The organism is Mesorhizobium sp. M0037 (assembly GCF_040323635.1).
GTDB lineage: Bacteria > Pseudomonadota > Alphaproteobacteria > Rhizobiales > Rhizobiaceae > Mesorhizobium.
In genome coordinates, this window is sequence record NZ_JAMYVB010000015.1 from 56,441 (window position 1) to 165,683 (window position 109,243).

General features: G+C 63.6%; 118 protein-coding genes, 1 tRNA gene and 1 pseudogene (2 of these 120 cut by a window edge). 75 read left to right on the top strand and 45 right to left on the bottom strand.

Annotated features, from left to right (window positions below; translation table 11 throughout):
• Window positions 1-152 carry the 3' end of a nuclear transport factor 2 family protein gene (locus tag NKJ78_RS21680; RefSeq protein WP_023684393.1) on the top strand. Its footprint begins 202 nt before the window's first position, so only the last 152 of its 354 coding nucleotides appear in the window; its start codon lies beyond the left edge, outside the window; it ends in the stop codon at window positions 150-152.
• An 89-nt stretch (window positions 153-241) separates the two neighbouring features.
• Here NKJ78_RS21680 and NKJ78_RS21685 read toward each other — a convergent pair whose 3' ends face one another.
• On the bottom strand, window positions 242-721 hold the full coding sequence (locus tag NKJ78_RS21685) for an SRPBCC family protein (RefSeq protein WP_352460059.1): 480 nt from the start codon (window positions 719-721) through the stop codon (window positions 242-244).
• The gene (locus tag NKJ78_RS21690) at window positions 718-1,074 is read right to left on the bottom strand and encodes an ArsR/SmtB family transcription factor (RefSeq protein ID WP_023687094.1); all 357 of its coding nucleotides are present in this window, start codon (window positions 1,072-1,074) and stop codon (window positions 718-720) included. The genes NKJ78_RS21685 and NKJ78_RS21690 overlap by 4 nt, the downstream gene beginning before the upstream one ends.
• Window positions 1,075-1,239: 165 nt before the next feature.
• On the opposite strand from NKJ78_RS21690, the gene NKJ78_RS21695 reads away from it, so the two are divergent.
• Window positions 1,240-1,587, top strand: coding sequence for an ArsC family reductase (locus NKJ78_RS21695; RefSeq protein WP_023687095.1), 348 nt, complete (start codon window positions 1,240-1,242; stop codon window positions 1,585-1,587).
• Between the two features lie 138 nt (window positions 1,588-1,725).
• Here the strand turns inward: NKJ78_RS21695 and NKJ78_RS21700 are convergent, their stop codons facing one another.
• From NKJ78_RS21700 to NKJ78_RS21710, 3 genes are all read right to left on the bottom strand, one after another.
• Window positions 1,726-2,082, bottom strand: a complete 357-nt coding sequence (locus NKJ78_RS21700) for a DUF488 domain-containing protein (RefSeq protein ID WP_023745515.1) — start codon at window positions 2,080-2,082, stop codon at window positions 1,726-1,728.
• Window positions 2,083-2,097: 15 nt separating this feature from the next.
• Window positions 2,098-3,354 carry an aminopeptidase gene (locus tag NKJ78_RS21705; protein ID WP_023684389.1) on the bottom strand — a complete coding sequence of 419 codons (1,257 nt, stop codon included), beginning with the start codon at window positions 3,352-3,354 and terminating at the stop codon, window positions 2,098-2,100.
• An 85-nt stretch (window positions 3,355-3,439) separates the two neighbouring features.
• On the bottom strand, window positions 3,440-4,354 hold the full coding sequence (locus tag NKJ78_RS21710) for a LysR substrate-binding domain-containing protein (RefSeq protein WP_023687096.1): 915 nt from the start codon (window positions 4,352-4,354) through the stop codon (window positions 3,440-3,442).
• 94 nt (window positions 4,355-4,448) lie between these two features.
• Between NKJ78_RS21710 and NKJ78_RS21715 the strand changes: the two genes are divergently transcribed.
• From NKJ78_RS21715 to sbmA, 3 genes are all read left to right on the top strand, one after another.
• Window positions 4,449-4,664, top strand: coding sequence for a hypothetical protein (locus NKJ78_RS21715; protein WP_023668495.1), 216 nt, complete (start codon window positions 4,449-4,451; stop codon window positions 4,662-4,664).
• A gap of 81 nt (window positions 4,665-4,745) precedes the next feature.
• Entirely contained in the window at window positions 4,746-5,903 is a 1,158-nt protein-coding gene (locus tag NKJ78_RS21720; protein WP_031247171.1) for a YbfB/YjiJ family MFS transporter, read from the top strand.
• Between the two features lie 115 nt (window positions 5,904-6,018).
• Entirely contained in the window at window positions 6,019-7,287 is a 1,269-nt protein-coding gene (gene sbmA / locus NKJ78_RS21725) for a peptide antibiotic transporter SbmA (RefSeq protein ID WP_023704870.1), read from the top strand.
• 26 nt (window positions 7,288-7,313) lie between these two features.
• Here the strand turns inward: sbmA and NKJ78_RS21730 are convergent, their stop codons facing one another.
• Window positions 7,314-8,318, bottom strand: coding sequence for a polysaccharide deacetylase family protein (locus NKJ78_RS21730; protein ID WP_031247170.1), 1,005 nt, complete (start codon window positions 8,316-8,318; stop codon window positions 7,314-7,316).
• 193 nt (window positions 8,319-8,511) lie between these two features.
• Between NKJ78_RS21730 and NKJ78_RS21735 the strand changes: the two genes are divergently transcribed.
• Both NKJ78_RS21735 and der read left to right on the top strand, forming a co-directional pair.
• The gene (locus NKJ78_RS21735; RefSeq protein ID WP_023729304.1) at window positions 8,512-9,174 is read left to right on the top strand and encodes a tetratricopeptide repeat protein; all 663 of its coding nucleotides are present in this window, start codon (window positions 8,512-8,514) and stop codon (window positions 9,172-9,174) included.
• A 76-nt stretch (window positions 9,175-9,250) separates the two neighbouring features.
• Window positions 9,251-10,681, top strand: coding sequence for a ribosome biogenesis GTPase Der (gene der / locus NKJ78_RS21740; RefSeq protein WP_023668490.1), 1,431 nt, complete (start codon window positions 9,251-9,253; stop codon window positions 10,679-10,681).
• A 233-nt stretch (window positions 10,682-10,914) separates the two neighbouring features.
• On the opposite strand, the gene NKJ78_RS21745 is transcribed toward der, so the two are convergent.
• Window positions 10,915-11,823, bottom strand: a complete 909-nt coding sequence (locus NKJ78_RS21745; protein WP_023668489.1) for a LysR substrate-binding domain-containing protein — start codon at window positions 11,821-11,823, stop codon at window positions 10,915-10,917.
• A 117-nt stretch (window positions 11,824-11,940) separates the two neighbouring features.
• Here NKJ78_RS21745 and NKJ78_RS21750 point away from each other — a divergent pair, with 117 nt between their 5' ends.
• The 7 genes from NKJ78_RS21750 (at window position 11,941) to NKJ78_RS21780 (ending at window position 17,526) form a co-directional block, all read left to right on the top strand.
• Window positions 11,941-13,236 carry an MFS transporter gene (locus NKJ78_RS21750; RefSeq protein WP_352460057.1) on the top strand — a complete coding sequence of 432 codons (1,296 nt, stop codon included), beginning with the start codon at window positions 11,941-11,943 and terminating at the stop codon, window positions 13,234-13,236.
• A 136-nt stretch (window positions 13,237-13,372) separates the two neighbouring features.
• Window positions 13,373-14,557 carry a cell wall hydrolase gene (locus NKJ78_RS21755; RefSeq protein ID WP_352444409.1) on the top strand — a complete coding sequence of 395 codons (1,185 nt, stop codon included), beginning with the start codon at window positions 13,373-13,375 and terminating at the stop codon, window positions 14,555-14,557.
• A gap of 265 nt (window positions 14,558-14,822) precedes the next feature.
• On the top strand, window positions 14,823-15,215 hold the full coding sequence (locus tag NKJ78_RS21760; protein WP_023668486.1) for an AtpZ/AtpI family protein: 393 nt from the start codon (window positions 14,823-14,825) through the stop codon (window positions 15,213-15,215).
• 65 nt (window positions 15,216-15,280) lie between these two features.
• The gene (locus tag NKJ78_RS21765; RefSeq protein ID WP_023668485.1) at window positions 15,281-16,039 is read left to right on the top strand and encodes a F0F1 ATP synthase subunit A; all 759 of its coding nucleotides are present in this window, start codon (window positions 15,281-15,283) and stop codon (window positions 16,037-16,039) included.
• Window positions 16,040-16,107: 68 nt separating this feature from the next.
• Window positions 16,108-16,332 carry a F0F1 ATP synthase subunit C gene (locus tag NKJ78_RS21770; RefSeq protein ID WP_006206606.1) on the top strand — a complete coding sequence of 75 codons (225 nt, stop codon included), beginning with the start codon at window positions 16,108-16,110 and terminating at the stop codon, window positions 16,330-16,332.
• Window positions 16,333-16,424: 92 nt separating this feature from the next.
• Entirely contained in the window at window positions 16,425-17,024 is a 600-nt protein-coding gene (locus tag NKJ78_RS21775) for a F0F1 ATP synthase subunit B (RefSeq protein ID WP_023684380.1), read from the top strand.
• A gap of 10 nt (window positions 17,025-17,034) precedes the next feature.
• Window positions 17,035-17,526 (top strand): F0F1 ATP synthase subunit B, encoded by a 492-nt coding sequence (locus NKJ78_RS21780; protein ID WP_023732127.1) that lies wholly within the window; start codon window positions 17,035-17,037, stop codon window positions 17,524-17,526.
• 246 nt (window positions 17,527-17,772) lie between these two features.
• Here the strand turns inward: NKJ78_RS21780 and rnhB are convergent, their stop codons facing one another.
• Entirely contained in the window at window positions 17,773-18,471 is a 699-nt protein-coding gene (gene rnhB / locus NKJ78_RS21785) for a ribonuclease HII (protein WP_023726390.1), read from the bottom strand.
• Between the two features lie 154 nt (window positions 18,472-18,625).
• Window positions 18,626-19,780, bottom strand: coding sequence for a PA0069 family radical SAM protein (locus NKJ78_RS21790; RefSeq protein WP_352460056.1), 1,155 nt, complete (start codon window positions 19,778-19,780; stop codon window positions 18,626-18,628).
• A gap of 150 nt (window positions 19,781-19,930) precedes the next feature.
• Between NKJ78_RS21790 and NKJ78_RS21795 the strand changes: the two genes are divergently transcribed.
• The gene (locus NKJ78_RS21795; protein ID WP_023687105.1) at window positions 19,931-20,434 is read left to right on the top strand and encodes a glycosyltransferase; all 504 of its coding nucleotides are present in this window, start codon (window positions 19,931-19,933) and stop codon (window positions 20,432-20,434) included.
• A 252-nt stretch (window positions 20,435-20,686) separates the two neighbouring features.
• On the top strand, window positions 20,687-21,661 hold the full coding sequence (locus tag NKJ78_RS21800) for a hypothetical protein (RefSeq protein ID WP_352562631.1): 975 nt from the start codon (window positions 20,687-20,689) through the stop codon (window positions 21,659-21,661).
• Here NKJ78_RS21800 and NKJ78_RS21805 read toward each other — a convergent pair.
• The 7 genes from NKJ78_RS21805 to NKJ78_RS21835 form a co-directional block, all read right to left on the bottom strand.
• Window positions 21,651-22,082 carry a GFA family protein gene (locus tag NKJ78_RS21805; protein ID WP_023709898.1) on the bottom strand — a complete coding sequence of 144 codons (432 nt, stop codon included), beginning with the start codon at window positions 22,080-22,082 and terminating at the stop codon, window positions 21,651-21,653. The two genes, NKJ78_RS21800 and NKJ78_RS21805, sit on opposite strands and share 11 nt — an antisense overlap.
• 124 nt (window positions 22,083-22,206) lie before the next feature.
• Window positions 22,207-22,761: a molybdenum cofactor biosynthesis protein B gene (gene moaB / locus NKJ78_RS21810; protein ID WP_352460053.1), complete on the bottom strand. Its 555-nt coding sequence runs from the start codon at window positions 22,759-22,761 to the stop codon at window positions 22,207-22,209.
• The gene (locus NKJ78_RS21815; protein ID WP_023738465.1) at window positions 22,748-23,641 is read right to left on the bottom strand and encodes a 4-(cytidine 5'-diphospho)-2-C-methyl-D-erythritol kinase; all 894 of its coding nucleotides are present in this window, start codon (window positions 23,639-23,641) and stop codon (window positions 22,748-22,750) included. The genes moaB and NKJ78_RS21815 overlap by 14 nt, the downstream gene beginning before the upstream one ends.
• A 26-nt stretch (window positions 23,642-23,667) precedes the next feature.
• On the bottom strand, window positions 23,668-23,853 hold the full coding sequence (locus NKJ78_RS21820; RefSeq protein WP_023668475.1) for a membrane protein: 186 nt from the start codon (window positions 23,851-23,853) through the stop codon (window positions 23,668-23,670).
• Window positions 23,854-23,925: 72 nt separating this feature from the next.
• Window positions 23,926-24,783, bottom strand: coding sequence for a S49 family peptidase (locus NKJ78_RS21825; protein WP_023668474.1), 858 nt, complete (start codon window positions 24,781-24,783; stop codon window positions 23,926-23,928).
• 120 nt (window positions 24,784-24,903) lie between these two features.
• Complete coding sequence (locus tag NKJ78_RS21830) at window positions 24,904-25,698, bottom strand: tRNA1(Val) (adenine(37)-N6)-methyltransferase (protein WP_023702056.1); 795 nt, start codon at window positions 25,696-25,698, stop codon at window positions 24,904-24,906.
• Window positions 25,698-25,922, bottom strand: coding sequence for a putative signal transducing protein (locus NKJ78_RS21835; RefSeq protein ID WP_023692106.1), 225 nt, complete (start codon window positions 25,920-25,922; stop codon window positions 25,698-25,700). Before NKJ78_RS21835 ends, NKJ78_RS21830 begins: the two co-directional genes overlap by 1 nt.
• A gap of 221 nt (window positions 25,923-26,143) precedes the next feature.
• Here NKJ78_RS21835 and NKJ78_RS21840 point away from each other — a divergent pair, with 221 nt between their 5' ends.
• The 5 genes from NKJ78_RS21840 to NKJ78_RS21860 all read left to right on the top strand — a co-directional run bounded on the left by NKJ78_RS21840 (window position 26,144) and on the right by NKJ78_RS21860 (window position 31,359).
• Window positions 26,144-27,160 carry a polyprenyl synthetase family protein gene (locus tag NKJ78_RS21840; RefSeq protein ID WP_023668471.1) on the top strand — a complete coding sequence of 339 codons (1,017 nt, stop codon included), beginning with the start codon at window positions 26,144-26,146 and terminating at the stop codon, window positions 27,158-27,160.
• 89 nt (window positions 27,161-27,249) lie between these two features.
• Window positions 27,250-27,918, top strand: a complete 669-nt coding sequence (locus NKJ78_RS21845; RefSeq protein WP_023687112.1) for a GntR family transcriptional regulator — start codon at window positions 27,250-27,252, stop codon at window positions 27,916-27,918.
• 353 nt (window positions 27,919-28,271) lie between these two features.
• Window positions 28,272-28,865 (top strand): biotin transporter BioY, encoded by a 594-nt coding sequence (locus NKJ78_RS21850; protein ID WP_352460052.1) that lies wholly within the window; start codon window positions 28,272-28,274, stop codon window positions 28,863-28,865.
• 110 nt (window positions 28,866-28,975) lie between these two features.
• Complete coding sequence (locus tag NKJ78_RS21855) at window positions 28,976-29,392, top strand: DUF1284 domain-containing protein (protein ID WP_352460051.1); 417 nt, start codon at window positions 28,976-28,978, stop codon at window positions 29,390-29,392.
• 191 nt (window positions 29,393-29,583) lie between these two features.
• A complete protein-coding gene (locus tag NKJ78_RS21860) occupies window positions 29,584-31,359 on the top strand; it encodes a tetratricopeptide repeat protein (protein WP_023709651.1) in 1,776 nt (591 codons plus the stop codon).
• A 205-nt stretch (window positions 31,360-31,564) separates the two neighbouring features.
• Here NKJ78_RS21860 and NKJ78_RS21865 read toward each other — a convergent pair whose 3' ends face one another.
• Entirely contained in the window at window positions 31,565-32,026 is a 462-nt protein-coding gene (locus NKJ78_RS21865; protein WP_023687114.1) for a GNAT family N-acetyltransferase, read from the bottom strand.
• A 175-nt stretch (window positions 32,027-32,201) separates the two neighbouring features.
• Here NKJ78_RS21865 and NKJ78_RS21870 point away from each other — a divergent pair, with 175 nt between their 5' ends.
• On the top strand, window positions 32,202-33,146 hold the full coding sequence (locus tag NKJ78_RS21870; RefSeq protein WP_352460050.1) for a glycine--tRNA ligase subunit alpha: 945 nt from the start codon (window positions 32,202-32,204) through the stop codon (window positions 33,144-33,146).
• Window positions 33,147-33,149: 3 nt separating this feature from the next.
• Here NKJ78_RS21870 and NKJ78_RS21875 read toward each other — a convergent pair whose 3' ends face one another.
• The gene (locus tag NKJ78_RS21875; RefSeq protein ID WP_352460049.1) at window positions 33,150-33,320 is read right to left on the bottom strand and encodes a hypothetical protein; all 171 of its coding nucleotides are present in this window, start codon (window positions 33,318-33,320) and stop codon (window positions 33,150-33,152) included.
• Window positions 33,321-33,542: 222 nt separating this feature from the next.
• Here NKJ78_RS21875 and NKJ78_RS21880 point away from each other — a divergent pair, with 222 nt between their 5' ends.
• Entirely contained in the window at window positions 33,543-33,944 is a 402-nt protein-coding gene (locus tag NKJ78_RS21880; RefSeq protein ID WP_352460048.1) for an endonuclease domain-containing protein, read from the top strand.
• Window positions 33,945-34,250: 306 nt separating this feature from the next.
• On the top strand, window positions 34,251-36,719 hold the full coding sequence (gene glyS, locus NKJ78_RS21885; protein ID WP_352460047.1) for a glycine--tRNA ligase subunit beta: 2,469 nt from the start codon (window positions 34,251-34,253) through the stop codon (window positions 36,717-36,719).
• A 75-nt stretch (window positions 36,720-36,794) separates the two neighbouring features.
• Here glyS and NKJ78_RS21890 read toward each other — a convergent pair whose 3' ends face one another.
• On the bottom strand, window positions 36,795-37,178 hold the full coding sequence (locus NKJ78_RS21890; RefSeq protein ID WP_081731237.1) for a hypothetical protein: 384 nt from the start codon (window positions 37,176-37,178) through the stop codon (window positions 36,795-36,797).
• Window positions 37,179-37,343: 165 nt separating this feature from the next.
• A complete protein-coding gene (locus tag NKJ78_RS21895; protein ID WP_023706636.1) occupies window positions 37,344-37,802 on the bottom strand; it encodes a hypothetical protein in 459 nt (152 codons plus the stop codon).
• A gap of 369 nt (window positions 37,803-38,171) precedes the next feature.
• Here NKJ78_RS21895 and NKJ78_RS21900 point away from each other — a divergent pair, with 369 nt between their 5' ends.
• The 3 genes from NKJ78_RS21900 to NKJ78_RS21910 all read left to right on the top strand — a co-directional run bounded on the left by NKJ78_RS21900 (window position 38,172) and on the right by NKJ78_RS21910 (window position 41,337).
• On the top strand, window positions 38,172-39,137 hold the full coding sequence (locus NKJ78_RS21900; protein WP_352460046.1) for an L-threonylcarbamoyladenylate synthase: 966 nt from the start codon (window positions 38,172-38,174) through the stop codon (window positions 39,135-39,137).
• Window positions 39,138-39,155: 18 nt separating this feature from the next.
• Complete coding sequence (locus NKJ78_RS21905; protein WP_023738476.1) at window positions 39,156-40,586, top strand: FAD-binding oxidoreductase; 1,431 nt, start codon at window positions 39,156-39,158, stop codon at window positions 40,584-40,586.
• A gap of 184 nt (window positions 40,587-40,770) precedes the next feature.
• The gene (locus NKJ78_RS21910; RefSeq protein WP_023668457.1) at window positions 40,771-41,337 is read left to right on the top strand and encodes a DUF6101 family protein; all 567 of its coding nucleotides are present in this window, start codon (window positions 40,771-40,773) and stop codon (window positions 41,335-41,337) included.
• A 262-nt stretch (window positions 41,338-41,599) separates the two neighbouring features.
• On the opposite strand, the gene ubiA is transcribed toward NKJ78_RS21910, so the two are convergent.
• Together ubiA and NKJ78_RS21920 are read right to left on the bottom strand one after the other, a co-directional pair.
• On the bottom strand, window positions 41,600-42,583 hold the full coding sequence (gene ubiA / locus NKJ78_RS21915; RefSeq protein ID WP_023738477.1) for a 4-hydroxybenzoate octaprenyltransferase: 984 nt from the start codon (window positions 42,581-42,583) through the stop codon (window positions 41,600-41,602).
• A 51-nt stretch (window positions 42,584-42,634) separates the two neighbouring features.
• Window positions 42,635-43,547: pseudogene (locus tag NKJ78_RS21920) on the bottom strand (LysR family transcriptional regulator).
• A gap of 89 nt (window positions 43,548-43,636) precedes the next feature.
• Here NKJ78_RS21920 and NKJ78_RS21925 point away from each other — a divergent pair.
• Entirely contained in the window at window positions 43,637-44,431 is a 795-nt protein-coding gene (locus NKJ78_RS21925) for a phytanoyl-CoA dioxygenase family protein (protein WP_352460045.1), read from the top strand.
• A gap of 145 nt (window positions 44,432-44,576) precedes the next feature.
• The gene (gene purD / locus NKJ78_RS21930) at window positions 44,577-45,863 is read left to right on the top strand and encodes a phosphoribosylamine--glycine ligase (protein ID WP_023738478.1); all 1,287 of its coding nucleotides are present in this window, start codon (window positions 44,577-44,579) and stop codon (window positions 45,861-45,863) included.
• 3 nt (window positions 45,864-45,866) lie between these two features.
• Here the strand turns inward: purD and NKJ78_RS21935 are convergent, their stop codons facing one another.
• Complete coding sequence (locus NKJ78_RS21935; protein WP_023723281.1) at window positions 45,867-46,979, bottom strand: glycoside hydrolase family 25 protein; 1,113 nt, start codon at window positions 46,977-46,979, stop codon at window positions 45,867-45,869.
• 448 nt (window positions 46,980-47,427) lie between these two features.
• Between NKJ78_RS21935 and NKJ78_RS21940 the strand changes: the two genes are divergently transcribed.
• Together NKJ78_RS21940 and NKJ78_RS21945 are read left to right on the top strand one after the other, a co-directional pair.
• Window positions 47,428-49,197: an acyl-CoA dehydrogenase family protein gene (locus tag NKJ78_RS21940; RefSeq protein ID WP_023738479.1), complete on the top strand. Its 1,770-nt coding sequence runs from the start codon at window positions 47,428-47,430 to the stop codon at window positions 49,195-49,197.
• Between the two features lie 31 nt (window positions 49,198-49,228).
• On the top strand, window positions 49,229-49,981 hold the full coding sequence (locus tag NKJ78_RS21945) for a crotonase/enoyl-CoA hydratase family protein (protein WP_023738480.1): 753 nt from the start codon (window positions 49,229-49,231) through the stop codon (window positions 49,979-49,981).
• An 8-nt stretch (window positions 49,982-49,989) separates the two neighbouring features.
• Here NKJ78_RS21945 and pdxH read toward each other — a convergent pair whose 3' ends face one another.
• The gene (gene pdxH / locus NKJ78_RS21950; RefSeq protein WP_023668448.1) at window positions 49,990-50,607 is read right to left on the bottom strand and encodes a pyridoxamine 5'-phosphate oxidase; all 618 of its coding nucleotides are present in this window, start codon (window positions 50,605-50,607) and stop codon (window positions 49,990-49,992) included.
• Between the two features lie 40 nt (window positions 50,608-50,647).
• On the opposite strand from pdxH, the gene NKJ78_RS21955 reads away from it, so the two are divergent.
• Complete coding sequence (locus NKJ78_RS21955; protein WP_023731327.1) at window positions 50,648-51,109, top strand: RT0821/Lpp0805 family surface protein; 462 nt, start codon at window positions 50,648-50,650, stop codon at window positions 51,107-51,109.
• A gap of 125 nt (window positions 51,110-51,234) precedes the next feature.
• Window positions 51,235-52,164, top strand: a complete 930-nt coding sequence (locus NKJ78_RS21960; protein WP_023692090.1) for a DnaJ C-terminal domain-containing protein — start codon at window positions 51,235-51,237, stop codon at window positions 52,162-52,164.
• 19 nt (window positions 52,165-52,183) lie between these two features.
• Here NKJ78_RS21960 and NKJ78_RS21965 read toward each other — a convergent pair whose 3' ends face one another.
• Complete coding sequence (locus NKJ78_RS21965; RefSeq protein ID WP_352562632.1) at window positions 52,184-52,819, bottom strand: TetR/AcrR family transcriptional regulator; 636 nt, start codon at window positions 52,817-52,819, stop codon at window positions 52,184-52,186.
• 186 nt (window positions 52,820-53,005) lie between these two features.
• On the opposite strand from NKJ78_RS21965, the gene mddA reads away from it, so the two are divergent.
• From mddA to NKJ78_RS21980, 3 genes are all read left to right on the top strand, one after another.
• Complete coding sequence (gene mddA, locus NKJ78_RS21970; protein ID WP_023723279.1) at window positions 53,006-53,740, top strand: methanethiol S-methyltransferase; 735 nt, start codon at window positions 53,006-53,008, stop codon at window positions 53,738-53,740.
• 224 nt (window positions 53,741-53,964) lie between these two features.
• Entirely contained in the window at window positions 53,965-54,786 is an 822-nt protein-coding gene (gene fabI, locus NKJ78_RS21975; protein WP_023727494.1) for an enoyl-ACP reductase FabI, read from the top strand.
• A 46-nt stretch (window positions 54,787-54,832) separates the two neighbouring features.
• Window positions 54,833-55,420 (top strand): histidine phosphatase family protein, encoded by a 588-nt coding sequence (locus tag NKJ78_RS21980; protein ID WP_023692086.1) that lies wholly within the window; start codon window positions 54,833-54,835, stop codon window positions 55,418-55,420.
• Between the two features lie 82 nt (window positions 55,421-55,502).
• Here NKJ78_RS21980 and NKJ78_RS21985 read toward each other — a convergent pair whose 3' ends face one another.
• Window positions 55,503-55,757, bottom strand: a complete 255-nt coding sequence (locus tag NKJ78_RS21985; RefSeq protein ID WP_023687135.1) for a DUF1344 domain-containing protein — start codon at window positions 55,755-55,757, stop codon at window positions 55,503-55,505.
• A gap of 183 nt (window positions 55,758-55,940) precedes the next feature.
• Here NKJ78_RS21985 and aroC point away from each other — a divergent pair, with 183 nt between their 5' ends.
• Together aroC and ribB are read left to right on the top strand one after the other, a co-directional pair.
• Window positions 55,941-57,056: a chorismate synthase gene (gene aroC / locus NKJ78_RS21990; protein ID WP_023687136.1), complete on the top strand. Its 1,116-nt coding sequence runs from the start codon at window positions 55,941-55,943 to the stop codon at window positions 57,054-57,056.
• 73 nt (window positions 57,057-57,129) lie between these two features.
• Window positions 57,130-58,230 carry a 3,4-dihydroxy-2-butanone-4-phosphate synthase gene (gene ribB, locus NKJ78_RS21995; protein WP_023668438.1) on the top strand — a complete coding sequence of 367 codons (1,101 nt, stop codon included), beginning with the start codon at window positions 57,130-57,132 and terminating at the stop codon, window positions 58,228-58,230.
• A 329-nt stretch (window positions 58,231-58,559) separates the two neighbouring features.
• Here the strand turns inward: ribB and NKJ78_RS22000 are convergent, their stop codons facing one another.
• The gene (locus tag NKJ78_RS22000; protein WP_023687137.1) at window positions 58,560-59,783 is read right to left on the bottom strand and encodes an MFS transporter; all 1,224 of its coding nucleotides are present in this window, start codon (window positions 59,781-59,783) and stop codon (window positions 58,560-58,562) included.
• A 118-nt stretch (window positions 59,784-59,901) separates the two neighbouring features.
• Here NKJ78_RS22000 and NKJ78_RS22005 point away from each other — a divergent pair, with 118 nt between their 5' ends.
• The 8 genes from NKJ78_RS22005 (at window position 59,902) to NKJ78_RS22040 (ending at window position 66,517) form a co-directional block, all read left to right on the top strand.
• Window positions 59,902-60,510 carry a TetR/AcrR family transcriptional regulator gene (locus NKJ78_RS22005; protein WP_023708733.1) on the top strand — a complete coding sequence of 203 codons (609 nt, stop codon included), beginning with the start codon at window positions 59,902-59,904 and terminating at the stop codon, window positions 60,508-60,510.
• Between the two features lie 94 nt (window positions 60,511-60,604).
• Window positions 60,605-61,588 carry a hypothetical protein gene (locus NKJ78_RS22010; RefSeq protein ID WP_352460044.1) on the top strand — a complete coding sequence of 328 codons (984 nt, stop codon included), beginning with the start codon at window positions 60,605-60,607 and terminating at the stop codon, window positions 61,586-61,588.
• A 71-nt stretch (window positions 61,589-61,659) separates the two neighbouring features.
• Window positions 61,660-62,586, top strand: coding sequence for a histone deacetylase family protein (locus NKJ78_RS22015; protein ID WP_023685412.1), 927 nt, complete (start codon window positions 61,660-61,662; stop codon window positions 62,584-62,586).
• Between the two features lie 3 nt (window positions 62,587-62,589).
• Window positions 62,590-62,841 carry an exodeoxyribonuclease VII small subunit gene (locus NKJ78_RS22020; protein WP_023668433.1) on the top strand — a complete coding sequence of 84 codons (252 nt, stop codon included), beginning with the start codon at window positions 62,590-62,592 and terminating at the stop codon, window positions 62,839-62,841.
• Between the two features lie 38 nt (window positions 62,842-62,879).
• The gene (locus NKJ78_RS22025; protein ID WP_023668432.1) at window positions 62,880-63,146 is read left to right on the top strand and encodes a DUF2277 domain-containing protein; all 267 of its coding nucleotides are present in this window, start codon (window positions 62,880-62,882) and stop codon (window positions 63,144-63,146) included.
• 10 nt (window positions 63,147-63,156) lie between these two features.
• A complete protein-coding gene (locus NKJ78_RS22030) occupies window positions 63,157-64,077 on the top strand; it encodes a pirin family protein (RefSeq protein WP_023685413.1) in 921 nt (306 codons plus the stop codon).
• A gap of 101 nt (window positions 64,078-64,178) precedes the next feature.
• A complete protein-coding gene (gene dxs / locus NKJ78_RS22035; RefSeq protein ID WP_352460043.1) occupies window positions 64,179-66,092 on the top strand; it encodes a 1-deoxy-D-xylulose-5-phosphate synthase in 1,914 nt (637 codons plus the stop codon).
• Between the two features lie 140 nt (window positions 66,093-66,232).
• The gene (locus NKJ78_RS22040) at window positions 66,233-66,517 is read left to right on the top strand and encodes a hypothetical protein (RefSeq protein WP_352460042.1); all 285 of its coding nucleotides are present in this window, start codon (window positions 66,233-66,235) and stop codon (window positions 66,515-66,517) included.
• On the opposite strand, the gene NKJ78_RS22045 is transcribed toward NKJ78_RS22040, so the two are convergent.
• The gene (locus tag NKJ78_RS22045) at window positions 66,514-66,915 is read right to left on the bottom strand and encodes a GFA family protein (RefSeq protein ID WP_023716106.1); all 402 of its coding nucleotides are present in this window, start codon (window positions 66,913-66,915) and stop codon (window positions 66,514-66,516) included. The two genes, NKJ78_RS22040 and NKJ78_RS22045, sit on opposite strands and share 4 nt — an antisense overlap.
• A gap of 146 nt (window positions 66,916-67,061) precedes the next feature.
• On the opposite strand from NKJ78_RS22045, the gene NKJ78_RS22050 reads away from it, so the two are divergent.
• Entirely contained in the window at window positions 67,062-67,841 is a 780-nt protein-coding gene (locus tag NKJ78_RS22050) for a TlyA family RNA methyltransferase (protein WP_352460041.1), read from the top strand.
• A complete protein-coding gene (locus tag NKJ78_RS22055) occupies window positions 67,838-69,073 on the top strand; it encodes a class I SAM-dependent RNA methyltransferase (RefSeq protein ID WP_352460040.1) in 1,236 nt (411 codons plus the stop codon). The genes NKJ78_RS22050 and NKJ78_RS22055 overlap by 4 nt, the downstream gene beginning before the upstream one ends.
• A gap of 66 nt (window positions 69,074-69,139) precedes the next feature.
• On the opposite strand, the gene NKJ78_RS22060 is transcribed toward NKJ78_RS22055, so the two are convergent.
• The 5 genes from NKJ78_RS22060 to NKJ78_RS22080 all read right to left on the bottom strand — a co-directional run bounded on the left by NKJ78_RS22060 (window position 69,140) and on the right by NKJ78_RS22080 (window position 72,422).
• On the bottom strand, window positions 69,140-69,529 hold the full coding sequence (locus NKJ78_RS22060; RefSeq protein WP_023834470.1) for a type II toxin-antitoxin system VapC family toxin: 390 nt from the start codon (window positions 69,527-69,529) through the stop codon (window positions 69,140-69,142).
• Window positions 69,516-69,791: an AbrB/MazE/SpoVT family DNA-binding domain-containing protein gene (locus NKJ78_RS22065; RefSeq protein WP_081725433.1), complete on the bottom strand. Its 276-nt coding sequence runs from the start codon at window positions 69,789-69,791 to the stop codon at window positions 69,516-69,518. Before NKJ78_RS22065 ends, NKJ78_RS22060 begins: the two co-directional genes overlap by 14 nt.
• A gap of 79 nt (window positions 69,792-69,870) precedes the next feature.
• A complete protein-coding gene (gene tldD / locus NKJ78_RS22070; protein ID WP_352460039.1) occupies window positions 69,871-71,574 on the bottom strand; it encodes a metalloprotease TldD in 1,704 nt (567 codons plus the stop codon).
• Complete coding sequence (locus NKJ78_RS22075) at window positions 71,571-71,768, bottom strand: hypothetical protein (RefSeq protein WP_155923284.1); 198 nt, start codon at window positions 71,766-71,768, stop codon at window positions 71,571-71,573. Before NKJ78_RS22075 ends, tldD begins: the two co-directional genes overlap by 4 nt.
• A gap of 69 nt (window positions 71,769-71,837) precedes the next feature.
• On the bottom strand, window positions 71,838-72,422 hold the full coding sequence (locus NKJ78_RS22080) for an invasion associated locus B family protein (protein WP_023668422.1): 585 nt from the start codon (window positions 72,420-72,422) through the stop codon (window positions 71,838-71,840).
• A 363-nt stretch (window positions 72,423-72,785) separates the two neighbouring features.
• Here NKJ78_RS22080 and coxB point away from each other — a divergent pair, with 363 nt between their 5' ends.
• The 13 genes from coxB (at window position 72,786) to NKJ78_RS22145 (ending at window position 82,720) form a co-directional block, all read left to right on the top strand.
• Window positions 72,786-73,682, top strand: coding sequence for a cytochrome c oxidase subunit II (gene coxB / locus NKJ78_RS22085; protein ID WP_050485823.1), 897 nt, complete (start codon window positions 72,786-72,788; stop codon window positions 73,680-73,682).
• 38 nt (window positions 73,683-73,720) lie between these two features.
• On the top strand, window positions 73,721-75,373 hold the full coding sequence (gene ctaD / locus NKJ78_RS22090) for a cytochrome c oxidase subunit I (RefSeq protein WP_023668420.1): 1,653 nt from the start codon (window positions 73,721-73,723) through the stop codon (window positions 75,371-75,373).
• 71 nt (window positions 75,374-75,444) lie between these two features.
• Complete coding sequence (locus tag NKJ78_RS22095; RefSeq protein WP_023668419.1) at window positions 75,445-76,389, top strand: heme o synthase; 945 nt, start codon at window positions 75,445-75,447, stop codon at window positions 76,387-76,389.
• The gene (locus NKJ78_RS22100; RefSeq protein ID WP_023668418.1) at window positions 76,386-76,541 is read left to right on the top strand and encodes a cytochrome c oxidase system small membrane protein; all 156 of its coding nucleotides are present in this window, start codon (window positions 76,386-76,388) and stop codon (window positions 76,539-76,541) included. Before NKJ78_RS22095 ends, NKJ78_RS22100 begins: the two co-directional genes overlap by 4 nt.
• Window positions 76,542-76,549: 8 nt before the next feature.
• Window positions 76,550-77,176, top strand: coding sequence for a cytochrome c oxidase assembly protein (locus tag NKJ78_RS22105; protein ID WP_023727487.1), 627 nt, complete (start codon window positions 76,550-76,552; stop codon window positions 77,174-77,176).
• A gap of 1 nt (window position 77,177) precedes the next feature.
• A complete protein-coding gene (locus NKJ78_RS22110) occupies window positions 77,178-78,059 on the top strand; it encodes a cytochrome c oxidase subunit 3 (protein ID WP_023668416.1) in 882 nt (293 codons plus the stop codon).
• A gap of 77 nt (window positions 78,060-78,136) precedes the next feature.
• Window positions 78,137-78,277, top strand: coding sequence for a L,D-transpeptidase family protein (locus NKJ78_RS22115; RefSeq protein WP_023668415.1), 141 nt, complete (start codon window positions 78,137-78,139; stop codon window positions 78,275-78,277).
• A 13-nt stretch (window positions 78,278-78,290) separates the two neighbouring features.
• The gene (locus NKJ78_RS22120; protein ID WP_023685423.1) at window positions 78,291-78,677 is read left to right on the top strand and encodes a DUF983 domain-containing protein; all 387 of its coding nucleotides are present in this window, start codon (window positions 78,291-78,293) and stop codon (window positions 78,675-78,677) included.
• The gene (locus NKJ78_RS22125; RefSeq protein ID WP_023685424.1) at window positions 78,674-79,429 is read left to right on the top strand and encodes an SURF1 family protein; all 756 of its coding nucleotides are present in this window, start codon (window positions 78,674-78,676) and stop codon (window positions 79,427-79,429) included. The genes NKJ78_RS22120 and NKJ78_RS22125 overlap by 4 nt, the downstream gene beginning before the upstream one ends.
• A 162-nt stretch (window positions 79,430-79,591) precedes the next feature.
• Window positions 79,592-80,602, top strand: coding sequence for a 4-hydroxy-3-methylbut-2-enyl diphosphate reductase (ispH, locus tag NKJ78_RS22130; RefSeq protein WP_023692071.1), 1,011 nt, complete (start codon window positions 79,592-79,594; stop codon window positions 80,600-80,602).
• 7 nt (window positions 80,603-80,609) lie between these two features.
• Complete coding sequence (locus tag NKJ78_RS22135; protein ID WP_023824241.1) at window positions 80,610-81,572, top strand: homoserine kinase; 963 nt, start codon at window positions 80,610-80,612, stop codon at window positions 81,570-81,572.
• Complete coding sequence (rnhA, locus tag NKJ78_RS22140) at window positions 81,569-82,105, top strand: ribonuclease HI (RefSeq protein WP_023818961.1); 537 nt, start codon at window positions 81,569-81,571, stop codon at window positions 82,103-82,105. Before NKJ78_RS22135 ends, rnhA begins: the two co-directional genes overlap by 4 nt.
• A gap of 30 nt (window positions 82,106-82,135) precedes the next feature.
• The gene (locus tag NKJ78_RS22145) at window positions 82,136-82,720 is read left to right on the top strand and encodes a histidine phosphatase family protein (RefSeq protein ID WP_023824240.1); all 585 of its coding nucleotides are present in this window, start codon (window positions 82,136-82,138) and stop codon (window positions 82,718-82,720) included.
• A gap of 72 nt (window positions 82,721-82,792) precedes the next feature.
• Here the strand turns inward: NKJ78_RS22145 and NKJ78_RS22150 are convergent, their stop codons facing one another.
• The 3 genes from NKJ78_RS22150 to NKJ78_RS22160 all read right to left on the bottom strand — a co-directional run bounded on the left by NKJ78_RS22150 (window position 82,793) and on the right by NKJ78_RS22160 (window position 84,760).
• Window positions 82,793-83,272, bottom strand: coding sequence for a DUF2938 domain-containing protein (locus NKJ78_RS22150; protein WP_023706669.1), 480 nt, complete (start codon window positions 83,270-83,272; stop codon window positions 82,793-82,795).
• A gap of 87 nt (window positions 83,273-83,359) precedes the next feature.
• On the bottom strand, window positions 83,360-83,842 hold the full coding sequence (locus NKJ78_RS22155; RefSeq protein WP_023668407.1) for a peroxiredoxin: 483 nt from the start codon (window positions 83,840-83,842) through the stop codon (window positions 83,360-83,362).
• Window positions 83,843-83,953: 111 nt separating this feature from the next.
• On the bottom strand, window positions 83,954-84,760 hold the full coding sequence (locus NKJ78_RS22160) for a protein-disulfide reductase DsbD domain-containing protein (protein ID WP_023706670.1): 807 nt from the start codon (window positions 84,758-84,760) through the stop codon (window positions 83,954-83,956).
• A 215-nt stretch (window positions 84,761-84,975) separates the two neighbouring features.
• Between NKJ78_RS22160 and NKJ78_RS22165 the strand changes: the two genes are divergently transcribed.
• Window positions 84,976-85,584, top strand: a complete 609-nt coding sequence (locus tag NKJ78_RS22165) for a YqgE/AlgH family protein (protein WP_023668405.1) — start codon at window positions 84,976-84,978, stop codon at window positions 85,582-85,584.
• Between the two features lie 196 nt (window positions 85,585-85,780).
• On the opposite strand, the gene NKJ78_RS22170 is transcribed toward NKJ78_RS22165, so the two are convergent.
• Genes NKJ78_RS22170 through thrC form a run of 4 tightly spaced genes read right to left on the bottom strand, consistent with a single transcriptional unit; the run spans window position 85,781 to window position 91,988 of the window.
• Window positions 85,781-88,669: an EAL domain-containing protein gene (locus tag NKJ78_RS22170; RefSeq protein WP_023727477.1), complete on the bottom strand. Its 2,889-nt coding sequence runs from the start codon at window positions 88,667-88,669 to the stop codon at window positions 85,781-85,783.
• Window positions 88,670-88,672: 3 nt separating this feature from the next.
• Window positions 88,673-89,269: a GNAT family N-acetyltransferase gene (locus NKJ78_RS22175; RefSeq protein WP_023698526.1), complete on the bottom strand. Its 597-nt coding sequence runs from the start codon at window positions 89,267-89,269 to the stop codon at window positions 88,673-88,675.
• 14 nt (window positions 89,270-89,283) lie between these two features.
• Window positions 89,284-90,576 (bottom strand): M16 family metallopeptidase, encoded by a 1,293-nt coding sequence (locus NKJ78_RS22180; RefSeq protein ID WP_352460038.1) that lies wholly within the window; start codon window positions 90,574-90,576, stop codon window positions 89,284-89,286.
• A gap of 14 nt (window positions 90,577-90,590) precedes the next feature.
• Complete coding sequence (thrC, locus tag NKJ78_RS22185) at window positions 90,591-91,988, bottom strand: threonine synthase (RefSeq protein WP_352460037.1); 1,398 nt, start codon at window positions 91,986-91,988, stop codon at window positions 90,591-90,593.
• 128 nt (window positions 91,989-92,116) lie between these two features.
• On the opposite strand from thrC, the gene NKJ78_RS22190 reads away from it, so the two are divergent.
• The 7 genes from NKJ78_RS22190 to NKJ78_RS22220 all read left to right on the top strand — a co-directional run bounded on the left by NKJ78_RS22190 (window position 92,117) and on the right by NKJ78_RS22220 (window position 95,395).
• Window positions 92,117-92,848: a hypothetical protein gene (locus NKJ78_RS22190; RefSeq protein WP_023692064.1), complete on the top strand. Its 732-nt coding sequence runs from the start codon at window positions 92,117-92,119 to the stop codon at window positions 92,846-92,848.
• A 198-nt stretch (window positions 92,849-93,046) separates the two neighbouring features.
• Complete coding sequence (locus NKJ78_RS22195; protein WP_352460036.1) at window positions 93,047-93,370, top strand: ArsR/SmtB family transcription factor; 324 nt, start codon at window positions 93,047-93,049, stop codon at window positions 93,368-93,370.
• Window positions 93,367-93,792, top strand: a complete 426-nt coding sequence (locus tag NKJ78_RS22200; protein WP_352460035.1) for an SRPBCC family protein — start codon at window positions 93,367-93,369, stop codon at window positions 93,790-93,792. The genes NKJ78_RS22195 and NKJ78_RS22200 overlap by 4 nt, the downstream gene beginning before the upstream one ends.
• 57 nt (window positions 93,793-93,849) lie before the next feature.
• On the top strand, window positions 93,850-94,242 hold the full coding sequence (locus NKJ78_RS22205; protein WP_352460034.1) for a VOC family protein: 393 nt from the start codon (window positions 93,850-93,852) through the stop codon (window positions 94,240-94,242).
• A 25-nt stretch (window positions 94,243-94,267) separates the two neighbouring features.
• Window positions 94,268-94,489 carry a hypothetical protein gene (locus tag NKJ78_RS22210; protein WP_023668396.1) on the top strand — a complete coding sequence of 74 codons (222 nt, stop codon included), beginning with the start codon at window positions 94,268-94,270 and terminating at the stop codon, window positions 94,487-94,489.
• Window positions 94,490-94,491: 2 nt separating this feature from the next.
• Window positions 94,492-94,950, top strand: a complete 459-nt coding sequence (locus NKJ78_RS22215; protein WP_023738494.1) for a DUF1801 domain-containing protein — start codon at window positions 94,492-94,494, stop codon at window positions 94,948-94,950.
• Window positions 94,951-94,963: 13 nt separating this feature from the next.
• Window positions 94,964-95,395, top strand: a complete 432-nt coding sequence (locus NKJ78_RS22220) for a DUF1801 domain-containing protein (protein WP_198018623.1) — start codon at window positions 94,964-94,966, stop codon at window positions 95,393-95,395.
• Window positions 95,396-95,400: 5 nt separating this feature from the next.
• Here NKJ78_RS22220 and NKJ78_RS22225 read toward each other — a convergent pair whose 3' ends face one another.
• Window positions 95,401-96,087, bottom strand: a complete 687-nt coding sequence (locus NKJ78_RS22225; RefSeq protein WP_023738495.1) for an HAD family hydrolase — start codon at window positions 96,085-96,087, stop codon at window positions 95,401-95,403.
• Between the two features lie 188 nt (window positions 96,088-96,275).
• On the opposite strand from NKJ78_RS22225, the gene NKJ78_RS22230 reads away from it, so the two are divergent.
• Window positions 96,276-97,409: a site-specific DNA-methyltransferase gene (locus NKJ78_RS22230; RefSeq protein ID WP_023738496.1), complete on the top strand. Its 1,134-nt coding sequence runs from the start codon at window positions 96,276-96,278 to the stop codon at window positions 97,407-97,409.
• A gap of 220 nt (window positions 97,410-97,629) precedes the next feature.
• Here NKJ78_RS22230 and NKJ78_RS22235 read toward each other — a convergent pair whose 3' ends face one another.
• Window positions 97,630-98,241: an HAD family hydrolase gene (locus NKJ78_RS22235; protein WP_023738497.1), complete on the bottom strand. Its 612-nt coding sequence runs from the start codon at window positions 98,239-98,241 to the stop codon at window positions 97,630-97,632.
• A gap of 22 nt (window positions 98,242-98,263) precedes the next feature.
• Entirely contained in the window at window positions 98,264-99,385 is a 1,122-nt protein-coding gene (gene mutY, locus NKJ78_RS22240) for an A/G-specific adenine glycosylase (protein WP_023738498.1), read from the bottom strand.
• Window positions 99,386-99,435: 50 nt separating this feature from the next.
• Here mutY and NKJ78_RS22245 point away from each other — a divergent pair, with 50 nt between their 5' ends.
• From NKJ78_RS22245 to NKJ78_RS22260, 4 genes are all read left to right on the top strand, one after another.
• Window positions 99,436-99,942, top strand: a complete 507-nt coding sequence (locus NKJ78_RS22245; protein ID WP_023687168.1) for a DUF721 domain-containing protein — start codon at window positions 99,436-99,438, stop codon at window positions 99,940-99,942.
• 167 nt (window positions 99,943-100,109) lie between these two features.
• Window positions 100,110-100,838, top strand: coding sequence for a DsbA family protein (locus NKJ78_RS22250; RefSeq protein ID WP_023738499.1), 729 nt, complete (start codon window positions 100,110-100,112; stop codon window positions 100,836-100,838).
• Between the two features lie 69 nt (window positions 100,839-100,907).
• Window positions 100,908-104,366, top strand: coding sequence for a chromosome segregation protein SMC (gene smc, locus NKJ78_RS22255; protein WP_352460033.1), 3,459 nt, complete (start codon window positions 100,908-100,910; stop codon window positions 104,364-104,366).
• A 1,230-nt stretch (window positions 104,367-105,596) separates the two neighbouring features.
• Window positions 105,597-105,905, top strand: a complete 309-nt coding sequence (locus tag NKJ78_RS22260; RefSeq protein ID WP_023670691.1) for a hypothetical protein — start codon at window positions 105,597-105,599, stop codon at window positions 105,903-105,905.
• Window positions 105,906-106,022: 117 nt separating this feature from the next.
• Here NKJ78_RS22260 and NKJ78_RS22265 read toward each other — a convergent pair.
• Both NKJ78_RS22265 and NKJ78_RS22270 read right to left on the bottom strand, forming a co-directional pair.
• Window positions 106,023-106,097 (bottom strand) — tRNA-Gln (locus NKJ78_RS22265).
• A gap of 110 nt (window positions 106,098-106,207) precedes the next feature.
• Window positions 106,208-106,552 (bottom strand): VOC family protein, encoded by a 345-nt coding sequence (locus NKJ78_RS22270; protein ID WP_023670692.1) that lies wholly within the window; start codon window positions 106,550-106,552, stop codon window positions 106,208-106,210.
• A gap of 215 nt (window positions 106,553-106,767) precedes the next feature.
• Between NKJ78_RS22270 and ppdK the strand changes: the two genes are divergently transcribed.
• Window positions 106,768-109,243, top strand: the 5' portion of a protein-coding gene (ppdK, locus tag NKJ78_RS22275; protein WP_023670693.1) for a pyruvate, phosphate dikinase. 230 nt of this gene lie beyond the right edge of the window; 2,476 of the gene's 2,706 nt are visible here — the first part of the coding sequence; the start codon lies at window positions 106,768-106,770; its stop codon lies beyond the right edge, outside the window.

Below are 109,243 nucleotides of genomic sequence, written 5' to 3' on the forward strand. Positions count from 1 at the left end.
TCGAAGGCCCCTATGTCAACGGCGACCAGTTCGCGGTGCGCTTCAAGTTCGACATAACGCCCAAGGCCACCGGCGAACGGGTCACCATGGACGAGGTTGGCCTGTACACGGTCAAGAACGGCAAGATCACCGAAGAGCGCTTCTACTACTGAGCCCGGGTGCCGTAGGGTTCCGGCGCACTTCGCTGCACGACCCAAAAACCAGGCGGCCGGGACAAAGTCCTGGCCGCAGTGGGAAAAGCTCAAATGGTCTTCACATACTGCGCCAACTGATCGGCCACCGTGCCCCAGCCGTCGAAGAACCCCATCTCTTCATGATTGTTGCGGGTAGCCTCGTCGCGATGGATGGCCGTTGCCGTGTAGCGCGTGCCCTTGTCATCCGACTGAAGCGAAATGACTGCGGTGATGAAGGGCTCGCCGGAGGGCCGATAGCCCGGCAGCAGCGCATCGGTCCACACCAGCCGCTCGTTCGGCACGATCTCGAGATAGCAGCAATGGCGGTCGTTGACCTCCTTGCCGTCGGGCGATTGCATGCGCGTCCGGAACAGTCCGCCCGGACGAAGGTCGATCTCGCAATCGGTGATCAGCCAGGGCTTGGGCGTGAACCATTGCTTGACATGCTCCGGCACCGTCATCGCGCTCCACAAGAGTTCGCGCGGCGCGTCGAGCTTGCGCTCCAGAGTCAGGTCCAGTCTGGGGTCGGGCTTGAAGGGATAGCTCACTTTTCTTGCTCCTTGAGGCTCATCACATAGGCGTCGAATTGATCGAGTCGGCGCTCCCACAGCGTGCGCTGTTCGGCCAGCCAGTTTTCGGCGAGCTGCAGCGGTTCGGGCGCCAGCTGATAGGTCCTGGTGCGGCCGATTTTTTCCGATCGCACCAGTCCGCAGCCTTCCAGCACTTTCAGATGCTCGATGAAGGAAGGCAGCGCCATCTCGAAAGGCTGCGCCAACTCGCTGACCGAGGCCGGACTGCGGTTCAACCGCTCGACCACGCGCCGCCGCGTCGGGTCAGCCAGCGCGCGGAAGATGCCGTCGATCGGCGGGAGACTTGTAGTTGGGGCGTGGAGGCTTGGCATGGGCGATCCTGAGGTCCGTCGACGGGTATGGAAAGATACTTAGGAAAATTCCTTAGTATTGGCAAGCCCTAAAAATGGGCTGATGTGACCGGGGTGCTGGCAAAGCGGGAAGGACGGTTTTAGGCTGTCCGGCGGATTCGACCACCAGCCCAAGGGAAGTGCGTTTTGACGATCACCATGTACGGCATCACCACCTGCGACACGATCAGGAAGGCGCGCACCTGGCTGGAGGGCCACGATGTGCCTTACCGTTTTCACGACTACCGGGCCGAGGGGATAGAGGTGGGCAGACTGGATGGATGGATCGGCAAGGTTGGCTGGGAAAAGCTGCTCAACAAGGGCAGCACGACCTTCCGCGAACTGCCCGACAAGCACAAGCAAGGGCTCGACGAGAAGAAGGCCAGGAAGCTGATGCTGGCCAACCCGACGATGATCAAGCGCCCGGTGCTCGAGGTCGGGGATGAGATTTTGGTGGGGTTCAAGCCGGAGGCTTATGAAGGGGTGGTGAAGTAACGTAGCCTTGCCTCGTCAGCCTATGGCGTAGCAAGGAGCGAAGCGACGCAGCGCAGACCCAAGGATGACGAACGCGTGGAGGGCGATCGCTAATTGTGCAGGCTTTCGCTTGCGGCGTATGCAGCGGTTCGCTGTCTCTCAACCCGTCCAGCGCAAATACCCCGCCAACGCCACCGCATTGTTATGCGCCTCGTCATGTGCGCTATAAAGCAGCGTCACCTTGGCCTTGCCGAGCAAGCCACGCAGTTTCGCCACCGCTTCTCTATTCCCATCCAGCTCGACCGAATACCGCACCTGAAACTCCGCCCATCGCGCCGGCTCATGTCCGAACCACCTCCGCAATTCATCGCTCGGCGCGATCTCCTTCAGCCACAGCGTCAGCGCGGCATCCTCCTTGCTGATGCCGCGCGGCCAGATGCGATCAACCAGCACCCGCTGCCCGTCATCGGGCGCGGGTGCTTCGTAAATTCGCTTGACCGTCAGGTCGAAACCCATCCGCCCTCCGCGAGCTTACGCCCACTCACCCTTGCGCATCACCGGCACCTTGCGGCCATCCTTGTGCACGCCGTCTATGTCGATCTTGTCGGAGCCGATCATCCAGTCGATGTGGATAAAACTCTTGTTGCCGCCGCGCTGGGCGATTTCGTCCTGGGTGAGCGAGGCGCCGTCGACGAAGCATTTTGAATAGCACTGCCCGAGCGCGATGTGGCAGGCGGCGTTCTCGTCGAACAGCGTGTTGAAGAACAGCAGGCCGCTGGCCGAGATCGGCGAGGAATGCGGCACCAGCGCCACCTCGCCGAGCCGGCGCGAACCCTCGTCGGTGTCGAGCACTTTCTTCAGCACGTCCTCGCCCTTCGAAGCCTTGGCCTCGACGATCCTGCCCTCTTCGAAACGCACCGAGATATCGTCGATCAGCGTGCCCTGGTAGGACAGCGGCTTGGTCGAGGATACACGGCCGGAGACGCGCCGTGCATGCGGCGTGGTGAAGACCTCCTCGGTCGGGATGTTCGGATTGCAGGTGACGCCGTTCTTGGCAGTCGAGGCGCCGCCCATCCATTCATGGCCATCGGCCAGCCCGACGGTGAGGTCGGTGCCCGGGCCGCTGAAATGCAGATCATGGAAATTGTGCTCGTTCAGCCACTTTGTGCGGCCGCGCAGCGCTGCATTGTGCGCCGTCCAGTTTGCGATCGGGTCTTCCACATCGACCCGTGATGCCGAAAAGATCGCATCGGCGAGCTTCACCACGGCGACATCGTCGGCATCGCCGGGGAAGACCTGTTTTGCCCAGGCGAGATCCGGGTAGGCGACGATGTTCCAGTTGATGTCGAAGCCGGTGATCTTTTCCAGCGCCGGCTGGTAGGCCATCGAGTTCGCCTTGTTGGCGCGCGCCACTTTCGCCGGGTCCTGCGCCGACAACAGCGACGGGTCCTCGCCGCGCACGGCAAGCCGCGCCGCATTGTTGGAAAAGGCCTTCGCCATGCCTTCATACATCCAGCCGGCGGCGCGGTCGAAGCCGGCATCCGCGCCGTAGCGGAAGCGCGCCAGCGTGATCTCGTCATCGTTGAAGATCGGCGTTACCAGCCCGGCGCCCGCCTTGTAAGCGTGCTCGACGATGCGCCTGGTCAGCGGCAGTGCGGCGATCGACGAGGTCAGCACCAGATCCTGCCCCGGCTGCAATTGCAGCCCGACCTTGATGGCGACTTCCGCCAGCCTGTCGAGCTTCACCGGGTCGATCGTTGCGGAAACGCCGCGCGAATGTGTGGTCATGATCCTGCCTGCCTTGGTCCGGGAGTGAGAGTTCCAACATAGGCCGGCGCGGCTGTCCTTTCCAGCACCGTCGCGACGGACAGCCCTAGGCAGCGCTTTCCAGCGCGCTAAACTGCGCCACGGTCGCCGCGATTTCCTCGCGGATCCAGATCTTGAAATCGCGCACCTTGCGGCTTTCGGTCTTGGTCGCCGAGGTCACCAGCCAGTAGCCGAGGCCGCTCTGCGCCCGCACGCCGAAAGGCGCGACGAGGCGGCCGTCGGCCAGCGCATCGGCGGCCAGCAATTGCCAGCCGAGCATGACGCCATGGCCGGCGATCGCCGATTCCAGGCACAGCATCGGGTCGGTGAAGCGCGCGCCCTTGCGGAAGCTGACCGGCTCGGCCCCGGCAGCCTTGAACCAGCTCTCCCAGTTGATCATCGCCCGTTCGTCGGTGATGGCGCAGGTCTGCGCCAGGTCTTCGATCGACTTCAGTTTCTTGGCGATCACCGGCGCGCAGACCGGAAAGACTTCCTGCGCCAACAAAAGTTCCGCCCGGCCGCCCGGCCATTTGCCGTCGCCAAGCCGGATGGCGATGTCGATGTCGGAGCGCTCGAGATCGGCCAGCCGCACCGAGGCGTCGATGCGCAGCAGCACGTTGGGATGGCGGTCGAAATGCCGCGACAATCGCGGCAGCAGCCATTTCGAAGCGAAGGCCGGCGCCACCGAAACCACCAGCGTGCACTGGCTTGCCTCGTCGGCCAGCGCCACCGCTTGCGCCAGCTCGCGAAAACCGGCGCCAAGCCGGGCGGAAAAAACCGTGCCGAACTCGGTCAGCACCAGCCCGCTCGCCGTTCGTTCGAACAGCGCCTGTCCAAGCTGCTTTTCGGTGCGGTTGATCTGCTGGCTGACGGCGCTGACGGAGACGTTGAGCTCGCCGGCAGCGGCCGCCAGCGAGCCGAGGCGGGCGACGGTTTCGACGGCGCGCAGGCCGTTGAGATGGACGCGGTTCAGCATAGCCATTTCAGTTTTTCTAAACCGGCGCGGCTGAAATCTCAATTGAAAGACAGCCCGACAAGGCAGATTTTAGTGGGACAGTCAGACCGAGGAGGCGAGGATGACGATCGTATCATTGTTCAAGATCTTAGCCGCTGCCGGCCTCCGGCCGGACCGCTATGATGGGATGCACGGCGGCGATGTCATCGACTGGGTTACCGACCCATTGTCGCATCCGGTGCTGGACACCATGTCGGAACGCGAACTCGGAGATATCCCGTTCCGGCTGACGGCGCGCCGCACCGCCTACGAGACCGGGGCGGTCGGCTGCGGCTGAGATGCGGGGGCGTTAGTCGCGCCCGCTGGCCCAACACAAAGCGGATTGTTTCATCGGTCGCCAATTCTATGGTGCGCTGCAATGAACGCCGCTCCATCACCCTTGCGCCTTGCTCTCGCTGGCATGATCGCCATGGCCGTCGCCATGGGCATTGGCCGTTTCGTCTACACGCCGATCCTGCCCGGCATGATGGAGGAGCTGCATCTGTCGCCGGCTGATGCCGGCTGGATCGCGTCGGCCAACTACCTCGGCTACCTCGTCGGCGCGCTTGCGGCGGCCGGCGGCTGGGCGCATGGGCGCGAGCGCCTGCTGATGTTTGGCGGCCTTGCCGCCAGTGCTGCGCTCGCCGCCCTGATGGGGCTGAGCGAGACGATGACCGCCTTTGTCGTCCTCCGCTTCCTTGCCGGTCTCGCCAGCGCCTTCGTCATGGTGTTCATGGCCTCGATCGTCTTCGGTCACCTGGCAGCCGCCAACAGAAGCGACCTGCAGGCGCTGCATTTCGGCGGCGTCGGCCTCGGCATCGCGGCATCCTCAGCGCTGATGGCGGTTCTGGTCACCGAACATGCCGGCTGGGCTTCGGGCTGGCTGTGGTCGGCAGCGATTTCCGCCGGCGGCCTTGCGATGGTCGCCTTGCTCGCCGGCGGCACCGCACCTGGCCGCGGCGTGGCCGACCGCGAACCGGCACTGCCGAGGGACCGGTCGTTGGCAAAAGTCATCGTTGCCTACGGCCTGTTCGGCTTCGGCTATGTGGTGACGGCGACCTTCCTGGTCGCCATCGTGCGCCAGGGCGGCGGCGGCCGCGTCTTCGAGGCAAGCGTCTGGATGGTCACCGGCCTTGCCGGCTTTCCCTCGGTCTGGCTGTGGCAGAAGGTAGCGGCACGGATCGGGCTTTATACCGCCTATGCCTTGGGCTGCCTGGTCGAGGTGGTCGGCGTCACCGCCAGCGTCGCCATCGGCGGCACCGCCGGGCCGCTGCTGGCGGGCGTCCTGCTCGGCGGCACCTTCATCGCCATCACCGCGCTCGGCCTGCAGACGGCAAGGCAGCTCGTGCCGGAGGCGCCGCGCCGGATTTTTGCGCTGATGACCGCTTCCTTCGGCATCGGCCAGATCGTCGGCCCGATCGTCGCCGGACTGCTGGCGCAAGCCTCGGGCAACTTCTTCCTGGCCTCGATCGTCGCTGCTGGCGTATTGCTGGTATCTGCTGGGATCACCTGGTCGGCCGCGCCAAAATCGCCATGATTGTGGTCTTGCTCGATGCCGGGCATCGGGTACGGGCATTTGCTTTCCACCTAATGTGTGACTTTATGCCCGCCGAACCCCGCTGATTTGCGCACCGACCGAGGATTTCACCACAGTGTTCGTATCCTTCTTCCCGCAGCCGAAGCTGTTTTTCATCTCGGCCGTCGTCTGGACTGCGGTTCTCGTGGCAGCCTGGTTCCTCGGTGCTGACCAGCTTGGCGCGTTTCTCGGCTTGCCTCCGGCTCTTGCCGACGCGCCGCCCATCATAGGCGTCTCGGTGTTCTGGTCGCCTCCGTTCCTCTGGTTCTACATCTACTATGCGCTTGGCGTTTTGATATTCTATGGCTTCTGGCACTGGTATTCTCCGCACCCGTGGGACCAATGGTCTATCCTCGGCAGTTCGCTGCTCCTGTTCACGACCTACTTTCAGGTGCAGGTAAGCGTGGCGATCAACGCATGGTATGGACCATTCTGGGACCTCATTCAGGGCATCGTTAGCAAAACGGTCAAGGCAACCGAGGCTGATCTTTACGCTCAAATAATCACTTTCCTCGGTATCGCTCTTGTCGCGGTTACCGTGTTCGTTTTGACAAACTTCTTCGTCAGCCACTGGGTGTTTCGCTGGCGCACTGCGATGAACAATTACTACATGTCCTATTGGCCGAAGCTGCGCCATATTGAGGGCGCTGCACAGCGTGTGCAGGAAGACACGATGCGGTTTTCCAAGATAATGGAAGACCTTGGCACTAGCTTCGTCGATTCCATCATGACGCTTATCGCTTTCATGCCGATCCTGCTCAGTTATTCTAAGCATGTCACAGAGTTGCCATTGATCGGTCATGTTCCTCAGCCGCTGGTTTTGGCTGCGATCTTCTGGGCAGTCTTCGGTACAGTCATCATTGCGACCGCAGGCATCAAGCTTCCTGGCTTGCAGTTTCGTAACCAGCGCGTCGAGGCAGCATATCGCAAGGAACTCGTCTACGGTGAGGACGATCCGGCCCGGGCGCAGCCGCCGACCGTCGCGGAGCTGTTTGCGAGTGTGCGGCAAAACTACTTTCGCCTGTATTTCCACTATGTGTATTTCAACGTGGTCCGCTATCTTTATCTTCAGACCAACAACGTCTTCTCCTACTTCCTGATGGTGCCTTCCATGATCGCTGGAACGCTGACGCTGGGTCTCATCAACCAGGTCAGTTCAGCCTTCAGTCAGGTAACCAACTCATTCCAGTATCTCGTCAATTCTTGGTCGACGATTGTCGAGCTTCTGTCAGTTCACAAGCGCCTTCGCGCCTTCGAGGCGACGATTCGCGGCGAGCCGCTGCCCGACATTGACCGCCACTTCATGGAGCGTCAGGAACAGGCAAAGGAACCCGACCCGGCTTGATCCTATTTGCACAGACGGTTGGCGGCTCAGCCGCCCACCGCCGCCTGCCTCTCGCTACCACGTTGCCGCTGCACATAATCGCGAAAACTGATGCATTCGACGTCGGCTTTCACGCACGTCTCGTCGGCAAAGCGCTCCAGCGCGTTCCAGTAGGCGCCGTCATTCATCAGCGTGAAATGGAAGCTCAGCACCAGCGGGATGCGCTTGCCCTGATATTGCTTGTCGAAGGCGGCGCGGAACGCCTGGTAGGTCCGATCGCTGAACTCGGCTGCCTGGCTCGGCCGCTCGAAACCGCCGGAGTGGCGGACATAAAGATTGTAGTCCATGGCGATCACCGGCCTGCCGCTCCGGCCTTCCGGGATCTGCGGCAGCGAAAAGCGAGTGAGGCCGCCGCTGGTCGGCGGCTCGACCGGGCCGTTCGAAACGCCGCTGGCGTCATAGTCGTAGCCTGCTTCAGCCAGGGCCTTGTAGAGCCCTTTGCCGGTCGAGAGGTAGGGTGCGCGAAAGCCGACCACGGCATGGGCAATAGCGCGCCAGCCTGCGGGCTCGGGCGCAATGCCGTTGATTGCATAGGCGTTCTCCAGAATGCGCTCGAACGATGCGAATTCCTTCAGCCAGTCGGCCTTGCTCCAGTCCTTGCCGTCGAAATGGCCGCAGCCATGGCTGGCGATGTCATGGCCTTCCGAAGCGGCGAGCCCGATCTGATCGAGCCGATCGGCGACGTCCTGCTTCGAAGCGGCAAAGCCGATGTTGGATTTGCCCGCGGACTTGGCCGGAGTTGTGTAGTCGGCCCGCGTCTGCGGCGACAGCAGGAAGACGCAGGACAAAAAGTAGGTGAAATGCGCGCCGGTGCGCTTGGCCAGCGCCCGGCTGCGGTGCCATTGCGAGATCTCCCGGGCGCTATCGAACGAGATGATGACGATTTGCTTCGGCTTTGCCGGGGCAGGCGGCGCCGGCGGGTCGGCGAAAGCCGCACCAGCCATGGCAAGCACGGCTGAGGAAAACGCAACAACGCGGGACAAACGTGGCATCGGCAATCTGGGCTTGATCTGGAGGCAGTCCAAGCCGGCTATCGGCAAAATGTGGCGTGGGTGCGATCAACGTCGGCAGCTATGCGCCCGGCGATTAGCCGATTTTCCTGCCGAGCCCCTTCCATGCCCGCGAAATTTCGCTAAAACGCGGGCTCAAGAAGCGCCCCTGTTAGGGCAGCAATGGTTTTGATTGATGTCCGACGACAGTTTTATCCGCGAAGTCAACGACGAGATCCGTCGCGAGCAGGCGCAGGCGCTATGGGACCGCTTTGGTCCGGCGATCCTTGGCCTCGCCATCCTGGTGGTGCTTGGCACCGCCGCCTTCGTCGGCTACCGCTATTGGGACGAGACCCGCGCCAACCGCTCCGGCGATGCCTTCTCGCAGGCGCTGAAGCTTGCCAATGACGGCAAGAGCGACGAGGCGCTGACCGCCCTCGAACAGCTGGAAAAGGACGGCTACGGCGCCTATCCGCTGCTCGCCCGCATGCGCGCGGCAACCGTCAAGGCCGACAAGGGCGACTTTGCCGCCGCCGTCGCCGATTTCGATGGCGTCGCCGCCGACAACGCCATTCCCCAGGGCATTCGCGACATGGCGCGCCTGCGGGCCGCCCTGCTGCTCGTCGATCACGGCTCCTTCGCCGACGTCTCCAGCCGCGTCGAGGCGCTGACCGCCGACAACAACACGCTGCGCCACACAGCGCGCGAAGCGCTCGGCCTTGCCGCCTGGAAGGAAGGCAAGACCCAGGATGCGCTGAAACTGTTCGACCAGATCGCTGCCGATGACGGCGCCCCGCGCAACGCGCGCCAGCGGGCGACGCTGATGTCGGAATTGATCCGCGGCTCGGGCGCGTCATGATACGCATCGCCCAAAGCCTGCCCTCGGGCCTGACCCAAGGGCGCGCTGCGGTTTGGGCGATGATATGGATAGCCGGATGAGCTTCAAAGTCGCCATTATCGGCCGGCCCAATGTCGGCAAATCGACGCTTTTCAACCGATTGGTGGGACGGAAGCTGGCGCTTGTCGACGACACGCCGGGCGTCACCCGCGACCGTCGCGTCCACGCGGCCAAACTCTACGATCTGCATTTCGATGTCATCGACACCGCCGGCTTCGAGGACGCCGCCGCCTCGACGCTGCCCGGCCGCATGCGCGCGCAGACCGAGATCGCGATCCGCGAAGCCGACCTGATCTTCTTCACCATCGACGCCAAGTCCGGGCTTTTGCCCGACGACCGCACCTTTGCCGAGATCGTGCGCAAGTCCGGCAAGCCGGTCGTGCTGGTCGCCAACAAGGCCGAGGCCAAGGGCGCCCAGGGCGGCATGCTGGAAGCCTGGGAACTGGGCTTGGGCGAGCCGATCCCGGTCTCGGCCGAGCACGGCCAGGGCATGCCCGATCTGCGCGACGCGGTGATCGAGGCGCTGGGCAAAGACCGCGCCTTCGGCGAGGAAGAAGACGAGGCCGAGGACGTCGCCGCCAGCGAGGTGCTGATCGGCGAGGACATCACCGATCCCGACGCCGAACCCGCCTATGACGACACCAAGCCGATGCGCATCGCCGTCGTCGGCCGGCCCAATGCCGGCAAGTCGACGCTGATCAACGCGCTGATCGGCGAGGAGCGGCTGTTGACCGGCCCGGAAGCCGGCATCACCCGCGATTCCATCTCCGTCGACTGGGACTGGCATGGCCGCCGGCTAAAACTGTTCGACACTGCCGGCATGCGCCGCAAGGCCAGGATCCACGAGAAGCTGGAAGTGATGTCGGTGCAGGACGGCTTGCGCGCCATCCGCTTTGCCGAGATCGTCATCATCGTGCTCGACGCCACCATCCCGTTCGAGAAGCAGGATCTGCAGATCGCCGACCTGATCATCCGCGAAGGCAGGGCGCCGGTCATCGCCTTCAACAAATGGGACCTGATCGACAATCCGCAGGAACTGCTGACGGAACTGCGCGAAAAGACCACACGGCTTTTGCCGCAGGTGCGCGGCATCCAGGCGGTGACGGTTTCGGCCGAGACCGGCCGCAGCCTCGACAAGCTGATGGATGCCGTCATCAAGACGCACAAGGTGTGGAACAGCCGCGTTTCCACCGGCAAGCTCAACCGTTGGCTGGAAAGCATTCTGGCGCATCACCCGCCACCCGCCGTCGCCGGCCGCCGGCTCAAGGTCAAATATGTCACCCAGGCCAAGACCCGGCCGCCGGGTTTCGTCGTCCAGTGCTCGCGGCCCGACGCGATGCCGCAATCCTACGTGCGCTACCTCTCCAACAGCCTGCGCGAAGCCTTCGACATGCCCGGCGTGCCGATCCGGATAGCGCTGCGGACTTCGGACAACCCGTTCGCGGGGAGAGCGAACAAGCGCAAGTGAGCGATGACGGTTGCGGAATTCTCCGCAAGATTGGCGGGACAGCACCCCCCTCTGCCCTGCCGGGCATCTCCCCCGCAAGGGGGGAGATCAGTCGTTTCGTCTTTGGAGCCTCTCTTGCAACGTTGAAAATTGGCGAAAGCATTCGCGAGATCCAATCTCCCCCCTTGCGGGGGAGATGTCCGGCAGGACAGAGGGGGGTGTGACGGAACGCTACGCTGGACAGCCGCTTCCGTCTAAGCGACCTCTCTCAACCGCTCGTCCTGCGGCAGCGCCGCCACCGCCGCGTGCCACAATATATCCGCCAGCCGCGCCGCCACCGGGTCCAGTTCGGCGTCTTTCTGGTGCAGCACCAGCGCCATGGTCGGCAGCGCGGGTAAGCCCAGCGTTTGCGGCGCCATCGCCCTGACATTGGCCGGCAGGCCGATATCGGTGCGGATCGTCAGGCCGAGGCCGGCGGCGACCGCCGCCCAGATGCCGCCAAGGCTGGGGCTGGAGAAGGCCATCCGCCATGGCAGGCCGGCGCGGTCGAGCGTTTCCGTCGTCACTGTGCGCAGCAGGCATGGCGCTTCCAGCGCCACCAGCGGCAGTGCCTCGCCCTCGCGCAGCCTGGTCTCGATCAGCTTTGCCGGCCCGATCCAGCGCAATTGCGCGTCGCCGACATGCCGGCTGTAAGGCAGCGCCTGGCCGCTGTCCCAGGCCAGCGCAATGTCGAGATTGCCTGATGTGATCCGCTCGGCGAGTTCATAGCTGCGCCCGATCCGCGCCTCGATCTTGACCTTGGGGTGCGCGCGGGCGAAGCGTCCGAGCACCTCCGGCAGCACCGCCTCGCCGAAATCCTCCTGCAGGCCGAGCCTGACCCAGCCTTCCAGTTCCACGTCGTGGATGGCCGAGGCCGCCTCGTCGTTCAACTCGAGCAGCCGCCTGGCATAGCCGAGCATGGTTTCGCCGGCTTCGGTCAACGCCAGTCCGCGGCCCGACTTGCGGAAGATCGGCGTCGCCGCCTGGTCCTCCAGCTTCTTCAGTTGCGCGCTCACCGCCGAGGTCGAGCGTCCAAGCCGGTCGGCGGCCTTGGCGAAGCTGCCGAGTTCCATGCCGGTGACGAAGCTTCGGAGGACATCGAGGTCGAAGGTTACGCGGCGCATCTCAACGATCCTGTTTTTCGGGAACGATTGTCAAAAAATTCCCGATATTCGGGATGAAGTTATGGCGGTAAAGACGAGGCGTCAAGGTCCCGAGAGGGCATCAACAGGAGTCCCGCCATGTCGATTGCCGACGCAAATTGTGAGCCAGGCCGGGTTGGCCGAGCCGCCGCCGTCACGTCGAAGGCTGAACGATTTCGCGCCAATCATCGCTGGAAGGTGCTTGGCATCGGCGTTGCCGCCAATGCCAGTTTCTCCGCCACCTTCGCCGGCATACCGGCGGCGGCGGTGTTTCTGCGGTCGGGCTATCACTTGAGCAATGGCAATCTCGGTCTGGTCCTCGGCCTTCTCGGACTGGGCGTCGCCTTGAGCGAACTGCCCTGGGGTCTGCTCACCGACCGCTGGGGAGATCGCGGCGTGCTGTTGACCGGCCTTGGTGCGACCGCGGCGTGGCTCGCCCTGATGGCGTTGTTCATCGTGCCCTCAGTGACCTATGTGCCTGGCGTCGCAATGCTGGCCGCATGCCTTCTGGTCGCCGGCCTGCTCGGCGGCAGCGTCAACGGTTCCAGCGGCCGCGCCATCATGGCCTGGTTCCACGAAGGCGAACGTGGCTTTGCCATGAGCATCAGGCAGACCGCGGTGCCGCTCGGCGGCGGGCTCGGCGCGCTGGTCCTGCCGTCGCTGGCATCGGTGCACGGTTTCGCGGCGGTCTTCGGGCTGCTGGCCGCCATGAACGCCGTCTCTGCGCTGTTTGCCTGGCGATGGCTGCACCAGCCGCCGGAACTGGACAATGCCGGCAGCATGGCCATGGCAAAGTCGGGCGGTCCGGCGCCGCTGCGCAATGTCGAGGTCTGGCGCATCGCCACCGCCATCGGCCTGCTCTGCTTTCCGCAAGTGGCGGTGCTCACCTTCGCCTCCGTCTTCCTGCACGATTTCGCCGGCATGGCCACGCTCACGATCAGCGCCAGCCTTGCCGCGGTGCAGACCGGCGCGATGGTGATGCGCGTCTGGAGCGGCCGCTACACCGACCGCCACGGCAACCGCCGCTCATTCCTGCGGCTCTGCAGCGTGACGAGCGCGTTTGGCTTCGCGGCCGTCGGCCTGCTGGTCCTGGCGGCAGGAGCCACGCCAGACGCCCATGCCGCGTTGATCCCGGCGATTGCCGTGCTGCTGGTCGTCGCCGGCATTTCGGTCTCCGCCTGGCATGGCGTGGCCTACACCGAACTCGCCACGCTTGCCGGTGCCAGCCGCGCCGGAACCGCGCTCGGTCTTGCCAACAGCTTCGTCTTCATCGCCTTCTTCGTGGTGCCGACCGCCATTCCGGCTTTGCTGCTCATCTGGTCGTGGCCTGGCGTCTGGCTGGTGGGCGCGCTCTGCGCCATGATTGCATGGCCAATTTTCCTGCGGCCGAACTGACGGGCTGCCGGCCGGCAAACGGCGTCCCATTTCGGGCCGCTTCGGAACAACACGATCGACCGCGTTAACCCCGCATCAAGGTTAATGCTTCACTTTGGCTCTCCAGTGGCTCAGTTGCGTTTCTGGAGAGTTCCCCGTGCATCGACGTGTCCTGAAGCGGCTGGCCGCCGCCGCCGGTGAGAAAAAACGTTCCTTCGTATCGCCATTGGTCATCGGGCTCGGCATCTGGATCGGCTTTCCAACCGTCGTCGCCTACCAGGACATGGGCAGCCTGATTTCCGGCCTCGAAGCTTCGGGCACCCGCTGGAACTCTTATGTCGAGCGATCCGTCGCCGGCTCGGTTCATGCCGCCGAAATGCCTTTCATCGATTCCGTCACCACCGGTTCGCTCTCGGGCTCGGGCGTACGCCTGCCCGGCGTCGGCAAGGTCTCGTTTCGCGGCAAGGGCAATGTCGCCGGCGTCACGCCCGACGAAGACCGCGTGATGCGCGCCGACAAGAAGGGCCGCATCATCCAGGTCTCGCCGGTGGCGCCGCCGAAGAACTTCAATGCCGGCTCGATCTTTCAGCGCACGTCCTCGCTGCTGCGGCCGAGCATGGACAGCGGCCTGAAGCTCGCCTTCGCCAAGCCCGGCATCAAGGGCAAGGAAATCCAGATCGCCCAGGCCTTCCATACCAACCTGGACAAGAAGCCCGATCCCGGCGTGCCGGCCATGCTTGCCGCGTTGGTCAACAATGACAGACCGGACGTGCTGGCCACCGCCTATGCCCAGGCCGAACCCGATTACGCCAAGGCCTCACCCTTCGAGGCGCTGCTGCAGGACGAGGAGCCGAGCAGCGGGCGCTTCATTCCGCCGATGGCCAAGGGTGACCACTCGTGGATTCAGAACCCGCTGCCGGCCAGTGTCTTCTCCACGAAGGAGCAGGCCTGCCTCGCCAACGGCATCTATTTCGAGGCGCGCGGCGAATCCGTGCGCGGCCAGGCCGCCGTCGCGCAGGTCATTCTCAACCGAGTCCGCAATCCGGCCTATCCGAACTCGATTTGCGGCGTCGTCTACCAGAACGACAACTGGCTGAACCGCTGCCAGTTCTCCTTCGCCTGCGACGGCCGCAAGAAGCGCATCGAGAGCCCCGCCCACTACAAGACCGCCCAGGACGTCGCGATGGCGGTCACCGCCGGCAAGATATTCATTCCCGAAGTCGGCTCATCCACCCACTACTACGCCAACTACGTCCATCCGGGCTGGGCGCGCACGATGCAGAAGATGACCAAGATCGGCCTGCATATCTTCTACCGCACCTATGGCGGCGGCTGGAGCTGAGCCCTTCGGTTTGCCTGTCGCAAACGAACCGCAAAGGCCCTGGAAGCCGAAATCGGACAGCGGTCGCCGGACGGATTCGGGGCATGTGCCGACCCGATAGTGCCGGGCACGATGTCGCACCTCGCCAAGTGATTGATTCCAATAGAAAAAATACATGGCTTTGAAGTCCCGCCCGTGGCTTGACGGGCGCAAACCCTCTAACTATGTTGCCGGCGACTTTAGAAGCGGACGGACGGTGACGGTCTGACCGGGCAGGGGGGTTACGATGGCCGACAAGAACGGGCCAGACGGAACCGGAGAAACCGGCCGCGGCAGCAAGCACGAGGCCGACATCCGCGACGAAGATCTCGAACGCCGCCGGCGTGAGCTTGGAGCATCGCTTGCGACAAGACGGCCGGATCAGCTCGAGGGGAATGACGGCGCGAAAGCGACGGCCGGATATGGCCAGGCGCTCAAGCTGTCCAGCGAGTTCATCGCCGGGATAGTGGTGGGTGTGGGCCTTGGCTGGTTTCTGGATCGCGTGGCGGGAACCTCGCCATGGGGTCTGGTCGTCGGCTTGTTGCTGGGCTTTGGCGCCGGCGTGCTCAATGTCCTGCGTTCGTCAGGTGTTGTGGCGGAATTCGGAAAAAGCGAGAAGTCGCACGATCCGAAAGAATGAAATGGCGCGCCGCCAATGGCGCACAAGGACACTTAAGGCCGCTCGCGGTTTTGACGGGGATGTAAATGGCTGCTGACAAGGTCGATCCGATCCACCAGTTCCATATCGTCAAGCTGATTCCGATCAATATCGGAGGCTATGACCTGTCCTTCACCAATTCGTCCCTGTTCATGGTCGCGACCGTGCTCGTCGCATCGGCGTTTCTGTACCTCTCGACCTCCAGCCGCAGCCTTGTTCCCGGGCGCCTGCAGTCGGTTTCGGAAATGGGCTACGAGTTCGTCTCCAACATGCTGCGCGACGCCGCCGGAACGCAGGGCATGAAGTTCTTCCCCTTCGTGTTCTCGCTGTTCATGTTCGTGCTGGTCGCCAACCTGCTTGGCCTTTTCCCCTACTTCTTCACCGTCACCAGCCACATCATCGTCACCTTCGGCCTCGCAGCCCTCGTGATCGGAACCGTCGTTGTCTACGGCTTCACGAAGCACGGTCTGGGCTTCCTCAAGCTCTTCGTGCCGCACGGCGTTCCGGTGTTCCTGTTACCGCTGGTGGTGCTGATCGAGGTGATCTCCTTCGTGTCGCGCCCGGTCAGCCTCTCGGTTCGTCTGTTCGCCAACATGCTGGCCGGCCACATCACCCTGAAGGTGTTTTCGGGCTTCGTCGTCAGCCTGAGCGCGCTCGGCGCCGTCGGCGTTGCCGGTTCGGTGTTGCCGCTGGCCATGGCAGTCGCGCTGACCGCGCTGGAATTGCTGGTCGCTTTCCTGCAGGCCTACGTCTTTGCGGTGCTGACCTGCATGTATCTGAACGACGCCCTGCATCCCGGGCACTGACCTTAGAATTTCCGGCATCTTTCGCCGGATGGAATTGCAACGGAATTACAGATCCAAAGGAGTTTAAAATGGACGCAGAAGCAGCAAAGTACATCGGCGCCGGTATCGCTTGCCTGGGCATGGGCGGCGCGGGCATTGGCCTCGGCAACATCTTCGGCAGCTACCTGGCGGGCGCCCTGCGCAATCCGTCGGCCGCCGATGGCCAGTTCGGCCGCCTGATTTTCGGCTTCGCCGTGACCGAAGCTCTGGGCATTTTCTCGCTTCTCATCGCGCTTCTCGCCTTGTTCGGCTGAGCCCCTGTTCGGCCAATTATCGGTCGGACGAGCTTTGGGAAGAATTGGCTGGCCGCATTCCTGCGGCCATGCCTGATATCAGGGGATAGTCCATGTTCGTGACATCTGCGTTTGCGCAAGAGTCCGCACCCGCCGCTGAAGGCGCCCACACCGGTACGGAAGGCGACACGCATTCCGGCACCGGCGTGCCTGCCGAGGCGCACGGCACGTTCCCGCCATTCGATCCGGCGACGTTTCCGTCCCAGCTTCTGTGGCTGGCGATCACGTTCGGGCTGTTCTATTTGTTCCTGAAGAAGGTGGTGATGCCGCGCCTTGGCGGCATCATCGACGTCCGCAGCGATCGCATCACGCAGGACCTCGACCAGGCCGCCAAGCTGAAGGGCGAGGCCGACGCCGCCGTTGCCGCTTACGAGCAGGAACTGGCGGAAGCCAAGGCCAAGGCCAACGCGATCGGCCAGCAGGCCAACGACGCTGCCAAGGCTGAAGCCGAGGCTGCCCGCAAGAAGGTCGAGGCCGCCCTCGACAAGAAGCTCGGCGAGGCCGAGGCCAGCATTGCTTCCATCAAGGCCAACGCCATGAAGGAAGTCGGCACGATTGCCGAGGACACCGCTTCAGCCATCGTCGATGCGCTTGTCGGCGGCAAGACGAGCAAGGCCGAGATCTCGGCTGCGGTCAAATCCGTGGCCCGGTGAGGAGCACATTATGGACGCCACATCTCTCGCAACGCTCTGGGCAACGGTTGCCCTCGTCATTTTCCTCGGCGTTGCCGTTTACATCAAGGTGCCGGGCCTGATCGCCAAGTCGCTCGACGCCCGCGCGATCAAGATCAGCGACGAGCTTGCGGAAGCCCGCCGGTTGCGCGAAGAGGCCCAGCAATTGCTCGGACAGTACCAGAAGAAGCGCAAGGAAGCCGAGCAGGAGGCCGCAGCCATCGTCGCTGCCGCCAAGCGCGAGGCCGACATGCTTGCCGCCGAGGCGCACAAGAAGACCGAAGACTATGTCACCCGCCGCACTGCGCTTGCCGAGCAGAAGATCGGCCAGGCAGAACGCGAAGCCGTCGCCGAAGTGCGCGCCAGCGCCGTCGACATCGCCGTCGAGGCGGCCCGCACGCTGCTCGCCGGCAAGATCGACGCCAAGGCCGGCGCGGATCTTTTCAAGTCCGCGCTGCAGGACGTGAAGGCCAGGCTGAACTGAGCGGGGTTAACTCGCTGACATCAAGCCGCCCGGGCAACCTGGCGGCTTTTTTGTTGAGCGGCGACGGAGATTGGCGAAGGCGGTGGTGCGCCTGATCTCCCCCCTCGAGGGGGAGATGTCGCCAAAGGCGACAGAGGGGGTCCGTTCGACCAGGCGCGACGCTCTTTCTGCGACCAAGAAGGGCTAGCGCTTGACGCGCGGCGCCCCCCTCTGGCCTGCCGGCCATCTCCCCCTCAAGGGGGGAGATTAGCTGTCCAACCCGACAAACCCTTCTTCCTCAACCACCTCAACCCCACCCAGCCTGAACGGCGCGAATGATGCCCGGTGCAGCCTTGCCACCGGCCCATGCGCTTCGATCGCGGTGCGGTGCCGCACGGTGGCGTAGCCCATGTGGACCTCGAACCCGTAGCGCTCGTGATGGCTGCCGCAGCCGCACATCATGCGGTCGCGCATCACCTTGGCTACGATCGAGGCGGCGGCGATCGATTGCGAGCGCTGGTCGCCCTTGATCAGCGCGCGGCCTTCGCAGAGGAGACCCGGCGGCACATCGCGGCCATCGGCCAGCGCCAGCTTTGCCTGGATCGGCAGGCCGGCAAGGGCGCGGCGCATGGCTTCCAGGCTGGCCTTGAGGATATTGCTGCCGTCAATGCCTTCGGCGCTGACCGAGGCCATCGACACGCCGAGCGCTGACCCCAGGATTTTCAGGAACAGCGCCTCGCGCTGCAAATGGTTGAGCCGTTTGGAATCGTCTAGCCCGTCGGGAATGTTGGCAGGATCGAGGATCACCGCCGCCGCCACCACCGGCCCGGCCAGCGGACCGCGGCCGGCCTCGTCCATGCCTGCCACCGGCCAAAGGCCTTCAGCCATCGCCTTCGTCTCGAAGGAGAAGTCGGGCTTTTCGACGATTTCGAAAAGAAGCGGAGAATCGGAACGCGCGCGAGCCATGTTGCGGCGAGGTTCGCATCGGCTCCGATTCTCCGCAAGTCCCTCCAAGGTCGAGTGGGGCAAGACCGGGAGGGCACCGTCTGCAGGCCGGGGGACAGGCCGGACGGGATTCTTGGGTCGCCTGCCAACCACGAGGGCAGGGCAGGCGCTACTCTCAGAGCAGCATCAGCTGCTCGGTCGCCTTGGCGGCGGCGACAAACTGGTCGGTTCGGAGCGTGCGCCGCTCGGCGTTGAGGCCGAGCCGCTTGGCCGTGATCTCGAAGCGCCGGCCGATCTGCCAGGCATAGGGGCCGGCGCCTTTCATCCGCTTGCCCCATTCCGAATCATAGTCCTTGCCGTCGCGCATCGAACGGATCAGCGACATCACGTGCCGGTAGCGGTCGGGATAATGGCGCAGCAGCCAGTCCTTGAAGATCGGCGCCACCTCGAGCGGCAGGCGCAGGATGACATAGCCGGCCTCGCGGGCGCCTGCGGCGCGTGCCGAATCGAGGATGCGCTCCATCTCCTGGTCGGTCAGGCCGGGAATGATCGGCGCCACCATGACAGAGGCCGGGATGCCGGCATCGGAAAGCTGCCGGATCGCCTCAAGCCGCTTGGTCGGCGTCGACGCGCGTGGCTCCATGGTGCGCGCCAGCATGCGGTCCATCGTTGTCACCGACAGCGCCACCTTGGCCAAGCCCCGTTCGGCCATGCGCGACAAGATGTCGATGTCGCGCGTCACCAGATGGGATTTGGTGACGATGCCGACCGGATGGCCGCGCGCCTCCAGCACTTCGAGGATCTCGCGCATGATCCGGTATTGTTTCTCGATCGGCTGGTAGGGATCAGTGTTGGTGCCGATGGCGATGGTGCGCGGCTGATAGCCATCCTTCGACAGTTCCTTGTCGAGCAGCCGCGCCGCATCCGGCTTGGCAAACAGCTTCGCTTCGAAATCCAGCCCCGGCGACAGGCCCATGAAGGAATGCGCCGGCCGGGCGAAACAATAGACACAGCCATGCTCGCAGCCGCGATAGGGGTTGATCGAGCGGTCGAAGGAAATGTCGGGCGATTCGTTGCGGGTGATGATGGTGCGCGGCTTCTCGACCTGCACTTCGGTCTTGAACGGCGGCAATTCCTCCAGCGAATTCCAGCCGTCGTCGAACACATGCCGGCTGACCGGCTCGAACCGGCCGGATGGGTTGATGCCCGCGGAACGGCCGCGGTTGCGATCCGGCCGGACGCGCATGCCGCTCTGATCGATCATCGCATTGGCCATCTCGGCTCGCCCTGCTCCGAAAGCAGCAATGTCCGCACGCACGATATGTTCCATTTTTGCCCTTTCCCAAGGACTGTCGGCTGGCTGTCGAATCGCTCTGTTCATGAAAATAATCCTATTTCGCTGATGAGAACAAAGCAAGAACTTTTTCGTTGGGCCATGCAAAACTGGCGCTGCGCCGGGCTTTCCGCTATTCGGCTAAAAATGCTCAGCGTTCTCATCGAAACCCGGGATGACGAAGAAGGCCTTGCCCGCACGCTCGCCTCGTTGATCGGCGGCGCGGTCGAGGGCGTGGTGCGCGATGTCATCGTCTGCGACACCGGCTCGACCGACCAGACGCATCGGGTTGCCGATCATGCCGGCTGCCACTTCGTGGCCGGCGGCATTGCCGCGGGAATCAGGCAGGCGAAGGGTGACTGGCTGCTGTTTCTGGAACCCGGCGCAAGGCTGGCGGAGGGCTGGATCGACGACGTTGTCGCTCACACGGCGCGGCAAACCATGCCGGCGCGCTTTTGCCGTGCGCGCGGCAGCCGCACGCCGTTCCTGTCACGGGTGTTTTCGGGCAACCGGGCGCTGGCCGAAGGGCTGGTCATCAGCAAGCGCCAGGCCGCTGCCCTGTCGAAGAACGCGCACAGCGCCGAAGCCCTTGCGCGCGGTCTCGCCACCAGGCGGCTCGACGCCGAAATCTGGCTGGCGCCGAAGAAGTGATGTTTCTCCCTTTTCCCGTTCCCAGGGAGAAGGGTGCCCGAAGGGCGGATGAGGGGCAGCGTCGGCGTCTCATCCGCATTGGCACCGTCGCAGCACCATCCCTCTTTTTCGCCGCAAAAAGCTATTGTGCATTGCACAAAAGCTGACGCGGGATTAGCATTCCGTTGATGCGGGATATCGGGGTTTGGGTAGTGCCGGAGCGGTAAGCAAGCGCCGCGTCGTCGTTGCTGCCGTTCATATCTGAGGACCCCGATGAACCTTTCGTCCCCTGACAAATCCGGCGCCCCCAGTCTGGAAGCCATTGCCCGCAACGGCAGCCTGCTCCGCCGCATTGCGGTGCGTATCCCGACCTATCTGTCCGACCTGCGCGAAAATCCCGCATGGCTGCCGATGTTCGTGCTTGCCCGCACCATGCCGGCGCGCAAGCTGCACTGGCTTGGCGCCAAAGCCGCGCGCCCCGCGCAGAGTGCCGGAGCGACGATGTTCAGGGGCGTCGACCTCAAGTCGATCGTCGCGGCGCTGCGCACCGATGGCCTGTTCTCCGGACTGGTCCTTCCGCAGGCAATCCACGAAGAGATCGCCAGCTTTGCTCAGAGCACGCCGTGCTTCGGCAATTTCGACCGCCGGCTCGAATTCATGCCCGGAGAACACGCAGAAGCCGAGAAGCGGTTCGGCCGCTCTTTGCTCAGCGGACACTATTTCGAGCGCATCCTCGGCTGCAAGGCGGCACTCGTCATCCAGAACGACCCGCTGCTGCTCGACATCGCCCAGCACTATCTGGGCGGGCAGGCAAAGCTGATCACCACGCGTGTCTGGTGGAGCTTTCCGACCGGCGAGGCTTCCGACGCCGACAAGAACCTTGCCTCGCTCGGCAAATATCATTTCGATCTCGACGACTGGCGGATGCTGAAATTCTTCTTCTATCTCAAGCCCTGCGATGCCGGCACCGGCCCGCATGTCTATGTCAAAGCCAGCCACAACAGGCGCAGCCTCAGGCACCAGCTGACGCTGCTGGTCGGCCATCCGGCGCAAGACGTGCTCAAGGTCTATGGCGACGACAGCCCGGTCACGCTGACCGGCGAGGCCGGCCTCGGCTTCGTCGAGGACCCGTTCGGCTTCCACATGGGCACCGTGCCGTCCACCACGCCACGGCTGATGATGGAGGTCGGCTTCGGCGTCTCGCCGCCCTCGCGCCGCCGCTTCCACGGCGAGCCGGTCATCCGCTGACGCCGGAGCGGATCTCGACCGGCATCCAGCGCGCTTGCCGCCGGGCAATGCGACCCTCTTTGTTCTCGGCATCATAGTCCATTGGGACCGGCTCGCGGTTGAACCGCGGCCGGTCATCCAGCGCATTGACGATGACGATCGCTCTCGGTTCGCCGTCGGTGGTCACAGCAGCGACATAGACGCCGCAGTCCCGGCAGATGAGATAATCGGCGGTGCGCAATCCGAACCGGTATCGGTGCAGCCGCGCCTCGTCCTCGACCGAGACGATCAATCGGCCCTGCGGATCGGCAGCGGCGCGCGAACCATGCCGGACACAGAACGCGCACTGGCAGGCGCGGATCTCCACCTCGGCCGGCTCGATTCCCGTTTCGAACGTCAGGTGGATGTTGCCGCAATGGCAGCCGCCGCGGTGCGCGCTCATTGGATCTCTTCCGTCTTGACTTGGCGACAGACTATCCGCCCGACGACCCGGAGGAAATGACCTCTCGAAGGCGCAGCCGCCATTCTGCCTGACAAAGGCAGCACTTGGCCGGCTTTGCCTTGGTTTACGAGGCGGCCTTGCCGCGCCGCAAATGCTCGTCCAGGCGCGGCATGATCTCGACGAAGTTGCAGGGCATGTGGCGGTAGTCGAGCTGCGGTTTCAGGATGCCGTCCCAGGCGTCCCTGCAGGCGCCGGGCGAGCCCGGCAGCACGAAGACGAAGGTGGCGTTGACGACGCCGCCCGTCGCCCGGCTCTGCACTGTCGAGGTGCCGATCTTGTCGTAGGAAATGCGGTGGAACACTTCGGAAAAGCCATCCATGCGCTTCTCGAAGATCGGCTCCAGCGCCTCCGGCGTCACGTCGCGGCCGGTAAAACCGGTGCCGCCGGTGGTGATGACGACATCGATGTCCTTGTCGCGCGACCAGCCCAGCACCTTGTCGCGGATTTTCTCCCGGTCGTCAGTGACGATGTCGCGCGCGGCCAGGACATGGCCGGCCTCGGCGATGCGATCGGCCAGCGTCCGCCCTGATTTGTCGTCGGCAAGGCTGCGCGTATCGGACACCGTCAGCACCGCGATGCGCACCGGGATGAACGGGCGGCTCTCGTCAATTTTGGCCATCGGCCCCCTCCGAAGCGATGCTTCGTGTCGCGGCGACAAACCACTCCGGTTCGCGGCTGCGAATCTCGGCGGCGGCGCGCTTGGCGACATTGCCGGTCTCGAACAGCCCGAAGCATGTGGCGCCGGAGCCCGACATGCGCGAAAATCCCGATCCGGCCCGGTTCAGCAGGGAAACCGCTCGGCCGATGGGCGGCTGGATCGCCTGCGCCGCCGATTCGAGATCGTTGCGGGTGATCTCCAGCCAGTTGCGGACGCTGTGGAAGTCAAATGCACGCGGCAGCGGCGGCAATCCCTCATTGTCGCGTTTCTCAAGTGCGTTGAACACATCAGGCGTCGAGACGGCGACGCCGGGATTGACCAGCACCAAAGCGAGCGCCGGAAAATCCGGCACCAGCGACAGCTCGTCGCCGACGCCACGCGCAACCAGCGGTTTTGCCGCAAGACACATCGGCACGTCGGCGCCGAGCGTGAGACCGATCCGGCTCAGTTCGGCCTCGCCGATGTCGAGCCCCCAGGTCCGCACAAGACCCTGCAATACCGCCGCCGCGTCGCTCGAGCCGCCGCCGACGCCCGAGGCGACCGGCAGGTTCTTTTCCAGCCGGATGGCAACCGGCGGCGTGCTCTGCTGGCCGGCCTGCCTGCGCAGCGCCTCGCGCGCCTTCACCACCAGATTGCTGTCGTCGATCGGCACGGAAGTCGCGTAACGGCCCGATACGGAGAACCGGTCGGCGTCGGCAGGCTCGATCTCGACCCTGTCGCCGAAGCGGGTGAAAACGACCAGGCTCTCGAGCAGATGATACCCGTCGGCGCGCCTGCCGGTGACGTGCAGCGCCAGATTTATCTTGGCGGGCGCAAGCCACGTCCGGGCTGCGGCATCCAAACTGTCGGCTGCTGACGGGATGATGCTCAGTCCTTGGCCAGGCGGTATTCGCCGGTCTTGGGATCCTGGACCAGCGTGCCGTTGGTGCCGTTGGCTGCCTGCTTTTCGGTGCGCCGCACCTTGGCGGTCACACGTTCGGCCTCGCGGACGAAGGTGCGGTAGCCGAAATAAGCGGCGGCGCCGACAACTGCGAAGAAAATGATCTGTGGCATTTCAAAGCTCCTCCCTCGCAACGCGGCAAGGCAGACTGTCAAGCGCTTATGCTAGACGCTTTCCCCGCTTTTTCAAAGCCCGAAGCGCGCCCACAATGCGCGCTCTTCCGCCGCATCGATCACGCCGCTTGCGGCGGCGGCGGCAATATCGGGCGCTGAAAAGTTCGAGCCGAACAGGCCGATGCGGCCAAACAGGCCACGCGGCGCGGTGACCAGCCTGAGCTGGGTTTTCGCGCCGAAGCGGGTTTTCAGTACCGTGCGCATGTCGCTCAACGCATCGACGAGGCCAAGCTCCAGCCCTTTCTTGCCGGTCCAGAACAGGCCGGTGAACAGGTCCGGATCGTCCTTCAGCTTGGTGCCACGGCGTTCCCTGACCAGGTCGATGAAGGTCTCGTGCACTTCCAGCTGCAGCGCCTTCAGGCGCTCGACGTCTTCCCTCTTCTCCGGCTTGAACGGGTCGAGCACCGCCTTGTTCTGGCCGGCGGTGTGGACACGGCGCTCGACACCGATCTTCTTCATCAGTTCGGGAAAGCCGAACGAGGCCGAGACGACACCAATCGAACCGACGATGGAGGACGGATCGGCAAAGATCTCGTCGCCGGCGACCGCGATCATGTAGCCGCCCGAGGCCGCCACATCCTCGACGAAGACCAGCACCTTCTTGTTCTTCTCGACCGCGAGGTCGCGGATGCGCTTGAAGATCAGCCGCGACTGCACCGGCGAGCCGCCAGGCGAATTGATCGAAATGGCGACGGCGGGCGCATCGAACAGGAACGCCTTTTCGATGAGGGCGGCGGTGGACGCCAAGGAGAGGCTCGGCCGGAACGGGCCGCCGCCGGCCATGATGGTGCCATGCAGCCTGATGACGGGAATGGTGACGACGCTGGATCGCCAGGATTTCGGCAGCAGGCGGTTGAAAAGGCGTTTCACGAGGTGGCTGTCTCCAAATGGCTTCAACGCATGTAGGGATTTGCCGGTCAACGGCAATGCTGCAATCCATCTCAGCCAACTGTGTGCCGGTTTTGCGGCAACGACACTGACGGGCCCAAATCAATCGCCAAACAGCGACGCCAGTCCGTTGTTGATCATCTCGGTTCGTTCCGACGGGCCGTCGCCCGTTTGCCCATGCAGCATCAAAGGCGGGCGGATCGACAGCTTGCCGCGCGCGCCGAGCGCTGCCCTAACGACAATGCGGATTGCGGCTGCTTCCGGGCGCGGATGCACGGCCAGCATCTCGGCGTCGCCGAAGCGGCCCGACAGCGCATGGAGGAGGTCGCCAAGCTGTTCCGGCCGCGCAATGACGGCCAGGCCCCCGCGCGGCTTGGCGACGGCAGCCGCACTTCGGATCCAGCTCTCGAACAGCCCGTCGTCCATGACATGCGCTTGCCGCCGCAGCGGATCTGGCGTGGCGCGGTCCTGCGCCGCGTTGAAGGGCGGGTTCATGATGACGAAATCGAAGGAATTGTCGGCAAGGCCGGCTTGCGTCCGCGCCCGGCCCGACAGCGTGACGTCGGCGGTCAGCACCGAGGCGCGATTGCCGAGATGCGCATTGCCGGGATGGGCGAGCGTGGTTGTGGCGAAGCCTGCCATCTCGGTCGACCGTTCGACGAGCACGACCTGCGCCTCTGGGCAGCGCGACAGCACGGCAAGACCCGCCGCACCGGCGCCGGCGCCGAAATCGGCGAGGCGTCCAGCAAAGCCGGATGGAACTGCTGCCGCCAGCATCATGGCATCCATCCCGGCGCGATGCCCTGTCCTGGGCTGGACCAGCCAGAAGCGGCCGCGATGGAAGGCATCGACCGTATGGGCCGGCGTATCGCTGGTAAGCGCGCTCGCTTCAGCCATTATGTCTGGCGGATTTCGTTCTCGATGCCGGCGTCTTTCAAGATGCGCCGCGCCTGATCGGCCTGGTCGGCATCGACCATGACGCGCTTCTGCAAAAGACCGATCGACCCTTCGAGAATGCTCATGTTCTGGTCGGCGACGAAGCAGGCAATCCCGGCATCGCGCATCAGCGATTCGACGAAGGAGATGATCACGGCATCGTTGGTGCGCACGAGTTCTATCATCGGACGAAGTTCGCAGGTTGCAGCGTTGATGTAAACGCTGGAGCATGGCGCCGAAAAGTGTGGAGCGGTTTTCGGGCAACGGCATGCGGTCGCTAAGGTTGACACGCCGTCACCGCAGCCGCGCCAATTCGCCTCTTGCCGTGCCCGTATGTGCCGCCCTAGAGTCCCAGGCGGGACCAGGGTGCCGTCGCACGCGTGATCAAAGACGGGAGTGTTTGTTGGTGGGTGTCGTTCTCAACATCGAAAACGGGAAGCGGGAACCCGCCTCCATCAAGGATCTCATCGACCTGACAGCAGCCGATATGGGGCGCGTCAACAAACTGATCCTGTCCAAGGCCGGCTCCGACGTCGAGATGATCCCGGAGGTCGCCAATCATCTGATCTCGTCGGGCGGCAAAAGGCTGCGTCCCATGCTGACGCTCGCGGCGGCCCAGATGTTCGGCTATTCCGGCGAGGGCCACGTCAAGCTCGCCACCGCGGTCGAGTTCATGCACACCGCCACGCTGCTCCATGACGACGTCGTCGACGAGAGCGGCATGCGGCGCGGCAAAAAGACTGCCCGCATGATCTGGGGCAACCAGGCGAGCGTGCTGGTCGGCGATTTCCTGCTCGGCCAGGCTTTTCGCATGATGGTCGATGTCGGTTCGCTGGAAGCGCTCGACATCCTGTCCAGCGCCGCCTCGATCATCGCCGAGGGCGAGGTGATGCAGCTGGCCGCCGCCAAGAACCTGGATACCACCGAGGACGAGCATTTCGCCGTCATCAAGGCCAAGACCGCGGCGCTGTTCTCGGCTGCCGCCGAGGTCGGTCCGGTCATCGCATCGGCGACGCGCAACGATCGCGCCGCATTGCGCTCCTACGGCATGAATCTCGGCCTTGCCTTCCAGCTCATCGACGATGCGCTGGATTATGGCGGCTCCAGCCAGGAGCTGGGCAAGAATGTCGGCGACGATTTCCGCGAAGGCAAGGTTACGCTGCCGGTCATCCTCGCCTACCGGCGCGGCACCAAGGCCGAGCGCACCTTCTGGAAGCGCGCCATCGAGGACAATGTCACCGACGATGCCGGCCTGGAAAAGGCGATCGGCCTGATGACCCGCCATGGCGCCATTGCCGACACCATCGGACGGGCCCGCCATTTCGGCGAGATCGCCCGCGACGCGCTGGCGCCGCTGGAGGCGACGCCGCAGAAATCGGCGCTGATCGACGTCATCGACTTCTGCATCAGCCGGGTGAACTGAGGCCCGCGCCTGGCGCCAAAGCAAGTTTGCATGCAAAATCGGGCAATCACCGCTCGACAATCGGTTGTGGCGCAAATTATCTATAAAACATGGCAAAGACCGCAGACGACACCATCGCCGTGCGCATCAGCAAGGTGCTGGCGGATCGCATCATATCGGGTGCGATCGAACCGGGAGCCCGGCTGCGGCAGGATCACATCGCCGAGGAATTCCAGACCAGCCATGTCCCGGTGCGCGAAGCCTTCCGGCGCCTGGAGGCGCAAGGGCTGGCGGTCAGTGAGCCCAGGCGGGGCGTGCGCGTCGCTGCTTTCGATCTCGGCGAGGTAAGGGAGGTCGCCGAAATGCGGGCAGCCCTCGAAGTGCTGGCGCTGCGCCATGCCGCGCCGCATCTGACGGCTTCCATTCTCAACCTTGCCGAAGAAGCCACAAAGGCCGGCGACAAATCCCGCGATGTCCGCTCTTGGGAGGAGGCCAACCGCACCTTCCACCGGCTGATCCTGGCGCCCTGCGGCATGCCGCGGCTCATCGCCACCATCGACGATTTGCACGCCGCAAGCGCCCGCTTCCTGTTCGCCGCCTGGCGCTCGGAATGGGAAATCCGCACCGACCAGGATCATCGCGCGATCCTCAGCGCGCTGCGGCAAGGCAACACCGAATCGGCCGCCGCCACGCTTGGCCGGCACGTGCAGTGGATCGGCCAGAAACCGGTCAAGACCGCGTCGGGCAAGATGCGCGAAGCGTTTGCCATCGTCGGGTAGGGACGAAGGGACAAGTCGTCGGATTCCGCGCGTAGCGATCCTTCACACCCCCCTCTGTCCTGCCGGACATCTCCCCCGCAAGGGGGGAGATCAACAGCTTTGCCGTTGCGTTAGTCCTGCAACGTCGGCCATTGGCGAAAGCAAAGGCGACATCCGATCTCCCCACTTGCGGGGGAGATGGCCGGCAGGCCAGAGGGGGGTGCTGTCCCGCCAGCCTTTCCAAATGTCCTTTATTCGACACGCAAGCCCAAGCCTTTTTAGGGGCGAGGGTTGCCATTCCCGCGCAAATATGGATTCGATAATAGATCGAACAACAAAATTATCTATAATTCAAACCAGCCAGGGAAGCCGCCATGACCGACATCGCCTTTTCGCCCTCCAAGCCCTCCTTCAGCCCGTTGCGCCTGCAAACCCGCTCGTATGCCTGGCAAGCCGCGGCCATCGTCATCGGCACGCTGTCCATTGCGCTCGCCTCCTACATGGAAGTGCCGATGCTGCCGGTTCCAATGAACATGCAGACCTTTGCGGTGACGCTGGTGGGCGCGCTCTACGGCTGGCGGCTCGGCGCGATCACCATCGCCGCATGGCTCGTCGAGGGCGCTGTGGGTTTGCCGGTGCTGTCGGGCGGAGCTGCCGGCATCCAGCATTTTGCCGGGCCGACCGCCGGTTATCTCTTCGCCTTCCCGGTCGTCGGCGCGCTGGTCGGCTGGCTGGCCGAACGCGGCTGGAACGGCAACCGCGTGCTGCTCGCCTTCGCCGGCATGGTCCTCGGCAACCTCGCCTGCCTGGTTCTCGGCACGGCCTGGCTCGCCGTCATGATCGGCCTCGAACAGGCCATCGCCTTCGGTTTCCTGCCGTTCCTCGTCGGCGGCCTGCTGAAATCGGCGCTCGGCACCGCGACGCTCAAGCTGTTTTGGAGCAACAAGGCGGACCCGGCAGGAGCATGATCCCGAAAAGCGGAGTCCGGTTTTCGGAAGAGATCACGCTCAAACAAAAAGATGGAGCCCCATCCCGCTACCATCGGGATGGAACAGGCTCCGCTGGCGCGTCCTGACCGATGGCCGTCCGGCTGCGCTCCCACCATCTGCTTTGCCTGCTGACCTATATCGGCGAAGGGTACAGCGCAGCCTTCGTCGCCAATTATGACGTGATCGCGAAACGTCTGGGCCGGGGCGAGGATATTCTGATCGTCTCCGGCCCCGACGACATCTGCCGGCCGCTGCTCGGCGAGGCCGAGCCCCACTGCTTGCGCGAAAGCGCCGCAGGCCGGGACGAGCTGGCAGCACGCGATGTCGGCAAGCTGCTGGCCCGGCCGATCGAGGCGGGCGTCCGTCTCAGCCTCGACGCGGCAACGCTTGCCGCCTTGCGCGCGGCCTTTTCAGCCGGCGTGACGCGTGAGGCCTGCCAGGGTTGCGAGTGGGCCAGCCTGTGCAGCACCGTCGCGGCAGGCGGATATCGCGATGTCAGGCTGTAGCTCCCAACCCCGATCTGCTATTGTCGGAACCGACAGTGTCTGCGTCGCCATGGTTTGTTAATCGGGTGACCCGATTGTGAATTCGGCCCGGATTGCAGCCTGACCCCAAAAAGGCCATGCTTTGTCAGGAAACATCGAGTCTATGGCTTCTCCGCGCCGACGCGGGATGGCGCTTGGCTGAAAGGGATACGATGCGGCAAGGACGTGCGCGCTGGCTCGCGGGGCTGGCAATTGTGGCAGGGATGGCGATTTCTCCGCTGCCTGCCTACGCCAAGGAATCGACCGACCCGGTCAAGATCACCTCCTTCTCGGGCGCCTATCTCGCCGCCCGCATCGCCGAAGGCGACAACGACCTCGACAATGCCATCGCTTATTACAAGCAGGCGCTCGCCTTCAATCCCGGCGACACCTCGCTGCAGCAAAGCCTGATGCTGTCGCTGATCGCGCAAGGCCGCTTCGAGGAATCGCTGGTCTATGCCGACAAGCTCAAGGCAGTTCCCGACGTCGAGCGCTTCTCGCGTCTGGCTCTGGCGGTCGATTCCTTCCACAAGAAGGATTTCACCAAGGCGCAGTACTGGCTCAAGCTGTCGCTCGAATCCGATCTCGACCGGCTGATTTCCGGCGTCATGTCCGGCTGGGCACAAGAGGGCGCCGGCGACCCCACCGGGGCGATGGCCTCGATCGACAAACTGCAGGGGCCTGACTGGTTCGGCCTGTTCAAGTCCTTCCACCGCGCGCTGATCGCCGATGCCGCAGGCCTGTCGGACAAGGCCGACGCGCTTTATGACGCGACCCTGACCGACGTCACGGCCGGCGGTGCCGCGCCCGAGACATGGATGCGCAACGCCCAGGCCTACGCGTCTTTCCTGGCGCGCAAGGGCAACAAGAACAAGGCGCTCTACGTGCTCGACAAGGCCGAGGCGTTCGCGCCCGGCAAGCTCGACATCCAGGCGCTTCGCGACAGGATCAGCAAGGGCGACAAGATCGAGCCCTTCGTCGCCAGTCCCTCCGAAGGCGCCGCTGAAATCCTGCTCGACCTCGCCATCGCGCTCAATCGCGGCGGCGGCGAGCCGTTCGTGCGCCTCTATCTGCAATATGCGCTCGCGCTCAAGCCCGACAGCGACGCCGCTTTGGTGCAGCTTGCCGCCGTTGCGGAGCAGTTGAAGGACGGCGAAGGCGCCATTGCCCTCTATAGCCGCATTCCAGCCTCTTCGCCTCTGAAAGAGCTTTCCGACCTGCAGCTCGGCCTCAACCTTGCCGATCTCAACCGTCACGACGAGGCGATCGCCCATCTGAAGGCATTCGTCGAAGCTCACCCCGATGACATGCGCGCCTATCTGGCGCTCGGCGGGGTCTATGCCTCGAAGGAGGATTTCCGCTCCGCCGCCACTCTCTATGACAAGGCGGTCGCGGTGCTGAAGACGCCGACCAATGCCAACTGGAACATCTACTATCAGCGCGGCATCGCCTATGAGCGGCTGAAGGAATGGCCCAAGGCCGAACCGAACTTCCTCAAGGCGCTGGAACTGTTCCCCGACCAGCCGCAGGTGCTGAACTATCTCGGCTATTCCTGGGTCGACATGAACATGAACCTCAAGGAAGGCCTGGCGATGATCCAGAAGGCCGTCGACCTCAGGCCGAGCGACGGCTACATCGTCGATTCGCTGGGCTGGGCCTATTTCCGCATGGGCCGGTTCGACGACGCCGTGCGCGAAATGGAGCGCGCCGTGTCGCTCAAGCCGGAAGATCCGGTGCTCAACGACCATCTCGGCGATGCCTATTGGCGCGTCGGCCGCAAGCTCGAAGCCACTTTCCAGTGGAATCAGGCGCGCGACCTGAAGCCGGATCCCGATGTGCTTGCCATTTTGCAGCAGAAGCTGATGAAGGGCCTGCCGCCGATCGAATCCAACACGGCGCAGGAAACCCCGAAGGTCAAGCCGGCCACCCCGCCAGCGCCGAAGGGGTGATCGGGCCGTACTTCTGATGAAACGGGGCTCGCTGAGCCCCGTTTTTTCGGCTTGGCGTCTTAGAGCAATTCCAGGAAAGTGTGCGCGGTTTTCCGTTCGGAATTGCGACAGAAACAAAGAGATAGAGACGCACTATCGCGATCGTCATTCTATGGCGGAGCAAGGAGCGAAGCGACGCGGCGCAGACCCAGCGTTGGCGCTCATTCTAGAACAGCTTTCGGTAGACGACGAACCCCGAGAGATCGCCGATCTTGTCGTAGAGCTTCATCGCCGTGTGGTTGGTTTCGTGTGTCAGCCAGTAGACGCGGCTGGAGCCTGCGGTTTGCGCCCTGGTATAGACGTCTTCGATCAGTGCCCGGCCGACGCCCTTGCCGCGCGACGCCTCATTGGTGAAGAGATCCTGCAGATAGCAGTTCGGCGAAATCGCCGTCGTGGTGCGGTGGTAGAGATAGTGGACAAGGCCGAGAAGCTTGCCTTCGCTCTCGGCGACCAGCGCATGCATCGGCTCATAGGCATCGAAGAAGCGCGACCATGTCATTGCAGTGATGTCACCGGGCAAGGCGGTCTCGCCCGAGCGGCCGTAAAACGCATTGTAGCCGTCCCACAGCGGCAGCCATTGCTCGTAATCCTCTCGGGTGACGGGGCGTACGGTGAACTGGCCTTGCATGGCTGAACCTTTGTCGTTGAAGCTAGGCGAGCAAACGGCTGCCGGCGCCGTCCGGCAATGGGCCAGTCCGAAGCAAAGCGTTCAACCTCTCATCAAGGCGCGTAAGGCGCTGCCTTGACGCTTGCCGGCCCGGCAACTAGGGAATGGCATCATTTCAGCGCTTTCCGAGGCCGCCGTGACGTCAGACAGTCCAGCCCATATGCACCCCAGCCGCTCGTTCCAGGGGCTGGTGCTGACCCTGCACAATTACTGGGCCGCCTATGGCTGCGTCATCCTGCAGCCTTACGACATGGAAGTCGGCGCCGGCACCTTCCATCCGGCCACCACGCTGCGCGCGCTCGGGCCCAAGGGCTGGAACGCTGCCTATGTCCAGCCCTCGCGAAGGCCGAAAGACGGCCGCTACGGCGAAAACCCCAACCGGCTGCAGCATTATTACCAGTACCAGGTGATCCTGAAGCCCAATCCGCCGAACCTGCAGGAGCTCTATCTAGGCTCGCTCAAGGCGATCGGAGTCGATCCGCTGCTGCACGACATTCGCTTCGTCGAGGACGACTGGGCAAGCCCGACGCTTGGCGCCTGGGGGCTCGGCTGGGAGTGCTGGTGCGACGGCATGGAAGTGTCGCAGTTCACCTATTTCCAGCAGGTCTGCGGCATCGAATGCGCGCCGGTGGCGGGAGAACTGACCTACGGCCTGGAGCGGCTGGCCATGTATGTGCAGGGCGTCGACAATGTCTACGACCTCAACTTCAACGGGCGCGAAGGTGCTGAAAAAGTCACCTATGGCGAGGTCTTCCTCCAGGCCGAGCAGGAATATTCCAGGCACAATTTCGAATATGCCAACACCGCCATGCTGCTCAGGCATTTCGAGGACGCCGAAGCCGAATGCAAGGCGCTGCTCGCGGCCGGCGCCCCGGCCTTAAACGACAATCTGCCGATGCACCGCATGGTCTTCCCGGCCTATGACCAGTGCATCAAGGCCAGCCACGTCTTCAACCTGCTCGATGCGCGCGGCGTGATTTCGGTGACCGAGCGGCAGAGCTACATCCTGCGGGTGCGCAATCTGGCGAAAGCCTGCGGCGAGGCATTTTTGCAGACCCGGGCCGGCGGGCTCGCCGCCTGAGGCTCACTTCATCATTTCGAGGGAAATGTTGATTGGGGCCAACATCGGGCCAGTCGATCCGGCCATGGTCCGCATAGCCTGCCGTACGCCCGGCATCGCGAAGGCGCCATGGGCCTGCGCGGTCAAACAGGCGCTGAGCGCGATGATCTGGAGAAGTCTCGATGCCGTTTTCATGGTCGTTCAGCCAATAGGTCCCTGCCTGAGCGTTGGTCGCTTCAGCGCTGCGTTTGGTTCATAGAAATCTTTGATCCAAGGACGGGCGGGCTGGTTGCGGCCCGACAGGGGCGGTCAAATTTCTGGAAACAGCGGTCAGCCGAGTTGCTATGCCCTCTTACCTCCCCCTAGATGGGGGAGGTCGCCGCGAAGCGGTGGGTGGGGGTGACAGCGCGACGTTTCATGCCAAAACTCGATCGATTCAAGCTGCAGTCTGCGCAAAGGCTTCGCGCGGCGATGACCGACGAGGAACGCATCCTGTGGCGGCATCTGTGGCGCATTCCAGTAGAAGGCACTCATTTTCGCAGGCAGGCGTCGGTAGGCGTTTACTTCCCTGATTTCATCTCCCACCGGCTGAAGCTGATCATTGAGGTGGACGGTGTCCATCACAGCTTCGATGACCAGCTGCGCCATGACGAGCGTCGAACGAAATGGTTCGAGAGCCAAGGCTACCGCGTCATTCGCTTCTGGAACCATGAAATCAAAAACGAACTGGATTCCGTGCTCGATACGATCTATGCGGCGGTGGAAGAACGAAAATCACACCTGCGTTTGCGCGATGGTGCCGAAGGTATCGGCGGCTGAGAGGTCGCCACCCCACCCCGGCGCTACGCGCCGACCCTCCCCATCAAGGGGAGGGTGGGAGCTTAACCATGCCAGACCTGCTCTTAGAACTTCGCTCCGAGGAAATCCCCGCCCAGCCGCGCGTCCGCAGCGCCGGAGGCGCGAGGACGCGCAATCAGGAAGAAGGCATGCGGGTGGAGAAACTCTGATGCCGGATCTTTTGCTAGAACTTCGCTCCGAGGAAATCCCCGCCCGGCCGCGCAACCGCAGCGCCGGAGGCGCGAGGACGCGCAATCAGGGAGAAGGCATGCGGGTGGAGAAACTCTGATGCCGGATTTGTTGCTAGAACTTCGCTCCGAGGAAATTCCCGCCCGCATGCAGCGCAAGGCGGCGGGCGATCTCAGGAAGATGCTGACCGACGGTCTGGTCGCGGCGGGTCTGACCTATGACGCCGCGCGCGAATACTGGACGCCGCGGCGCCTGGCGCTCGATGTCAGGGGCCTGACCGCGCGCTCGAAGGATATCCACGAGGAGATCAAGGGGCCGTCGACGACGGCGCCGGAACAGGCGGTGCAGGGTTTTCTGCGCAAGGCAGGCCTTGCCTCGGTTGCCGAGGCGCATGTTCATTCCGATCCGAAGAAGGGCGATTTCTACGTCGCCCATATTTCGAAGCCGGGCAGGGCGGCGGAAGAAATCATCGCCGAACTGGTGCCGGCCATCATCCGCAGCTTCCCCTGGCCGACATCGATGCGCTGGGGGCCGGCTTCGGCCAAGCCCGGTTCGCTGCGCTGGGTGCGGCCGCTGCACACGATCCTGTGCACCTTCGGCCCGGAGACCGAGGAGCCGGTGGTGGTCGATTTCGAGATCGATGGCATCCGCTCGGGCAATATCACCTATGGCCATCGTTTCATGGCGCCGGGTGAAATCACCGTGCGCCGCTTCGACGATTACGTGACCAAGCTGGAAGCGGCCAAGGTCGTGCTCGACGGCGACCGGCGCAAGGAGATCATCCTTGCCGACGCCCGCAACCTCGCCTTCGCCAACGGGCTCGATCTGGTCGAGGACGAAGGGCTGCTGGAAGAAGTGTCGGGCCTGGTCGAATGGCCGGTGGTGCTGATGGGCGAATTCGAACAGGCCTTTCTTGCCATTCCGCCCGAGGTGGTCCGGCTGACCATCCGCGCCAACCAGAAATGCTTTGTCACCCGTCCGCAAGGCGACGGCGAAAACCTCTCCAACCGCTTCATCCTCACCGCCAACATCGAGGCGAAGGATGGCGGCAAGGAGATCGCGCACGGCAACGGCAAGGTGGTGCGTGCCCGCCTGTCGGACGCGCTGTATTTCTGGAAGACCGACCAGGGCGATCTGCCGGATCTGGAGCAGCTCGAGGCGTCGGCGAAGAAATTCGGGCTCGATCTGAAACAGCCGCTCGACCAACGCATGGCCCGCCTCGACCATCTCGGGGTGACTTTCCACGCCAAGCTCGGCACGCAAGGCGAGCGGGTGGAGCGGATCAAGCGGCTGGCGGAAGAGCTGGCGCCAACAGTGGCGCAGTCGATCTCCCCCCTTGAGGGGGAGATGGCCGGCAGGCCAGAGGGGGTCGCTTCGGCTGCCGCGACGCCGTCCGGTCTCTCGAAGAAAGAGGGAGTTGGCGCTCCACGCGAGACGACCCCCTCTGTCGCCTTCGGCGACATCTCCCCCTCAAGGGGGGAGATTACCGCGCTCGCCGCTCGCGCCGCCGTGCTGGCCAAGGCTGATCTCACGACAGAAGCAGTGGGCGAGTTTCCGGAACTGCAAGGCGCAATGGGCCGCAAATACGCGCTTCTGCAGGGCGAGCATCCGTCCGTGGCTGCGGCGATCGAGGAGCACTACAAACCGCAAGGTCCGTCGGATAGCGTGCCGACCAATCCGGTGTCGATTGCCGTCGCGCTGGCCGACAAGCTCGACACGCTGGTCGGCTTCTGGGCCATCGACGAAAAGCCGACGGGGTCTAAGGACCCTTACGCGCTGAGAAGGGCCGCACTGGGCGTGGTGAGGATCCTGATCGAGAATGGGATCTCACTGCCGCTGACATCGCTCTTCGATAGTGCCTATCAAACGGCGAGTTATCTCGCGTCTAAGGCTGGACGGGCCTTTGGCCCCGACCTCCTCGCCTTCTTCCACGACCGCCTGAAAGTCTATCTCCGCGACCAGGGTGCTCGGCATGATCTCATTGACGCCGTGCTGGCAGGTGGTGGAAGCGCGCCAATCTCCCCCCTTTTGGGGGCGGCGAAGCCGACAAAGGGGGGCGCTGTCCCGCCGACCTCTCATTCTGGCGCGCCCCCCTCTGCCCTGCCGGGCATCTCCCCCACAAGGGGGGAGATCGGCCAATCGCAGTCGGACGACCTCCTGCAGATCGTGCGTCGCGTCGAAGCTCTGGGGTCCTTCCTCGACACCGAGGACGGCAAGAACCTGCTCGGCGGCGCCAAGCGGGCGGCCAACATTCTGGCTGCCGAGGAGAAGAAGAAAACGCTCGTCGCCGAGACTGTTGAGCCGGCGCTGTTTCGCGAGGAGGCCGAGAAATCGCTGTTTGCAGCGGTGAATCAGGCGGAGAGAGAAGCCGGCGAAGCGATTCAAAACGAAGACTTTTCCGCCGCCATGCTGGCGCTTAGCGTGCTGCGCGAACCGGTTGATTCATTCTTTGAACGTGTTCTCGTGAATGATGAGGACCAGGCCGTACGCGCCAACCGTCTGGCATTGCTCGCCCGCATCCGCACGGCCACCGACCAGGTGGCTGATTTCTCCAGAATAGCTGGCTAAGCGACGGACAAGCCCGAAGACGGGCGGCGTCCATACGCCGCCCGTCTTGTTTCAGTCCTCCCGAGGCTGACTCCGTCAGTCCTCCAAAATGCTGACATGCACGCTGTCTGAATAGACGTCGACCTGGATCAGCGGCTCGCCATTGACGATGGCGTTCCGTGTCGAGGAGCTCATCGCGCCACCGCGCTTCAACATGCGTTCCAGATACGCGCGATCATCGTTGCTGCGGAACCAGTCATCGCCCTGGTCGTCGGCATCGCGCCGGTGGAACTTGTGCCAGTTGGCACGGTCCTGCCGCACCATCTGTGCTGCGCTGCTCAGCTCATAGCCGTCGCTGGCATGGTGGTCGCGATCGGAAATGCGCGCGACGTAGGACCCTAGCTCGTCACCGGCCTGCGCGCCGCCGACACCTATAGGTGACGCCAGCAACAGGCCGGCAATAATCAAAGATTTCGTCATGTTCATGATAACCCCTCGCTCTCCTACAACCCGGCGCGCTCATGCCAAAACCGATTGGCGAAATTGGGGCCGCCGCCGCCAAGCCGATCGTGCGCCGGCGCGTCGATCGGCGTCAAGCGGCATGGATCGGCCGACTGTCTTGGCCGACTGTTTTGGCTGAATGGCCTACTCGGCTTTGCCGACGCCCTCGATCGGCTGCTGCGGTGTTGCTGCCGGCTGCGGCGCTGCCGGTTGCGACTCGGGCTTGCCGTTCGATGCCGTTGCAGTTCCGGCTGGTGCGGTCTCTGCCGTCGGCTCAGTTGCCGGCGCCGCGGCGCTCGCCCTGGCCGGAGCCGGCGCGGCGAAGGCGCCGCCGACGATGCCGCCGCGAATGATCATCGGGTCCTGGCCGTGCCTAGGCTTTTCGGGGATCGCCGCGACCTTTTCATAAGTCACATCGGGCTGGGCATCGCCGAGCGCGACGATCGATGGCGACGAGGCGATCCTGACCGGTTCGGATCCGCCAACCTTGATGACCGATGGCGTCGAGGTCGAGACGCCGAGAAAGACGATCGACGAGGCGTGCGCCCCACCGGTCATCGCCGCCAGGGTGAAACCAAGCGCTCCAAGCACACGCATCGACATCGAAACCGTCCCCTTGCCCAACAAGCTGCCAGCCCTAACCCAAGTAGCCTAACCCCAGTGGATTGATGCCGGCTTGCAGGGAAACATAGCATTTTAGGCATTGATAATTCGCCAACGCCGGCTTGCCCGAAAACCACTGCCGTATTAGAGCAATTCCAGGAAAAGTGAGTAGCGGTTTTCCGTCCTGAATTGCGCAAAAACAAATACTTAGAGCGTTTAAGCGAACAGCTGAACCGCTCTAATGCATGTCGCTCAAAAGTGGCCCCGGTTTTGAGAGAACGACATGCATCAAAACAAAGACCTAAAGCGCGTCGCATGAATCCGGTTCAGCGCGACGCGCTTTAGGTCCGGCGCTGTGAGGTGAAGCGAGTGGCTGAGATACTATCCGTCGGCGAGGCGATGGAGCAGGCGTTGGCGCTGCTCGAGGGCGGCGACGTCGTCGCTATCCCGACGGAGACCGTCTACGGACTGGCCAGCGACGCGACCAATGGCGTCGGCGTCGCCCGCATCTTCGAAGCCAAGGGCCGGCCGCGCTTCAACCCGCTGATCGCCCATGTCGCCGATCTCGCGATGGCCGAGCGCATTGCGATCTTCGACCCGCTGTCGAAGCGGCTGGCCGAGGCGTTCTGGCCGGGGCCGCTGACGCTGGTGCTGCCGCTCCGACCCGGCAACGGCATCCATCCGCTGGTCACCGCCGGGCTCGATACGATCGCGCTGCGCATGCCGAGGGGCTTCGGCGGCGAGCTGATCGCCAGGCTCGGCCGGCCGCTGGCCGCGCCCAGCGCGAACTCTTCGGGCAAGATAAGCGCCACGACAGCGCAAGCCGTGGCGGCCGATCTCGGCGCCAAAATCCGGCTGGTGGTCGATGGCGGCGCCACCCCGGTCGGGCTGGAATCGACCATCGTCAAGGTCGAAGGCAACAGCGTGCGGCTGCTGAGGCCAGGCGGCATCGCTGCCGCCGATATCGAGGCCGTCACCGGCATCAAGCTGCAGCGCGGCGCGACAGCCGGCATCGAGGCGCCCGGCATGCTGGCGTCGCATTATGCGCCGAGCGCATCGGTGCGGCTCGATGCACAGAGTGTGGCTGAAGGCGAGGCCTTGCTGGCCTTTGGTGGCGACCGCGCCGAAGGCTGGCAAGCGGCGGCCGCCTTGCGCAACCTGTCCGCGTCAGGCGATTTGCGCGAAGCCGCAAGCAATCTGTTCGCGTATCTGCAGGAACTCGACCGCAGCGGTGCGGCCACGATCGCCGTCGAGCCGATCCCGGTCGAAGGGCTCGGCGAGGCGATCAACGACCGGCTGTTTCGTGCCGCTGCCCCCCGTGACAAGCTCGATTGAGCGCCATAGTTTGCGCCGATGAACGACTCCCCCTTCGACCTCGATCCCGCTCTCATCGACCGCTTCACTGCCATTGTCGGCGAAAAATATGCACTGCGCGACCAAGCCGATATTGCGCCGTATCTTACCGAGCGGCGCGGGCTGTGGCACGGTAGGACGGCCTTGGTGCTGCGTCCCGGCAGCGTCGACGAGGTGAGCCGGATCATGCGGCTGGCGAGCGAGACGGGAACGCCGGTCGTGCCGCAAAGCGGCAACACCGGGCTGGTCGGCGCCCAGGTGCCGGATGCCTCCGGCCGCGAGATCGTGCTTTCTTTGTCGCGGCTGAACCGCATTCGCGAGATCGACGTCTTCTCGAACACGGTGACCGTCGAAGCCGGCGTCATCCTGCAGACGCTGCAGGAAGCCGCCGACGCCGCCGACCGGCTGTTTCCGTTGTCGCTTGCCGCGCAAGGGTCCTGCCAGATCGGCGGCAATCTCTCGTCCAATGCCGGCGGCACCGGCGTGCTTGCCTATGGCAATGCGCGCGAACTCTGCCTTGGTGTCGAAGTCGTGCTGCCGACCGGCGAGGTGTTCGACGATCTGCGCAAACTGAAGAAGGACAACACCGGCTACGATCTGAAGAACCTGTTCGTCGGCGCCGAAGGCACGCTCGGCATCATCACCGCCGCGGTGCTGAAACTGTTTCCCAAGCCCAAGGGGCGCGAAGTCGCCTTTGCCGGCCTGTCGTCGCCGGAAGCAGCGCTTTCGCTGTTCAGCCTGGCGATGGACCGGGCCGGGGCGGCACTCACCGCCTTCGAGCTGATCGGCCAGCGTCCTTATGATTTCACGCTGCGCCACGCGCAGGGCGTCATCCGGCCGCTCGCCGAGGACTGGCCCTGGTATGTGCTGATGCAGATATCATCCGGCCGTTCGGCCGAGGACGCCAGGGGGCTGATCGAGGAGGTGCTGTCGGAAGGCCTCCAGCAAGGCATCGTCGGCGACGCGGTGATCGCGGCAAGCCTGGCGCAGGGCGACGCCTTCTGGAATTTCCGCGAGGTGCTGCCGGATTCGCAAAAGCCCGAAGGCGCGTCGATCAAGCATGATATTTCGGTGCCGGTGGCATCCATCCCGGCGTTTATCGAAAAGGCGGCCGGTGCAGTGGCTTCGGTCAGTGCTGGTGCGCGCGTGGTCTGCTTCGGCCATATGGGCGACGGCAATCTCCACTACAACATCTCCCGGCCGGAGGGCGGTGACGATGAAGCGTTTCTCGGCCTCTACCACGCCATGAACCATGCCGTGCACGATGTTGTGCGCTCCTTCCAGGGTTCGATCTCGGCCGAGCATGGCATCGGCCAGTTGAAGCGCGACGAGCTGATCGCCACCGCGCCGCCCATGGCGATCGAGCTGATGCGCCGAGTGAAGGCGGCCTTCGACCCGGCCGGCATCATGAATCCCGGTAAGGTTATCTGATCCTTTCAACATTTTGTGGCTGGTCTCATTCCGATAACCATCGCCTGAGATCAGCAAAATTTAACTGACTTTCTTAAGCCGGGCGGCAGAAGCTCGCGCTAATGTTTCACACAACGAGGCCGGGAAAACTGGCCCGGTGGGATCCGTGAAAGCGGCTCTCAGGAGAAACACAGGAAGGCAGCAGATGAACAGTGTATTGAAGCCCGTCTGGGCCGGGCGCAACATGCGCCTCGACCCATTCCGCCTGCCGCAAGTGGTGAGCTATGCCACGCGCGACGACTATGGCGACGTTACCTTCACCATCGACCAGCGCGGCGCCGTCATCCGCCGCACGCTCGAGATGAGCGGCGTGCCGGCGATCATCGCGCTGCCCGCCAACGCGTTTCGCGGCGTCGCCGCCCGCGCGATGGAGGATGCGCAAGGCAATGTCACGGTAACCCTCGAACTCCTGCACAACGACCCGATGCTGTCGGTGCCGCTGCTGGTGGCCGACGATCTCGACGACGTCGCCGCCGACTGGCGCGCCTGGGCCGATGCTTACCGGCTGCAGATGCTGCTGATCGAATCCGACGGCATTGCCCGCACGCTGGAGGAATCGCTCGGCGCCGCCATCAAGGCGCTGCCGGCCAAGGATCGCCGCAAGGGCCGGGTCTCGACCACGCGCCGCCCGCGCTTCCTCGCCCGCCGCAGGGCCGGCAATCTCGGGCTGAGGCTGGTGATCGATGGCCAGGAGATTATTTCGCGGGAGTAGCTTGGCCGGCGATTGGCGAAACCGCCGATGACAGCCTTCTTCTCCCCGGCACTATACGGGGGTTGAGGAGCGGTCCGCGTAGCGGACGAAAAGCCAATTGCTTGGCTTTTCGAGTGACGAACGCCCGGCAGGGCGATGAGGGGCGGCGCTGACCGAGGCATTTCTCGCAATATCGCCGCTGTGCATTTCATCTCCAAGATTGGCGCTGCCCCTCATCCGGCTGCCGCCACCTTCTCCCCGTATAGTGACGGGAGAAGGGAGACTACACCAGCGGCTTCAGCGCCACCCACAGCGCACCGCCGATCAGGCCGATGAAGATCAGCCAGCCGACCTGGTTGTTCGATTTGAACAGCCGCAGGCATTGATCGGGATCGTCGATATCCAGAACCGCTATCTGCCGCGCCATATGGGCGCCGGCGGCGATCAGCCCGGCCAGCGCCACCACCGGCACCTGCGCCGAGGCGAAGGCGATGGCGAAGCAGACCAGCGTGCCGCCATAAAGCCCGACCAGCCAGGTCTTGGTGTTGTCGCCGAACAGCCGCGCCGTCGAGCGCACGCCGACGATTGCGTCGTCTTCCTTGTCCTGATGTGCATAGATGGTGTCGTAGCCGATCACCCACAGGATCGAGCCGATATAGAGCATGATGCCCGGGCCATCGAGATCGCCGAACTCGACCGCCCAGCCCATCAGTGCACCCCAGGAGAAGGCGAGCCCGAGCACCAATTGCGGCCAGTTGGTGAAGCGCTTCATGAAGGGATAGACGGCAACGATGACCAGCGAGACGATGCCGAGCGGAATGGCGAAGTCGTTGAACTGCAACAGCACGACCAGCCCCAGCAGCGCCTGGATGACCAGGAATATCCAGGCCTGGCGGCGCGTCACCTTGCCGGCCGGCAATGGCCGTGAGCGCGTGCGCTCGACCTTGTTGTCGATGTCCTGGTCGACAATGTCGTTATAGGTGCAGCCGGCGCCACGCATGGCGACGGCGCCGACAAAGAACAGGAACAGGAACCACGGCGACGGCAGCAATGTGAGCAACGGGTCTGCCGGGCGGGGATAGGCGCTGGCCGCAAGCGCTGCCGACCACCAGCAGGGCCACAGCAGCAATTGCCAGCCGATCGGCCGGTCCCAGCGCGCAAGCTGCGCGTAAGGCCACAGCGAGCGCGGCAATATCTTGTAGACCCAATGGCCGCTCGGCGCGTCGGCGACGCGGCCCTGTGCGGCTTTCGACTGGATGGTTTCCATCGTGCTGGAGTGGCAGCAGCGGCGTGCGCCGTCAAGCGGCCGCATTGTCGCTCAGGCGGTGAAAATATCGTGGCTGGCAAACCATTCCTTCGCCACCTCCGTGAAGGCCAGCGCCGCCTTCGACAGCCTTTGCCTTGTGTCATGGGTGAGGATGATGCGCTGCATCGGCAGCGGATCGGACAGCGGCTTGCAGACCAGCGGCAGCCCGTCATAACTCCTGTCGCCATAAGGCCTGGTGTAGCTCACTGCGACGCCGAAGCCGTTGGCGACCATGCTGCGCTGCAGTTCGAACGAACTCGCCGTCGATTGCGAGACCGGCGACAGGCCGCGGCTGAGGAACAGGTCCAGCCATATGCTGCCAGTTATGCGGCTGGTCGGTGGTGATCAAGGCATGGGTCGCCAGCTCCGCCAGGCTGACGCTGGCCTGGCTGGCCAGCGCGTGGCCTTGCGGCAGAAGCGCGTGTGGCCGCAGCTCATGCAGCAGGGTGCGGGCGAAGTGCGAGGGCAGGCCGAGATCGTAGGTCAGGCCGAGATCGATTGCCGCATCGCCGAGCCGCCGGCCGAGCGTCTCGAAGGTCTCGTCGCGGACCACCACGGTGACCGCCGGGCAGCGTTGCGAAAAAGCGCGGATCAGCGCCGGCGCGAAATAAGGCGCCAGATCCTCGAAACAGCCGAGCACAAGTTCGCCGCCGACATCGGCGTCGCGCGTCCCGAGCCCAACCAGTTCGTCCGCTTCGGCCAGCACCTGCTTTGCCTTCGCCACCGCGCTGCGGCCGAACGAGGTCAGCGCGATGCCGCTGCCGCGCTGGCGCACGAACAGTTTCTGGCCGAGCGTCGCTTCGACATTGTCGATCGCCACCGAGATCGAGGGCTGCGAGACGTTCAGCATCCGGGCGGCCACCGTGACGCTGCCGTGACGGGCAACAGTGACGAGGTAGCGCAACTGGGTGAGGGTCAGGTTCATAGTAAAGCTATAAGGGAGATGAGAAGTTATTATTTTACGCGATGTGCGGCGGCTGCGATAGTCGGTCATCGAAACAGGGAAGACATGAGATGGCCGCCAGACATATTGATGCCGCAGCGACTGCCGACTACCAGCGCGACGGCGCGGTCTGCATACGCGGCGCCTTCAAGGACTGGGTCGGCACCATCGCCGCCGGCATCGAGCGCAACATGCAAAACCGCAGCGCCATGGCTTCGGACATCGCCAACGGCAAGGGCAGCTTCTTCGACGATTACTGCAATTGGGAGCGCATTCCCGAATTCGTCGACGTGGTGCGCAATTCCCCGGCCGCGGAACTCGCGGCAGCGGCGATGCAGTCGCGCAGCGCCCAGTTCTTCCACGACCATGTGCTGGTCAAGGAACCGGGCACGCAAAAGCCGACGCCTTGGCACCAGGACATCCCGTATTACTTCGTCGATGGCACCCAGACCGTCAGCTTCTGGATTCCGATCGATCCGGTCAAGGAAGCGACGCTGCGGCTGATCGCCGGCTCGCACAAATGGGACAAGATGATCCTGCCGGTGCGCTGGCTAGATGACAGCAATTTCTATGCCGGCGAGGGCGACTACCTCCCCGTGCCGGATCCAGACAAGGACCCGTCGCTGAAGGTGCTCGAATGGGAGATGGAACCGGGGGACGCCATCCTGTTCGACTTCCGCACCGCGCATGGTGCGCGCGGCAATCCGACCGCGGCGCGGCGCCGGGCGCTGTCGCTGCGCTGGGTCGGCGACGATGCGCGCTATGTCGAGCGCCCCGGCCGTACCTCGCCGCCCTATGCCGGCCATGACATGAAGCCCGGCCAGAAACTGCGCGAGGACTGGTTTCCAGTGGTCTTCCAGAGCTGAGCCGCGAGAGCCGCGCTTCTGCTTCGGCTTGCCGATGCGTGCGACGTTGCCGTGCGCAACCGGCAAGCAGCGGACCAAAAGTCTTGACCCGCGCTGCGCAGCGCAATAGCGCAGTCCCTGTCGTGAAATGACAAGGGACATCGGCATGCGCGTTTTGTTGATCGGCTCCGGCGGCCGCGAACATGCCTTGGCCTGGAAGATCGCGGCCTCGCCGCTTTTGACCAAGCTCTATGCCGCGCCCGGCAATCCGGGCGTCGCCCGCGAGGCCGAACTGGTCAAGCTCAACATTAGCGACCATGCCGCTGTCGCAACCTTCTGCAAGGACAATGCGATCGACCTCGTCGTCGTCGGGCCGGAAGGGCCGCTGGTCGCCGGCATTGCCGACGATCTGCGCGGCGAGGGCATCCGCGTCTTCGGCCCGTCGAAGCGGGCAGCGCGGCTCGAAGGCTCGAAAGGTTTTACCAAGGACCTTTGCGCCAAATACGGCATCCCGACCGCCGCCTATGGCCGCTTCACCGAACTGGCTGCGGCCAAGGCTTACGTCGAAAAGGTGGGAGCGCCGATCGTCATCAAGGCCGACGGGCTCGCTGCCGGCAAGGGCGTCACCATCGCCATGACGCTGGACGAGGCGCGCGCCGCCCTCGATGCTTGTTTCGACGGCGCATTCGGTGACGCCGGCGCTGAGGTCGTGGTCGAGGAATTCATGACCGGCGAGGAGGCGAGTTTCTTCTGCCTGTGCGACGGCACGACCGCACTTCCCTTCGGCACCGCGCAGGACCACAAGCGCGTCGGCGATGGCGATACCGGCCCCAACACCGGCGGCATGGGCGCCTATTCGCCGGCGCCGGTGATGAGCCCCGAAATGGTAGAGCGCACCATGCGCGAGATCGTCGAGCCGACCATGCGCGGCATGGCCGAGCTTGGCGCGCCGTTCGCCGGTATTCTGTTTGCCGGGCTGATGATCACCGACAAGGGGCCGAAGCTGATCGAATACAACACCCGCTTCGGCGATCCCGAGTGTCAGGTGCTGATGATGCGGCTGAAGGACGATCTGCTGGTGCTGCTCAACGCCGCCGTCGACGGCCAGTTGGCGCACAGTTCGATCCGCTGGCGCGACGATGCCGCGCTGACCGTGGTGATGGCGGCACAGGGCTATCCCGGGACGCCGGAAAAAGGCTCGGTCATTCGGGGTCTCGACGAAGCCGCCGGCGAAGGCGTTGAGATTTTCCATGCCGGCACTGCCATCAATGGCGGCGCGCTGGTCGCCAATGGCGGCCGCGTGCTCAACGTCACGGCATCAGGCAAGACGGTGGGCGAAGCGCAAAGCCGCGCTTACGCCGCGCTCGACCGTATCGACTGGCCGCAAGGCTTCTTCCGCCGCGACATAGGCTGGCAGGCGGTGGCGCGGGAAAAGGCCAGCGCCGCCACATAAGCCTCAGCGCTCGCGAACCAGTTCCGTCGAAGCGGTGCTGACCGGGTCGGCGGCCTGCGAGAAGGCGGCCTCGAGCAGAGCCTCCGAACGATACGTGGTCCGCTTCCAGGCGACATACTCGGCAATGCCGAAGCGCGCGCGGCGCGGCACCGTCTTGACCACCGGCATGCGGAAGGCGGCGCGGAATGTCTGCCAGCGCGCGCCGAGCACCGCCACCATTTCCTCGACCGTCGGTGGCGTCGCCACATCGGCGTATGTGATGGTGACTTTGCCGGCGAGCCCGGCCGCGCGCGACACCGGCACCGGTATCGAGGCGAGGTAGTCGGGCGGCACGTCGATCAGGCCGCCGAAGGGCCATTGCTGGCGCAGTGCCGCCGCGTCCATCGGCGCGACGTTGACGTCGATGTCGTTGGGCGTGCCGGCGACGCGGTAGGGGCAGCGCAGGCGCCCGCAATTGGCCTGCGCCGAGAACTGCCACAGCGCATAGCCCTGCCAGTTGCCCATCGGAAAATGCACGTCGATGTCGGGCTTGTAGCGCGCATACCAGAGCGGCAGCCGCGACAGCAGACGGTATTGGTAGCGGTTGTCGGCGATGTACTGGGCGGTCTTGCCGTTGGTGTAGAGGATCGGGAAACGGCCGAGCCGCCGGTGCACCTGGCGCACGAATTCCTCGGCATCCTCGAGCGACATCCATTGCGAGGGGTCGTTGCCTTCGAGATCGAGGGCGAGCAGATCGTCAGGGGCTGGCTCGGCGAAATCGATGAAACTGTTGGCCTGCTCGAGCGGATTGCCGGGGCGGGCAAGATGATACGCGCCCCATTTCAGGCCGAGCGCCTTGGCCACCACCTTGCGCGTCTGAAACAGCTCGCGCGTCACCGCAAAGCGTTTCCACAATGTCTTGCAGAGTTTGACCGTAGGCTCGTCGCCGTAGCAGAAATAGGGCGGCGGCAGCCCGTCGGAGGCCTTGTTGATGAAGCCGACAATGCGCTTGTCGGTGGCAAGCTGCGCCCAGTCGATGGAATTGTATTCATAGGCGTCGACCACCAGCGCGCGGTCGCCATCCCGCCAAGGCTCGGAAAAGTCCGAGGCTGTAGCCGCTGACGTCAGCGCCATCATCGCCGCGAGAGCGATCGCTGAGCGGCGAAGAAGATGCGCCGGCGTTTTCAAACAGGGGATCCCCGCTGACCAAACACCGATGGTGGACCGGTATGGTTAAGGAAGTGCTTTCGGGCAGGAGTCCTGTCGCTCTCGCGATTTCGTCATTCTATGGCGAAGCAAGGAGCGAAGCGACGCGGCGCGGACCATAGTATGCATTCCGCGACTTCGAAGCGTTGCCACGGCGCGGAATTCTGCACCGTTGCGCCCCTAGCGCGAGGTCGCGACATGGTACTCGGCGTCCGCTACGCTCCCGCTCCACCTGTGGACGACGAAGTTCGATGAAAATCCGCGTGACAAAGTTTGACGTTTACGTAAAAAGAAGGTCGGAGGCCGCCCAGAGGCGGATGGTTTTGCATCGGCCCGGGTCCTAGGATCGAGCGGTCGGAGCAGCGGAGGAGAAAGCGGCATGTACAAGGCCCCGGTCGACGACATTTCGTTCACGCTCAAGCATGTCGCCGGGCTCAAGCCGGCGCTCGACCGCGGCGCGTTCGGGGACCTCGGCGAAGACCTTGTCGACGCCATCCTGTCCGAGGCCGGCCGCTTCGCCAGCGAGGAAGTGGCGCCGCTCTACAAGATCGGCGACGAGCATGGCGCGGTGCTGAAGGATGCGACCGTGACCACGCCGCCCGGCTGGAAGGCGCTTTACCGCAGCTGGATCGACGGCGGCTGGAACGCGCTGTCGGGACCGGAAGAATTCGGTGGCCAGGGCCTGCCGACCATGCTCGGCGTTGCCGCGCTCGAAATGTGGAACTCTGCCGCCATGGCCTTCGGCATCGGCCCGACGCTGACCATGGGCGCCGTCGAGGCGCTGGACAAGCATGCCTCCGAAGCGCTGAAGGCAAAGTATCTGGCAAAGCTCGTCTCCGGCGAGTGGATGGGGACGATGAACCTGACCGAGCCGCAGGCCGGTTCCGATCTCGCCGCCTTGCGCAGTCGCGCCGAGCCTGCCGGCGACGGCACCTACCGCATCTTCGGCCAGAAGATCTTCATCACCTATGGCGAGCATGATTTCACCGACAACATCATCCATCTGGTGCTGGCGCGGCTGCCCGACGCACCGGCCGGCACGCGCGGCATCTCGCTGTTTTTGGTGCCGAAATTCCTGGTCAATGATGACGGCTCGCTCGGTGCCCGCAACGACGTCTTCTGTTCCGGCCTCGAGCACAAGCTCGGCATCCATGCCTCGCCGACTTGCACCATGATCTATGGCGACGGGTTCCAGGGTGCTGCGCCCGGCGCCGTCGGTTGGCTGATCGGCGAGGAGAACAAGGGGCTCGCCTGCATGTTCACCATGATGAACAACGCGAGGCTTTGCGTCGGCATGCAGGGCGTGGCAGTGGCCGAAGCCGCGACGCAGAAGGCGATCGCCTATGCCAATGAGCGCCGCCAGGGCAAGGCATCGGACTTTTCAGGCGCCGGGATGGCGCCGATCGTCCATCACCCCGACGTGCAGCGCAATCTCTTGACCATGAAGGCTTTGACCCAGATCGCCCGCGCCATCTCGTATTCCTGCGCCTATGCCATCGACTTTGCGCGTGTGTCGACAGGCGAGGAGGCCGCGCATTGGCGCGATCGCGCCAATCTGCTGACGCCGCTGGCCAAGGCCTTTTCCACCGATATCGGCGTCGATGTCGCATCGCTCGGCGTCCAGGTCCACGGCGGTATGGGCTTCATCGAGGAGACGGGCGCGGCCGCGCTCTATCGCGACTCCCGCATTGCGCCGATCTATGAAGGCACCAACGGCATCCAGGCGATCGACCTTGTAGCCCGCAAATTGCCGCTTGGCGGCGGCGAGCATGTGCATGGCTATATCGCCGAACTGAAGGCCATCGCCGACGAGGTGCGGACCTCGAACCTGCAGGGCTTCGGCCGCACCGCCGAAGCGCTTGACCAGGCGTTCGACGATCTCACCGAGGCGACGCGCTTCCTGCAGAAGCTGCTGGCCGACGGCCGTCTGGACGAAGCGCAAGCCGGTGCGACCCCCTATCTCAGGCTGATCTCGCTTGCTGCCGGCGGCGCTTATCTGGCGCGTGGCGGACTTGCCCAGCAGAGCCGCATCGCCCTTTGCCGCTTTTTCGCCGAAAACCTGCTCGGCGAAGTCAGCGCCTTGAAGGAACGCGTCATCGATGGCGCCGAGAGCCTCGCTACCGCCGGCAAGGCGCTGATAACGGCCTGAATACCAGAGCGCTCACCAGGGAAGAATGACCGTGACAGACCATATTCTCGTCGAGCGCCAGGGCGCCATCCAGATCATCCGCATGAACCGTCCCGACAAGAAGAACGCACTGACGCGCGCCATGTACGCGACAATGTCCAAGGCGCTGGCCGATGGCGATGCCGACCCGGCGGTTCGCGTCCATGTCTTCCTCGGTGTGCCTGGCGCCTTCTCTTCCGGCAACGATCTCGCCGATTTCCTGGTCATCGCCACCGGCGGTGAGGGCGGCAACGAGGTCTGGGACTTCCTGATGGCGCTGGCCAAAACGGAGAAGCCGATGGTCTCCGGCGTCGACGGCATTGCGGTCGGCATCGGCACCACGCTCAATTTGCATTGCGACCTGACTTTCGCCACGCCGCGCACGGTGTTCCGCACACCCTTCGTCGACCTCGGCCTGGTGCCGGAGGCGGGCTCCAGCCTGCTGGCGCCGCTCATCCTCGGCAGGCAGGGCGCCTTTGCGCTGCTTGGACTCGGCGAAGGTTTTTCCGCCGAACGCGCCAAGGCCGCCGGCCTGATCTATGAGGTGGTCGAGGAGGACGGGCTAGAAGCCGCGGCACTCGCCGCGGCCGGCGCGATCGCCGCCAAGCCGCCGCAGGCGCTGAAGATCGCTCGTGACCTGATGCGCGCCCCGCGCGACGAGCTTGTCGCCCGCATCAAGGTGGAGAGCGAGCGTTTCTCCGAGCGGCTGAAGTCCGACGAAGCGCGCGCCGCGTTGACGGCCTTCATGACGCGCAAGAAGGCCTGAACTTATCCTCAGGGATAAAGCCGTGTCTTGTCCCAGCCGCCTTCGGCGTTGCGCGAAAAGACCAGCCGATCGTGCAGCCGGAATGGCCGGTCGTGCCAGAACTCGATCGCCTGCGGCACGATGCGGAAGCCCGACCAGTGCTTTGGCCGCGGGATTTCGCCGATAGGGTAGCGCGCCGTGTATTCGGCCACCGCCTTCTCCAGGGCAAAGCGGCTTTCCAGCGGCCGCGACTGTTTCGAAGCCCATGCGCCGATCCGGCTGCCGCGCGGCCGCGTCGCGTAATAGGCGTCGGCTTCAGCGTCGCTGACGATCTCCACCGGACCGCGTATGCGCACCTGGCGGCGCAGCGATTTCCAGTGGAAGCACATCGCCGCCTTCATGCTGCCAAGAATCTCGCGGCCCTTGGCGCTCTCGAAATTCGTGTAGAAGACAAAGCCGCTTTCATCGAACCCCTTGAGCAGCACCATACGCACATCCGGCATGCCATCGGCATCCACGGTTGCAAGTGCTACGCCGTTGGCATCGTTGATTTCGCTTTTCTTGGCGTCCTCCAGCCACTCGGCAAAGAGCCGGAACGGCTCGGCGGCTTCGGTAAAGTCACTACTTGTTAACTCAGTGTCACTCATAGTTTTTCTCAAAATGTCTCGAGCTTCAGGAGGTTGCCGATTGTCGCGTATCGCGCAAGCTTTTGACAGCGGGCAATGGAGCGTTATCGCTTCGGCCAGTTCGAAAGCCGTGATCGTGATTATCGCCCTGCCGCTTGCCGCCTGCGGCGCCGGCGGCTTCAGCCTGGAAAAGGCCGAGGTCGACCGTTCCATCGTCACCTCGAGCGCGCCGGCGAGGGTGACGTCGACGGACGCCGACAGCGCTTCCGACCAGACCACGATCGGCAATGCGGTGTCTTCGGCCGACATCGAGGAGCTTCGCGGCCAGGCCGTGCCGTGGGCGAATGCCGACACCGGCTCGCGCGGCTCCATCACCGAACTCGCCGAAGTGCAGGACAACGGCCAAGACTGCCGCAGCTTTACCGCCTCGCGCGAAAGCTTCGACGGCGTCGCTTTGTTCAAGGGGCAATTGTGCATCGTCGCGGCCGGCGGCTGGCACATGCAGGACTTCAAACCGCTCTGAGTTTTCGAGGTTTGCGGGCGCTGCAATTTCAACCCTCGATAAGCCTGTGCGCCACTGGAATTTCTTCCTATGGGAGCGCATATAAGGGCCAACGTGGATTTAACTCATTTTCCAGGGCAGGACGCATGCGCGACCCCTATGAGGTGCTGGGCGTTGCCAAGAACGCATCGGCCAAGGACATAAAATCGGCCTACCGCAAGCTCGCCAAGAAGTATCATCCGGACCAGAATCCGAATGATCCCAAGGCCAAGGACCGTTTTGCCGCCGCCAATCAGGCCTATGAGGTCGTCGGCGACGAGAAGAACCGTGCGGCCTTCGACCGCGGCGAGATCGACGCCGACGGCAAGCCGAAATTCCAGGGCTTCGAGGGTGCAGCCGGCGGCGGCGATCCGTTCGGTGGCTTCCGCCGCCAGCAGGGCGCCGGCGGCTCGCGCTTCGAATTCCGATCGGGGCGTCCGGGCGGCGATCCGTTCGACGGCAACAGCGACATTTTCAGCCAGATCTTCGGCGACGCCTTTTCCGGCGCGCGCGGCGCCGGAACAGGCGACCGCCGCCAGCAGGCGACCGCCGCCGATCTGAACGTCACGCTCGACGTCACCATCGAGGAGATAGCGACCGCCGAAAAGGTGACGGCGATGTTTCCCGACGGCCGCAAGATCGCGGTCAAGCTGCCGGTCTATGTCGAGGACGGACAGACCATCCGGCTGAAGGGCCAGGGCGAGCAGGGGCCGGGACAGCCGGGCGATGCACTGGTCAAGATCCGTATCCGCAGGCACCCGCGCTACCGCATCGAGGGCCGTGACCTGCATGCCGATCTGGAGGTAGCGTTGGCCGACGCGGTGCTGGGCGCCAAGGTACCGGTCGACACGCCGACCGGCAGGCTGGCGGTCAACATTCCGGCCTGGTCGAGCTCCGATAAGGTGCTGCGCCTGAAGGGCAGGGGCTTGCCGGAAAAGGCCGGCGGCCATGGCGATCTCTACGCCCATGTCCGCATCATGCTGCCGGAAGGCGGCGACAGCGAACTCGAAGCGCTGATGCGCAGCCGCAAGGGCTGATGCGGCCCGACTTGGCTGGCTAGCTGCCGGGCGCTGCTTCCTCCATCCGCCGGATGGTTTCGCCGAAGCGGCGCAACGCCTGCCGCACCGGGACATGCGGGCTCTCGATCTCAAGCAGGATCATCGTCTCGCTGCCGAGGAATGCGGCGCTGACCAGGCTGGTTACTTCGGCGGCGGAGAATGGCCCGAGGCCGCCGAACCGCCGCTCCGCCTCTTGCGCCAGTCCGTCCAGCAGTTCGAACCAGCCGCGCAGGTCGCGGCGCACCGCCTTGGCGATCTCGGGGCTCGACAGGCTTGCCGCGATCATCTCGTGCAGGATCCGGACATAGCCGGACGCCAGATCATCGTCGAGGAAATCGCAAGCGCGCTCCCAGCGTTGCCACAGCGGCATAGGTGCCGCAAAAGTCTCCGCCTGGCGCTTCAGCAGGCCCTCGTTCAGATGGTCGAGCAGGGCCAGGAACAGCCGTTCCTTGGAGCCGAAATGGTAATGGATCTGGCTGAGCGGAACGCCGGCGATCTCGGCAACGCGGCGCGTCGACAGATCGGCATAACCGCCTCGATGGAGGCATAACTCGGCGGCCGAAATCAGTTCGGCGCGCGTGTCGCGCTTTTGCTTGTTCTGCGGCGGGGCAACGGCTTCGGCAGCGTCCGTCATGCGGCGTGGCTGCCGCTGTTAGCGGTGCAATCTGGGCGGATCATAGCTTCTCCTGTCCGGGGCTGGACGTCCCTCCACTCTATCTCGGTCGAGCGACCGATCAAGTTGACTCGCTAGAAAATTTATGGTTTTTGACGCTGAATTCGGTCGACCGACCGAATCCTGATGCTTGCATGGAGGGCACTCATGGCGGGCGTAATCACCCTTATCTACGGCGTTGCCGCATACCTGATTTTTCTCGGTTCGTTTCTCTATGCGGTCGGTTTCGTCGGCAACATGGTTGTGCCGAAATCGATCGATTCCGGAGTCGCTGGAAGTCCGGTCGAAGCCGTCATCGGCAATGCACTGCTGCTCGGCCTTTTCGCCGCCCAGCACAGCATCATGGCGCGGCCGGTTTTCAAGCGCTGGTGGACACGGATTGTCCCGCACGCGGCCGAACGCAGCACCTATGTGCTTTTGGCCAGCCTCATCCTGCTGCTGCTCTACTGGCAATGGCGGCCGATTCCCGGTCTCGTCTGGACGGTCGAGAACCCGGTCTGGGTCGCCGTCATCCATGGCGTGTTCTGGCTCGGCTGGGCGGTATTGTTGACCAGCACCTTTCTGATCAACCATTTCGAACTGTTCGGCCTGCGCCAGGTTCTCGCCGCTTTGCGCAAGAGCGAACCGGCGCCGCCCGTGTTCAGGACGCCGCTGTTCTACAAATGGGTCCGGCACCCGCTCTATGTCGGCTTTCTCCTGGCCTTCTGGGCGACGCCGTCGATGACATGGGGCCATCTTCTGTTCGCGGCGGGCAGCACCGGCTACATCCTGCTCGGCATCTTCCTCGAGGAACGCGATCTCGTCGCGATGTTTGGCGATCAGTACCGCCTCTACCGCAAGCAGGTGGGAATGCTCATTCCCTGGCGCAAAATGGCTGGATAGGGCCGATGCGTTGCCGACCAGCCGATTCGGCTGGTCGGCCGGGCCTGGGCCATCAAGGCGCGCTGGCCGCAGTGAGGCGTTCAAATCTCACAACAACGTTATTATCCCCCATTCGTTGTCACGCCGAGTGTCTGAATTGAACGCGCGCCCCGTCTGCGCTTGATGCGCCTTTCTGCCTGTGCGATAGGCACTCCAAAGCAGAAAATCTTTCGGAGAGCGCTGACATGGCGGGTGGACAGGGCCTTATGGCCGGCAAGCGCGGCCTTATACTGGGCGTCGCCAACAACAGATCGATTGCCTACGGCATCGCCAAGGCCTGCGTCGACCATGGCGCCGAGATCGCGCTGACCTATCAGGGCGAGGCGTTCAAGAAGCGCGTCGAGCCGCTGGCTGCGGAATTGGGCGCCTTTGTCGCCGGTCATTGCGATGTCACTGATCCGGCGAGCCTCGACGAGGTGTTTGCCAATGTCGCCAAGCATTGGGGCGGCAAGCTCGACTTCCTCGTCCATGCCATCGCCTTTTCCGACAAGGACGAGCTGACCGGACGCTATGTCGAGACGACGCGCGACAATTTCCTGCGCACCATGGACATTTCGGTCTATTCCTTCACCACCATCGCCAAGCGCGCCGAAGCGCTGATGACCGACGGCGGCTCGCTGCTGACGCTGACATATTACGGCGCCGAAAAGGTCATGCCGCATTACAACGTCATGGGTGTCGCCAAGGCCGCGCTCGAAGCCAGCGTGCGCTATCTCGCCGTCGACCTCGGCGGCAAGAAGATCCGCGTCAACGCCATCTCGGCCGGGCCGATCAAGACCTTGGCTGCTTCGGGCATCGGCGACTTCCGCTACATCCTCAAGTGGAACGAATACAATTCGCCGCTGAAGCAGACCGTCACCCAGGAAGAAGTCGGCGATTCCGCCGTCTATTTCCTGTCGGACCTGTCGCGTGGCGTCACCGGCGAGGTGCACCATGTCGATTCCGGCTATCACGTCGTCGGCATGAAGGCGGTCGACGCGCCGGATATTTCGACCGTCAAGGAATAGTTCTGCCGCGGTTTCCGCCCGCCTGTCCTGATTTCCGGAAGACCTGATGGTTCCGCTCGTCTACATCGTGCGCCATGGCCAGACGCAGTGGAATGCCGAGTCGCGGCTGCAGGGCCAGGCCGACACCGATCTCAACGCGCTCGGCCGCGAGCAGGCGACCCGCAATGGACGGCGGCTGGCCGAACTGATCCAGAACCCTGAGGATTTCGACTTTGTCGCCAGCCCGATGAAGCGGACGCGCGAGACGATGCAGCGGCTGCGCTTGGCGATGCAGCTCGATCCCGATGGCTACCGCACCGACCCGCGTCTGGTCGAGGTGCACTTTGGCGACTGGCAGGGCTTTACCTATGCCGAACTCGATGCGCGGATGCCGGGCTCGGCGAAGGCGCGACGACGCAACAAATGGAATTTCCAGCCGCCGGGCGAGGGCGCCGAAAGCTACCAGATGCTGCTCGAACGGGTGAAGCCGTGGTTCGACGCGCTCGACCACCAGACGGTCTGCGTCACGCATGGTGGCGTCGTGCGGACCCTGTTTCGGATGGTCAAGGGTGTTTCCGAACACGAAGCGGCAAACCTGGAAGTGCGGCAGGACCGGGTGCTCAGGCTGCAGGACGGGCGTCTGGATTGGCTTTAGGTTCGAGCAGATAAACAGGACGACTGTCCTGTTTATCCGTGCAGGGCTCCGCCGAGCGGCAAGACCCTGTTCGGCGTCGGTCTTATTCGGTGTCGGGCAATTCCATGTCGGTGACGACGTTCTCGCCATTCGTCACGTCATAGGCAATCACGACATCCATGCCCGGCTTCAGCGAATCGAGATCGGTCTCGGCGTTGAGCTTGAAGGACTTGCCGTCCTCCAGCGTCAGCGTCAGTGCGTCCTTGTCGACCTTCTTGATCAGGCCTTCGGTCTGGCCGGCATAGGCGGCGGTGGAAATCAGCAACATGGCGGCAGCAGCGCCAATCAGGGTACGCATCGTCGTCCTCTTTGTCATTGCGCTTGCACGGATGGCGGCGAGCTTTCAACGGGCGGATGGAAGAGAGCAGAAACCAACCGAATGTGTCAAAACTAAAACCGCCGGATCACAGTTTGACCGCTGTGGAAAACGCCAATAGAACGCACCTTTGATCCGGTCCGCTGCCGGGCAGGGCTAAAATTCATGTCTCACAACACGTTCGGCCATCTCTTCCGCGTCACCACCTGGGGCGAAAGCCATGGCCCGTCGCTCGGCTGTGTCGTCGACGGCTGCCCGCCCGGCATCCGCTTCACACGGGCCGAAATTCAGGCCGAACTCGACAAGCGCCGCCCCGGCCAGTCACGTTTTGTGACGCAGCGCCGCGAACCGGACGAGGTGAAGGTGCTGTCCGGCTTCATCCTCGACGAGGACGGCGAGTCGATGATCACCACCGGCACGCCCGTCTCGATGCTGATCGAGAATGTCGACCAGCGCTCCAAGGACTATGGCGAGATCGCCCGCCAGTACCGTCCCGGCCACGCCGACTACACCTATGACGTCAAATACGGCCTGCGCGACCATCGCGGCGGCGGCCGTTCTTCGGCCCGCGAGACCGCCGCTCGCGTGGCGGCCGGCGCCTTGGCGCGCAAGGTGGTGCCCGGCATGGTGGTGCGCGGCGCGCTGGTCTCGATGGGCGAGAAATCCATCGACCGCGCCAACTGGAACTGGAATTTCATCGGTGACGCCGAAAACCCGTTCTTCACCCCCGATCCGGCGTCCGTTCCCGTCTTCACGCAATACCTCGACGGCATCCGCAAATCCGGCTCCTCGGTCGGCGCGGTTATCGAGATCGTCGCCGACGGCGTGCCAGCCGGCCTTGGCGCGCCGATATACGCCAAGCTCGACCAGGACATCGCGTCCGGCCTGATGTCGATCAACGCCGTCAAGGGCGTCGAGATCGGCAACGGCTTCGAGGCCGCCCGCATCACCGGCGAACAGAATGCCGACGAGATGCGCATCGGCAATGACGGCAAGCCGGTCTTCCTGTCCAACAATGCCGGCGGCATTCTGGGCGGCATCTCGACCGGCCAGGCGATCGTCGCCCGCTTCGCCGTCAAGCCGACCTCGTCGATCCTGACGCCGCGCAAATCCATCGACAAGGACGGCAACGACGTCGACGTCATGACCAAGGGCCGCCACGATCCCTGCGTCGGCATCCGTGCCGTGCCGATCGGCGAAGCCATGGTTGCCTGCGCCATCGCGGACCATTATCTGCGGCACCGGGGACAGACAGGCCAGGGATTAGGCAGTAGGGATTAGGCAATAGGCCAGCCCGTCCTTCCTTCCCTAACTCCTACTGCCCAACCCTATTCCCTGCGAGCGAAGCGAGCCAATGCCATACGATCAGAAGAAAATCGTCGAAGCCATCCGCGCCTTCGAACGCGGCGAGATCGTCGTCGTCATGGACGATGACGGGCGTGAGAACGAGGGCGACCTGATCGTTGCCGCCGTGCATTGCAGCCCGGAGAAAATGGCCTTCATCATCCGTCACACCTCCGGCATCGTCTGCACGCCGATGCCGCGCGAGGAGGCCAAGCGGCTCAATCTGCAGCCGATGGTCGCCGACAATGATTCCGCCCACACCACGGCCTTTACCGTCAGCGTCGATTTCAAGCATGGCACCACCACCGGCATTTCGGCCGAGGACCGCACGCTGACCGTGCGCAACCTGGCCAACGGCAATGTCGGCGGTTCGGATTTCGTCCGGCCCGGCCACATCTTCCCGCTGATCGCTAGGGAAGGCGGCGTGCTGATGCGCTCGGGCCATACCGAAGCCGCGGTTGACTTGTGCAAACTTGCCGGCCTGCCGCCGGTTGGCGTGATCTCGGAGTTGGTCAATGACGACGGCACCGTCAAGCGCGGCCCGCAGGTGGCGAGCTTTGCCGAGGAACACGGCCTCAAGCAGGTCTCGGTCGCCGACCTCATCGCCTACCGGCAGCGCAAGGAAACGCTGGTCGAACGCGTCGCCTGCTCCGAAATCGACACACTCGGCGGCAAGGCACAGGTCTTCACCTACACGCTGCCCTGGGACTCCATGCACCATGTCGCGGTCGTTTTCGGCGACATCCGTGACGGCGAGGACGTGCCGGTGCGGCTGCATTCGGAGGATGTGGTGACCGACGTGTTCGGCACCAGCCACCGGCTCGACGCCATTATGAAGGCGATGGGCGAACGCAAGCGCGGCGTCATCGTCTATCTCCGGGAGGGTTCGGTCGGCGTCGCCCATCAGGAGCGCAACCGGCCGATGAGTGCCGACCGTGAGGACCACGAAGAGGCCCGCCGCCGTGAGAACGAGTGGCGAGAAATCGGCCTCGGCGCCCAGATCCTGAAGGATCTCGGCATTTCCTCGATCAACCTGATCGCCTCGCGCGAGCGCCACTATGTCGGGCTTGAAGGCTTTGGGATTCACATCGCGAAAACTGAGATTATCTAGTTCGTCGCGCAAGAGCGACGCTGCCGAAAAAATTGCGCGGGCAGGTCGCCTGCTTCTGCGATTTGCTGAAGCCTCCACGCGTTCGTCATCCTATGGCGAAGCAAGGAGCGAAGCGACGCGGCGCAGACCATAGGATCCATGCCGCGACTTCGACGCGTTGCAACGGTGCAGAAGTCTGCTCCGCTGCACCCTTCGGTCAAGGTAACGGAATGGGTCCTCGGGTCTGCGCGGCCGCTTCGCTCCCGCTCGCGCGTGGATGACGACACCAGAGGCCTCACCTAATTCCGAACGTTTGCGATCGTCTCCAAAGCCAACGTCAGGCCATATCCTCACTCCGCGGGAACGGCGGCCGCGTCGCATCCGTCCAGCTCGCATGTGTGGGTGGCCAGGCTGCGCTGGCCCAGCAACACCGTCACCAATGCGATGACGCCGGCCGCCACCGAGACCCAGAACCCGTTGCGGGCGCCGAATTCATCCACCACCGCACCGGCGGCAAACGAACCGAGCGCCATGCCGATGCCGATGCCTGTCATCACCCAGGTGATGCCTTCGGTCAGCATCGCTTCCGGCACGTGGCGTTCGATCAGGCCGAAGGCGGTGATGAAGGTTGGCGAGATCGCCACGCCGCTGATGAAAACGGTCAGCGCCAGCAGCGGCACCGTGTCGGCGGTGAGCGGCAGCAGCGTGCCGAGCGCAACGAGGGCGACCGCGAGGGCCAACTGGCGCTGCAGCGGCGCTTTCAGGTTGAGCGCGCCGACGATAAGGCCGAGCACGAACGATCCCAGCGCATAGACGCCGATGACGAGGCTGGCGGCGCCCGGCTGGCCGAGTTCCTTGGTGATCGCCACCGTGCTCACTTCCGTCGTCGCGAAGGTGGCGCCGACGAAGATCAGGGCGAAGGTGATGATCTGCACCGGCCTGAGCCGGATTGCCGAGCCGCTCGAGACATGATTCACCGGCCGCACTTGTGGTTCGGTCGAACGCTGCAGGATGAAGGCTGCCGAGCCAAGGGCGAGGAATAGCGTGCTGACCAGGACACCGGCTTCCGGGAACAGAGCGGCACTCAAGCCCACCGACAGCGATGCGCCTGCAATGTAGACGAGTTCGTCCGCCGCCGATTCGAAGGCGAATGCGGTGTTCATCTGCGGCCGGCCGCGAAAAATCTCGGTCCAGCGCGCGCGCACCATCGCCGGCATGCTGGGCATGGCGGCGGCCGCCAGTGCCGACACAAACAGCGTCCACACCGGCCAGTCCTGATTGGCTGCGGCAATCAGCACCGCGAAGGCGAGCACGGTGAGGATGGTGGTCGGAATCACGATCCGCGTCTGGCCGAGGCGATCGACCAGCCGTGATATATGCGGCGCCACGAAAGCGTTGCTCAGCGCGAACGTCGCCGAGACAGCTCCCGCCAGCCAGTATTCGCCACGCGTCTGCGAGAGCATGGCCACGATGCCGATCGGCGCCATGGCGATCGGCAGCCGCGCGAGGAAGCCCGCGGCGGCAAACCCCTTGGCTCCAGGGGCACGAAAGATTTCCGAGTATGGGTTTTGCATGGCTGGTTCCTCGACAAAGGCCAATTCGACAATTACATACGATGCGTATGAATATAGGTAGTCGATACGCCGCGTATGTCAATTGGCATACGAAGCGTATGTGAATAAGGCCAGAACCATGCACAGACCCCGCAAGGAGATGATTGCCGAAACGCGCGCCAAGCTGATCACGGCGGCCCGCCACGCTTTCGGCACAATCGGCTATGCCGACGCGTCGATGGACGACTTCACCGCCTCGGCCGGGCTGACGCGCGGCGCGCTCTATCATCATTTCGGCGACAAGAAGGGCCTGCTGCAGGCCGTCATCGCCGAAATCGATGGCGAGATGGCCGTCCGCATCCATGAGATTGCGTCGCGGGCGCCAAGCCGTTGGCAGCGTTTTGTCGACGAATGCACGACCTATATCGAGATGGCGCTGGAGCCGGAAATCCAGCGCATCATGTTTCGCGACGGTCCGGCTGTGCTCGGCGATCCGGCGCAATGGCCGAACGCCAATGCCTGCGTCGGCTCGATGACCGATCATCTGACGGCTCTGCAGCAGGAGGGGGTGGTCGTCCCCGGCGTCGACCCCGAAACCGCCGCCCGGCTGATCAACGGCGCCAGCAGCCAGGCGGCGCAGCGCATCGCCAATTCGAACGACCCCGAAGCGACGTCGAAGACCGTGGTGGCAGCCTTCCAGCAACTGCTTGAAGGCCTTCTCAAAAAACAGGGTTCGCAGCCGGCCTGAAATCTGGTCGGCCGAGACCCGGCATTTGCCGAGATTGACAATTTTCGGCCCAGGTTCATCCTCGCCGTCCATCTCTGAGGGGAGATTCGGGCGCATGTGGGATTTCGAAATCGGCAGGTCGGTGTCCATCATGATCAGGACATGGCCTTTCATTGCCCTTCGCATGATCGTCTATTTCGGCATCACGCTCGCCTATATCGTGGCGACCGGCAGCGGCGCCTCCGTCGGCTATGGCGTCGGCCACATCTCCACCGATCCCGACGGGCCGCTTTCCTTTGCACTGTGGGGCGGCATCGTCGGCATCGGCATCGTTTCGATCGCGCTCTACTGGATCCGCGAATACATCCTCTACGTCGTCAAGGCCGGCCATATCGCCGTCATGGTCCATTTGATCGATGGCCGGGACGTTCCCAATGGGCAGGACCAGATCGCCTACGCCAAGGACGTGGTGAAGGAGCGTTTCGCCGAGGCCAACATCCTTTTCGTGGTCGACCAGCTGGTCAAGGGCGCCATCCGCGCCATCACCGGCCTGATCGGCGGCATCGCCGCCTTCCTGCCCATTCCGGGTCTCGGCGGCCTGGTCGCGTTCATCAATACGGTCATCCGCCTGTCGCTGACCTATGTCGATGAGATCATTCTCGGGTACAACATCCGCATCAATTCGTCGTCGCCGTTCGAAACGGCCCGGCAAGGCGTCGTGCTCTATGCCCAGAACGGCAAGACCATGGTCAAGAACGCGGTCTGGCTGGCTGTCATCATGTGGGGCGTGTCCTTCGTCATCTTCCTTTTGATGCTGGCGCCGGCCGCCGCCATCATGTGGTTCATACCGGGGCAGCTCGGCGGCTGGGCCTTCGTGCTCGCCATCCTCCTTGCCTGGGCCTTCAAGGCGGCCTTCATCGAACCCTTCGCCATCGCCTGCCTGATGCAGGTCTATTTCAAGACCATCGAAGGCCAGGTGCCCAACGCCGAATGGGACCAGCGGCTGGCCGAGGCGTCGTCCAAGTTCAGGGAACTCAGGGACAAGGCGGTGGCTTCCTTCGGCGGCTCGCGCTGGACGCAGCCCGCGCCCGGGGTGTAATCCCTGTTGAACGTCGGGGCGGTGAGGCGTCAAACCATGGTCAAAGCGGCCGGGCGCGCCTATATCGGGTCATGGTCACCAGGCTCTACACCCATCCGATCTTCCTCGAACATCTGACGCCCCCCGGTCATCCGGAGCGGCCGGACCGCTTGCGCGCTATCGAGCGCGTGCTCGACGACGAGGCCTTCACCGCACTCGATCGGGTAACGGCGCCGCAAGGCGACGAGGCCACAATCCTCTACGCCCACCCCGAGGATTTCGTCGCCCGCGTCCGCGCCGCGATCCCTGAAAGCGGCATTGCCTCGATCGACGCCGACACCAGCGCCAGCCCGAAAAGCTGGCAGGCGGTGGTCACTGCCATCGGTGCGGCCAACGCTGCCGTCGACGATGTTTTCGAGGGCAGCGTTGCCAATGCCTTCGTCGCCGCGCGTCCGCCCGGCCATCATGCCGAAAAGACCACGGCCATGGGCTTTTGCCTGTTCAACACCGCGGCGATCGCGGCCCGCTACGCGCAGAAGAAACACGGCGCCGAGCGTGTCGCCATCGTCGACTGGGACGTGCATCACGGCAATGGCACGCAGGACATTTTCTGGGACGATCCCTCGGTGCTCTATTGTTCGACGCACCAGATGCCGCTCTATCCCGGCACCGGGGCTAAAAACGAAACCGGCGCCGGCAACATCGTCAACGCGCCGCTGGCGCCGCAGACCGGCTCGGACATGTTTCGCGATGCCTTGCTGTCGCGCGTCCTGCCGGCACTCGACAATTTCGCGCCCGATCTGATCATCATTTCCGCAGGCTTCGACGCTCACCATCGCGACCCGCTGGCCGAGATCAACCTCAGCGAGGACGATTTCGACTGGGCGACAGGCCAGTTGCTGGAACGCGCCGGGCGCCACAGCGGCAACCGGCTCGTCAGCCTGCTTGAGGGCGGCTACGATCTGCAGGGACTGGCATTTTCGGTCGCCGCCCATGTCGGGCGGCTGATGAAGGGGTAAAGTATGGCTGGCGAAGCAAATGAAGACGTGAAGGCGATGAGCTTCGAGCAGGCACTCGACGCGCTGGAAAAGATCGTCGATGATCTGGAACGCGGCGACGTGCCGCTCGACCAATCGATCAAGATCTATGAGCGCGGCGAGGCGCTGAAGGCCCATTGCGACCGGCTGCTGAAGGCCGCCGAAGACAAGGTCGAGAAGATCAGGCTGTCGCGTGATGGCAAACCGGTGGGAACGGAGCCGCTCGACGCGGAGTAGTGGAATGGGGCGGGCATAAAGCAGATAGGAGTTCAAGCATGTGCAGAAACATCAAGACCCTGTTCAATTTCGAGCCGCCGGCGACCCATGACGAGATCCGCGACGCCGCGCTTCAATTCGTGCGCAAACTGAGCGGAACGACGCGGCCCTCGCAGCGCAACCAGGCGGCCTTCGACCGTGCCGTCGAGGCGATCGCCGAATCGGCGCATGAATTGCTGCATTCGCTGGAAACCACGCATCATCCGCGCAATCGCGAAGAGGTGGCGGCCAAGGCAAAAGCCAAATCGGCGCTCCGCTTCGCCTGAGGACATCCAGATGAGTTTCTTCCCCGGCAAGGACCCTGAGCCTGGCGATGCCTTCGCCAGCGACCAGATCGAGCTCATGGTCATTCCAAACGCCAAGGATATTGGCGGCTTCCAGGTTCGCCGCGCTCTGCCGACGGCAAAGCGGCGGCTGGTTGGTCCCTTCATCTTCTTCGACCGCATGGGGCCGGCGATCTTGCGTGCCGGCCAGGCGATGGATGTGCGCCCGCACCCGCATATCGGGCTTTCCACCGTCACCTATCTGTTCGACGGCAATATCAGGCACCGCGATTCGCTCGGCACCGAGATGGTCATCCAGCCGGGCGACGTGAATTTGATGACCGCCGGCCGCGGTATCGTCCATTCCGAGCGCACGCCCGAAGAACTGCGCGGCGCGCCAATGTCGGTCTCCGGCCTGCAGACATGGCTGGCTTTGCCCGACGGCAAGGAGGAAGTGGCGCCGGTGTTCGAGAACACGGCCGCGCTCCTTCTGCCCGAGATCGACGCCGAAGGTGTTTCCGGCCGCGTGGTGATCGGCGATTTCCAGGGACTGCGCTCGCCGGTAAGAGCCGATACCGAGACGCTCTACGCCGATCTGAGGCTAGCGCCCGGCGCCAGCGTCAAAATTCCCGCCGACGCCGAGGAGCGCGCCATCTACACGCTGGACGGCGATGTCTCGATTTCGGGCGACCGTTTTCCGGCCGAACGGCTGCTGGTGTTCCGGCCTGGCGACGAGATCGTCGTGTCCTCCGAGCGCGGCGCCCATTTCATGCTCTTCGGCGGCGCTTCGCTCGGCTCCCCGCGCCACATCTGGTGGAACTTCGTCTCGTCGTCGAAGGAACGCATCGAACAGGCCAAGCAGGAATGGAAGACGGGCCGCTTCGATATCGTTCCCGGCGATGAGGAAGAGTTCATTCCGTTACCGGACAATTAACGTCAGCATCACCCGCGTCACTGACACGCATTTACATTCGGGCGACGCAGGCATATTTCGCCATGATCGACGCGCATTATAGCTGAGCAGGCCCTTTAACAGTGAACGCAACGCTGCATACGCCGCTTCTCGACAAGGTCCGCATTCCAGCCGACCTGAAGAAGCTTGACGAAAGCGAGCTGCCGCAGCTGGCCTCGGAGCTGCGCGCCGAGCTGATCGATGCCGTCTCGCATACGGGCGGGCATCTCGGCGCCGGCCTCGGTGTCGTCGAACTGACGGTGGCGCTTCACTATGTCTTCAACACGCCGGAAGACCGCGTGATCTGGGATGTCGGCCACCAGGCCTATCCGCACAAGATCCTGACCGGCCGCCGCGACCGCATCCGCACGCTCAGGCAAGAAGGCGGCCTGTCCGGCTTCACCCGTCGCGTCGAGAGCGAATACGACCCGTTCGGCGCCGCGCACTCCTCGACCTCCATTTCCGCCGGCCTTGGCATGGCCATGGCGCGCGACCTCTCGGGCGGGCACAACAATGTCATCGCCGTCATCGGCGACGGCGCCATGTCTGCCGGCATGGCCTATGAAGCCATGAACAATGCCGGCGCGCTCGATGCCCAGCTGATCGTCATCCTCAACGACAACGACATGTCTATCGCCCCGCCGACCGGCGCCATGAGCGCCTATCTGGCGCGGCTCGCGTCGGGCAAAACCTATCTTGGCCTGCGCGATTTCGGCAAGAAGCTGACCTCCTACCTCGGCAAACGCGCCGATCGCGCCATCAAGCGGGCGGTCGAGCATGCGCGCGGCTACGTCACCGGCGGCACGCTGTTCGAGGAGCTCGGCTTCTACCACATCGGCCCGATCGACGGCCACAATCTCGAGCATCTGATCCCGGTCTTGAAGAACGTCCGCGACCATGCCGACGGCCCGGTGCTGATCCATGTCGTGACCCAGAAGGGCAAGGGCTACGCGCCGGCCGAGGCCGCGGCCGACAAATATCACGGCGTCAACAAGTTCGACGTCATCACCGGCGCGCAGACCAAGGCCCCGGCCAATGCGCCGGCCTACACCAAGGTGTTTGCCGAGAGCCTGGTCCAGGAAGCCCGCCTGGACGACCGTATCGTCGCCGTCACCGCGGCCATGCCGAACGGCACCGGCCTCGATTTGTTCGGCGAGGCGTTTCCGACCCGGACCTTCGATGTCGGCATTGCCGAGCAACATGCCGTGACCTTCGCCGCCGGCCTCGCCAGCGAGGGCTACAAGCCCTTCGCCGCCATCTATTCGACCTTCCTGCAGCGCGCCTACGATCAGGTCGTCCACGACGTGGCGATCCAGAAACTGCCGGTGCGTTTCCCGATCGACCGCGCCGGTTTCGTCGGCGCCGACGGCGCCACTCATTGCGGCGCCTTCGACACCACCTTCCTGGCGACGCTGCCGGGCTTCGTGGTGATGGCGGCCGCCGACGAGGCGGAGCTTCGCCACATGGTGCGCACCGCCGCCTATTATGACGAAGGCCCGATCGCCTTCCGCTATCCGCGCGGCAATGGCGTCGGCGTCGACATGCCGGAGCGCGGCTCGGTGCTCGAAATCGGCAAGGGCCGCATCGTCAGGGAAGGCACCAAGGTGGCGCTTCTGTCCTTTGGCACGCGGCTGCAGGATTGCCTGCTGGCGGCCGAGGAACTCGGCGCGGCCGGATTGTCGACAACGGTTGCGGATGCCCGTTTCGCCAAGCCGCTCGACGAGGATTTGATCCGCCGTCTCGCCCGCTCGCACGAAGTGCTGGTGACGGTGGAAGAGGGCGCTGTCGGCGGTTTCGCCAGCCACGTGCTGCAGTTCCTCGCCCATGAAGGCTTGCTGGAAAGCGGTCTGAAAGTTCGGCCGCTGGTGCTGCCAGACGAGTTCACCGACCACGCCAAGCCGGAAAAAATGTATGCCGATGCCGGGCTCGACGCGGCCGGCATCGTGCGCACCGTGTTCGTCGCGCTCGGCCATTCCGCGCGCGCGCAACGGGCCTGAATCAAACCTCACGCCTCTGAGGCGGTTGTCGGCTGCAACCCTATGTTAACGCTTCCTTTTGGCGTTTTGCTTACCGTGTCTTTTGGCCGTTTTTCAACGCCCCCCTGCTAGAACAAGAGCCAGGCAGGGAGTTAAAAACAATGCGAACGCTTCTGTGCGGCGCGGCCCTTTTGGCCGTCATCGCCGCGCCGGCCATGGCCGAGACGCGCTATGACCGCAAGCTCGAACAGGCGGTGGCAGGCATCGTCGCCCGCAAGATGGGCGATATCAGGGGCGCTTTTTCCTACAAGCAGGTGCCGCAGCTTGTCGTCGTGCCGGACGCGCCAGTCGTTCCTGTCGAGCGCCCGCGCAAGCAGGCTTCAGGCGACGGCAATGACGGCCTGATGCCGGCCGTTGAACGGCAGGTCTCACGGACGATCTTCTAAAACCACATATCGCGCACGCAGCGCCCATCGCGCGGCAGGTCGTCATAAGTGTCCAGCCCGTCGAAATGGTCGATCGGCAGGTCGGCGACCGCCTCCGGCGGCGCCAGCCTGACATTGACGGCGATCCGCGTGCGGCCGCTGTCGCTGCGGCGCAAACCGCGCCAGGCAAGCACACAGGCACATGTCGGGCAGAACAGGATTTCCAGCGACGGCGTCTCCTTGCCGGCGCGGGTGTAGGACTGCACAGGCCCCGCAAGCCGGATACGCTCGTCGACAAAGTCATAGGCCCAGAGCGTGCCATAGCGGCGGCAAAGCGTGCAATTGCAGGCCGTGATCGGGCCGGGATCGCCTTCCAGGGTCCAGTGGGCGGTGCCGCAATGGCAGGTTCCCGTCAGCATTCGTCTTCCTCCGCATTGCCTGAGCCTCTACATCTTGCCGGACTGGCTGCGATATTCAACCGGGCGGACTGGCTTGCGGCCCGGGTCTCGACGTCCTCCCATGCCAATGTCCTTGCCTTCGCGGCCGGCTTTCGCCATGAAGGCCGATGAACTCCCCTCTGCCAGCCAGCACACGCCAGCGGCTCGACGAATTGCTCGTCCAGCGCGGCCTGTTTGCGAGCCGCTCGCGCGCACGCGACGCGGTCGAGCGCGGCACCGTGACGGTCGACGGCGTGGTCGCCCGCAAGCCCGGCCAGACGGTTCTGCCGCACTGTCTCATCGTCATCGACGATCCGGCGCAGGGCTATGTCTCACGCGCGGCGCTGAAGCTGATCGCCGGGCTCGACCATTTCAGTCTCGATCCCGCGGGTAGTGAAGCTCTCGATATCGGCGCCTCGACGGGCGGCTTCACCCAGGTGCTGCTCGAACGCGGCGCGGCCCATGTCACGGCCATCGATGTCGGCCACGGCCAGATGCATCCCGACATTGCGGGCGACCCGCGCGTGACGGTTATCGAGGGCCTCAACGCTCGCGAGCTCGCGGCTGCCGATCTCGGCGGCCGTATCCCCGATTTCATCGTCTCCGACGTCAGCTTCATCTCGTTGAAACTGGCGTCGCCACCGGCGTTGGCATTGGCACGGGACGGCGCTCGTGCGGTGTTTCTGGTCAAGCCGCAATTCGAGGCCGGCCGCGAGGCAATCGGCAAGGGCGGTCTGTTGAAAGACCCTTATGACGCCGCCCGTGTGGCCGGCTTGCTGCAGGAATGGCTCGAAGGCGTCCCTGGCTGGCGTACATTGGGTCTGCACATGTCGCCGATCGAAGGCGGCGACGGCAACCGCGAATTCCTGCTTGCCGGGATCAAGGATGCCAGGATCAAGGACCGATGAGCACGGGCTTCACCATCAAGAGACTGGGTTCGCAGGGCGACGGCGTCGCCGAGACGGAAACCGGCGAGCTGTTCATTCCCTTCACCCTGCCCGGCGAGATCGTCACCGCCGCGCGCGAGAGGGATCGCGCCATGCTGATGGCGGTATTGGAGACGTCGCCGCTGCGTATCGATCCGGCCTGCCGGCATTTCACCGAATGTGGCGGCTGCGCCGTCCAGCATCTGCAAGCCGACGCTTACCAGCAATGGAAACGCGACAAGGTCGTGCACGCCTTGAAAGGCATTGCCGGCGACATCGGCGCCCTGGTGCCGTGTGCGCCACACACACGCCGCCGCGTCGTGCTTGCCGCCAGGCGCGCCGACACAGGCATGCTGCTTGGCTTCCATCGCCATCTGTCGCCGGAAATCATCCCCATCGAGGAATGTCCGATCTCGCTGCCGGAGATCGTTGCCGCGCTCGATCGCTTGAGGTCGGTCGCCGACCTGGTTTGCGCCACCACCAAATCGTTCCGGATGGCGGTCACTGTGACGGGCTCGGGGCTTGACGTCGCTGTCTATGAGTCGGGCAAGCTGGGCGAGAACCAGCGCCGGGTCGCCTCCAACTTCATCATGGCCAATGGCTTTGCCCGGCTTTCGATCGACGACGAGATTGTCATCGAGCCGAAAAAGCCGGTGGTCATGTTCGGCACCGTCGCTGTCGCCATACCGCCTGGCGCCTTCCTGCAGGCAACGCAAGCCGCCGAACAGGCGATGGCCGATCTCGTTGGCGGACATCTGAAGCGGGCCAGGAAAGTCGCGGATCTTTTCGCCGGCTGCGGCAGCTTTGCGCTTCGGCTGGCGGCCAAATCCGAAGTCCACGCGGTCGAAGGCGACGCGGCAGCTCTTTCGGCGCTCGACCGCGGATCGCGCTTCGCCACCGGCCTGAAGCGGGTAACCGGCGAACGCCGCGACCTGTTCCGGCGGCCGCTGACGTTCAAGGAGCTGAATGTTTTCGATGGCGTCGTCTTCGACCCGCCGCGCGCCGGCGCCGAGGACCAGTCGAAGCAGATCGCCCGCTCGGATGTGCCGTTCGTCGCAGCCGTCTCCTGCAATCCGGTGACGCTGGCACGCGACCTGCGCATCCTGATCGACGGCGGCTACATCTTGAAGAGCGTCACGCCCATCGACCAGTTCCTGTGGTCGCCGCATGTCGAGGCCGTGGCGCTGCTGGAGAAGCCGAAACGGCGACGTTAATCCGCCGATTTTCACAAGGCCGTGCTTGAGTTTGCCGCCCCCCGCAAGACGTAGCCGGCTGGCAAACTAGCCTTCGCGAACGCTTTCGTACCCGGCCGCTTGTGCGGCCTTGATGAACTTACGGTCGAAGGACACAAATGCTGAGCATTGCGAGGACTTGCCCAGATGGAGCGCATCGGCGAAATCCATTCCCGTCTCGGCTAGATCGACCGCGGAAGAGACGATCGCAGCATCCTCTATCTCGACAGTGGGAAGCCCGCCGAACACCCGCAGTGCATTGACGATCGAGGCCTGATCATAACCATAGCCGCTGCGCAGCACCCACTCAGCCTCCAGGATCACCGTGACGGCGACGAAAACGGGCTGACCGTCGATCAGCCGCCGGGCTCGCGGGGACTGCTCGGGATCGTCGTTCGTCAGATACCTGACGACAACGTTGGTATCAATCGCGAGCATGGCGCCGCCGTGCTTCAGCAAGGACGGCCGCGTCCATCTCCTCCAAGGTCTTCGGTCTGCCACTGTGCGGCAGGACACCAAAGACATCTTCTGGTCGTGTCGGGGCAAAGGCAGGCGCCGGTCTCAAAAGTACACCGTCCGGTGTGTCTTCGACCTGCAGGCGCGTGCCCGCGCCCCAGTCCCTCCGTTTGCGGATAGCGCTGGGCAGGATGACTTGTCCCTTGGTCGAGACGGTCGTTATAAGCTTTTCTATTGCACCCATTGCGGTATTACCCTTGTGTAAGACAAAGGTAAGATATCCCTGTGAGGGGAACTATTCAAGCCCGCCGACGTCTCCTCGCTCAAACCCTGGTGCCGCCGACCGTCATCTGGTTCATCCTGAGATGCGGCTGGCCGACGCCGACCGGCACGCCTTGTCCGGCCTTGCCGCACATGCCGATGCCGGTGTCGAGTTTCATGTCGTTGCCGATCATCGACACACGGTGCATGGCGTCCGGTCCGTTGCCGATCAGCATGGCGCCCTTGATCGGCTGCGTCACCTTGCCGTTTTCGATCATGTAGGCCTCGGTGCAGCCGAACACGAACTTGCCTGAGGTGATGTCGACCTGGCCGCCGCCGAAGGATACGGCATAGATGCCGTTCTTGACCGAGGCGATGATCTCGTCCGGCTCCATGTCGCCCGCCGTCATATAGGTGTTGGTCATGCGCGGCATCGGCTGGTGCGCATAGCCTTCGCGCCGGCCGTTTCCCGTGGCTTTCATGCCCATCAGCCGGGCGTTCTGGCGGTCCTGCATGTAGCCGACAAGCTTGCCGTCCTCGATCAGCACATTGCGGGCCGAAGGCGTGCCTTCATCGTCGACGGTCAGCGAACCCCGCCGCTCCGGCATGGTGCCGTCATCGACCACGGTAACGCCCTTGGCGGCGACCTGCTGGCCGAGCAGGCCGGCAAAGGCGGAGGTCTTCTTGCGGTTGAAGTCGCCCTCCAGCCCATGGCCGACGGCTTCGTGCAGCATCACGCCTGGCCAGCCGCTGGACAAAACGATGTCGAACGTTCCGGCCGGCGCGGGAATGGCTTCGAGATTGACCAGCGCCTGCCTGAGCGCCTCCCTGGCCGCATGCTTCCAGGCGTCCTCGACCAGGAACTCGCCGAACGCCTTGCGCCCGCCCATGCCATAGGAGCCGCTTTCCTGGCGGTCGCCGTCGCCGACGACGACGGAAACGTTGATGCGGACCAGCGGGCGGATGTCGCGCACGATCTGGCCGTCGGCGCGCACGATCTCGACATGCTGCCAGGACGCCGCGAGCGAGGCCGTCACCTGGCGCACGCGCGGGTCCTCGGCGCGCAGCCATGCGTCGATTTCCTGCAACAGCTTGGCCTTGACCTCGAAGGAGGGCGAGGGGATCGGGTTCTCCTCGCCATAGAGATGGCGGTTGGTGCGCGCGGCTGCCGCGGCAAGCGTGCCGGAATAGCCGCCCCTGACTGTCGAGACGGCGTCGGCGGCGCGCAGCAGCGACGCCTCCGAAAGATCGCTGGAATGAGCGTAGCCGCTGGCCTCGCCGGCCACGGCGCGCAGGCCAAAACCCTGGTCGGTGTTGAAATTGGCGGTCTTCAGCCTGCCATTGTCGAACATCAGCGCTTCGCTCTCGCAGTATTCGAGGAACAGTTCGCCGTCGTCGGCGCCGTTCAGTGTGTCGGCGACGATCCGCTTGATGCGATCATCTGAAATGTCGAATTGGCCGGTCAGGCTGTTCATGGCAGGTCCGCTCACAGGAGGAATGGTGTTGCCACGATGTAGGCGCGAAGACGCGCCTGCACAATCCGCAATGACGATCCGCAGCAGGTAGGAGCGGGTAGCCCCGCCCCTGAACATGACATCCATCTTGAAGTTCGACCCGTCACCCGAAAAGGCCTTCACCCAGCGATATTTCTTGTTCCATTCATTGGCCTGGTCGGCCGTGAAGGGGTCGGTATAGCCCGAGGAGAACTGGATCGACTTGCACTTCTCATGGTTTTCGCAGCCATAGAAGTAGATGACATATTTCATGCCCTGAAGCCGGCCCGAGACCATCGGATCGCCCCGTCGTCCTTGTCCATCTTGGCCGAGCCATAGCCTTTCGCAAGCTCGAAAATGACGGCCGGATCGGGCGCCGTGATGATTTCGGAATCCTCGGCAAAGGCGACGGAAACGGCGCCGGTCAGGATTAGACCGGTCGACAAAAGCAAAGAACAAGCACGCATGATGACCCCCACAGCCAAAGATCAAACCCGTGGGAATTGTGAGGAAAGACGGTTTCGCAAGCATCAAGCTCAGGGCAGGGCGGCAAAACCGTCGGCGAAGCCCTTGAGGTCGACGGGGATGCCGATGCCTTCTTCCGGCGTCTGGAAGACGATGAAGGTGGCCGACGTCCCGGTCTTCAGCGTATCGAGCAGCGGCTTTTCGAGAATGACCTCGGCATAGCAGCCGTCCTGGAAGCAGCGCACGAAATAGGCGCGGCCGATATCCTTGCCGTCGACATTGAGGCCCAGGCCATTGGGCAGCAGAACGCCGAGCGGCGCCAGCACGCGCAGGATCTCGGCCTTGTTGTCGGCGGTGCGCAGGACGACGACGGACAGTCCCATTTCCGGGCGATCCTCGGCAACGACGTTCTGCATCATCACGCATTGTTCCGAGGTGGCGCCGGCCGGCGTGTCGCAGATGATCGACCACGCGCCATGCGTTGACTTGACCGTGCCGCTGGGCTGCGCTGCATTGGCGACGCCGGTTGCGGACGAGCCGATACCGATCAGGGCGGCGAGAAAAACGACCTTCGCCCCGCTTCTCGAAAGCCAGGCGCTTTTCGAATGCCAGGCGCTCTTCGAATGCCAGGCGTTTCTCGAAAGCCAAGAGGTCATGACGGCTCCATTGCGAATCACGGCACTTTAAGCCGCGCCAAGGCCAAGTAAAGGATAGGGCGACCGCCGGTCAGCCCCGGCAGGCGCAATAATGCGCTTTTCCCTAGCAAATTCGCCCGAATTGCGACCGTCGGGCGCATTCCGGACACAAGCCCGCATAGCCTGTCTGTCGACGACCCGCGCGGGCCACGAGGCCGTCGAAACAGCGCGGCAGCACTTGCGCGCAAAAATGCCGCACGGTTTCGCCCGCTCCTTTCTTGCGGAGGGAAATAGAGTATGGTTTGAACCACCCTTGGGACTGTCCGGGATTCCCATCCCGGCATTGTTCGATATTCTTGCGTCGCGATCGCGAGGAACCGGGAGATGAAGAGGGCGATGAGAAAATTCCCAGCAAGCGCCAAATTGATGGCAACGGCAGGCGCCGCCGCCGCATTTTTCGCCGGTGCCTCCGCCCATGCGGCCCAGCCGCAGCCGTGGGAGATGACTTTTCAGCCGCCGGCGACAGACATGATGCGGCAGATCGAGTGGTTCGGGAACTACACGATGTGGTTCGTCGTCCCGATCACTGCTTTGGTTCTGGCGCTTCTCGCCTGGTGCATCTTCAGGTTCCGCGCCAGCAAAAACCCGGTTCCGTCCAAGACCAGCCACAACACGCTGATCGAGATCATCTGGACAGTCGGGCCGGTCGTCGTCCTGCTGTTCATCGCCATTCCCTCGTTCCAACTGCTGACGGCGCAGTACACGCCGCCGGAAGAGGCCAAGCTGACCGTCAAGGTAACGGGCAATCAGTGGAACTGGGACTATGAGTACCAGACCGAGAACACGCTCTCCTTCAACTCGGCCATCCTGCAGGACGCCGACCGCGCCGCGATCGGCAAGGAAGACCGCAAGGTCTATCCGCGCCTGCTGGCGGTCGACAACGAGCTGGTCGTGCCGGTCAACACCATGACGCGCGTCCTGGTTACCGCAGCCGACGTGATCCATTCCTTTGCCGTTCCGGCCTTCGGCATCAAGATGGACGCGGTTCCCGGCCGCACCAACGAGACGTGGTTCAAGGCGGAAAAGGAAGGCATCTATTACGGCCAGTGCTCGCAGCTCTGCGGCAAGGACCATGCCTTCATGCCGATCGCCGTCCGCGTCGTATCCGATGCGCAGTACAAGACCTGGCTGGCAGCAGCCAAGACCGACCTCCCCGGCGCCAACAAGGCGCTGATGGCCGAGGTCGACGGTACCAACAAGGTAGCGGCCGCCGGCAATTGATGCCGCGGGTTAGCAAGAATTAGGGAACGGAGCCGACCATGGCAGAAGCTGCAGCTCACGACGACCACGACCACAAGCCCTATCATGGCTGGGTCCGGTGGGTGTACTCCACCAACCACAAGGACATCGGCACGCTCTACCTGATCTTCGCGATCTTCGCGGGCATCGTCGGCGGCGCGCTTTCGGTCGTCATCCGCATGGAGCTGCAGGAGCCGGGCATCCAGATCTTCACCGGTCTGGCGCAGATGGTCTATGGCATGAACGGCGATGCCGCCATCGACGGCGGCAAGAGCATGTACAACGCCTTCGGCACCGCGCACGCGCTGATCATGATCTTCTTCATGGTCATGCCGGCGCTGATCGGCGGCTTCGCCAACTGGATGGTGCCGATCATGATCGGCGCGCCTGACATGGCCTTCCCGCGCATGAACAACATCTCGTTCTGGCTGCTGCCGCCGGCCTTCCTGCTGCTCATCGCTTCGGCTTTCATGCCGAGCGCGCCCGGCGCCTATGGCGTTGGCGGCGGCTGGACGCTCTATCCGCCGCTGTCGACCTCCGGCCAGCCCGGGCCGGCCATGGATCTGGCGATCCTGTCGATCCACATTGCCGGCGCGTCCTCGATCCTCGGCGCCATCAACTTCATCACCACCATTTTCAACATGCGCGCGCCGGGCATGACGCTGCACAAAATGCCGCTATTTGCCTGGTCGGTTCTGATCACCGCCTTCCTGCTGCTCTTGTCGCTTCCGGTTCTGGCCGGTGGCATCACCATGCTGCTTACCGACCGCAATTTCGGCACCACCTTCTTCGCCCCGGATGGCGGCGGCGATCCGATCCTGTTCCAGCATCTGTTCTGGTTCTTCGGTCACCCCGAAGTGTACATCCTGATCCTGCCGGGCTTCGGCATCATCAGCCACATCGTCTCGACCTTCTCGAAGAAGCCGGTGTTCGGCTATCTCGGCATGGCCTACGCCATGGTCGCGATCGGCGCCGTCGGCTTCATCGTCTGGGCGCACCACATGTACACGACCGGCCTGTCGCTCGACACGCAGCGCTACTTCGTCTTTGCCACCATGGTCATCGCCGTGCCGACAGGCGTGAAGATCTTCTCCTGGATCGCGACGATGTGGGGCGGCTCGATCTCGTTCAAGACGCCGATGCTGTGGGCGCTGGGCTTCATCTTCCTGTTCACGGTCGGCGGTGTCACCGGCGTCCAGCTCGCCAATGCCGGCCTCGACCGCTCGCTGCATGACACCTATTTCGTCATTGCCCACTTCCACTATGTGCTGTCGCTGGGTGCGGTCTTCGCCATCTTCGCCGGCTGGTACTACTGGTTCCCCAAGATGACCGGCTACATGTACTCGCCGGTGATCGCCAACACCCACTTCTGGGTCACCTTCGTCGGCGTCAATTTGATCTTCTTCCCGCAGCATTTCCTCGGCCTGGCCGGCATGCCGCGCCGCACCATCGATTATCCCGACGCGTTCGCCGGCTGGAACATGGTGTCGTCCTACGGCTCCTATATATCGGCCGTCGGCGTGGTGATCTTCCTCTATGGCGTGTTCGAGGCCTTCCAGAAGAAGCGCGTCGCCGGCGCCAACCCGTGGGGCGAGGGTGCAACGACGCTCGAATGGCAGCTGCCTTCGCCGCCGCCTTTCCACCAGTGGGAACAGCTGCCGAAGATCAAGTAAGGCAGCCCGAATACGAAACCGCCGGCCCGCCGGCGGTTTTCGGCCAACGGAATGATTGGACTTATGTACGCATGGCCCTTGTCGACGACCCAATGATTGACGAAGCGGGCTTTCGCATGTCGGAAGCCACGTCGGGCGATTTCTTCGCCCTGCTGAAGCCGCGCGTCATGTCGCTGGTGGTGTTCACGGCCTTTGTCGGCATGGTCGCTGCGCCCGTGACCATCAACCCGCTGCTGGCGGTGATCGCCATCCTGGCCATTGCCATCGGCGCCGGCGCCTCGGGTGCGCTCAACATGTGGTACGACGCCGACATCGATGCGGTGATGAGCCGGACCGCCGGCCGCCCGGTACCGTCCGGCCGCATCCTGCCCGGCGAAGCCCTGAGCTTCGGCCTTGTGCTTTCGGTGCTGTCGGTGATGACGCTGGGCGTGCTGGTCAACTGGCTGTCGGCGGCGCTGCTTGCCTTCACCATCTTCTTCTACGCCGTCGTCTACACGATGTGGCTGAAGCGCTCGACGCCGCAGAACATCGTCATCGGCGGCGCCGCCGGCGCCATCCCGCCGGTCATCGGCTGGGCCGCGGTGACCGGAACGGTGAGCCTGGAAAGCCTCGTCCTGTTCCTGATCATCTTCCTGTGGACGCCGCCGCACTTCTGGGCGCTGGCGCTGTTCAAGTCCGACGACTACGCCAAGGCCGGCATCCCGATGATGCCGAACGTTGCCGGCCAGGCCTCGACCCGCCGCCAGATCTTTGCCTACGCCCTGATCCTGGCGCCGATCGGCGTGCTGCCCTGGGTGCTCGGTTTCACTACCGCCTTCTATGGCGTCGCATCAGTGGCTCTCGGCGCCGGCTTCGTCTGGTATGCCTGGAAAGTGCTGTGCATGACCGATAGCGACCGCGTCATGAAGCCGGCCAAGGCTCTGTTCGCCTATTCGCTGCTCTACCTCTTCGCCATCTTCGCCATCTATCTTGCCGACTGTGTCGTCGGTCGCGCTTTGGCCATCGGTGGAGCATGACCATGATCGACAAGAAGCTTGAACTGGTCACGCTGACCGAAAGCCAGAAGAAGGCGCGGCGCAACCGTTCGGCGGCGATCGGCGTCGCGCTGGCGATTCTGGTCGTCATCTTCTACGTCGCGACCATCGTGAAATTCGGCCATACCGGATGAGGCCGATGATGACCCGCCAGACCGTGACCGATCCCAGGAAGAAGAACACCAACCGCGTCGTCGCCGCCGTCTGCGTCGCCTTCTTCGGCGGCATGATCGGCATGGCCTACGCCGCGGTGCCGCTCTACAAGATGTTCTGCCAGGCCACCGGCTATGGCGGCACGACGCAGCGCGCCGAAAAGCAATATGCCGGCCGCATCCTCGACCGCGACATCACCGTGCGCTTCGACGCCAACACCAACGGCATTCCCTGGCAGTTCCAGCCGGTCGCCCGTTCGGTCACCATCAAGATCGGCGAGACCACGCAGGCGCATTACAGCGCCACCAATAAGTTCGACCGCGCCGTTACCGGCCGCGCCACCTTCAACGTGCAGCCGGAACTGGCGGGCCCCTACTTCAACAAGGTCGAGTGTTTCTGCTTCACCGACACGACGCTGAAGCCCGGCGAGACGCTGGACATGCCGGTCGTGTTCTATGTGGATCCCGATATCGTCAACGTGCCGGAACTGAAGGACTTGAAGACGATCACCCTGTCCTACACCATGTTCCCGGTCCAAAAAAACAAGCCGGTGGCGTCATCGACGCCGAACAGCAGCAGCAAAGTTTCAGATACCGAAGCAAATCTCGGGGGTTGATATGGCAGACGCGCACGCAAAACCACAACACGACTACCATCTCGTCAACCCGAGCCCGTGGCCCTTCCTGGGGTCGATCGGCGCGCTGGTGACTGCAGTCGGCGGCGTCGCCCTGATGCAGTATCTCAAGAACGGCGATTTTCCGATTTTCGGCCACAACATCGCCAATCCGTGGCTGTTCTTCATCGGCCTGGTCATCGTCCTCTACACGATGTTTGCCTGGTGGTCGGACACCATCAAGGAAGCGCATGAGGGCCACCATACGCGCGTCGTGTCGCTGCATCTGCGCTACGGCATGATCATGTTCATTGCTTCGGAAGTGATGTTCTTCGTTGCCTGGTTCTGGGCCTATTTCGATGCCAGCCTGTTTCCGAGCGAAGTGCAGAATTACGCCCGCACCGCTTTCACTGGCGGCGTCTGGCCGCCGAAGGGTCTCGAAGTCCTCGATCCGTTCCATCTGCCGCTCTACAACACCATCATCCTGCTTCTGTCGGGCACCACGGTGACATGGGCGCACCATTCGCTCATCCATGGCGACCGCAAGGGCCTGATCAACGGCCTGGTGCTGACCGTCGGCCTCGGCATGCTGTTCACCATGGTGCAGGCCTACGAGTACATGCACGCTCCGTTCGGCTTCAAGGATTCCATCTACGGCGCCACCTTCTTCATGGCGACCGGCTTCCATGGCTTCCACGTCATCATCGGCACCATCTTCCTGCTGGTCTGCCTGATCCGCGCCTGGAAAGGCGACTTCACGCCCAAGCAGCATTTCGGCTTCGAGGCGGCTGCCTGGTACTGGCACTTCGTCGACGTGGTCTGGCTGTTCCTGTTCGCATCGATCTACGTCTGGGGATCGGTCGGCGCGGTGATCGAAGGCCACTGACGGCTTTCACCGAACCGACAAATCAGAAGGGCGGTCGCGGCAACGCGGTCGCCTTTCTTCTTTTCGGCGCCCCATCAATGGCCAACGGATTCGGCTGGTCGGGCTGGCTGCTTCAATTGGTCGACTGGACCGATGGCTGCATTGGGGTTACCGACTGCGACATGGACGAAATCTGGACTATGGTGCCGGATGGAACGCTGATCGAAATCGAGCCGTAAAGCATGACTATCCATGAGTGAAGACAGGGCGATCTGGCCACCCATCGAGCCGATCTCGGCCGGCCTGCACGGACGCTGCCCGCGCTGCGGCGAAGGACGGCTGTTTTCCGGCTTCCTCACCGTCGGCAAGCGCTGCAACAATTGCGGCCTCGACTATTCCTACGCCGATGCCGGCGACGGCCCGGCGGTGTTCGTCATCCTGATCATCGGCTTCATCGTCGTGGGGCTGGCGCTGTGGGTGGAGGTCACGCTGAGCCCGCCGCTCTGGCTGCATTTCATCATCTGGATACCGCTGGCCGTGGGACTGTGCCTGACGGCGCTGAGGTTGATCAAGGGGGTGCTGCTGACGCTTCAATACGCCAACAAGGCGGCCGAAGGCCGCCTGGACCAAGGGCAATGAGCGAGGCGCTGACCAAGCCCGCCGGCCGCTCGCGGCCGAAGACGGCATTGCTGCTCGGCCTCGGCCTGGTGGTGTTCGTCATCCTGCTCGGGCTTGGCACATGGCAGGTGCAGCGCCTGTACTGGAAGGAAGCCCTTCTGCAGACCATCGACCAGCGCACCCATTCAGCGCCGCAGCCGCTGGCGGACGTCGAGAAGGAATTCGCCGCCACCGGTGATGTCGACTACACGCCGGTCACCGTCAGCGGGACGTTCCTGCACTCCGGCGAGCGGCATTTCTACGCCACATGGGACGGCGACGCCGGCTTCAACGTCTATACCCCGCTGGCCCTCGACGATGGCCGCTATGTCCTGATCAACCGCGGCTTCGTTCCCTATGATGTCAAGGATGCCGCCAAGCGCCCGCAAGGGCAGGTGACCGGCAAGGTCACGGTCACCGGCCTGGCGCGCAACCCGCTGCCGGCCAAGCCGTCGATGATGCTGCCCGACAATGACGTGGCCAAGAACATCTTCTATTGGAAGGATCGTGATGTCATGGCGGCGAGTGCCGGCCTGCCGGCCGGTGCCGTGCTGGTGCCGATCTTCATCGACGCCGACAAGACGCCGAACCCGGGCGGGCTGCCGGTCGGCGGCGTCACCATCATCGACCTGCCGAATTCTCATCTGCAATATGCCTTCACCTGGTATGGCCTGGCGGCGGCTCTTGCCGCGGTTCTGATCGTCAGGCTGCGCGGTCCGGCAAAGACTGAATGATCCAGAGCATCACCCCGAAAAGTGGGAACCGGTTTCGGACAAGATCATGCTCCAACAAAGAGTTAGATCAGGTTGACCATTCAACCTGATCTCAACTGCCCTTGACAGGGCAGGGGTGCACACCTCATTTCGCGTCACGATACGATCAACCGATCTGGAATCATGCTGCAGACCGCCACAAAACCACCGCTGACGATCCGGCTCTGCCAGCCGCGCGGCTTTTGCGCCGGTGTCGACCGCGCCATCCAGATCGTCGTGCTGGCGTTGAAGAAATACGGCGCGCCGGTCTATGTCCGCCACGAGATCGTGCACAACCGCTATGTCGTCGAGGGCCTGCAAAGCCTTGGCGCCGTTTTCATCGAGGAACTCTCGGAAATCCCGGCCGAGCACCGCAAGTCGCCGGTTGTCTTCTCGGCCCACGGCGTGCCGAAATCGGTGCCGGCCGACGCCAAGGCACGCGAGCTCTTCTATCTCGACGCCACCTGCCCGCTGGTGTCCAAGGTGCACAAGCAGGCGATGCGCCATCAGCGGCTCGGCCGCCATGTGCTTCTGATCGGCCATGCCGGCCATCCCGAAGTGATCGGCACCATGGGCCAACTGGCTGAAGGCGCCGTCACGCTGATCGAGACCGAAGCCGACGCTGGGACCTTTGCCCCCGCCGACCCGGAAGCGCTCGGCTTCGTAAGCCAGACAACGTTGTCGGTCGAAGACACTGCCGGCATATTGCGGGTGCTGCAGGAGCGCTTCCCGCAACTGCATGCACCGGCCGCCGAATCGATCTGCTACGCCACCACCAACCGCCAGGAAGCGGTCAAGGAAACCGCCGCCGGCGCCGATCTCTATCTGATCGTCGGTGCGCCCAATTCCTCCAATTCGCGCCGTCTTGTCGAAGTGGCGGAGCGCGCCGGCGCCACCATGTCGCTTCTCGTACAGCGCGCCGCCGAAATTCCGTGGAATGACATCACAAATATATCGACGCTCGGCCTGTCTGCCGGCGCGTCGGCGCCGGAGATCATCGTCGACGAGATCATCGACGCCTTCCGCCAGCGCTTCGAGGTGAACATCGACCTGGCGATCACGGCCACCGAAACGGAGGATTTTCCAGTCATGCGGGTTCTGCGCGATGTCGAACTGACGCGGGCCGACATGGCCTTCGTCAACGGAGCCGCGTGAACAGCCCATGGCGGTCTACACCGACGTCAATGAGGGCGAACTCGGCGCGTTCCTGAGGGCATATCCAGTCGGCGAACTCTTGTCCTACAAGGGTATCGCCGAAGGCACGGAGAATTCGAATTTCCTGCTGCACACCTCAAGCGGCTCTTACATACTGACGCTCTACGAGAAGCGCGTCGACAAGGCCGACCTGCCGTTCTTCCTCGGCCTGATGGGCCATCTCGCCCGCAAAGGCATTTCCTGTCCGCTGCCGGTGACCGCGCATGACGGCACCGTCATCGGCACGCTGGCCGGCCGTCCCGCGGTCATCATCACCTTCCTCGAAGGCCTGTCGCTGCGGCGGCCGACAGCGGCGCATTGCGCGGAGGTCGGCAAGGCGCTCGCCGCCCTGCATCTCGCCGGCCAGGATTTTGCGATGACGCGTGACAACGCGCTCGCCATCGAGGGCTGGCGCAAACTCTGGAATGCCTCGCGCGACCGAGCCGACGAGGTCGAGCCGGGACTGGCGGCCGAGGTCGACGCGGATTTCGCGGATTTCGAACGCCATTGGCCGCAGGGCCTGCCGGCAGGCATCATCCATGCCGATCTGTTTCCCGACAATGTCTTCTTCCTCGGCGAGAAACTGTCCGGCCTCATCGACTTCTATTTCGCCTGCCACGACCTCTACGCCTATGACGTCGCCACCTGTCTCAACGCCTGGTGTTTCGAGAAGGATTTCTCCTTCAACCTGACCAAAGGCACGGCGCTGCTGGCCGGCTATCAGAGCGTGCGGCCTTTGAGCGATGGCGAGAAAGCAGCGCTGCCGATGCTTTCTCGCGGCTCGGCGCTGCGCTTTATGCTGACCCGGCTCTATGACTGGCTGACCGTTCCCGACGGCGGGCTGGTCATGAAGCGCGATCCGACCGAATATATCCGCCGCATGCGCTTCCACCGCGCGATCAAGTCGCCTTCTGAATACGGACTGACATGACCAAGCAGGTTGAAATCTTCACCGACGGCGCCTGCTCGGGCAATCCCGGTCCCGGCGGCTGGGGCGCCATCCTGCGCTTCAACGGCAAGACCAGGGAATTGTCGGGCGGCGAGGCCGAGACGACCAATAACCGTATGGAGCTGCTGGCCGCCATCTCGGCGCTGAATGCGCTGAAGGAGCCGTGCGCCGTCGAGCTTCACACCGACAGCAAATATGTCATGGACGGTATCTCCAAATGGATCCACGGCTGGAAGAAAAACGGCTGGAAGACCGCCGACAAGAAGCCGGTCAAGAACGGTGAACTGTGGCAGGCGCTGGATGAGGCCAATGGGCGCCACAAGGTGACCTGGAACTGGGTCAAGGGCCATGCCGGCCACACCGAGAACGAACGCGCCGACGAACTCGCAAGGGAAGGTATGGCGCCGTTCAAGAGGGGCTCAGCCAAACCTGCGGCGCCGAAAGTGGCGCTGAAGCCGGCGGCATCCGAGAAGCAGCCGGCGCCACGGGCACGGCGCTCGACCCAAAGCTATTGAGCTCAAGCTATCGGCAAGGGGATCTCACTCATGCCGATCGTATACTACATCACCCATCCCCAGGTTCAGATCGATGCCAACGTTCCCGTGCCGCACTGGGGGCTGTCCGAGATCGGACGAGCGCGAGCATCAGCCATGCTCGATCAGCCATGGGTCGGATCGATCCGCCGTGTCGTCTCGTCGGCCGAGCGCAAGGCGATCGAAACCGCCGAGATCCTTGGCAAACACCTCGGCCTCGCGGTCGAGGTGAAGGAGCGCATGCATGAGAACGATCGGTCGGCAACCGGCTTCCTGCCGCCGCCGGAGTTCGAGGCGGTCGCCGACCAGTTCTTCGCCAATCCGCACAAAAGCATTCGCGGCTGGGAACGGGCCATCGACGCCCAGCAACGCATTGTCAGCGAGGTCGAAACGGTGCTGGGTGCTGCCGACGGCGGCGACATTGCCTTCGTCGGCCATGGCGGCGTCGGAACATTGCTGCTGCTCTCGCTCAGCGGCCGCGCAATCAGCCGCGCGGCGGACCAGCCGGCCGGCGGTGGTAATTACTTCGCCTATGACGTCGGCACGCGCCGCGTCGTCCACGGATGGCGGCCGATAGACAGTCTGGCGTCGCGCTAAAGCGGATGTCAGGAGATCATCGATACCGTAGCCGCGATGAAGCCGCGCGCGACCAACAGATAGAACCCGTCCTCAGCGGATCAGCAGGGCCGTGCCGTAGAGGCCGAGCGCGAACACCGTGTGCGAGATCACGTTGAAGGCGCGGATCTGCATCGCGTTGGGGCGCTTTGAGGCAGCCCAGCCGCCGCCCATGCCGGGCGCCAGCAGGAACCAGCCGGCGCCGATGGTGACCATGCCGAGGATGAAGGCCGGCAGGAAGGTCGGCGCGTCCAACCATGCCGTGCCCACCAGCGCCACCAGGATGAAGCCGTAGACGATGCCGGTGACATAGTGGAAAGCCCAGCCCAGCGCCTGCTCATGCGCATAGGGTGCGGCTTGGGCGATATCGTCGTGGAAAACCTTGCCTTCCCTAAGGTGCCAGACCCAGCGGCCGGGCGGCCCCCAGTTCGGCCGCGGCTGGCTGAGCGCCAGATGCAGGAACAGCGCCCAAAGATCCATCAGCACCGTGGCGCCGATGCCAATCGCAATGCTGCGCCAGATGATGTCAAACATCGTCGATGTCCCCCAAAGCAGGCAATCCGGCTGGAAGCGCGTGGTCGTCAGGCCATGGCGTTCATGAGCCGAGGCGGCCGCCGCGGTTTAGAGCTGGCTCAGAATGTGAGCGGCACCCGACGTGTCGACTCCTGGCTTGGTCTCGACGTTGAGCGCGGTGACCTTGCCGTTGTCGACGATCATCGAGAAGCGCTTCGAGCGCAATCCCATGCCGCCGCTGGAATAGTCGGAGTCGAGGCCGATCGACTTGGCGAAATCGCCATTGCCGTCGGCGAGATAGAGGATCTTGCCTTGACCGCCGGTGAAATTGGCCCAGGCGCCCATGACATGGACATCGTTGACGGAGACGACGGCGATGGTGTCGACGCCGCGGGCCAGGATGGCATCGTGGTTCTCGAGATAGCCCGGCAGATGATTGTTGCTGCAGGTCGGCGTGAAGGCGCCTGGAACGCCGAACAGCACGACCTTCTTGCCCGCGAAAATCTCGGCCGAGGTGATCACCTTGGCGCCGTCGGCGGTCATTTCCTTGAAGGTCGCATCGGGCAGTTTGTCGCCAACGGCAATCGTCATGATGGTCCTCGTGTGAAAAGCAGGGAAGGTTTCTTGCGATAGCGAAATCGGGCATCTCCCGCAACCGCCGACAAGGCCTGGATCAAGGGAAAGCCCTGATCGGGTTCGGTATCAGGGGAACGGCAGAACGCCCTCGACCGCGCCTTCGGCACTTGTCAGGGTGTAATACAACCCGCCATCGGTCGGTGTCGTCGACGGCCGGTCGAGGATCGGAATGGTAAATACCAGCCGGCCGTCCTTTTCGCTGCGTGCAGGCGCCCCGAACATATAATCGCGTCCCCCGGCGACGAATAAATCCGCCGCCTCCGGATCTCCGGGAAAAGTCGCCTCGACCATCAGCGTCTCATGGTCGCCCGGCAGCACCTTGATCCCGAAATCGGGCTTGGCAGGCGCGGGCAAGGTGGCGAGTGCAGCCTTCACCAGCGCCGCATCCTCGGCATTGTCGGGATCGGCGGCGGGATCGACGCTCAGCCGCGTCTGCACCGGAATACAGATCGTCTCGCAGATGCCGAGAAAGATGTCGGCATCGATGACGGCCGCATCCCCAGGCGACGACAAAGTGAATGTCACCGGCAGCGAGACCGGATGGTTGTAGCCGGCCCATTTGCCGTAGCCGTCGTCATGGCGCTGCGGCGGCGGGAAGGAAAACGCCGCATCGGTGATGTTGGTGCTGGCCGAAACGTCGATCTGCGGCGGCACGCCGGCGTCGCCCGGATCGCGCCAATAAGTTTTCCAGCCGGGCTTGAGCGCGATGTCGAGCACGCCCTGTATGCGACCGGCCTCGTCGGCCTTGCCTGTTGTCACCAGCCGCACCTTGCCGCCTTCGCTGTTGTACCATTCCGACGAGGAGGCGGCGGCGGGCAGGACTGCTCCGCATCCGATAGCAATACCGAGCAGCAGGATTTTCAAGCTTTGCATGGCGTTGATTTGATCGTCAGTTCATGGCCGCGCAATGTTTTCATGGCGCTCTGCGTATCATATTTGCGTGACCTTCGGGCAAGGAACAGTTGGCTTCAAGCAATCGGCCGAGTGAAGTTCGCAGTCAAGATTCCGTTGTTCCAACCGTTGGGCTTTGGCCGAATCGCACGCGGCGCATCTTTTCGGCGTCCCGGAAACGCGTTACGCTCCAGTCCATGGACTTGTTGCGCCACAAAAAGACAGCCGGTGGACGCGGCTTTCTTGACGACCAGTTTCTGATTGCCATGCCCGGCATGAAGGACGATCGCTTCACGCGCTCGGTCATCTACATCTGTGCGCACAGCGATGAAGGCGCCATGGGCCTGATCATCAACCAGACGCAACAGATGCTGTTTCCCGATCTTCTGGTGCAGCTCGGCATCATGAACGAACAGGAGGCGATCAGGCTGCCTGCGCAGGCCCGCGACTTCGTGGTGCGCAATGGCGGCCCGGTGGACCGCAGCCGCGGCTTCGTCCTTCACTCGGGCGACTACCGGGTGGAATCCTCGCTCACCGTCTCCGACGATATCTGCCTGACCGCGACGGTCGACATATTGCGCGCCATCTCGTCCGGCCGCGGCCCGCGGCGCGCTTTGATGGCGCTCGGCTATTCCGGCTGGGGCGCCGGCCAGCTGGAAACCGAGATCGCCGAGAATGGCTGGCTGACCTGTCCGGCCACGCCGGAGCTGCTGTTCGACGCCGACATCGAGCGGAAGTACGACCGCATCCTGGCATCGATCGGGATTGATCTGGCGCATTTGAGCCTGGCCGCGGGGCACGCCTGAAGCCTCGCCTTCGCCGACGTTCCGCCGAACCTTCGCGACTAGCCGAAGCCGCCCGCCACTTTCGTCATCCTAGGGTCTGCGCCGCGTCGCTGCGCTCCTTGCTTCGCCCTAGGATGACGAAGGCGCGGTCGCTTCAGCTAATTTTCGGGGTTCATTCCAATGTAACCACGCGCCTGCACGACGCATGCCTCACCCATCACGCCTGCGTCATCGGGTACTGTTCTTTCAACGCCTTCAGCACCTGGTCGCCTGGCATCGGCGCGCCGAACATGAAGCTTTGCACATATTCGCAGCCCATCTGGCGCAATTCCAGCGCATCGCTTTCGTCGGAAATGCCCTCGGCCACCACCGACAGGCCGAGTTCATGCGCCATGTTGACCATGGATTTGAGCAGCACCGCCCGCTTCGGCGTCGCGTCGTCGACGAAGCTCTTGTCGATCTTGATGGTGTCGAAGGGGAAGCGGGTCAGATAGGCGAGCGAGGAATAGCCGGTGCCGAAATCGTCCAGCGACAGGCCGATGCCGAGCTGCTTGAGTTTGGTCAGCACATGCGAGGTCTGCTCTGGATTGTCCATGACCAGCGATTCGGTAAGTTCGAGCCGGAAGCAGCGCGGCTTCAGATTGGCGCGGGCGATGACCGAGCGGACATCGCTGACCAGGTCGCGGCGGATCAGCTGGCGGCTGGACAGATTGACCGACACCGACAGCGGGGTGTCGCCGATCTGCTTTTGCCAGCCGGCGAGGTCTTCGGCCGCCTGCTGCATGGCAAACAGCCCAAGCTGCACGATCAGGCCACAGCTTTCGGCGACCGGGATGAAATCGCCCGGCGGGATCATGCCGCGGCGCGGATGGTCCCAACGCAGCAGCGCTTCGAAGCCGGCAATGCTGCCGTCCTCCAGCCGCACGATCGGCTGGTAGGCAAGGGTGAATTCGCGCCGCTCGATGGCGCGGCGCAGATCGGATTCGAATTGCAGCCGGTCGGTGCCGACGGTGCGGAAGGCCGGCCGGAACGGCTCGATCCTGTCGCCGCCGAAGCGCTTGGCCTGGTGCATGGCAAGCTCGGCGTCCTTGACCATGTCTTCTGCCGAAGTCTGCGCCGAGGTCCAGGTGATCAGGCCGATCGAGGCAGTCAGCACGATCTCGCGCTTGGCGAAGGTGATCGGGTTGTTGATGGCGTGCTTGATGGCGTCTGCCACCGCCGCGATGCGGGAGGGTTCCTGTTCGGAGAGCAGCATCAGGGCGAACTGGTCACCGGCAAAGCGCGACAGCGAATCCTTAGGTTTCAACAGCCGGTGCAAGCGGCGCGCAATGGTGAGCAGGATGGTGTCGCCGGCCGAGATGCCAAGCCCGTCATTGACCTGCTTGAAACGGTCGATGTCGATGACGAAGACGGTGGGGCGCACCTTCTCTTCGGTGCGCGCGATCGAGATGATGGCTTCCAGCCGGTTCATCAGAAGTTCGCGGTTGGGCAGGCCGGTCAGATTGTCGTGAACGGCATCGTGCAGCAGCCTTTCCTCGGACTTTTTCTGCTCGGTAACGTCGACCATGGTGCCGACGCAGCGAATCACTTCGCCATCCGAGCCGATCACCGGCCGCGCCCGAAGCAAGAACCAGTGGTAGTGCCCGTCGGCGCCGCGCAGGCGGAAATTCTGCGAGACCCGGCCGCGCCGATGTTCGAGCACCACGTCGAGGGTGGTGCGGAACGTGTCGCGGTCGTCGGCATGCAGCACCGGCAGCCAGTTGCGGGCCGCACCCCCCAGGCTGTTGGGCGCCAGGCCAAGCTGGATGCTGACGTCGGGCTTGGTGACGACGCGGTCGCGCAGCACGTCCCAGTCCCACACCGTGTCGCCGGAGCCGGCCACGGCCAGCGCCTGGCGCTCGAGATCGGAGAACAGGCCCTGATGCAGCGCGCCGCCGGCAAAGGCATGCTGCATGACGGTGAAGCCGATCAAAAGGATGATCAGGATCAGCCCGCCGCCCAATGCCGGCTGGGCGATGTCGTTGTCGAGCATGCCGGTGATCGCCATCCACGACCCGCACAGCCATAGCAGCACCATCACCCAACTGGGCACCAGCATGATCGCACGGTCGTAACCACGAAGACCGAGCAGGATGATGAGGCCGAGCCCGGTCAGCGCGGTGGCGGCAAAGGACAGCCGGGCAATACCGGCGGCGACGGCCGGATCGATGATGGCCACACCGGCAATCAGCACCAGGCCGAGGATCCAGACCAGCGCGCCATAGCTGAAATGGCCGTGCCACCGGTTGAGGTTGAGATAGGCGAACAGGAACACCACGAAGGTCGCCGCAAGCGCCACCTCCGTTCCCGCCCGCCACATCTGCTCGTTCCCGGGCGATATCTCTATGATCTTGTTTAGAAAGCCGAAATCGACGCAGATATAGGCAAGTACCGCCCACGCAAGTGCGGCTGTCGCCGGAAACATCGAGGTTCCCTTGACGACGAAAAGGATGGTCAGGAAGAGCGCCAGCAGCCCGGCGATGCCGATGACGATGCCGCGGAACAGCGTATAGGAATTGACCGAGTCCTTGTAGGCTTCCGGCTCCCATAGATAGACCTGCGGCAGCTTCGGCGAGGCGAGTTCGGCGATGAAGGTGATCACCGTTCCCGGGTTCAGCGTCACCCGGAACACGTCGGCGTCGGAGCTTGACTGGCGGTCGAGCGCGAATCCCTCGCTGGGGGTGATCGCGGCGATGCGGGTGGCGCCGAGATCGGGCCAGAAGATGCCGGAATTCACCAGCCGGAAATGCGGCGCCACGATCAGCCGGTCGAGCTGCTGGTCGGTGGTGTTGGCGAGCGCGAACACCGCCCAGTCGCCGCTCGAGCGCGCGTCATTGGCCTCGACCTCGATGCGCCGCACGATGCCGTCGGGACCGGGCGCGGTCGACACCTGGAAGTTTTCGCCCTGATTGACGTAGATCTGGACGGCGCGCGACAGGTCGAGCGCTACGTCGTCGCGGGCAATCTTGATCGGTTCGACGGCGAAGGCCGGTAGCGCCGCGCAAAGCGTGACGACAGCCGCCAGAACAAAGGCCAACAGCGACCCGTTTCGCAGGAAATTCGTCAAAAATCAGTCCTTCGTTCCAGCGCCCGGTGGATCGTCCGCGATCCGGGCGTAGAGGTAGTGGTCCTGCCAGATGCCGTTGATCCTGAGGTAGGATCGCAGAAGTCCTTCGCGCCGGAATCCGGCTTTTTCAAGCACGCGGATCGACCGGATATTGTCGGGAATACAGGCAGCTTCGATCCGGTGCAACCTCAGCGTATCGAAGGCGAAGCGGCAGACCACCTTGACCGCGTCGGTCATCAGGCCGCGGCCGCCAAACCGCTCCCCGATCCAGTACCCGACATGGCCGCTTTGCGAGACGCCGTGGCGTATATTGCCGAGCGTAATGCCGCCGGCAAGCTTGCCGCTCGCCTTCTCGAAGATGAAGAAGGCGATGGCTGTCCCCTGCGCATAGTCTTCGCGGTAGCGGCCGATGCGCAGCCGCCAGGCGGTGCGGTCGAGTTCATCGGGCGTCCAGCGCGGCTCCCACGGTTCGAGGAAGGCACGGCTTTCGCCGCGCACCGCTGACCATTCGCGATAGTCGTTGGTGTAGGGCACGCGCAGCATGACCCGGTCGCCTTTCAGTGCCGGCAGGTCACGGCGAAAGAAAGGGAGCGCGAACACCGGCGCTTGAAGGCTTAGACGGCGAGCTTGCGGGCCGTGGTGTGCGTGCCCGCAAGCGAATCGAGAATCGCCTCATAGGGCGCGAGCGTACCCACCGGTCCAACCGCGGTCAGCGTCGGCTTGGTCGAAAACAGCCGGGACGAAAGGTCGGTCAGCCGCTCGACGGTCAGCGCCGACAGCCGTTCCATCAATTCCTCCTTGGCGATCGGCCGGCCGAACAGAAGCAGCTGCCTGGCGATCTGCGAGGCGCGGCTGGCCGGGCTTTCAGCCGACATGATCAGGCCGGCGCGATATTGCGCGCGGGCGCGGTCGAGCTCTTCCTGAAGGATATTCTCGCCGGCCTTCTGCAGCTCGTCGATAATGACCGGCACCAGTTCGGCAATGTCGCTCTGCCCGGTCGCGGCATGAACGCCGAAGATGCCGGTATCGGAAAAACCCCAGTGGAAGGCATAGACCGAATAGCACAGGCCACGCTTTTCGCGGACCTCCTGGAACAGCCGGGACGACATGCCGCCGCCGAGGATCATCGACAGCACCTGCGAAGCGTAGAAATCGCGCACATGATAGGCTCGGCCTTCGAAGCCGAGCACGATCTGCGCGTCCATCAGGTCGCGATCCTCGCGGAAATCGCCGCCGACATACTGCGCATATTGCGGCATCGTGCTGTCGGACTTGCTGCGGAAACCGCCGAGCTGATTTTCGACCTCGCGCACGAAATTGTCGTGCTTAATGTCGCCTGCCGCCACGATCACCATCTTCTCGGCGCCATACTGGCGCTCTATGAAATCATGCAGCTGTTTGGAGGTGAAGGATTTGACGGTTTCCGGCGTGCCGAGGATCGAGCGGCCGATCGTCTGGTGGCGGAAGGCGGTCTCGGTGAAACGGTCGAAGACGATGTCGTCGGGCGTGTCGTGCGCGGCGCCGATCTCCTGCAGGATCACATGCTGCTCGCGCTCCAGTTCCTCTGGGTCGAATTCGGACTCCTGCAGGATATCGGCAAGGATATCCACCGCCAGCGGCACATCGTCGGACAGCACCCTGGCGTAATAGGACGTCGTCTCGACTGATGTGGCGGCATTGATCTCGCCGCCGACATCCTCGATTTCCGAGGCGATCTCGAAGGCCGTCCGCCTTTTCGTACCCTTGAAGGCCATATGCTCGAGCAGATGGGCCATTCCGTGCTCGTCGTCACGCTCATTGCGGGCGCCGGACTTGACCCAGGCGCCAAGGGCAACGGATTCGAGGCTTGGAAGGGTTTCGGTGGCGACTGTCAGGCCGTTCGACAGACGGCTTACCTCAACACCCATATGGCAAGTACTCCCTAACGCGCTGCCCTTGAGTGGCGGCTCACGTAATCTTCCACCATTTTCAGGTCGGATGGAAGTACCGTGTACTTTTCGTCGGCTGACATCAAGGACCCCAGCCATGCGGGCAGGGCCGGCGACACGCCGCAGGCGGCTTCGACCGCGGCCGGGAACTTGGCCGGGTGCGCCGTGCCCAGCACCACCATCGGCACTGCACCGTCAGCCTTGCCGGCGGCGACATGCACGGCCGCGGCCGTGTGCGGATCGAGCAGATAATTGCTGGATTCGAGCGTTGAACGGATGGTGGCGGCAACCTCGTCCATATCAGCGCGTCCGGCGTCGAATTCGGACCGCATCCGGTCGATTTCCGCGGTTTCGATGGTGAAGGCGCCGGATTGCTTGAGGCCGGCCATGTAACGCCGCACCGTCTCTGCGTTACGGTCGCAGGCCTCGAACAGCAGCCGCTCGAAGTTCGACGATACCTGGATGTCCATCGATGGCGACGTCGTCGCAAACACACCCTTGGTGCGGTATTCACCGGTCGCGAAAGTGCGCGCCAATATGTCGTTGTCGTTGGTGGCGACGATCAGCCGCTCGATCTGCAGGCCCATCTTCTTGGCGGCGTAACCGGCGAAAATATCGCCGAAATTGCCGGTCGGCACGGTAAAGGAGACCGGCCTGTCCGGCGCGCCGAGCGAAAGCGCCGAGGAAAAATAATAGACGATCTGGGCCATGATGCGGGCCCAGTTGATCGAATTGACGCCCGACAGCGACACGCGATCACGAAAACGATGATCGTTGAACATATCCTTCAGCAGGCCCTGGCAATCGTCGAAATTGCCTTCGATCGCCAGCGCCTGGACGTTGGCGGCAGTCGATGTCGTCATCTGCCGCTGCTGCACCGGCGAGACGCGGCCATGCGGGAACATCACGAAAATGTCAGTTCGGTCGCGGCCGGCAAAGGCATCGATGGCGGCGCCGCCAGTGTCACCCGAGGTCGCGCCGACGATGGTGGCGCGCTGGCCACGCTCAGTCAGTACATGGTCCATCAGCCGAGCAAGCAGCTGCATGGCAACGTCCTTGAAGGCCAGCGTCGGACCGTGGAAGAGCTCGAGGATGAACGTGTTGGCGCCGGTCTGCACCAGCGGGCAGACGGCCCGGTGGCGGAAGGTGGCATAGGCTTCTCGCACCAGGCGCTCGAAGACGGGTGCGGCGATCTCGCCGCCGAGGAACGGCGTCAGCACGCGGATGGCGAGGTCCGCATATGGCAGGCCGCGCATGGCGCGGATCTCGGCTGCCGAAAACTGCGGCCATGTCTGCGGCACATAAAGCCCGCCGTCGCGGGCCAGCCCCGCCAGCACCGCATCGGCAAATCCAAGCACGGGTGCATCCCCGCGGGTACTCACATAGCGCATCGTCAAAGGTCCATTGCTGCCGCCGGTTTCATCCACGGCAATTGGTTAATTTTCCGAGCCGCCTCAGTCGCATTTTTGCCGTGGCGTTGCTATACGTCACCAACTTTGCGAGAGGGAAGTGCAGTTTCATGGCGTTTCATAAGTTCAACCGTCGCTTTGTCGCGGGTCTGGCGCTAACCGGCTTTATGCTTGCCGCCGCCGGTTGCCAATCGAGCGACAATGGCATCCTCAATCTCGGTTTCGGCAAGAAGACCGACCCGAATGCGCCAATACCGCCTCAGGATCCCAAGGTTCTCGCCAGCCAGTTGCAGGCCTACTGCCCGAAAGTGACGGTGCGGGACGGCACCGCATACTTCAATACCTACGCCAAGGGCGCGCCGCAGCCGAAAAAGAAAAAGGCTGATGCAACACAGGATGCCGAGGCCGCTGCCGCCGCGCAGACGGCGCCTGACGGCTCCATCGTCGATCCGAACAAGGATCCGGCCAAGATCATCTACCAGGCCTCGATCAGCGATGTGAGCCGCGATTGCAGCCGTGCCAACGGCCAGTTGACGATGAAGGTTGGCGTTGCCGGCAAGATCGTGCCGGGACCGCTGTTCGCCCCCGGCACCATCACCATGCCGATCCGCATTGCCGTCATGCACGGCCCCGACGTACTTTATTCGCAGATCCACCCCTATCAGATCCAGGTCAGCGATCCCTCGACCGCCACCCAGTTCGTGTTCACCGATCCCAACGTCGTCGTGCCCGAACCTTCCGCCCGGGATTACACTGTCTATGCCGGCTATGACGACACCGCGCCGGCGGCGGCGGACAAGAAGTCCGGCAAGAAAAAGAAGCGCGCTCCCGCGACGAACTAAGCGCCTGGGCGCCGTCGCTGCTGCGACGGTGCCGGTCAACTCTTTGAAACATCCAACGATCCGATCGTGATCCTGCAGGTGTGCGCCTGCGGGCAGGTCGCGTCTGCCTTTAAATCTCGATCCATTCCGCCAGCGCACTTGACTCATCCATAGCCCGGCGGTTATACGTAAATCAATATCTCGCAGGTTATCGATCCTATGCCAGACGCCCACGATACTTTGTTCAGAACGCTTGCCGACCCGACCCGGCGGTCCATCTTCGAGCGCCTTTGCCGCCAGGGTGAGCAGACCGTGGGGGCGCTGACGGCGCAGTCCGGGGTTTCGCAACCGGCGGTGTCGAAGCATCTCGGCGTCCTGAAGCTGGCCGGGCTGGTGCGTGACCGCCACGCCGGACGCCAGACCCACTACAGCGCCCAGCCCGAGGCACTTGGTCCGCTGACCGACTGGACAGTTCAAATGACAGGATTCTGGGAGGGCCGCTTCGATGACCTCGAGAACCTGCTGAAAAGGATGGACCAGTGAGCAATCCCGAACTGCGCACCGTCGTCGTCGAACGTGAAATATCCTGGCCGGCGGAGAAGATCTGGCGCGCGTTGACGCAGCCGCATCTGATGGAGGAATGGCTCATGAAGAACGATTTCAAGCCTGTCGTCGGCCACAGCTTCAATCTTCGCGGCGACTGGGGCGGCGTGCTCGATTGCGAGGTCCTCGCCGTCGAGCAAGGCAGGACGCTGTCCTACAGCTGGGATTTTGCGCATGAGGATGCCGCCTACAATCTGAAGAGCGTGGTGACGTTCACGCTCACGCCCACCAGCACGGGGACCCATCTGCGCGTCGAGCAGTCGGGCTTCCAGCCGAGCCAGAAGCAGGCCTATGGCGGCGCCAGGGCCGGGTGGCAGCAATTTCTCACCAAGCTGGAGCAGCTTCTGGCGAAGCCGGATTGAAGCCTGCCGGTACCATGCCCTGACTGCGGGGCACCGAATGCAAAAAGGACAAAATCGATGAAGATCAAGCTGACCAGCGTCTATGTGGACAACCAGGACAACGCACTGCGCTTCTACACCGACGTGCTGGGCTTTGCCGTGAAGGCCGACTTCAGCAATGGGCCTTTTCGTTGGCTGACCGTCACCTCACCCGATGAGCCCGACGGAATCGAGCTACAGCTGGCGCTCAACGACAACCCGGCCGCCAAGGCCTACCAGCAGGCCATCTTCAAGCAGGGGCAGCCCGCGCTCATGCTGTTCACCGACGAGGTCAAGGGTGATTACGAGCGCATCAAGGGACGCGGCGGTGCGTTCGCCATGGCGCCGACAGAAGTGACCGGCTCGACCATCGCCCAGCTCAACGACAGCTGCGGCAATCTGATCCAGATCACCCAGCTGGCGCGTTGGTAGGCGCTGGTTTCAAGAGGAGGTTGCAATGAATTTGAGCAAATGGATACGTCAAACCCATCGTTGGCTGTCGATCATCTTCACGCTGACCGTGGCAGCCAATTTCATCACCATGGCGTTCGGGCAACCTCCGGCCTGGGTGGTCTATTCGCCGCTGCTGCCGCTCTTCCTGCTGCTGTTCAGTGGCCTCTACATGTTCGTGCTGCCTTACGTCGCGAGATCGCGTGGCGAGCAGGGCGCGCAAGGGTAGGAATGGCCAAGGCGCTGGGAAAATCGAAGGTCGCAAAACCGGCCCCAGACAAGCCGGAAAAGCCGGTCCTGCTTTCGGGCGGCAACCCGCAGATCCCGAAGGCCTATGGGGACGCTCCGGTGCAGGCCTATATCGCGGCCATGCCGGGCTGGAAAAGCGATGTCGGGCGCCGGATCGACGCACTTATCGTCAGCGCCGTCCCCGGCGTCTACAAGGCGATGAAGTGGAACTCACCGTTCTATGGCATCGAGGGCGAGGGTTGGTTCCTCAGCCTGCATTGCTTCACCAGATACGTCAAAGTCGCCTTCTTTCGCGGCACGTCGCTCGATCCTGTGCCTCCCGGCGGTTCCAGGCAAAAGGAAGTGCGCTATCTCGACATCCATGAAGGCGAAGAGATCGACGAAGCCCGCTTCGCCTCCTGGGTGAAGCAGGCCAGCCGATTGCCCGGCGAGAAGATGTGAACGGAGGCAGACCATGAAGACCAGTATGTCGAGCAAAGACGAGGGAGGCGCCTCTGCCTCCGAGCGGATAGATGCCCGAATCCGGGAGCTGGACGATTGGCGGGGCAAGACGTTGGCCAGCCTGCGCAAGACCATCCTCGACGCCGATCCGGAAATCATCGAGGAGTGGAAGTGGATGGGCAGCCCGGTATGGTCGCGCGACGGCATGATCGCCGTCGGCAACGCTCACAAGGACAAGGTGAAGCTGACCTTTTCCCATGGCGCCAGCCTGCCGGATCCCGACAGGCTGTTCAACAACGGGCTCAACGGCAAGGTGTGGCGTGCCATGGATGTGTCGGAGGGCGACGAGATCGATGCGGATGCGCTGAAAGCGCTCGTCCGTGCCGCGATTGCCTACAACAGGGCAAAGAAGAAACCGGCCAAGTCGGCCAAAGCCAAGGACTGATCGGTTCAGGCGTCCGACCAGTCCGACAGAGCGGCAATCACACTTTTCAGTTCGGCCCAGCGGCGGATGACGGTTTCGGCGCCGGCTTCGGTCAGCACATCGGCATGGCCGGGATAGCTGTGCGCGGCGCCGGTGAAGCCGATCACGCGCATGCCGGCGGCCCTGGCGCCGGTGACGCCGTGCACCGAATCCTCGATGACGAAGGTGTTTGCCGGATTGGCGTTGAGTTGCTCCGCCGCGATCAGGAACACATCCGGCGCGGGCTTGGTTTTCTTGCTTGGTATTTCCAGCGCCGAAAAAATCCGGCCGGCGAAGAACGGCAGCAGGCCCACTTTCTCCAGCATGAACTCGATCCGCTCCAAGCGTGAGTTCGAGCAGACGCAGCGCGGCGCTGTCACTGCGGCCACAGCCTCGCGCACGCCGTCGATGGCGCGCACGTCGCTGCGCAGTTTGCGGTCAACCAGCTCTTCGGCCCGGTCGATCATCGAGGCCTGGAACGGGATCGCGGACTTCGCCTCGACCCGCATCATTATGTCCTTGAAGGTCAGTCCGGCATAGGTTTCGGCGTATTCCTCGGCCGAGATTTCATATCCGGCCAAGGTCAGCAATTCGGCCTCGACGCGGGCTGCGATGATTTCGGAATCGACGAGCACGCCGTCGCAATCGAAGATGACAAGATCTGGCTGGGGCATGGCAATCCGAACGAGGGAGGGTGATGGAGGCCCGGCAAGGCTCAAGCGGCGCGACATACACCAACGGGCCGGGCTGCGCAAATTGACGACGTCAGGGCTGCCTGGACCGTTGCGTCCTTCACCGAATATTTACGCTGATCGGTAACCATAACGTGGAGTAAACAGTAACGCGTGCCTTGGGTGTAAAAATGTCTGCCGTGCGTCTTGTCGCCGACCTCTCCCACGCCCCCCCGCAATCCGAGTGGCTGGACACGATCCTCAAGGGCGATTGTGTCGCCGCGCTCGACCGGCTGCCGGAAAAATCCATCGACGTCATCTTCGCCGATCCGCCTTACAATCTGCAACTCGACGGCGATTTGCACCGGCCCGACCAGTCCAAGGTTGACGCCGTCGACGATGACTGGGACCAGTTCGAGAGTTTCGAGGCCTATGACGCCTTCACCCGCGCCTGGCTCCTGGCGGCACGCCGCGTGCTGAAGCCCAATGGCACCATCTGGGTCATCGGCTCCTACCACAACATCTTCCGCGTCGGCGCCAAAATGCAGGATCTCGGCTTCTGGATCCTCAACGATGTCGTCTGGCGCAAGACCAACCCAATGCCGAACTTCCGCGGCCGCCGCTTCCAGAACGCGCATGAGACCATGATCTGGGCCTCGCGCGACCAGAAGGGCAAGGGCTATACCTTCAATTACGAAGCCATGAAGGCGTCGAACGACGACATCCAGATGCGCTCCGACTGGCTGTTCCCGATCTGCACTGGCGGCGAGCGGCTGAAGAACGACAATGGCGACAAGCTGCATCCGACGCAGAAGCCGGAAGCGCTGCTCGCCCGCATCATGATGGCTTCGACCAAGCCGGGCGACATCGTGCTCGACCCATTCTTCGGCTCCGGCACCACCGGCGCCGTGGCCAAGCGGCTCGGCCGTCACTTCGTCGGCATCGAGCGCGAACAGGTCTATATCGACGCCGCCAACGAGCGCATCGATGCCGTGCGGCCGCTGGAAAGCGCCGATCTCACCGTGCTCACCGGCAAGCGCGCCGAGCCGCGCGTCGCCTTCGTCAGCCTGATCGATACCGGTCTGATGCAGCCCGGCGCCACGCTCTATGACGCCAAGAAGCGCTGGTCGGCCAAGGTACGCGCCGACGGCACGGTGGCGATCGGCGACAGCGCCGGCTCGATCCACAAGATCGGCGCCGAAGTGCAGGGCCTGGACGCCTGCAACGGCTGGACCTTCTGGCACTATGAGCGCTCGGGCGGCCTGACCCCGATCGACGAACTGCGCCGCATCGCCAGGCTCGGCATGGAACGGGCAGGGGCTTGAGATTCAAGGTTTAAATTCGGCGCTCTACGACGGCCCCCCTCTGCCCTGCCGGGCATCTCCCCCACGAGGGGGGAGATTGCGCGTTTCATTGTTTTCGCCAACTTTCAACGTTGTAAGAAAGAGCCGTGGGCGAGCTGCCAATCTCCCCCCTCGTGGGGGAGATGCCCGGCAGGGCAGAGGGGGGCGCCATAAAGCGCTACCTTCGACCCCTCTGCGTAGCTCAGGTCGCGATGCCATACCGCTCAAGGTCCGCCTTGAGCGTTTTTGCATCTGTGAACAGCACAGCATTCCAGCCGGCGGCCCTGGCGCCATCGACATTCCTGGGGCTGTCGTCGATGAACAGCGTGGCTGACGGTTCGAGCTCGAACGCGGCAACGTGATGGTCGTAGATGGCGCGGTCGGGCTTGATCTCACGGATATCGGCCGACACGGTCACGCCGCGCGGGCGGCTAAGGAAATCGAAGCGCAGTCTTGCCTCGGCAAGCGTGTCGGCGGCGAAGTTCGTCAGCATGGTCACGTCGTGGCCGCTCTCGATCAGGCCGAGCATGATGGCGACGCTGTCCTCATATGCATGCGGCACCATGTCGTTCCAATAGCGTCGGAAATTGCGAATGTTTTCAGCATGATCCGGGTAATCCGCGATCAGCAGCGCTTCCGCCTCTTCCCACGTCCGGCCACGATCCTGCTCGATGTTCCAGTCATGCGTGCAGACATTGTCGAAGAACCACTTGCGCTCTTCGGCATCGGGAATGAGGCGGCTGAACGGAATGTTCGGATCGTAGTGGAGCAAGACGCGGCCGATGTCGAACACGATATGGCGGATTTCAGTCATTTCTGGCCTTTCAAAGCGAATGCTAGTCAATCGGGCGGTGTTTTTTGGTTGCGCCCGGTATCGCTGCTTCGATGACCTTTTTCATGACGGTCGGCAGCGCTTCTCCGGAAATGTCATGGGCCAGCGACCAGAAATGCCCTTCCGGCGCATCACTTTTCACTTGAGCGTGAAAAACTTCGAGCTCGAGCGCGAAATGGGTGAAGACATGCGCGATCTCTCCGGCGCGCCGCCAGTCCGCAGGGAAGGGCGCTGCTTGGGCAGTCGTCGCGCCGTCTATCCGGGCTGTCCAATCTGTGGTCGGCACCTCGGTCATGCCGCCGAGCAGGCCCTTGTCAGGCCGCTTGCGCAACAGGATGGCGCCGTCGCCGCGCTCGGCGACGAAGGCGGCACCCCGCCTGAGTGGTTTGTCGACCTTGGGCAGGCGGACCGGGAAGCGCTCGGGGTCGCCGGACAGGATGGCGCTGCAATCCTCGCGCACCGGGCACAGCATGCAGCGCGGCCGTCTTGGCGTGCAGATCGTAGCGCCGAGGTCCATCATCGCCTGGGCGAAGTCGCCCGGCCTTGTCTGCGGAACCAGTCTTTCGACGAGCGCGCGGATTTCAGGCTTTGCCTCGCTGAGCGGCGTTGCGATCGAATAGAGCCGCGAGATGACACGTTCGACATTGCCGTCGACGACCGCCGCCGGACGGTCGAAGGCGATCGCCGCGATCGCCGCCGCCGTATAGGCGCCGATCCCCGGCAATTCCCTCAATCCCGTTTCGTTGTCGGGAAAACGGCCGCCCTGGCTCGCAACCAGATCGGCGCAGGCCTTGAGGTTGCGCGCTCGTGAATAATAGCCGAGCCCGGCCCAGGCCTTCATCACATCCTCGGCCGGCGCAGCCGCCAGCGCCTTCACATCAGGCCATTTCTCGACAAAGGCGCGAAAATAGGATTTTACCGCTTCGACCGTGGTCTGCTGCAGCATCACTTCCGAAAGCCAGATGCGATAGGGGTCCGGCGGTGCACCGCCGGCCGCGGCGTGCGGCGTGATCCGCCACGGCAGTTCGCGATGGTGCGCGTCGTACCAGGCAAGCAGACGCGCGGCGATCTCTCCCGATAGAGTTGGTCCGGATGCGGCCTTGCGGGTCTGTTCGTGCAGTGCCATTGATCGCGGGCTGGCTCTAGGCTGGTGAGGAGCGTGGCTGGAGAACGTACATGGCAGGGAGAACGCCTTACGGCAATCCCGTTCCGGTGAGCGATCTCGCGACCGCGATCCTCGACCCCGTGCTGCGCAAGCGGGCCGGCATTTCGATCGGGCTGGTGCAGTCATGGGAAGAGATCGCCGGCCCCAGGCTCGCCGGCCATTCGCGCCCCGAAAAAATCCAGTGGCCGCGCCGCATGCATGAGGACGATCCGTTCGAGCCGGCGGTGCTGGTCATCGCCTGCGAGGGCATGGCCGCGCTGCACCTACAGCACGAGACCGGCGAGATCATCAACCGCGTCAATGCCTTTCTCGGCTTCAACGCGATCGGCAGGATCCGGATCGTGCAAAAGCCGGTGCTGAGGGACAAAGCCCGGCCGAAACCGACGCCGAGAGCACTGACTTCTGTCGAAAAGGCCAAATTGTCGGATACCGTCGGCAAGATCGAGGATGAAGGCTTGCGCGCCTCGCTGGAGCGTCTTGGCGCCACAATTCTTGGCCAAAGGAAGCGGCCAAGGTAATCAACCGGCAATCAGTCGGTCATGAACGCGTCATCTATCTCGCGCATTCGTGATCCTGCATGTAGAGTTTGGCGATTGGAATGGGGACGGCGATGCCTTAATTCCCGCCAACTCTCGCCTTTTCTAGCCTTTGCGTTGCAAAATCAAACCACAGTCAGGTGATTCGCATGAACCGTAGCTTGTCCCGCAGAAACCTCCTGTCTTCGCTGGCCGTCATTCCGGCAGTGGCTATGCTCGCCGCATGCAGCGATTCAGGCGAGGATGCCAAAGCAGCGGATGTGAAGCCTGCGGCTCCCGCGCCTGCTTCGACGCCTGCCACTCCGGCCGCCGTCAAGGTCCCGGAGTCTTCCGGCAATGTCGAGATGGCCGAACTGCTGAAGCCCGGCGCTTTGCCCGACAAGCAGCTCGGCAAGGATGACGCCAAGGTCACCATCGTCGAATATGCCTCGATGACCTGCCCGCATTGTGCGCATTTCGCCGCGACCACCTTCCCTGAGTTGAAGACCAAATACATCGACACCGGCAAGGCGCGTTACATCCTGCGCGAATTCCCATTCGATCCGAGCGCCGAGGCCGGTTTCATGCTGGCGCGCTGTTCGAAGGACAATTATTTCCCGATGGTCGACGTGCTGTTCAAGCAGCAGGCCAACTGGGTCGGCGTCAACAATACCAAGGATGCGCTGCTGCAGATCTCCAAGCTCGCCGGTTTTACACAGGAGTCCTTCGAGGCCTGCTTGACGGACCAGAAACTTCTGGACGATGTGAGATCGGTCCAGAAGCGCGGCGCCGATGAATTCAAGGTCGACTCGACGCCGACCTTCTTCATCAACGGGAAAACCTACAAAGGTGCGATGTCGATTGAGGAAATATCGGCCATCATCGACCCTCTGCTCTGACGTCCAGGCGGCGCCGGAGCGACTGCGCTTCGGCGTCAGCGCACCTTTGTGCCTTCCAGGCAGGCGCGAATGAAGTTTTCGCGCCTTCGCCTCCTCGGCTTCAAGTCCTTCGTCGAACCCGGCGAGTTCGTCATCGAACGTGGCCTGACCGGCATTGTCGGGCCGAATGGCTGCGGCAAGTCGAACCTTGTCGAGGCGATGCGCTGGGTGATGGGCGAAAGCTCATACAAGAACATGCGCGCGTCCGGCATGGACGACGTGATCTTTTCCGGCTCGGGAACGCGCCCGGCCCGCAACACCGCCGAAGTCACGCTGTTCCTCGACAATAGCGACCGGACCGCGCCCGCCGCCTTCAACGACGCCGATGAATTGCAAGTGTCGCGCCGCATCGAGCGCGAAGCCGGCTCGCTCTACCGCATCAACGGCAAGGAAGCCCGCGCCAAGGACGTGCAGCTTCTGTTCGCCGACCAGTCGACCGGCGCGCGCTCGCCTTCCATGGTCGGACAGGGCCGCATCGGCGAACTGATCCAGGCCAAGCCGCAGGCGCGCCGCGCGCTGCTCGAAGAGGCCGCCGGCATTTCCGGCCTGCACACGCGCCGTCACGAGGCCGAGCTTCGGCTGAAGGCGGCCGAACAAAATCTGGAACGGCTGGACGATGTCGTCGGCGAACTGGAGAGCCAGATCGAAAGCCTTAAGCGCCAGGCGCGCCAGGCATCGCGCTTCAAGAACCTGTCGGCCGATATCCGCAAGGCGGAAGCCACGCTCTTGCATCTGCGCTGGACTTTGGCCAAAACCCAGGAGGGCGATGCGCGTTCGGCATTGGCGGTTGCCACAGCTCTGGTCGGCGACCGCGCCGCCGCCCAGATGGCTGCCGCCCGTGAGCAAGGCATCGGCGCCCACCGGCTGCCCGATCTGCGCGATGCCGAGGCCGCCGCGGCTGCCGCCTTCCAGCGCCTGTCGATCGCCAAGGCTCAGATCGAGGAGGAGGCTGGCCGCATCCGCGCCCGCCAGGCCGAACTGGAGCGCCGGCTGCAGCAGCTCGACGGCGACATCGCCCGCGAGGAGCGCATGGTCCGCGACAATGCGGATATTCTTGAGCGCCTGCGCGAGGAAGAAGCCACGCTCAACTCCGAAAATGCCGGCGCCGCCGAGCGCGAGGCCACGACGCGGGCCGCTTTCGAGCAGGCCGGCGCAACGCTGTCGCAGAGCGAAGCCAAGCTCGCTGCGCTGACCGCCGAACGCGCCGAGGCCGCCGCCGCGCGCAATCAGATCGAACGAACGCTGCGCGAAAACGCCGAACGCCGCGATCGCTTTGCCCGCCAGCTGGCCGATGTCGACCGCGAATTGTCCGAGATTGTGTCGAAGGTTGCGGGCTTGCCCGATCCCGCCGAGAAGCGCGCTCTGGTCGAGGACGCGCTCGCCCGGTTGGAGGAGGCCGAGGCCGGCGCCATTGCTGCCGAACAGGCGGTCGCCGAGGCGCGCGCCACCGAGAGTGCCGCCCGTCCGCCGCTGCAGGATGCCAGGGCCGAACTCGCCGGCATCGAGACCGAAGCCCGCACGCTGGCCAAGATCCTCAATGCCGCCAGCGGCGATCTTTTCCCGTCGGTGCTGGAGCAACTCAGCGTCGAACGCGGCTATGAGACGGCCCTTGGTGCTGCGCTTGGCGAGGATCTCGACGTGCCGCTCGACCGCAGCGCGCCGGTGCACTGGGGCGAAAGCCAGGTTCAATCAGGCGATGCGGCCTTGCCGGAAGGCCTCAAGAGCCTCGCCAGCGTGGTGCGCGCGCCTTCGCAGCTTGCCCGACGGTTGGCGCAGATCGGCATTGTCGACACCTCTGACGGCCGCCGGCTGCAGGCTCTGCTCGCTCCCGGCCAGCGGCTGGTCAGCCGCGACGGCGCGCTGTGGCGCTGGGACGGGCTGACCGCCAGCGCCGATGCACCGACCGCGGCCGCGCAAAGGCTGGCGCAGAAGAACCGGCTGGCCGAGCTCGATGCCGAGGCGGTACAGGCGACGCAGATCGTGCGCGAGGCCGAAGCCGCCCTTGCCCAGGCCGAACAGGCACTCCGCCAGGCGAGTGAGGCCGAACGCAATGCCCGCCAGGCCGGGCGCGATGCCCAGCACGGCCTGGACGCCGCCCGCAGCGCGCTGGCCGAGGCCGAAAAGGCCGGTGGCGAGCTGGCAAGCCGCCGCGCCGCCCTGGACGAGGCGCGCGCACGAATCGTCGACAGCCATGAAGAAACGGCCGCCGCCTTCGCCGAGGCCGAAATGCTGCTGCAGGACGCCCCCGATCTCGGCGACCTGCAATTGCAGCTTGAACAATCCGCCGCCAATGTCGGCAGGGACCGCGCAACCTTGGCCGACGCGCGCGCCGTCCATGAAGGCCTGCGCCGCGAAGCCGAGGCGCGCACGCGCCGGCTCGACGCCATCGGCGCCGAGCGCAGCAACTGGTTGCAGCGGGCCGAAAACGCCTCGACGCAGATTGCCTCGCTGGGCGAGCGCAGGGCCGAGGCCGAGGCCGAGCGCGAAACGCTGGCCGACGCCCCCGACGAGATCGACGCCAGGCGGCGCGCGCTGCTGTCGCAGCTGACCGAGGCCGAGACCTTGCGCAAGGCGGCCGCCGACCGTTTGCAGGAGGCCGAGAACAAGCAGGCCGAGCTGGACAAGGCCGCCACCGCGGCCATCCAGTCGCTGGCCGATTCCCGCGAAACCCGCGTCCGCGCCGAAGAGCGATTGACCGCCGCCGATGAGCGCCGGCTCGAGGTCGAGGCGCGCATCCAGGAAACGCTGAACACGCCGCCGCATCTGGTCATTCGCCATACTGGCCTGGAAGCCGACAGCCCGATGCCGGAAATGGCCGAGATCGAGCGCCAGCTCGACCGGCTGAAGGTTGAGCGCGAGCGGCTCGGCGCCGTCAATCTGCGCGCCGAGGAAGAGCAGAAGGAATTGTCGGACCGGCTGGAGACCATCGTCTCCGAGCGCGAGGACATCATCGAGGCGATCCGCAAGCTCAGGCAAGCGATCCAGAGCCTGAACCGCGAAGGCCGCGAACGGCTGCTTGCCGCTTTCGAGGTGGTCAACGGCCATTTCCAGCGGCTGTTCTCGCATCTGTTCGGTGGCGGCACGGCCGAACTGCAGCTGATCGAATCCGACGACCCGCTCGAAGCCGGGCTCGAAATCCTGGCACGTCCGCCCGGCAAGAAGCCGCAGACCATGACGCTGCTGTCCGGCGGCGAGCAGGCACTGACGGCGATGTCGCTGATATTTGCCGTGTTCCTGACCAATCCGGCGCCGATCTGCGTGCTCGACGAAGTCGACGCGCCGCTCGACGATCACAATGTCGAGCGCTTCTGCAACCTTATGGACGAAATGGCCGCGACCACCGAGACGCGCTTCGTCATCATCACCCACAACCCGATCACGATGGCGCGCATGAACCGCCTGTTCGGCGTGACCATGGCCGAGCAGGGCGTCAGCCAACTGGTCTCGGTCGATCTGCAGGCCGCCGAGGCGATGCGCGAGGCGAGCTGACGCAGCATGCTTTGTTGATTTCGTCGGCGATGGCCTCGATCCGACTGTTGCAACAGGACCGTCGCCCTTGCGACCTGCTTGCGACGCGCATTCTGTAAGGTTCGAAGAGAAGGAATTTAAGCGCCACCTGAGAGCGAACGCCAAAGCCCACATGCAAAGCGCCGGCCAACGCGAAAGCGATGCCTACAAGGCGCAGATGGCAATAGGCTCCGACAGCAATTCAGCTGCCACGTTTATCGGAAGCCCAGGAAGCTCAGTATCGCAATCACGATAACGACTGCTCCGATGAGCCAGATTATGTTGTTCACCGTATCTCTCCCGAACTAGTTGCTGGGAGTGAACTCGTAAGAGCCTACTAATGTTCCCGCATTTTCTGCGTCGAAACAAAATGGCGGCCATCGCTTCGTCGATTGCCAGACCAAGGTCCGAACAGGGTATGACTGAAGTCCTGACGTCGGAGCCATAGGCCCGAAGGCGGGCAACCTATGCCCTCCCGATACATTGGAACCCGGCTGCCGAGCATGAGTCCCTTCATCGGTGGTCAATCGGGTGCCCGCCATTCCTGAGAGGTTAGCGGGCACCCGATCGTCGTGACACCGCCAAGCGGTGTTCGTTCAATAGAGAGGCTGACAGTGACCTTTGTCCAGAGATCAGTGCGTGACGGCGCAACCCGACCCGCAAACGACAACGACAGTCCTGCGGAAGTTTCTTCCGTTCTTGACCTCATACCATCGGCTGACGACGACAAGGTCGCTGAGCTTGTCAGGCGAACAGAGCGCCTGGCAATCGCAGTGGTTATCGGAATCGCGGTTCTGCTGATCTTGGCGCCGGTGGTTTACCTTGCACTTTCTTACGGGATCTGAGACGGCCCGACCTATGGGATCTGAAATGGCCTGATTGGTCTCGTAAATCTCACAAATTGTGCCGACGGTCTTCCTCGCAAGACGGGTGTTTCCCGTCACAGATCAGGAGATCGAACGCGACGACATAGAAGGGTCCTGTGCAGCGCTCCTTTGTCGAGTGGCGTAACCCCGGTGGTCGGCTTGAAAGAGCGCCTTTACCAGAAGTTGCCAACAGGAGCTGCTGTCGCAACTTCTTCTTTCGATACGCCGTGTTGCACGGGAGCAGCCGTCACTGATCGCGCCCGTGGACCGACGACGCTACTCGGAACCAAAGGGATGGGACGCGGTTATCCCCGCGAAGGGATAATTAGCAGGTGGAGATATTACAATGAAAACAATGATCGTGAGCGCCTTGGCGCTGTTCATTGCCATGCCGACGATAGCTCCGGCAGCCGAAGCTGACGTGGTCATCACGACCCACCATCGACATCATCACAGGAGCGTAAAGGTCATCAATGACCAGGGTCAACGCCTTCATCACCGCAGACACGGCACGGTTGCCTTCTACGACCACGGCCGCAGACATCATCGCCGGGATACGGTCATCGTGACCGGCTCGATCGAGCGCAGCCATCATCGCTATTATCGACATCATCGGCATCATCCCGTCGTCATCCAGGACGACAACGATTACTGATCCTCTCCGCACGGCCCCGGCTCTGTCAACGGAGTCGGGGTCGCGTGGGAGTCAGATAGCTCCTGACGGCAGCCATCGATAAGGTCGGTAAATCATTGATTCCAAAGGCATGTGATTTGGCTGGGGCGCCAGGATTCGAACCTGGGAATGTCGGTACCAAAAACCGATGCCTTACCACTTGGCGACGCCCCAGCAAGCGAGCTTTGCCCGTTGCGCGCGGCCTTATAGGACGAGCGGCACGAAAGCTCAATGCCGAGTTGGCCACTGTGCAAAACTGATCCACCGCTTGGCGCGGGGACGCGCTATTCGCCCCAGACCGCCAACTCGTTGCCAGCGGGATCGGTGAAATGGAACCGCCTGCCGCCCGGGAACGAGAATATCGGCTTGACGATCGTGCCGCCGGCGCTTTCGACAACGTCGAGCGTTGCTTCCAGATCCTGCGAATAGAGCACCGGCAATGGTTTCGCCGGCGCCTCCGCTGCATCGGCCTGGAAGCCGCCATCGAGCCCTTCGCCGAAGGCCGAATAGGTCGGCCCGTAATCGGTGAACGACCACGAGAAGGCGGCGCTGTAGAAAGCCTTGACGCTGTCCAGCGTCGCGCCGGTCGCGGGCAGTTCGAGATAGTCGAGTTTTCCGTTGAGTTTCATCACGCTGCTCCCAACTTGTTCCCTATATGTTCTATATCCTGGGCAGCGATCCGGCAAGTCTTTTCGACGCAGCTTTTGCTTAATCGATTGTAGTCGCCGGGCTTCGCTGCCACACCTTGCCTTTCGCACTGCAGCATAATAACGCTCGGGTCGGAACGCGGGGGAACCGGGTCTTGGCCCCGGTGTTCTATCTTCCGAGGACTTGGAGGGCGAGCATGACCAAATGGGTCTACACCTTCGGCGATGGCGCCGCGGAGGGACGTGCGGGCGACCGCAACCTTCTCGGCGGCAAAGGCGCCAATCTGGCCGAGATGTGCAGTCTTGGCCTGCCCGTGCCGCCGGGCTTCACCCTCACCACCGAAGTCTGCAACGCCTATTACGCCAACGGCAACAGCTATCCGGCCGCGTTGCAGGCCGATGTCGTCAAGGCGCTGGACCATATCGGGCAGCTGACGGGGCGCCGTTTCGGCGATCCGTCGAAGCTGCTTCTGGTCTCGGTCCGCTCCGGGGCCAGGGCCTCGATGCCGGGCATGATGGACACCGTGCTCAATCTCGGCCTCAATGACGAGACGGTCGAGGCGTTGGCAGCCGATTCCGGCGATGCCCGCTTTGCCTATGACAGCTACCGCCGCTTCATTCAGATGTATTCCGATGTCGTCATGGGTCTCGACCACGAAGTGTTCGAGGAAATCCTGGAGGACCAGAAGGCGAGCCTCGGCCACGAGCTCGACACCGAACTGACAGCGCAGGAATGGCAGAGCGTCATCGCCCTTTACAAGGCCAAGGTCGAGGAGGAACTCGACAAGCCGTTTCCGCAGGACCCGCACGAGCAGCTGTGGGGGGCGATCGGCGCGGTATTTTCCAGCTGGATGAACAACCGCGCCATCACCTACCGGCGCCTGCACGACATCCCGGAAAGCTGGGGCACGGCGGTCAATGTCCAGGCCATGGTATTCGGCAACATGGGCGAGACGTCGGCCACCGGCGTCGCCTTCACGCGCAACCCCTCGACCGGCGAAAAGATGCTCTATGGCGAATTCCTGGTGAACGCGCAGGGCGAGGATGTCGTAGCCGGCATCCGCACGCCGCAAAACATCACCGAGGCGGCGCGCATCGCCGCCGGCTCCGACAAGCCGTCGCTGCAGAAACTGATGCCGGACGCGTTCCGGTCCTTCGTCGACATCTCCGACCGCCTGGAACAGCACTACCGCGACATGCAGGATCTCGAATTCACCATCGAGCGCGGCAAATTGTGGATGCTGCAGACGCGTTCCGGCAAGCGCACCGCCAAGGCGGCGCTGAAGATTGCCGTCGAAATGGCGCGCGACAAGCTGATCACGACGGAGGAGGCGGTCGCCCGCATCGATCCCGCCTCGCTCGATCAGCTGTTGCATCCTACCATCGACCCCAAGGCCGCGCGCGATGTCATCGGCGTCGGCCTGCCGGCTTCTCCGGGCGCCGCGACCGGCGAGATCGTCTTCTCGTCCGCCGATGCCGAGGATCTGAAGACGCAAGGTCGCAAGGCAATCCTGGTGCGCATCGAAACCAGCCCCGAAGACATTCACGGCATGCATGCTTCAGAAGGCATCCTGACCACGCGCGGCGGCATGACCAGCCACGCCGCCGTGGTCGCGCGCGGCATGGGCAAGCCTTGCGTTTCGGGCGCCGGCTCGCTGCGTGTCGACTACAAGGCCGGCACGCTGATGTCGATGGGCCAGACCTTCCGCAAGGGCGACATCATCACCATCGATGGTAGCAACGGCCAGGTGCTGAAGGGCGCCGTGTCGATGCTGCAGCCGGAACTGTCGGGCGATTTCGCCGCCATCATGGAATGGGCCGATGCGGTGCGCCGCATGAAGGTGCGCACCAATGCCGAGACGCCGCTCGATGCGCGCATGGCGCGCTCCTTCGGCGCCGAAGGCATCGGCCTCTGCCGCACCGAGCACATGTTCTTCGACGGCGAGCGTATCGTCGCCATGCGCGAGATGATCCTGGCCGATACCGAGAAGGACCGCCGCACCGCGCTCGCCAAGCTGTTGCCGATGCAGCGCTCGGATTTCCTCGAACTGTTCGAGATCATGGCCGGCCTGCCGGTGACGATCCGGCTGCTCGATCCGCCGCTGCACGAATTCCTGCCCAAGACGGAAGCGGAGGTGGCGGAGGTCGCCGCCGCCATGAACGTCTCGCTCGACAAGCTCAGGCAGCGCACCGAAGCCCTGCACGAGTTCAACCCGATGCTCGGCCATCGCGGCTGCCGCCTCGCCGTCTCCTATCCCGAGATTGCCGAGATGCAGGCGCGCGCCATTTTCGAGGCAGCCGTCGAGGCCGGCAAGAAAGCCGGCGCGCTGGTCGTTCCCGAGATCATGGTGCCGCTGGTCGGCCTGGTGAAGGAGCTCGACTACGTCAAGGCGCGCATCGATGCGGTCGCCAAGGCTGTCATGGACGAGACCGGCGTCAAGATCGACTATCTCACCGGCACGATGATCGAGCTTCCGCGCGCGGCGATCCGCGCCCACGTCATCGCCGCTACGGCCGAGTTCTTCTCCTTCGGCACCAACGATCTCACCCAGACCACCTTCGGCATCTCGCGCGACGATGCTGCCTCGTTCCTTGAGACCTATCGGCAGAAGGGCATCATCGAGCAGGACCCGTTCGTCTCGCTCGACATCGAGGGCGTCGGCGAACTGGTGC

Bases quoted from the DNA above. Each gene is read 5' to 3' on its own strand.
- NKJ78_RS21775 (WP_023684380.1), top strand. From the start codon at position 16,425: ATGTTCGTGACATCTGCGTTTGCGCAAGAGTCCGCACCCGCCGCTGAA.
- NKJ78_RS22250 (WP_023738499.1), top strand. From the start codon at position 100,110: ATGAACCGTAGCTTGTCCCGCAGAAACCTCCTGTCTTCGCTGGCCGTC.
- NKJ78_RS22095 (WP_023668419.1), top strand. From the start codon at position 75,445: ATGGCCCTTGTCGACGACCCAATGATTGACGAAGCGGGCTTTCGCATG.
- ispH (WP_023692071.1), top strand. From the start codon at position 79,592: ATGCTGCAGACCGCCACAAAACCACCGCTGACGATCCGGCTCTGCCAG.
- NKJ78_RS21750 (WP_352460057.1), top strand. From the start codon at position 11,941: ATGTCGATTGCCGACGCAAATTGTGAGCCAGGCCGGGTTGGCCGAGCC.
- fabI (WP_023727494.1), top strand. From the start codon at position 53,965: ATGGCGGGTGGACAGGGCCTTATGGCCGGCAAGCGCGGCCTTATACTG.
- NKJ78_RS22225 (WP_023738495.1), bottom strand. From the start codon at position 96,087: ATGCCCCAGCCAGATCTTGTCATCTTCGATTGCGACGGCGTGCTCGTC.
- NKJ78_RS22180 (WP_352460038.1), bottom strand. From the start codon at position 90,576: ATGGGTGTTGAGGTAAGCCGTCTGTCGAACGGCCTGACAGTCGCCACC.
- NKJ78_RS21880 (WP_352460048.1), top strand. From the start codon at position 33,543: ATGCCAAAACTCGATCGATTCAAGCTGCAGTCTGCGCAAAGGCTTCGC.
- purD (WP_023738478.1), top strand. From the start codon at position 44,577: ATGCGCGTTTTGTTGATCGGCTCCGGCGGCCGCGAACATGCCTTGGCC.
- NKJ78_RS21910 (WP_023668457.1), top strand. From the start codon at position 40,771: ATGAACAGTGTATTGAAGCCCGTCTGGGCCGGGCGCAACATGCGCCTC.
- ctaD (WP_023668420.1), top strand. From the start codon at position 73,721: ATGGCAGAAGCTGCAGCTCACGACGACCACGACCACAAGCCCTATCAT.
- NKJ78_RS22110 (WP_023668416.1), top strand. From the start codon at position 77,178: ATGGCAGACGCGCACGCAAAACCACAACACGACTACCATCTCGTCAAC.
- NKJ78_RS21735 (WP_023729304.1), top strand. From the start codon at position 8,512: ATGTCCGACGACAGTTTTATCCGCGAAGTCAACGACGAGATCCGTCGC.
- NKJ78_RS22235 (WP_023738497.1), bottom strand. From the start codon at position 98,241: ATGACTGAAATCCGCCATATCGTGTTCGACATCGGCCGCGTCTTGCTC.
- mddA (WP_023723279.1), top strand. From the start codon at position 53,006: ATGGCGGGCGTAATCACCCTTATCTACGGCGTTGCCGCATACCTGATT.
- NKJ78_RS21760 (WP_023668486.1), top strand. From the start codon at position 14,823: ATGGCCGACAAGAACGGGCCAGACGGAACCGGAGAAACCGGCCGCGGC.
- NKJ78_RS22045 (WP_023716106.1), bottom strand. From the start codon at position 66,915: ATGCTGACGGGAACCTGCCATTGCGGCACCGCCCACTGGACCCTGGAA.
- NKJ78_RS22010 (WP_352460044.1), top strand. From the start codon at position 60,605: ATGTGGGATTTCGAAATCGGCAGGTCGGTGTCCATCATGATCAGGACA.
- der (WP_023668490.1), top strand. From the start codon at position 9,251: ATGAGCTTCAAAGTCGCCATTATCGGCCGGCCCAATGTCGGCAAATCG.
- NKJ78_RS22015 (WP_023685412.1), top strand. From the start codon at position 61,660: ATGGTCACCAGGCTCTACACCCATCCGATCTTCCTCGAACATCTGACG.
- smc (WP_352460033.1), top strand. From the start codon at position 100,908: ATGAAGTTTTCGCGCCTTCGCCTCCTCGGCTTCAAGTCCTTCGTCGAA.
- NKJ78_RS21860 (WP_023709651.1), top strand. From the start codon at position 29,584: ATGCGGCAAGGACGTGCGCGCTGGCTCGCGGGGCTGGCAATTGTGGCA.
- NKJ78_RS21800 (WP_352562631.1), top strand. From the start codon at position 20,687: ATGAACCTTTCGTCCCCTGACAAATCCGGCGCCCCCAGTCTGGAAGCC.
- NKJ78_RS21925 (WP_352460045.1), top strand. From the start codon at position 43,637: ATGGCCGCCAGACATATTGATGCCGCAGCGACTGCCGACTACCAGCGC.
- NKJ78_RS21845 (WP_023687112.1), top strand. From the start codon at position 27,250: ATGGCAAAGACCGCAGACGACACCATCGCCGTGCGCATCAGCAAGGTG.
- NKJ78_RS22080 (WP_023668422.1), bottom strand. From the start codon at position 72,422: ATGACCTCTTGGCTTTCGAGAAACGCCTGGCATTCGAAGAGCGCCTGG.
- NKJ78_RS22115 (WP_023668415.1), top strand. From the start codon at position 78,137: ATGGCCAACGGATTCGGCTGGTCGGGCTGGCTGCTTCAATTGGTCGAC.
- NKJ78_RS22120 (WP_023685423.1), top strand. From the start codon at position 78,291: ATGAGTGAAGACAGGGCGATCTGGCCACCCATCGAGCCGATCTCGGCC.
- NKJ78_RS21770 (WP_006206606.1), top strand. From the start codon at position 16,108: ATGGACGCAGAAGCAGCAAAGTACATCGGCGCCGGTATCGCTTGCCTG.
- NKJ78_RS22105 (WP_023727487.1), top strand. From the start codon at position 76,550: ATGACCCGCCAGACCGTGACCGATCCCAGGAAGAAGAACACCAACCGC.
- coxB (WP_050485823.1), top strand. From the start codon at position 72,786: ATGAAGAGGGCGATGAGAAAATTCCCAGCAAGCGCCAAATTGATGGCA.
- NKJ78_RS21720 (WP_031247171.1), top strand. From the start codon at position 4,746: ATGAACGCCGCTCCATCACCCTTGCGCCTTGCTCTCGCTGGCATGATC.
- NKJ78_RS22270 (WP_023670692.1), bottom strand. From the start codon at position 106,552: ATGAAACTCAACGGAAAACTCGACTATCTCGAACTGCCCGCGACCGGC.
- NKJ78_RS22150 (WP_023706669.1), bottom strand. From the start codon at position 83,272: ATGTTTGACATCATCTGGCGCAGCATTGCGATTGGCATCGGCGCCACG.
- NKJ78_RS22160 (WP_023706670.1), bottom strand. From the start codon at position 84,760: ATGCAAAGCTTGAAAATCCTGCTGCTCGGTATTGCTATCGGATGCGGA.
- NKJ78_RS22260 (WP_023670691.1), top strand. From the start codon at position 105,597: ATGAAAACAATGATCGTGAGCGCCTTGGCGCTGTTCATTGCCATGCCG.
- NKJ78_RS21765 (WP_023668485.1), top strand. From the start codon at position 15,281: ATGGCTGCTGACAAGGTCGATCCGATCCACCAGTTCCATATCGTCAAG.
- NKJ78_RS21700 (WP_023745515.1), bottom strand. From the start codon at position 2,082: ATGGGTTTCGACCTGACGGTCAAGCGAATTTACGAAGCACCCGCGCCC.
- NKJ78_RS21890 (WP_081731237.1), bottom strand. From the start codon at position 37,178: ATGACGAAATCTTTGATTATTGCCGGCCTGTTGCTGGCGTCACCTATA.
- pdxH (WP_023668448.1), bottom strand. From the start codon at position 50,607: ATGAGTGACACTGAGTTAACAAGTAGTGACTTTACCGAAGCCGCCGAG.
- NKJ78_RS22050 (WP_352460041.1), top strand. From the start codon at position 67,062: ATGAACTCCCCTCTGCCAGCCAGCACACGCCAGCGGCTCGACGAATTG.
- NKJ78_RS21710 (WP_023687096.1), bottom strand. From the start codon at position 4,354: ATGGCTATGCTGAACCGCGTCCATCTCAACGGCCTGCGCGCCGTCGAA.
- NKJ78_RS22020 (WP_023668433.1), top strand. From the start codon at position 62,590: ATGGCTGGCGAAGCAAATGAAGACGTGAAGGCGATGAGCTTCGAGCAG.
- NKJ78_RS21855 (WP_352460051.1), top strand. From the start codon at position 28,976: ATGGCCGTCCGGCTGCGCTCCCACCATCTGCTTTGCCTGCTGACCTAT.
- NKJ78_RS22165 (WP_023668405.1), top strand. From the start codon at position 84,976: ATGGACTTGTTGCGCCACAAAAAGACAGCCGGTGGACGCGGCTTTCTT.
- NKJ78_RS22125 (WP_023685424.1), top strand. From the start codon at position 78,674: ATGAGCGAGGCGCTGACCAAGCCCGCCGGCCGCTCGCGGCCGAAGACG.
- NKJ78_RS22195 (WP_352460036.1), top strand. From the start codon at position 93,047: ATGCCAGACGCCCACGATACTTTGTTCAGAACGCTTGCCGACCCGACC.
- NKJ78_RS22055 (WP_352460040.1), top strand. From the start codon at position 67,838: ATGAGCACGGGCTTCACCATCAAGAGACTGGGTTCGCAGGGCGACGGC.
- NKJ78_RS22220 (WP_198018623.1), top strand. From the start codon at position 94,964: ATGAAGACCAGTATGTCGAGCAAAGACGAGGGAGGCGCCTCTGCCTCC.
- tldD (WP_352460039.1), bottom strand. From the start codon at position 71,574: ATGAAATATGTCATCTACTTCTATGGCTGCGAAAACCATGAGAAGTGC.
- NKJ78_RS21730 (WP_031247170.1), bottom strand. From the start codon at position 8,318: ATGCCACGTTTGTCCCGCGTTGTTGCGTTTTCCTCAGCCGTGCTTGCC.
- NKJ78_RS22215 (WP_023738494.1), top strand. From the start codon at position 94,492: ATGGCCAAGGCGCTGGGAAAATCGAAGGTCGCAAAACCGGCCCCAGAC.
- NKJ78_RS21745 (WP_023668489.1), bottom strand. From the start codon at position 11,823: ATGCGCCGCGTAACCTTCGACCTCGATGTCCTCCGAAGCTTCGTCACC.
- NKJ78_RS21895 (WP_023706636.1), bottom strand. From the start codon at position 37,802: ATGTCGATGCGTGTGCTTGGAGCGCTTGGTTTCACCCTGGCGGCGATG.
- NKJ78_RS22100 (WP_023668418.1), top strand. From the start codon at position 76,386: ATGACCATGATCGACAAGAAGCTTGAACTGGTCACGCTGACCGAAAGC.
- NKJ78_RS22040 (WP_352460042.1), top strand. From the start codon at position 66,233: ATGCGAACGCTTCTGTGCGGCGCGGCCCTTTTGGCCGTCATCGCCGCG.
- NKJ78_RS21935 (WP_023723281.1), bottom strand. From the start codon at position 46,979: ATGATGGCGCTGACGTCAGCGGCTACAGCCTCGGACTTTTCCGAGCCT.
- NKJ78_RS22060 (WP_023834470.1), bottom strand. From the start codon at position 69,529: ATGCTCGCGATTGATACCAACGTTGTCGTCAGGTATCTGACGAACGAC.
- NKJ78_RS21820 (WP_023668475.1), bottom strand. From the start codon at position 23,853: ATGCCACAGATCATTTTCTTCGCAGTTGTCGGCGCCGCCGCTTATTTC.
- NKJ78_RS21690 (WP_023687094.1), bottom strand. From the start codon at position 1,074: ATGCCAAGCCTCCACGCCCCAACTACAAGTCTCCCGCCGATCGACGGC.
- aroC (WP_023687136.1), top strand. From the start codon at position 55,941: ATGTCTCACAACACGTTCGGCCATCTCTTCCGCGTCACCACCTGGGGC.
- NKJ78_RS21795 (WP_023687105.1), top strand. From the start codon at position 19,931: ATGCTCAGCGTTCTCATCGAAACCCGGGATGACGAAGAAGGCCTTGCC.
- NKJ78_RS21805 (WP_023709898.1), bottom strand. From the start codon at position 22,082: ATGAGCGCGCACCGCGGCGGCTGCCATTGCGGCAACATCCACCTGACG.
- NKJ78_RS21835 (WP_023692106.1), bottom strand. From the start codon at position 25,922: ATGATAGAACTCGTGCGCACCAACGATGCCGTGATCATCTCCTTCGTC.
- NKJ78_RS21985 (WP_023687135.1), bottom strand. From the start codon at position 55,757: ATGCGTACCCTGATTGGCGCTGCTGCCGCCATGTTGCTGATTTCCACC.
- rnhA (WP_023818961.1), top strand. From the start codon at position 81,569: ATGACCAAGCAGGTTGAAATCTTCACCGACGGCGCCTGCTCGGGCAAT.
- NKJ78_RS22190 (WP_023692064.1), top strand. From the start codon at position 92,117: ATGGCGTTTCATAAGTTCAACCGTCGCTTTGTCGCGGGTCTGGCGCTA.
- NKJ78_RS22075 (WP_155923284.1), bottom strand. From the start codon at position 71,768: ATGCGTGCTTGTTCTTTGCTTTTGTCGACCGGTCTAATCCTGACCGGC.
- glyS (WP_352460047.1), top strand. From the start codon at position 34,251: ATGCCGGATTTGTTGCTAGAACTTCGCTCCGAGGAAATTCCCGCCCGC.
- NKJ78_RS22000 (WP_023687137.1), bottom strand. From the start codon at position 59,783: ATGCAAAACCCATACTCGGAAATCTTTCGTGCCCCTGGAGCCAAGGGG.
- NKJ78_RS21960 (WP_023692090.1), top strand. From the start codon at position 51,235: ATGCGCGACCCCTATGAGGTGCTGGGCGTTGCCAAGAACGCATCGGCC.
- rnhB (WP_023726390.1), bottom strand. From the start codon at position 18,471: ATGGCTCGCGCGCGTTCCGATTCTCCGCTTCTTTTCGAAATCGTCGAA.
- NKJ78_RS21715 (WP_023668495.1), top strand. From the start codon at position 4,449: ATGACGATCGTATCATTGTTCAAGATCTTAGCCGCTGCCGGCCTCCGG.
- thrC (WP_352460037.1), bottom strand. From the start codon at position 91,988: ATGCGCTATGTGAGTACCCGCGGGGATGCACCCGTGCTTGGATTTGCC.
- ubiA (WP_023738477.1), bottom strand. From the start codon at position 42,583: ATGGAAACCATCCAGTCGAAAGCCGCACAGGGCCGCGTCGCCGACGCG.
- NKJ78_RS22230 (WP_023738496.1), top strand. From the start codon at position 96,276: ATGTCTGCCGTGCGTCTTGTCGCCGACCTCTCCCACGCCCCCCCGCAA.
- NKJ78_RS22030 (WP_023685413.1), top strand. From the start codon at position 63,157: ATGAGTTTCTTCCCCGGCAAGGACCCTGAGCCTGGCGATGCCTTCGCC.
- ribB (WP_023668438.1), top strand. From the start codon at position 57,130: ATGCCATACGATCAGAAGAAAATCGTCGAAGCCATCCGCGCCTTCGAA.
- NKJ78_RS22155 (WP_023668407.1), bottom strand. From the start codon at position 83,842: ATGACGATTGCCGTTGGCGACAAACTGCCCGATGCGACCTTCAAGGAA.
- NKJ78_RS22135 (WP_023824241.1), top strand. From the start codon at position 80,610: ATGGCGGTCTACACCGACGTCAATGAGGGCGAACTCGGCGCGTTCCTG.
- NKJ78_RS22245 (WP_023687168.1), top strand. From the start codon at position 99,436: ATGGCAGGGAGAACGCCTTACGGCAATCCCGTTCCGGTGAGCGATCTC.
- NKJ78_RS22025 (WP_023668432.1), top strand. From the start codon at position 62,880: ATGTGCAGAAACATCAAGACCCTGTTCAATTTCGAGCCGCCGGCGACC.
- NKJ78_RS21705 (WP_023684389.1), bottom strand. From the start codon at position 3,354: ATGACCACACATTCGCGCGGCGTTTCCGCAACGATCGACCCGGTGAAG.
- NKJ78_RS21905 (WP_023738476.1), top strand. From the start codon at position 39,156: ATGAACGACTCCCCCTTCGACCTCGATCCCGCTCTCATCGACCGCTTC.
- NKJ78_RS21865 (WP_023687114.1), bottom strand. From the start codon at position 32,026: ATGCAAGGCCAGTTCACCGTACGCCCCGTCACCCGAGAGGATTACGAG.
- NKJ78_RS22205 (WP_352460034.1), top strand. From the start codon at position 93,850: ATGAAGATCAAGCTGACCAGCGTCTATGTGGACAACCAGGACAACGCA.
- moaB (WP_352460053.1), bottom strand. From the start codon at position 22,761: ATGGCCAAAATTGACGAGAGCCGCCCGTTCATCCCGGTGCGCATCGCG.
- NKJ78_RS21790 (WP_352460056.1), bottom strand. From the start codon at position 19,780: ATGGAACATATCGTGCGTGCGGACATTGCTGCTTTCGGAGCAGGGCGA.
- NKJ78_RS21850 (WP_352460052.1), top strand. From the start codon at position 28,272: ATGACCGACATCGCCTTTTCGCCCTCCAAGCCCTCCTTCAGCCCGTTG.
- NKJ78_RS21830 (WP_023702056.1), bottom strand. From the start codon at position 25,698: ATGGCTGAAGCGAGCGCGCTTACCAGCGATACGCCGGCCCATACGGTC.
- NKJ78_RS21965 (WP_352562632.1), bottom strand. From the start codon at position 52,819: ATGACGGACGCTGCCGAAGCCGTTGCCCCGCCGCAGAACAAGCAAAAG.
- NKJ78_RS22005 (WP_023708733.1), top strand. From the start codon at position 59,902: ATGCACAGACCCCGCAAGGAGATGATTGCCGAAACGCGCGCCAAGCTG.
- NKJ78_RS22065 (WP_081725433.1), bottom strand. From the start codon at position 69,791: ATGGGTGCAATAGAAAAGCTTATAACGACCGTCTCGACCAAGGGACAA.
- NKJ78_RS21875 (WP_352460049.1), bottom strand. From the start codon at position 33,320: ATGAAAACGGCATCGAGACTTCTCCAGATCATCGCGCTCAGCGCCTGT.
- NKJ78_RS21940 (WP_023738479.1), top strand. From the start codon at position 47,428: ATGTACAAGGCCCCGGTCGACGACATTTCGTTCACGCTCAAGCATGTC.
- NKJ78_RS21780 (WP_023732127.1), top strand. From the start codon at position 17,035: ATGGACGCCACATCTCTCGCAACGCTCTGGGCAACGGTTGCCCTCGTC.
- mutY (WP_023738498.1), bottom strand. From the start codon at position 99,385: ATGGCACTGCACGAACAGACCCGCAAGGCCGCATCCGGACCAACTCTA.
- NKJ78_RS22210 (WP_023668396.1), top strand. From the start codon at position 94,268: ATGAATTTGAGCAAATGGATACGTCAAACCCATCGTTGGCTGTCGATC.
- NKJ78_RS21980 (WP_023692086.1), top strand. From the start codon at position 54,833: ATGGTTCCGCTCGTCTACATCGTGCGCCATGGCCAGACGCAGTGGAAT.
- NKJ78_RS22145 (WP_023824240.1), top strand. From the start codon at position 82,136: ATGCCGATCGTATACTACATCACCCATCCCCAGGTTCAGATCGATGCC.